This window comes from Streptosporangium sp. NPDC049248 (assembly GCF_040678965.1).
Taxonomy (GTDB): domain Bacteria; phylum Actinomycetota; class Actinomycetes; order Streptosporangiales; family Streptosporangiaceae; genus Streptosporangium; species Streptosporangium fukuiense.
Genome location: NZ_JBFAQY010000006.1, coordinates 178,060 through 289,833, shown reverse-complemented (window position 1 = coordinate 289,833; position 111,774 = coordinate 178,060). Strand labels below are relative to the sequence as shown.

Below are 111,774 nucleotides of genomic sequence, written 5' to 3'. Positions count from 1 at the left end.
CCACCTCGTACTCGTCCTTGTAGGCCCACAGCCGGTGCGTGCCGCGGGCCACCGCCTCGCTGAAGGCCGTCGCCTCCCCCACGGCCCGCTCAGCGGTCCACGCGGTCTCGACGAGGTCGACGTAGCGCCGGGCCAGGTCCGCATTCGAGTGCGCCCGCAGCTGCACGGCCCGCAGGCCCGCCAGCCGGGCGGTCTCGCCCTCCATGGACCGGCCGGCCAGGAACTCGGAGCCGTCGGGAGCGGCGGGGCGCACCCGGTCGCCCGAGACGGCGCGGGCGAACGCGGCCGGGTCGGCGACGCTCACCCGGCCCCAGCGGAAGGCGGCGGTGTTGAGGTCGACCTTCACCCCGTTGAGCGCTATCGCCCGCTCGATGGCCCGCGCGGTGAGCGGCAGCGCACCGGCCTGGAACGCGGCCCCCACGACCAGCAGGTTCGCCACGTCCGTGGAGCCGAACAGCGCCTCGGCGGCGCCGAGCGCGTCCAGCTCGTGCAGCCTGGACGTCGAGTTCCGCAGGCGCGCGAGCATCGGCTCGGCGTCCGGGTAGGTGAGACCGGCGTCGTAGACCATCTCCCCGGTCGGTGTCCGGCTCGTCGAGGCGATCGCGACGGTGCGCTCGGGGCTCGCCAGGGCCAGGTGCCTGGCGTCGGTGCCCACGAGCAGGTCGAACGCCAGCACGGTGTCGGCGCCGGCGGTGCTGACCCGGTTGGCCGGCTCGCCGCCGTCGACCGAGATCCGCAGGTGCGACGTCACCGGGCCGGCCTTCTGCGACAGGCCGGTCTGGTCGAGGCCGGCGCTGCGCAGGCCGTCGTGCAGGGCGGCGGTGGCCAGCACCGCGTTGACCGTCACGATGCCCGTGCCGCCGATCCCGGCCAGGAACACGTCGTACGTCGGGCTCGCCACCGGGATGACCGGATCCGCCACCGAGGGGGGCTCGGGTCGCGACGTGGCCGCGGGCTTGCGGGAGGGGTCGACCCGCACCGTGACGAACGACGGGCAGTCCCCCTTCAGGCAGGTGTAGTCGGTGTTGCAGGAGGTCTGGTCGATCCTGGTCTTGCGGCCGAGCTCGGTCTCCACGGGCTGCACCGACAGGCAGTTGCTCTGCACCCCGCAGTCGCCGCACCCCTCGCAGACGCTCTCGTTGATGACGACCCGTTCGGTCCGCTCGGCGAGCCGGCCGCGCTTGCGGAGCCGCCTGGCCTCGGCCGCGCACTGCTGGTCGTAGATGAGCACGGTGACGCCCGGCACGTCGCGAAGGAGTCGCTGCGCCTCGTCGAGCCGGTCACGGTGCCAGACGAGCGTCCCCGGCGCGAACCGGGCCCGCCTGCCGTAGCCGCGGGGTGTCTCGGCGCAGACGATGATCCTGGCCACGCCCTCGGCGTGCAGCTTGCGGGTCAACGCCGGAACGCTCAGGGCACCCTGGGGGTCCTGCGCACCGGTCATCGCGACGACCTGGTTGTAGAGGATCTTGTAGGTGATGTTCACCCCGGCCGCCACGCACGCCTGCAGCGCCAGCTGGCCGGAGTGGAAGAAGGTGCCGTCGCCGACGTTCTGGAAGATGTGCGGCACGTCGGTGAACTGCGACTGTCCCAGCCACTGCGTCCCCTCGCCGCCCATCTGGGTCAGCGACGTGACCTGCGCGCTTTGGCGGTCGGCGATCGTCACCATGGTGTGGCACCCGATGCCGCCGGCCCCCAGGGACCCTTCGGGCAGCACGGTCGACCGGTTGTGCGGGCAGCCGCTGCAGAAGTACGGGGTGCGGCTCGCCACCGGTGTCAGGGTGAGTGCCATCCGGGGTTTCCTCGGCGGCGGGGCGAGCTCGACCCGGTCGGAGAGCAGCCCGCGCAGCGGCCCGGTCAGCCGGTCGGCGTTCAGCAGTCCCCCGGCGGGCACCAGCGGCCGACCGTCCGCGTCCCGCTTGCCCAGCACCGCCGGAGCGTCGGCCGAGCCGTACAGCAGGTCGCGCACCTGGCTCTCGACGAAGGAGGTCTTCTCCTCCACGACCAGGATCTGGCGGAGCCCGCGCGCGAACCGCCGCAGGGTGCCGGCCCCGAGCGGGTAGGGCATCCCGATCCGCATCAGCCGGATCCCGGCCCGCTCAAGGTCCCGCTGGTCGAGGCCCAGGTCGAGCAGGGCCTGGCGCACCGCGTCGTACGTCGCGCCGGGCGCCGCGATCCCGAGCCAGGCGTCGGCGGGGTCGACCTCGACGACGTCCAGCGGGTTGGCGGCTCCGAACGCCTCGACCATCGCCCACCGGGGACCGAACAGGTCGGCCTCGGCGAGCAGGCTGTCGGTCGGGGAGAGCAGGGTGCGCTGCCGGTAGGTCCACGGCCGCCCCTCCCACTCGATCCCGGGAACCTCTATGTGCATGTCGGCGAAGTCGCGGTCGACCGTGAAGAGCCCGTCGGCCACCGCGGTGACCACCTTGACGCCGACCCAGCAGCCGGACGCCCGGGACAGGGCGATGCCGTACAGCCCGAGGGCGACCATCTCCTCGGCGTCGCGCGGGTACAGCACGGGCAGCCCCATCGCGGCCAGCGCTCGCTCGCTGACGCACGGCAGCGTGGACGACGACGAGCCGGGGTCGTCACCGGCGAGGGCCAGCACCCCGCCGCGCGGGTCGACGCCGTACGTGGACGCGTGCCGGATCGCGTCGCCCGACCTGTCGACGCCGGGCCCCTTGCCGTACCAGAGACCCACCACACCGTCGTGGGTCCGCCGCCCGCCGGGCAGGGCGGTCTGGCTGCCCCAGACGGCGGTGGCGCCGAGTTCCTCGTTGAGCCCGGGCAGCAGGCGCAGGTCGTCGGACCTCAGACCGGCGAGCGTCTTGTCGAGACCGGCCAGCGGGCTGCCCTGGTATCCCGACACGAACGTGGCGGTGCGCAGACCGGCCCGCTCGTCGCGCGCGCGCTGCTCGGCGACCAACCGGCCGACGGCCTGGACTCCCGTCAGCAGCACCGGGCCGGAACCCGGCCGGTAGCGATCGGCGAGGTCGATACGGGCACCCGCCCCGGCCACGGGCTCGGCGGTCTGGGTCATGTGTGCCTCCTTCACCGAAACTGACGCATATGTCGGTAAATCTGGAGTTAGAGTGGCTGGTACGTCAAGGTTCTGCAGGAATATTGAGCGTCCTGCTCAGTTGACCCCCACGGCAAACGACGACAGGTGCGCACAGTGACCAGCATTGACCGGCTCGACGCGGAACTTCTGACCGCCCTTTCCGAGGACCCCCGGGCCGGGACCAGCGAGCTCGCGGCCCGGCTGGGGGTCGCGCGGAACACGGTTCAGGCGCGCTACCAGCGGCTCGTCGAGTCGGGGGTGCTGACGGGCTTCAGCGCCCGGGTCGACCTGGAACGCCTCGGCCTGCCGGTGACCGCGTTCCTGCACCTGCAGCTGACCCAGGGCACCCTGGGCGAGGTCACCGGCGCGCTCGGGCGGCTGAGCCGGGTCCTTGAGGTCTGCACCACCACCGGCACCAGCGACGTCATGGTCCGGGTGGCCTGCCGCAGCCACGCCGAACTGCAGTCGCTGATCCAGGAGGTCCTGACGATCCGCGGCGTCGTCCGGTCCACCACCGAGATCGCCCTGACGACCCCGGTGGAGTACCGCCTCGGCCCGCTGCTCGCGACCCTGACCAGCGACCGGGGCCGCGGCCGCAGCGGCGACCAGCGCCGCTGACCGGTCGCTCAGCAGGCCACGGTGACGCCCGGGCCCGAAGTCCACCGCGGGTCCCAGCGGGTTCGACCCCGCCCCCGAGCTCTGAGTGGCCGGACCGGTGAGGTGCCCCGAACCTTCCGGACAGCGGCCCCACCCAACCAGGCCCTACTAGTCGTCCTCGATCCCGGGCAGCACCGAGAAGGAGGCCAACCGGCGTAACGCGCGGCGTGTTCCACGGATATCGAGATCGCCGGTAGCGGTGACCTGGAGGCCGGTCCCATGGGCTCGTACCGCCAGGTTGTAGTCGGATTCGTCTAGCTCAACCCGGAATCTTCTCGCTTGACCTGTGTCATCGTCGATCCCCTGTATGACCACTTCCCCCCTCCCGAACTTTCCCTCTCGGAACAGGCGGACCACCAGGCCGATGACCGTGACGTCGGCCCTCGGTTGTTTCGTACGCAGGAAATCCGCCGCGTCCCCCAGGATCCTCTGCTGCCCCGGCGTGATCCTCAGACGCGTAGGCTCACGCGCTCCCGCGGCGAGCGGTGACTGTGAGAAACGAATCTGGTACGCGTCATGATCCGGCCCTCCCAGCGAGCTCAATGCCTCCAGTTCCGTGGCGTTGGCGGCGCCCTGGCCAGGTTGCCCGAAAGACGAAAGCGGCCTGTCCCCTTCAGCGACCTCTGCCGCGAGGCGTTGGGCTCTCTGTGCGGCGGCAAGCATCCTGCTCGTCACCTTACGGCCGAACGGTGGCGGCCGAACATCCAGCAATGACTCCTGACCGCCTGACGGCGCTGCCGCCACCTCCGGGTACGAGTCCTCCAGGGGAAGGGCCAGGGAGAGAATGAAGCTTCCCGGCTGCGTGGAAATTCGAGCCTGAGCGGCATAGGACTCCGCTCGTTGCGGGCGTCGAGGAGGAAGGACCAGGGAGTCGGCGTCCAAGGCGGCAGCCGATGCGATCACGTAGTTCCGCAGTGCGGATATGGCGGAATACGCGACGAGCAGAGGAGCCTCTCCGGCCGGAGCGTTCGGGGTCAACCGCACGGAGACATTGTCCGCACCGCCGAAGCTCATGTCCGCGGCGATCTCCTGTGGAAGGCGTTGTTCCACATGGGCCAGTACCCTCAACGCCTCGTTGATGCGATCCACATAATCACGGACTTCCTGGCTTACCGGAAGAACGACCCGTACATTCGTTTCGGCATCGGATGACCGGGGTCTCCACAGCGTGGTCCGGCCGTCGTCGTCGTCGAGGATCCAGCCGGCACCCCGCAGGTAGCCGACGAAGACGGGGAGCGCGGGAGCCTCAGCCCCTTCTCCGGGCACGATGCTCATGGTGTCTCCCACGCGTTCACATCCGGTACGGGGGTTGACCTGCGAACTCCATAGGTCCTCAACATCAGGCGGAGTCCGGGGTCATCCAGGGTGTGGACGACCGGAAGACGCACGACCTGGGTCTTGCCGTTCTCGGACTCCGGCATGCCCTCCAGCGAGACCCATGCTCCGTGCCCGAGCAGAAGTGTCCCGTCGGCGTGCAGGCGCACGTTCTCGCCGTCCTTCGACACACCGATGACAGCGAGTATCCGCCGGATCGCATGATCATCACGCCTCAACACGTCATAGGTCTCAGTGTCCAGGTCATAGCTGTAATCGCCATCGGGCAACCGACGGAGGTCGACCGTAGTTTTGACCTGAATGAGGACCGCCGGGTTGTATGTACCTTGCTCAACACCCCGATGGAAAAGTTGAACGTCCGCCTTCTGCAGGTCCAGGGTGGTGGGCCGCCCATGCAGGAAACCACAGCCTGCGGCAATCACCTCAATCCACGCCTCCCCGAAGTCACCTTGCAGTGCGTTCTGCTCGTGCCCTCGCACAGGGGCCACCTTGCCTCATTCTTTTCAACAACGCGGTAAGCCTCCTTGGAGGGTACAGACGAGCCGATCTCCGCCGCCCGGCCATCAATGACTTTTCCATAACACGCCTGACGCCTTCCCGGGATTCCTTTCCCTATCCCACCCCTCCAATCAACACAAAAAGCGATAAACAACTATAAAAAGTCATTCAGTGTTGCATTTGGATACCCAGTTTGAAAACCGCCTCGGAAGGTTTCGGGGAGACCGTCCCCGCGAGGCGCGTACACGAGCGCTGCTCCCTTGTCGTTCGGTGTGACCGAAGCGCCCACGATCTGCTCCGCTGCTCGACGGTGCGGCGCGTCGGCCACCTCTCCGTACATCCGTCCTGGTTTCCGCGAATGGTGCCGGTCGCACAGGGCGACAGCGAGCCGGGTTCAGCTCCGGCCGGCCTCCCGGGCCACCCGCTCCAGCCGGTTCCGGTACTCCTCCCACCACGACCGATCGCCCGGTGCCAGGTTGTCGTTGTCCTCCCGCACCCCGACGGCCCCGTCGATGAGCTCCCGGACGATGTCGGCGTGCCCGGCGTGCCGCTGGATCTCGGCGATCAGGTGGGCCAGGACCCGGTGCAGCGTCGGTTCGTTCTGTCCCTCGGCCCACCACGGCACGTGGCCGGTCTCGTCCAGCCCCAGCGCCTCGACGGTGGCGTCCGCGTGCTGCCACACCCGCCGGTACAGCCCGACGACGTACTCGCGGGACTCCTCGGCGGTGGCCCACATGTCGGCGTTGGGGACCTCGTCCGCGGGGTCCACGTCCTCCAGGCGGCCGGTGGGGCCGAACCAGGGCACCTTTTCCTCGAAGTGCCGCCCGAACACGTACCCCAGGTACGCCAACTCGACGCCGATCAGGTGTTTGACCAGCCCCAGCAAGTTGGTGCCGGTCTGCGTCATCGGGCGGCGGACGTCGTACTCCGAGAGCCCGTCGAGCTTCCACAGCAGCGCCTCACGGGCCTGCTGCAGATAACGGTGCAGATCGGCTTTCAGCTCTGTTTCGGTCATGTCGACCTGTCCTCCTTGGTCGGTGGTGGATGTCAGGGGCTCAGCAGGCCGACGGCGTTGCCGTCGGGGTCAGTGAACACGGCTATCCGCCCCATCCCGGGCACGCTCTGCGGTTCCAGCCTCCGGCCGCCACCGAGCCTCTCCGCCCGCTCAAGGGCGGTGTCCACGTCGTCGACCGGGAAATAGACGACGATCCCGGTGTAGGGGCTGTCCGGACCGGCCTGGCCGATCCCGCCCGCCGGCCGGCCGTCCTCCCCTCCCACCAGCGTGTAGGTCTCGTCCAGCACGTTCATCGGCCAGCCGAACATCTCCCGGTAGAAGTGTCGCGCTCGCTGCGCGTCGGGAGTGGAGATGTCGAACCAGCCGGGCACGGGATGGTGGGTCATGGGAATCCTCCTGGTGTTCTCGTCAGAGAGGAGACCGCCGCCGTGCGGCAGAATCATCGCCTGTGAGCGAAGTTTCTTCCGCACGGACCGAGGACCCCGACCTGGCCCGGGCACGCGACGGCGACGACGCCGCCTTCACCCGCCTGGTGGAGCCACTCCGCCGGGAACTGCACGCCCACTGCTACCGCATGCTCGGCTCCACCCACGACGCCGACGACGCCCTGCAGGACGCCCTGCTGCGGGCGTGGCGAGGGCTCGCGCGCTTCGAGGGCCGTAGCTCGCTGCGCTCGTGGCTCTACACCGTGGCCACCCACACCTGCCTGGACACCGCCGAGCGCCGCGGCAGGCGGGCGATGCCCGTCGACCTCGGCCCGGCCGGCGAGCACGCCATGGTCGGCGAGGCCCCGCTCACCGACGTCGCCTGGCTGGGTCCCTACCCCGACGCCGGCCTCGCCGAGGGGCCGGCCGCCCCGGACGCGCGCTACGAGCAGCGCGAAGCCGTCGAACTGGCCTTCGTCGCCGCCCTGCAGCATCTGCCGGGCAACCAGCGGGCGGCGCTGCTGCTCTTCGAGGTCCTCGGCTTCTCCGCCGCCGAGATCGCCACCACGATGGAAACCAGCGTCGCGTCGGTGAACAGTGCCCTGCAGCGGGCCCGCCGGATCGTCGCGGAGAAGGTCCCCTCCCGCAGCCAGCAGCGGACCCTGCGGAAGGTCGGCGACGCGCGCCTGCGGGAGATCGTCGCCGGGTACTCCTCCGCGTTGGAGAGCGGCGACGCCGACACCCTGGTCGCGCTGCTGACCGAGGACGTCACCTGGTCGATGCCGCCGCTGACGCACTGGTACCACGGCCTGGCGGCCGTCACCGACTTCGCCGTACGGGTCCCGCTGACCGGCTGTCCCGGCTGGCGGAACCTTCCGACCAGCGCGAACGGCCAGCCCACGGTCGCCTCCTACCTCCGGCACGACGACCTCGGCGGGTACCTCCCCTGGGCGCTCAACGTGCTGACCCTGCGCGGCGACCGGATCTGTGAGATCACCTCGTTCATCGGCCCCGACCACTTCGTCCCCTTCGGCCTGCCCGCCTCGCTGCCCCTCAGAGAGCGCGATACATGACGTGCAACCCGACGTAGCCCTTCGCCGGGTGCAGAAAACCCCCCGGCACCGTGCCCAGCACCTCGAAGCCGAGTGACTCGTACAGTCGCACCGCGTGCGCGTTGGTCTCCACGACCGCGTTGAACTGCATCGCGCGGAAACCCGCCGCCCGCGCCCACTCCAGCGTGTACGCGCAGAGCGCCCGGCCGACGCCCTGACCGGAATGCCGTGGATCGACCATGTAACTGGCGCTCGCGACATGCGAGCCGTTGCCCGCCTGGTTGTTGTTCATCTTCGCCGTGCCCAGGACCCTCCCCGCGTCGTCGACGGCGACGACCGTACGGTTCGGCGACGGCAGCAGCCACCAGTCGCGCCCGGCGTCCCGCCCGAGATCGGTCGGGTAGGTGAAGGTCTCACCGGCGGCGACGATCTCCTGGAAGAACGGCCAGATGGCGGGCCAGTCCTCAGCGGTGGCTTCTCTGATCACCATCCGCCCATGATGCCGGTGAAGACGACGAGTCCACCAATCCTTTTCGCCGCGGACCAGGCCCGGCGGCCTCCCCGGGCAGCGGGGCCGCCGGGCCTCGGCGTGTGCCCGTCGTGTCACCCACAGGCGGGCCGCCGCTACCGTGGTCGCACTGTCCGGAAGAACTCGCGGATGTCCGAGACCAGCAGGTCCGGGGCCTGGAGCGAGGCGAAGTGGCCGCCGCGGGGGTGCCGCGACCAGTGGGTGATCGTGTTCGACAGCTCCGCCAGCCCGCGGATCGCCCGGTCACCGGGGAAGTTCGCCACACCCGTCGGAACCGGTGCGGGCTCGGGACGTGGGCCCCACGACTCCGGTCCGGCCTCACGGTAGAGCCGGGCGGCCGATCCCGCGGTCGCGGTCAGCCAGAAGATCGTGACATTGGTCAGGATGACGTCGCGGTCGATCGGGGTCTGCTCGGTCCGGGCGGGGTCCCAGTCCACGAACCACTCCAGGTTCCACGCGAGCTGACCGGCCGGGGAGTCGTTGAGCGCGTACGCCAGGGTCTGCGGCCGGTTGGCCATCTGGGTGGCGTAGCCGGAGCGGCCGTACCACCACCTCTGGTTCTGCCCGGCCTGCTCCCGGTCCGCCTCGGAGAGCGCGCCCAGCTCGCTGGGATCGACCGCTGTCGCGGCGTTGGCCAGCGCGTTCACATGGACGCCGACGACGTGCTCCGGGTCCACCCGGCCGATCGCCGGGGAGACGATGCTGCCCCAGTCGCCGCCCTGAGTGCCGTAGCGGTGGTACCCCAGCCGTCGCATCAGCTCGGCCCAGGCCCGCGCGGTGCGGTCGACCCCCCAGCCGGTCTCCCGGGTCGGCCCGGAGAACGCGAAGCCCGGCAGCGAGGGAACGACGACGTGGAAGGCGTCCGCCGGGTCCCCGCCGTGTGACCGCGGGTCGGTCAGCGGCCCGAGGATGTCCAGGAAGTCGTACACCGTGCTCGGCCACCCGTGACTGATGATCAGTGGAGTGGCGTCCGGCTCGGGCGAGCGTACGTGCAGGAAGTGGATGTTCTGCCCGTCGATCTCCGTGGTGAACTGCGGGACCTTGTTGAGGCGGGCCTCGTGCTCCCGCCAGTCGTAGCCGGTGCGCCAGTACTCGACCAGCTCGACGAGGTGGCCCCTGTTCACCCCGTAGGACCAGCCGACGCCGGGCAGTTCGTCCGGCCAGCGGGTACGGACCAGCCGGTCCCGCAGGTCGTCGAGTTCTGCCTGCGGAATATCGATGCGGAAGGGCGTTTCTGTGCTCATGCCGCCAAGAATGCGCCGTGTGTAGGACAGCTCCGTTCCTACACAGCGGCGATAGTGGAGGAATGTTGGAAACACCCGCCCGGCTGCTGCGACTGCTGTCGTTGCTGCAGACGCACCGCGACTGGTCCGGCACGGAACTCGCCGAGCGGTTGGAGGTCACCACCAGGACGGTACGCCGCGATGTCGACAGGCTCCGTGAGCTGGGGTATTCGATCCACGCCTCGATGGGCCCGGCCGGCGGTTACCGGCTCGGAGCCGGCACCTCACTGCCCCCGCTGCTACTGGACGACGAGGAGGCGGTGGCGGTCACGGTCGGGCTGCACAGTGTGGCGGGGATCGAGGAGGCCTCGCTGCGCGCCCTGACCAAGGTCGAGCAGATGCTGCCGTCCCGGTTGCGACACCGGGTCACCGCGCTGAGAGGCGCGATGGTCGCGATGCCGTCCAGGAGCGGGCCGACCGTGCGGGCGGCGGTGCTCACCGCGATCTCGGCCGCGATCCGAGCCGCCGAGACGCTGCGTTTCGACTACGTCAGCCATCACGGGGCCGAGTCCCGCCGCGACGTCGAGCCACATCGCCTCGTCTGCTGGGGGCGGAAGTGGTACCTGGTCGGCTGGGACGTCGAACGGACCGACTGGCGCACCTTCCGGGTCGACCGGATGTCCCCGCGCACGCCCAACGGCCCCCGGTTCGCCCATCGTGAACCACCCGACGGTGACGTGACGGCCTACCTGTGCAGAACGATGGGCTTCGAGATGTGGCCGCTCCGCGCCCGGCTGCGGGTGCACGCCTCCGCGACGGACGTCGCCGGACGCGTCAGCGGACTCGTGACCCCCGTCGACGACCACACCTGCCTGCTGGAGATCGCCTCGGACTCGTTCGACCTCGTGGCGTTCACGGTGGGCGTGCTCGGCGTCGACTTCGAGGTCGAGTCACCGCCGGAACTCGCCCGGCACCTGCGCGAACTGTCCGTCCGCCTCGCAGGCGCGGCCGTCCGGAAGTGAGGGCGGATCGAGCCGGACACCCGCCGTCAGGAGCGGAATCTCTGCCTCAGCCGGAAGACGAGGTCGAAGTCGAGTCCCCTGTCGTCCCAGAACAGGCGGGCCGTGCAGGGGCGGTCGTCGAGCCTGCGGAGGGTGAACGTCAATCGGGCCTGGTCCGCGGGCATTCCCCTGGCGAGTTCCCTGAGCGGGACGTCGTCGAAGCGGGAACCGGTGACCGAGGTGGATCCGGCGCCCGCGAGCGCGAGCCCGACCGTCGCCCCCTCGCACTCCTCGACCGCGACGGCGCCCAGGAAACCGGTGACGGGCTGTTCGGTGAGACCTGGGGAGACCTTGAACGTGGTGGTGGCGACGGCGCCGGGCGGCAACTCCCAGACGAACGCCGCCCCGCAGCCCAGGGACCTCCAGCCCAGCGGGCAGCGCGGGTTGTCCAGCGGCGTCAGATGGCGTGGCCGGACCCCGGAGTGGTGGTCGAGGCCGGGCGCTTCCGGGATCACCAGCAGAATGAGCGGTGGGAACAGGAACGCCATGGCCAGCCCGGACAGACGCATCCAGAACCCCGGCGGCTCACCCGGGACGGCATCGGGTCGCCGCGTGTCCGGCCGGACGGGGGCGAGCCGATCCTGAAGCCGGGCGTGCCGAAACTGGTAGACCGTCCCGACCTGCCGGAGGACACCGCGCCGGTGCGCGTCGTCGATGAACCGGGGGAACCGTAGCGGGAGCCGTCCCGTCGCCGCCAGCCAGAGACGCGAGAGCAGGAACACCCCCCAGGGGGTGTTCACCACGGAGGCGATCATGAAGGCCGAGCCGAAGATGGCCGCGTAGAGTCCGACCGAACGCCCGTCCCCCGCCAGCCGAGAACGGCCATCGGCGGGGCCTGCACCGGGCGCTTGGTACTGGCCCAGCGAACCGGCAGTGGAGCCGGCCGGGACAGCGACCTGACCACGGCCCCGGCCGACCACTGGGCGTAGACGCTCTCGGCGAGATCGCGCGCCGCCGCGTCGAGCCCCTGGGCGCCCCGAGTCGCGCGCCACTGCACGACCGCCAGGCTCAGACTGATCAGGCCGATGAAGGCGCCGAGGACACTGGCGAACTGGTCCGCGCTTTCCAGGCCGAGCAAGAAGAAGAGCACGCCAAGTGCCAGGAGCGCCAGAACGCCGCCGATTCCCCTGCCCCACCACACTGAACCAACCTACGATCACGCCGGGCGCGATGTGAGGGAAATTTCGACCACCGATAGGGGGTGAATACCAAAAAAAGGCGATCTAAGGGTCTTTAAGAGCACCGCAAGGCATTTGTAAGTCCCCAGGCCTATCACTGGAGGACACCGACGCCGAGGAGTCCCCCCGATGAGCAGCCTCCTACAACTCTCCCGAGAACAGCGGCGACCCGTGCCCGACAGTCCCGTGTCACGCCCCCGGCAGGCCGCCGTCGTGGCCGGCACCCTCCTGCTGGGCCTGACCGGCATCGTCTCGGCGGCACAGCCGGCGGCCGCCGCGACAGCGCCGTTGAAAGGCGCCGGAACCTGCGCGAACATCGACCTCGTCTACCGGCCCCAGTCCGCGTTCCCCGCCACCAGCCGGGGACGCTTCGACTTCAGGGCGCAGGCGACCACCATCGAGACAGCGGTCCTGTGTCTCGTCAACGCCGAACGGACCGGCCTGAAACCGCTGAAGAGATACCTCTCGCTGGGCAAATCGGGGGCTGCGACGCTCGGCACCGCCGCGGCCAGGCACGCCGCGGACGCCGTCGGACTGCGCTGGTGGGGAAAGGTAGAGCCGGGCAAGAACTGCCGCCCCGTGCAGGGCAACCCCGGCCAGTGCGACCCGCACATCAACCCGCGGACCGGCTCGACCCCGCTGAGCCGCGCCCAGGCGGTGGGCTACGATCGCCGCTGCGCCCCGTTCTCCATCGGCGAGAACACCTACGCGGGGTGGGGAACCTCTTCCGTCACACCGCGGGCGGCCGTCACCTGGTGGATGAACAGCAAGCCGCACCGCGACACCATCCTCAACCCGGCCTACACCGAGCTGCACACCAAAGTGGCCTGGGGAAGCGCGGACCCGGCCGCCGGGTCCATCACCCCGGCCATCACCTACGTACAGATGTTCGGACGCTGCGGCTGACGCCGTCGCCCTTCATGCCGAGCCGCCCGGCAACGGACCTTGAGAGTCGGCGGCCAACAGCGGGGCCGAATCGCACGCTGTACCGAGCCTGAGAGCCGGGCGTCACAGCAGGTCGTATCGTGTCGTTCCGCGGCCACGAATCCAAGACGGCACTTCGCAGGCAGGAGAATTGTGAGCGATGACTGACGACCGTGTCCCCCCTCCCTTTCTCGGCGACGAGCGCACCATGCTGAACAACTGGCTCGACTGGCATCGTGAGACCCTGGCCGTCAAGTGCGCGGGGCTCTCGGAGGAGCGACTTCGCCAACGCTCCGCACCGCCGTCGACGCTGTCGCTGCTCGGCCTGGTCCGCCACATGGCACACGTGGAGCGCGCCTGGTTCCGCCACGTGCTGAACGACGAGGACGTCCCTCGCCTTTACCAGACCGACGACCCCGACGCCGAGTTCAACGACGTGGACACCGCCTCCGCCGAGGAGGCTTTCGCCACCTGGCGGGCCGAGATCGAGCACGCCCGCAGGCTCTCGGCCGAGGTGCCGCTGGACGCCGTCGGAAAGCGGCAGCGCCACGGGCAGGACTGCTCCCACCGCTGGATCCTCGTCCACATGATCGAGGAGTATGCCCGGCACAACGGCCACGCCGACCTGCTGCGCGAGCGGATCGACGGCGTCACCGGCGAATAACCCGATCCCCCGCCACGACCACGCAAAGGCTCCCGTCCGGACGACGACCACGAGATCACCCTGCGGCTCGACTCCGGGCAGGCCGGCCACCGCTACGCCGCGACCGCCACGGCACCGGGATCTCCACCGGCAGGGGGCCGGGGTTCAGGAGGCTGGAGCCGTCCGGCGCTCCGGAACTACCAGAACACCCAGGGACTCTCGCTGCCCCCGCCGAAGGCGGAGGTGCCGCTCCTGCGCCAGCGTTGCCGGACGTTGAGTTTCGCCCCCACGCGCTGAGCGGTGACGGTGAACGGGCCGCAGGTGGCGACCGCGCCGTCGGCGGCCGGTGACAGACCGGTGCAGATCATGGGCTGGGCCACGTTGCTGTCGGCGTCGGTGTTGTACAGCTGGACATGTACGTCCGAGCGCACATCGGCGGCGCCCCGGATACGGCCGAGGAGATGGAAGACGTCACCGACCAGGGCCATGCAGGGTGACATCTGCGTGCCGGTGCCGTCTCCGGTGGAGATCCACGACCTGCACCGCCACTGGGGTTGCGGCTGTTCGGAGGCGGGGGTGTCCGCCGGTCCCTCGTCTTCCGGGGTGACCTCCGTCTTCGGCCGGGTGGATTTCGGCGACGGTCTGGCGGTGGCCTCGTCCTTCTCGGCGGGCTCGGCGGCGGTGATCGGCGGGGTGCTGGATATCGGCTTGGGCTTGGGCTTGGGCTTGGGCTTGGGGAGCGGGGACTCCTTCGAGGAGGTGGCGTCGGCCTGCGGGGTCGGCGGTGTGTTCCGGGCCGTCGTCGGAGCCAGGGCGGCCGCGGCCGTGGCAGGCTCTGCCGACGGGGTGAGAGCGGCCTCGCCGGAGGAGTTCACCACCAGGGCCACCGCGGCTGAGGCGGCCAGCGCGGTCGTGACCGCCGCCGCGCCGATCAGGCGCCGCCTGGGCCGTGATCGTGACTCGGGCCGGGGACGAGGCGATGTGACGACCATGTCGGGGGCCACGTCGGGGGCCAGGGGTTCGCGGGTGATCGCGGGGTCGGCCGTCCGGCTGATCGGGGGAAGCGCGGGCAGGCCGGCCAGGGCCGGCACCAGGGCGTGTGCGGTCGCGGCCACGTGGTCGATGGAGGGCCGCCGCGCTGGATCTTTCGCGACACAGGTGGTGATCATCGACCAGACGGCATCGGGCATCCCGGCCAGTCTGCGTGGGGCCGAGATCGCGTGCTGGCGCAACACGGCCATCGGATGGTCGCCGACGAAGGGCGGGCGTCCGGCCAGCAACTCGTACAGCACCAGGCCTATCGCGTAGACGTCCACGGCGGGGGTGGCAGAGTGCCCATCGGCCACTTCGGGCGCCAGGTAGGAAGGAGTACCGAGGATCAAGCTGGTCTGGGTCAGGCTGGGGCCGTGCGCGAGACGCGCCACGCCGAAGTCGGTCAGCCGTGCCTGTCCGGCGGCATCGACCAGGACGTTCTCCGGTTTGACGTCACGGTGAACCACGCCGTGGGCATGAGCGTGCGTCAGCGCGTCGGCGATCTGGCCGACCAGGCGTACGGCCTCGGCGGGAGGTAGTGAGCCACGCTCACGCAGCAGCGCCCGTAGATCCTTGCCGTCGACGAGATCCATCACCAGGGCGAGCTGGTCGCCGCCCATGACGAAGTCGCGCATCGTGACAATGTGGGAATGGCGCAGCGCGCGCAGCACATTGCGCTCCTGCACGAACCGCAGCACCAAGCCGTCGTCGGCGCTGAGGTTCTTGTGCAGGACCTTCACCGCCACCGGCTCGCCGGTGACCACCGAACGGGCTCTCCACACCGTGCCCATTCCCCCGGTGCCGATCTCTCCCAGCAGCTCGTATCGGCCGGCGAGTAGCGCCTCGATACCGTCAGCCGTCACGCGTGCCCCCTATCGCCCCACCAGGCGAGCTATCAAATTAACGAATCACTCGAAAATAGGAAAAATGGCGATTTATTGCTGGATCACCCCGCAGTACCAGCTCACCGGACCGATCGATCCATTCATGATGAACGGCAGCCCAGGCGGCGGACAAGCTCCTGCACGAGGACGCACTCCGCCGAGTCAAGATCATAGAGTGTGAGGGCGCGTAAATGAACAGGAAGTTTCGCCTCCTGACCGCTCGGCCGCAGCATCCGTCCGGACGGCCGAACCCCGCGTCGATGCCGGTGCCGTCCCGCGCGCCCGCTGTCGTCGTGGAGACCTGCGGGTAGTCCGCGCTCTCCAAGTCCGGGGAGACGCCTGATTTCCGACTCGATGCGCCGCCTGTCGGCGGCGACGAGCTCCAGGCCGCACAGATCGGCGGCCCACGGGTCGGTGGACTCGCCGAGGAGCGTGGCCAGGTCGACGGATGGGCCGTCCCAGAAGGCACGCTCATCACCGTTGATGGGATACTGCACTCGAAACAGTCCATAACGCGAAAAGAGCACCATGTCATTCCAGGCTTACTTGGACAAAATCGAGGAGAAGACCGGACTAACGCCGCGGGAGTTCATCGCGTTGGCGAAGGAGCGCGGCTTCGACGACCCGGCCACCAAGGCGGGGACGATCGTCGAGTGGCTGAAGCAGGATTACGACCTCGGGCGTGGGCATGCGATGGCGTTGGTGCATGTGATCAAGAAGGGCCCGAAGATCGACGCGAAGCATGTCGGCAGCTCCGGTTCCCACCGCGACGAGTCCGACACTCTGTGGCTGGACGGAAAGGAGAGCCGGCCTCAGGCGGGCTGAAGCCGGGCTCCGGATCGAGGAACTCCTTTCGCGCATCGTGGAGACCTGTGGGCAGTCCGGTGCTCTTTCCGGCGCTCTTCAGCGAAGCCACTCCCGCAGTCCGGGGAGATGCCCGAGTTCCGAGCGCCGGAAAGGCGTGTCGGCCGATTCGGAGAGCTACGGGGCACCGGTGCCGCTGCCGCGGTCGTCGAGGACGAGGGCGGCCCGCCCGTTGACGGTGTAGCGGATGTGCGTGACCTCGGGGGTGTGGATCACCCTGGTGGGGGTGAGCTCGATCGCCTCCTTCTCGGCGAGATCGAGGTCGGCGTCGAGCAGGCGCATTCCCGTGCCGAGCACGGTCGGGACGATGTGCAGTTCCAGCTCGTCCAGCAGGCCGGCCTTGATCACCTGGCGCAGCAGGGTCCCCCCTCCGGCGATCGCCACGTTCTTGCCTCGCGCGGCGGCGCGTGCCTGCTCCACGGCGCTGGCGATGCCGTCGGTCACGTAGGTGAAGCTCGTCCCGCCCTGACGCACCAGGGGCTCGCGGGGACGGTGGGTCACGACGAACACCGGCGCGCGGAACGGCGGCTCGTCACCCCAGGGAACCTCACCGCCGTCCGCCATGTTCCGCCCCATGACGTAGGCCCCGGCGGCCTCGAACGACTCGGCGATGATGTCGGAGTTGACGTCCTGCTCGCCGCCCGCGAAGCCCTGCCGCTCGCGCCAGGCCATGGCGTCGATCACCCACCGGGTGACCCGGAAGAAGCCCGCGGCCTCCGCCGACTCCATCCAGTTCGCCGCCTCACCGCTGTGTCGCGGACCGGCGTAGTAGCCGTCGAGTGACACCGACATCTGTGCCGTCACCTTTGTCATGTCGCTTCGCTCCTGTTCCGGCGGCCCCCGGTGGGGCCCGCTCGGTAGAGAGTCGGAGCCGCGAACCGGATTTCTACCTGCCCGCACAGATTTCTTGACGCCGCCGGACGACTCGGCCTCACGACCGGCCGGTTCAACTCGTGCCAAGCGACGTCACCAACCTGCTTGGCAGTACAACCAGCCGCTCACAACCGGGTTGGCGGAGACTTCCGCTCCATGCGAGTTCCAGTCATCCTCCAACACAGCACGGTCGAATGCGGGGCGGCCTGCCTCGCGATGGTCCTCGGCGCGCACGGGCACCACACCGACGTGTCCGCCCTCGCCAGGGAGATGGGCATAGGCCGGGACGGCGTCAGCGCGCTCACCCTGGTACGCGTCGCGCGGGCACGCGGACTGACCACCCGCGCGTTCTCCCTGCCCGCGGCACAGGTGCCCACGCTCCCCCTGCCGGCCATCGCCCACTGGAAGACCCGGCACTTCGTGGTGGTCGAGCGGGTCGCCGAGGAGACGATCACGATCGTCGACCCGGCGGCCGGCCGGATCCGGCTCACCCGGGAGGAGTTCACCCGCGACTACAGCGGCGTGGCCTTCACCTTCGCCCCCGGCCCGGACTTTCAACGGGGACGCTTCGGTGCGCGGCGTTCCTGGTGGTCGCGCTACATCCGGTTCAGCGTGCTGAACCACCGGGGCATCCTGGCCACCCTGGTGCTGCTCAGCCTCTTCCTGCAGGCGCTCGGGCTCGTACTGCCCGCCGCCACCGAAAGCGTCGTGGACCGTGTGCTGGGACGCGGCGAGATCGACCTGCTGCTCCTGCTCGGCCTGGCCGCGGCCACGGCGGCGCTCGCCCATCTCGCGGCAGGAGGCCTGCGAGCCTGGGCGCTGGTCGTGCTGCGGGCCCGGGCCGACACCACTCTCCTCGACGATCTGGCCAGGCGGCTGCTCGCCCTGCCGTTCCGCTTCTTCGCCCACCGGGGTTCCGCCGACCTGGTCGCGCGGATCGCCGGGGCCGGGCTGCTCCGCGACATTCTCACCGGGCAGGTGTTGTCGGCGCTGCTCGACGCGCCCCTCGCCGTCTTCTACCTGATCGTGATCACCATACGGTCGCCCCTGCTCGGCGGGGTGCTCGCCATCATGGCGGCGGCCCAGTTCCTCGTGCTCCTCCTCACCCGGCAGCGGATCCGCGACCTGGTCCACCGCGAGCAGGAGGCGCGCAACGACGCCCAGGGACAACTCATCGAGTCCGTCAAGGGCATCGAGACGATCAAGTCGTCCGGCGCGGAGTCCCAGGTGCTGGACCGCTGGACGCGCCTGCTGAACATCCAGACCCAGCGAGCGCGGCGCAGCTCCTTCGCCCAGGGCATGCAGGACAACGTATTGGCCGCGCTGCGGTTCGCCGCCCCGCTGGCGCTGCTGTGGGCCGGCGCGTGGCAGGTGGTGGACGATCGGCTCACCCCGGGCGCGATGCTCGGCGTGCTGGCCCTCGCCGCCGCCGCCCTGGCGCCGATGACCTCGCTGACCGCCAGCCTGCGGGGCCTTCAGACCGCCCGCGCCCAGGCGGAACGGCTCGCCGACATCTGGGACACCGCTCCTGAGACCACCGGCGGAACCGAGCAGAGCCGGGCCGAGCCGATGGTCGCCGAGCCGAGGGGAGATGGGCCGAGCGGGGTCGAACTGAGCGGGGTCGGCTTCCGGTACGCGCCGGAGAGCCCATGGATCGTCCGCGAGATCGACCTGCACATCTCTCCCGGGCAGAAGGTCGCGCTGGTCGGCAGGTCCGGGTCCGGCAAGACCACCCTCGCACGGCTCCTGCTGGGACTGTTCCCACCGGTCGAGGGCGAGATCCGCTACGACGGAACCCCGGTGTCCAGCCTGGATCCGCGATGGCTGCGGCGCCGTTTCGGGGTGGTCACGCAGGAGCCCGCCCTGTTCACCGGCTCGATCGCGGACAACATCGCGCTGGGCGATCCCGGCGCGACGCTGTCCGAGGTGGAGGAGGCGGCCCGGCTGGCCTGCGTCCACGACGACATCGTCGCCATGCCCATGGGGTACCACACCCTGCTCACCGAGGGCGGGGGCCTGTCCGGCGGCCAGCGCCAGCGCGTCGCCCTGGCCAGGGCGATCCTGAGCCGGCCGGAGATCCTGCTGCTGGACGAGGCCACCAGCCATCTCGACACCGACACCGAGGCGGCGCTGAGCGCGAATCTCGGCACCCTGCCGCAGACGCGGATCGTGATCGCCCACCGGCTGAGCACGATCAGGGACGCCGATCTGATCCTGGTGCTCGACCGCGGCCGGATCGTCGAGCGCGGCGTGCACGAGACGCTGATCGGCGCGGGCGGCCTGTACGCGAGCCTCATCCGGGCGCAGCTCCCGGCGCACCACGGATGAGCCACCGCGAAGACCATGCCGCAAGTGCTCACAAGTCCCTTCAAGTAGCTCCCAAGTCAAGATCAGCAGCATTGGCCGCGAGATGGTTTTCTCACAATGAAAGGAGAAACGTTCCATGAACGCGACACCGCGTACCGAACTGGGTGACGTCACCCCGGCCGGCATGGAGCTGGACGAGAGCGCGCTGAGCAGCCTCAACGGCGGCTGGCGGCCCGTGATCGTCACGGGTGAGTACTTCGACCCGCCGGGCATCTGCTGCCCGGACGCGTAGCCGGTTGTCGCCGCCGTTCCCGTGTGGGGCGGCGGCGACGACCCACCTTCACCGGCGGGCCCCCGCCCCGTGCGCGGGCCCGCTCTGCGAGAAGAACCGTGTCACCCCCGCATGTCCTCGTCCTCACCCGCGACCACGACCCGCCCGCCGAGCACCATGCCGGCCACGACAGTGCCAAAGCGCGGCGCGCGTTCCAGGTGTTGACCGCCGCCCTGCCCCACAGCACCTCCAGGCCTTCGCCGATCTCGCCGTCGGCGAGCTATCAACCGTTCACCGGGGACAACGAGGGCTTAGCGCCAGTTTTCATTCCGATGTTCCTCAACCCCCAACCCCGTGCCACAAGCGCTCACAAGTCATTTCAAACGGCTCACAAGGAAGATAAGCAGAATTGGCCGCGAGATGGTTTTCTCACAACGGAAGGAGGAACGTTCCATGAACGCGACACCGCGTACCGAACTGGGTGACATCACCCCGGCCGGCATGGAGCTGGACGAGAGCGCGCTGAGCAGCCTCAGCGGCGGCCAGAAGATCGTGATCACCACGGCGGAGTACTTCGACCCGCCGGGCGTCTGCTACCCGGACTAACGGGCATTCGCTTGCGTAGCCGGCCGTCGCCGCCGTTCCCCGTGTGGGGCGGCGGCGACGGCCCACCTTCACCGGCGGCCCGCCGCCCCGCGCGCGGGCCCGCTCTGCAAGGAGAACCGTGTCACCCCCGCATGTCCTCGTCCTCACCCGCGACCACGACCCGCACGCCGACCACCTCAGGCAGCTGCTGGCCCGGCGCGGTGCTCGTACGACCGTCTTCGACAACCGCGACTACCTCGTACGGGCGCACGTCGAGCTGGCCTACACCGCGCACGGTCTGGCCCGGCGGCTGCTGCACACCGAATCCGGCACGCTCGACCTGGACTCGCTGACCGCGCTGTGGTGGCGGCGGCCCCAGCCGCCGGAGGCCCATCCGGAGATCACCGACCCCTCGGTGGCGGCCTACACCGCCCTGGAGAGCGTGAACCTGATCGGCGACCTGTGGGAGCACCTGCCGTGCCGGGTCGTGCCCGCGCGCGAGTCGGTGTTCCGGCGGGCCGGTCACAAGGCGTCGCAGCTCATGCTGGCCGCCGAGCTGGGGTTCGAGATCCCCGAGACGCTGATCGCGACCCAGCCGGACGCGCTGTGGGACTTCCACAACCGTCATGACGGGCAGATCGTCACCAAACCCATGGGCATGCCGTGGGTGGAGAACCTCGCCGCCGGTCACACGGTCATCCGCAAGTGCGAGCTCGTCTCGCCCCGCGATGTCGGTTACGCGGACGCGCTGCGGTTCTCCCCGGTCATCGTGCAGCAGTACGTGCCCAAGCGGCTGGAGCTGCGGGTCACCGTCGTCGGCCGGCAAGTGTTCGCGGCCGAGATCCACTCCCAGACCAGCAACCGGGCGAGAGTGGACTGGCGCTGGTACGACCTCGGGGTGACCCCGCATCACGTGCATCGGCTGCCGGACGAGATCGCCGATCGGTGCCTGGCGATGACCGAGCGGCTCGGCCTGGCCTACGGAGCCTTGGACCTGGTCCTGACCCCGGACGGCCGCTACGTGTTTCTGGAGATCAACCCCAACGGGCAGTGGCTGTGGATCGAGGAGCTGACCGGTCTGCCGATCAGCGAGGCGCTCTGCGACCTACTGCTGGAAGGAGCCTGACGTGTCCCCGATGGTGCCCTCCGAGCTTCTCGGCGACGCCCTGGAATGGCTGCGCGGGCTCGACGACGCCTCGCCCGAGTCCGCCCGCGACCGGCTGTCGGATCTACGCGCCCGCCACCCGCGAGTACCCATGCGGCTGCTGTGGCAGCGGGAGGCCGCCACCGACGAATACCACTACGACCTGCTGTTCCCCTCGACCGAGGGGACCGTCTCGCTGGCCTACGCCCCGAACCGGACGATCCCCTGGCCGCTGCGCGGCGGCCAGCGTTCCGGCGAGCAGCTCGTCGTACGCGTGAACGGCGTCGACATGACCATGGAACGGACCGTCACGACCCTGGACGTGCTGTTGGAGGACACCGGCCTGGCCCGGCAGCTGGTGAACGCCGCCCTGGTCGAGCAGGCCCTGGCCACCCGGCAGACGGATCTGTCCGACGAAAGGCTCCAGCAGGCCATGGACGCCTTCCGCCGGGCGCGAGGACTGCTGACCACAGAAGTGATGCGACGGTGGATGACCGAGCGCGGCCTGAGCCACGCCCGCCTCGAGGAGATCGTGACGAACGAGGCCGCGGTCGCGGACCTGCGCCGAGAGGTGGTCGAAGGGCGGGCCGAGGAGTTCTTCGCCGCCCACCGCGGGGAGTTCGACCGGCTGCGCGTGATCAGACTGCGGTACGCCGACCCCGAACGAGCCGACGCCGCCGCCGCGCTCCTGCGGGACGGCGACCCGGTCACGCTGGCGGCACAGGAGGTACTGGTCGGCCTGGCCACCTGCCGGATGGAGGCCAACAGCAGGGACGACCTGGTCGCGCTTTTCGGCGCACCGGCCGCCGACGCGCGGGAAGGCCAGGTGCTCGGACCCGCTCGACTGCCGGACGGCGGCCTCTGCGTGGCACGTGTACTGGCCGTCGAGCCCGCGGTGCTCGACGAGCTGACCCGCGAGTTCGTCGAAAGGCGGATCTTCGACGACTGGCTGGGGGAGCAACGGCGCGACGCCCACGTGGAGTGGTTCTGGGGCAGCCGGGCCCGCACCGACGAGCTCACCGCCGCCCTGCGCGGCTGACCGCGCCGAAGCTTCGGACGAAGAACACAGGGGCCGACATTCGAGGAATGTCGGCCCCTGTCGATCTCTGCCGGCTTCCTGTCGGCGCCTGCCGGATGGCAGGGGGAACAGTGTCCGGTTCGGCATGCGGGCCTCCGGCGGTCGTGGGTCGGTGCGCTCATACGCGCTTCCTACGCCCCTACCGGCTTGAGGCGGTGCTCACCCATGCTCGCCCGGCCTCGGCGGCGCGGGCACGGAAATCGCGTCCTTCCACCGGGCCGAACCGCGCCTTGTACTGGTGGAACAGCGTCCACAGCGCGGCCAGGGGTGAAGCTCGTCCCGCTGACACCGACATCTGTGCCGTCACCTTTGTCATATCGCTTCGCTCCCGTTCCGGCGGCCCCCCGATGGGGCCCGCTCAGGAGAGAGTCGGAGCCGCGGACCGGATTTCTACCTGCCCGCACGGATGTTTTTCCGCGACTCGGTTCACCTCACGCGGCGGGCGGCGCGGCTACCGCTCAGGCCGACTACCGGACGTGGTCGCGCAGCGGGCCGCGCGCTGCAGGAGAAACCGCTGCTCAGGCCGGCTGCCGGCCAGACGTGCGGCCTCCCGGTAGGCCGAGGCCGCGGCGGCGGTCTCCCCGGCCTGGTCGAGCAGGTGGGCGCGGACGGCCAGCAGTCGATGATGGCCGGCGAGCACCCCGGATTCCAGCTCGTCCAACAGCGCCAGTCCGGCGTGCGGTCCGTGCGCCATCGCCAGCGCGACCGCCCGGTTGAGGGTGGTGACGGGGTTGGGACTCAGGCGCTCCAGGATCTCGTACAGCGCCAGGATCTGCCGCCAGTCGGTGGCCTCGGCCGACGGCGCCTCGTCGTGTACCGCCGCGATGGCGGCCTGAACCTGGTACGGGCCGAGCGGGCGAGTCGCCAACGTACGGGTGATGATGCCGGTTCCCTCCGCGATGGTCGCGGTGTCCCAGCGGGACCGGTCCTGCTCCGCCAGCGGCACGAGCGCGCCGTCGGGGCCGGTACGCGCCGCGCCTCGCGCCTCGGTCAGCAGCATCAACGCCAGCAGGCCCGCCGTTCGCCCGGGCGGGGAAGCACTGCTCGCCGAACGATTTAAAGCGTGGTGGACACGCTGCTCGCGGAGGCCGTACGGCCTGAAAGTCCCCTAGAGAGAGGTGCAAACCAGTTCCCAAGGGGCACCGAGCGTGGCACGACAGGTGATCATATGAGGCTTTCCTGACTGGAGAAGACCTGTGCCGAGACCTCTTCCATCGGAAGCTCCATACCTATTTCAGGGACATCGCGATCCATCTCGATTCATGTCTGTCGGCGTCGCTTTGAAAGCATCGAATCACAACCGTCCTATTGATCTTGCCGAGATCATCCCAATGGAGGGCAAGCGCCGACACCTGTCTCGGTCCAGGCGGGTCGAACTCTACTCTGAAATTTTCTTAACACAAATTCATGTAAGATCAAAGCGTCACCCATGGTGGCCTCGGGGTAACCCGTGGCGACTTATCGCTGGTAAATGCTTACGCCTATCCGCTCCAGCGGCAAAAAACATCAGGCATACTTTCAGGAATGTTTCCCCATCTGCTGGACAAGCACCATGACTGCGGTCAACCATACTTGGCGATATTGGTGGTCCTGGATTACAGGAGGCACACGGATGGTAGTCACGGAATTGCGGACAGATAATCTGGCTCCAGAAGACCGCTTTTCCTGCTGGTTCGAGGTGGCATCGCAGACTCACATTCCTTCCTGGGTTCGCATCGACGGCGGAGTCGATTTCCAGGCTTCGGTGCGGGTGCTGAACCTCGGCGAGGCGCAGGTGTCGACGCTGACCCACCCGGCGCTGTGGTCGGAGCGGACCGCCAAGCTCGTCCGGCAGTGCGATCCGGAGTCGTACCAGCTCCATCTCATCGTCAGGGGCGGCGGCACGCTGGCGCAGGGCGGCCGGGAAGCCGTGTTCGATGCCGGGCAGTTCATTCTCGTCGACTCCTCTCACCCCTACCTGGGACGGCGATCGGCGCAGGACGGCAGGAGCGAGACCGTGGTCATCCAGTTCCCCCGGGCTTCGCTGGGCCTGCGCTCCAGCACCGTCGGCCGGCTCGCCACGGTGCCGTTCTCCGCCCGCGGCGGGATCGGCGCCGTACTGGCCGGCCACCTGTTCGAGCTGATGAGAAACGCCGAAGACTACACCGAGGCCGACACCACCGCCCTGGGCGGCATCACGCTGGACCTGATCGCGGCCGGCTGCGCCCACCAGCTCGACGCCACCGCCTGCCTGTCGCCCGAGGCGCGGCAGCGGGCCCTGCTGGCCCAGGTCCATCGTTTCATCCGCGACCGCCTCGGCGACCCGGCCCTGACCGCGGATCTCATCGCGGCCGCTCACCAGATCTCCACCCGGCACCTGTACAAGCTGTTCCAGGACCACGGCATGACCGTCGCGGCCTGGATCCGCCGGTGCCGTCTGGAGCAGTGCCGCCGCGACCTGGCCGATCCCGCCCTGGGCTCTCGTCCGATTCAGACCATCGCCACCCGCTGGGGCTTCATCGACGGCGCGCACTTCAGCAAGGTCTTTCGCGCCGCGTACGACACATCCCCCCGCGACTACCGGCACCTGACCCGGCACGACGACGCCGTGCGCAAATTGACAAGAACCGCGCAAGAAACGCCAACGACATCCTAACCGGTTCCCGGCATGCTCATAGAACAAGCACAAAGGGCCCGGCCGGGCGATCCAGAGCCACACGCATCTCATTCACGGCCTGACCGGCGACTACCGAAAGGACACGCACTGGCAGACCCCGGCTATGACGGCACCGGCATTCTCACCGCAGTCAAACAACCGGCCGGCGGTCCGTCGATCCGACATCCACAATGCGCTCCGCGCCCAGCGCCGCCGGGTCGTCCTGCTCACGCACAGCAAATGAAGGTTTCGCGATCAAGGCAACGCGGTTCGCCGAACTCCCGGACCGGGGCGAACCTGAATCCTCCCATACTGAAGGGAATTGCCATGGCTTCTCATCTGTCACACATGGCCATCCGACGCACCGTGATCGGCATCCTCACTGTAGGGGCTGTCGTCACGGCGACAACCGGCGCCGCCTCCGCGGATCTTGTACAGACTTTAGGGACCAACGGCCAGCAGGTCCGCGCTTGCGATGATCAGGCCTTCTACACCGCCGTAAAAATCACCGGGACAAGCCAGTCGGGCACGACTGCAAGCACAACGGGATACCTCGATCCGGTCGATAGTTGCCACAGCTTCACCGGATGGTGGTTCCATGGAACCGTCACCTTGAAATGGTTCCGGGACGGCAGCTCCAAGACGAAGACAACTTACTGCAACGTACCGAAGGTACTCCCCGAGAACTGGGTGCTGTGCGTCAATCCCGCCTAGAGACCGGATGTGATTCACAGCTCTTGACCCCAGGATCGGGGACCTGAAGCTACCGGAGGGTGAGGGCCTGCTGGATCGGTGCGTCCATTCCGGGCGCCACGAAGGCCCTCACCTCACTCCGTCCTGGTCGACACCGGTCAATCATGAGAATTCCAATCTTTCTCGTTGATCGACTCGGCCAACGCCCATCGGTAAGTCATCGGCAAGGAGTCCAATGACTTCAGCGAGCAACTGTCCAAGGATCGAGGAGCCGAGGACGGCTAGAGAATTCGTGTTGAGAATGCGCCAGCTCAAAGCGTGGTCCGGATCCACGCTACGACAACTCGAACGTCGGGCACAGAGTATCGGTGAAACCCTTCCACGAAGCACACTGGCCGCCGCGCTAACCTACCTTCGCCTGCCGAAGGAGCCGCTTGTCATTGCATTCGTTAAGGCATGTGGATGCAGCTCGGAAGATGTCAGAGACTGGGTCGAGGCTCGTAAGGCGGTCGCCATGAAGGCCACCAGGATAACTGATCAGTAAATTGTCCGGGACGGTCCCGGACAAAAACAAGAAACCAACGATCTATGATTGTCGGCATTTCCGAGTAATCTCCATTTTGCGAAGCCGTCCCACCCTGGGACAGCTGATCAGAGATGGAGAAGATGTGATGCTCCAGAAATTGGCCGACAAGGCGTTGGCGCTGTTCGTGCCGCATACGCGAGCGGCTGCCACCTACACCCGGACGCAGTTCCAGTACATTCAGGGTACTGCGGGCTCCGGTTGCGACTCGTACGGTAACCGGTGGCGGCAGGTACGCACCTGCACCTATATGGACAGCGGCAAGCTGATCAGCTGTACCAGTTGGGCCTATTACGCCTGCGGCTGGTAGCACAACCCGGCGGATGACCAGCCTGGGATCTCCTCATACCTTGAAGATGAGGAGATCCACGCCGGGCGAAACATATTCCGCTCCTGATTGGAACAACTTTGCGCGTCTTTATGGCACTGATCTCGAAGAATCCGAAGTCGCCCGTTGCCACCGCGATCTCCATTGCACGGTCCGTGATCGGTGATGTGTTTCCCGCTCCACTCGACACGGTTACCGCTGACGAGTGGCGGGATGCAGAAACGACTTTGTTGGCGTGGTCCAACGAAGAATCAGTCGCCGGACGTCTACCCCTGATCTCCAAGGGACCGGATCATGCCGTGGGAATCAGCGGCCATCTGGCTGCGGCCAAGGATGTCGCCAGGCTCGCGGCGGCCGCTTCCCTGGGAGGAGCGGCGGCCTCGCTGGGGGGATGCTTCTCCGCCTTCCGAGTGGCGCCGGGAGAAGTCCAGGCAGTGACGGTGAGCACTCGTGCCTGCCCTGTCTTCTATGCGGAGACACCACAACTGCACATCGTGGGTAACCGCGCGCTGCATGTTCATCTCGTCGCGACGGGAGGAACGATTCTCTGGAATGAGCTCGCCCTACAGTCCATGATTCGCCAGGGGTACTTTCTCTCCGACGAGACTCCCTACCGTGGCGTTGAGGCCCTAGGCCCCTCTTCGTCAATCGTCGTCCGTGGCGGCACCCGAACGATCGCCGGTACACCACTGCCGCAAGCGCGACCTGCGCCAGGCTCACCCCGAGCCAAGCGTGCGGCCGTCGCCCAGCTCGGCGAGGCCCTTGTGGCAGCCGTCGCCCCACTGCGCTCGGCTTCGGAGCCGGTGAACTTGGCGCTCACCGGCGGCCGCGACAGCCGGCTGATGGCAGCGCTCCTCCATGCAGCGAAGATCCCCTTCCGGGCTACGACAAACGGCCTCGACGATCACCCTGACGTCGTGATCGCTCGCCAGATTGCCGCGAAGTTGGGCATCGACCATACCGTCATCGCGCCAACGCAAACAGTCGCGAAGGACGCGGTCGTCATTCCGCATCCTCAACAACGCACGTATGACGTTCTCAAGACGTGCGAGGGCATGACCTCTGCCTACGAAAGCATTGTCGAGTACCTTCCGTACAGCGCGAAACTTACTATGTCTGGACAGAGTGGAGAGATCCTCAGAGGCGGGTTCCTCTACAGCCAGAACAACACGAGCGAAAAGGCGATGCTGCGCCGCATCAAGGACTTCTTCCTCAAGAATGACAAGCTGTTCACTGACGAAGTGAACGAGCACGCCCGATCCCTTGCCACACCATGGATGGCAAGGGCACAGGAAAATCCTTGGGAAGTCCTCGATCACATGTACATCACCTACCGGGTGGGTAGATGGCATGCCGGCGCACGGGTGGGATCGTTACGCCGAGGTAATCCCATCCAGCCGTTCCTGGACAACCGGGTGGTACCCGAGGCCCTGGCACTCGAACAGCAGTGGCGATATTCAGAGGAGGTCGTTTACGGCCTCATACGTGAATTCGCCCCGGTGCTACGGAGCGTCCCACTCGAAGGCACCCCGTGGCGGTTCGCCGCCGACCGTCCACCATCGCTCTTGTCACGGTTCCTACCGACTGCGAAGGCAGCACCCGCAGCGGTCTCCAGCAAAAAGAAGAGCAGTGGATGGAACTGGCGAACAAGCCCGGGTCCCACGTTGTCGGCAATACTCGGCGAATACGTAATGGAACGGGCCGACGCACTCACCGATCTCATCCGTCCGGATGAATTAAAACTCCTTTTCGCAGGTCCCACGGTCACGCAGCCCGCTCTGGCCTGGAACCTCTACACTGTCACAAGCATGCTGACCAATACCTTCCCGGGAGAGCCGCCCGCCGAGCTCGATTCGGTCCACATCTCCATCCCCCGCCCCTAAGGTGCCTGGTCTATGGTGTTCCTAGTCGCATTGATTGTATTAACTTTCGCACTTGCCCTGCTGAACCTCCTGCTCACCTACGGAATCATTCGCAGGTTAAATTTGTCACATCCGGCGTTGGCCGACGTCAAACCGCTCTTGCCGGACGAGGACATAGGAGATTTCGAAACCGCGACCACGAGAGGGAAGTCGCTGTCCGGCGCGCAGCTACGCGGAACCACGACAGTCGGTTTCTTCACACCGGGCTGCCAGCCGTGCGAGGAGAAATTGCCCGCCTTTGTGGAGTTCGCTCAGGTGAACATCGGAAATGCCTTGGCCGTGATAGTGGCGAACAGCAGTGCCGAGGCCGACCCCATGGTCGCGCGCACGGAGAAGTTCGCCGATGTCGTGGTCGAGCCGTACGGCGGGCCGGTGTGCAGTGCGTTCGCAATCACCGGCACACCCGTGGTCATGACGCTCAACGAGCGCAGGGTCGTGCAGATCGGACTTCCAGCGAAGGCTGCGTGAGGCATGAGGCGATCATCTTCATGGGTCGGACTGCTTCCAGCGTTGCGGATGGCGTGGAACGCCGGACCCGCCTGGGCGGCCACCATCGTCGTACTGAGCCTGTTCGCCGCCGCTATTCCGGTGGTGACCACCTGGATCACCAAGCTTACGCTGGACGGGCTGGCCGCGAAGGACACGACAACGACCGTGATCGCCCTGGCCTTCGCTCTCGCCGTCCTGGGGCTTGCGGCAAGCCTGACCCCCCTCATCCGCGGGTACGCCGGAACCGAACTGGACCGGCAGATCAGCCTGCGGGCACAGGACCGGCTCTACGGCGTGATCGGCCGGTTACCAGGACTGGCGAGGTTCGAAGACCCCACCTTTCTGGATCACCTCAGGCTCGCCGTTCAGTCGGGCGGTATGACGCCCGGGCAGGTCGGTGAGGCGGTCCTAGGGATGGTGGGAGGACTCATCACGGCCGGCGGATTCCTGGGGGCACTGCTGTCCATCAGCCCCCTGATGGCCGCGCTGACATTACTGGGCTCGCTTCCCGCGCTACTCGCCGAAATCCTTATGGCGAAACGGCTGGCAGCGATGATGTGGACTCTAGGGCCCGTAGAACGTCGCGAGTTCTTCTATAGTCAACTGTTGTCCAGCACCGAAGCCGCCAAAGAGGTTCGCCTGTACGGTCTCAGCGAATTTCTTCACAAACGCATGCTCGGGGAACGCCGGACGGCGAATGCAGAGAAACGCCGCCTGGAACAGCGCCAGACGCTGACGCAGGGCGCTCTGCGAGCCGTCGCCGCGATGATTTCGGGGGCCGGACTGGTCTGGGCCATGATGCAGGCTCGCGCAGGAATGCTAACGATCGGCGATGTGTTGATGTTCGTCGCCGCCATGGCCGGTGTGCAGGGTGCGATCGGCGGCCTTGTCGCCCAACTCGGCTTGGCTCATCAGCATCTACTGTTGTTTTCACATTATCGACATGTGGTTGGCGCAGAACCGGACCTCCCTCTTCGGGCGGACCAACAACTTCCCCCACTGTCCGCCCAAATCGAACTCAAAGACGTCTGGTTTCGTTACGGTCCCGATCACCCTTGGATCCTGCGCGGGGTTAACCTCACCATTCCGCGCGGCGTCAGTATCGGGCTGGTCGGCTTGAACGGGTCCGGTAAGAGCACACTGGTCAAACTTCTGTGCCGTTTCTACGACCCAGTGCGGGGCACGATCACCTGGGACGGTGTAGATCTGCGGAATGTCGACGTGGCAGATCTACGAAACCGGATCTCCGTAGTATTCCAAGATTTTATGCAATACGACCTCTCCGTGGCCGAGAACATCGGTGTGGGTGACCTCGCCCGAATTGGAGATCGGCACGCTATCAAGGACGCCGCCGAGCGGGCCGGCGTGAACGACGCGGTGCAGGCCCTGCCCAGTGGCTACGACACCCTCATGACAAGGAGCTTCTTTCAAGAGGACGAGCAATCAGAAGGCGTGTACCTGTCCGGGGGGCAGGGGCAGCGCATCGCGATAGCCCGCGCCCTGCTTCGCGACGAACGCGATTTGTTGATCCTCGACGAGCCGAGTTCGGGCCTGGACGCCGAGGCCGAATACGAGCTACATATGCGACTCAAGAAGCACCGTGCAGGCAAGACGAGCCTTTTGATCTCTCATCGTCTCAACACGGTCAGGGAAGCTGACATCCTTGTCGTTCTCGACGACGGAGTCGTAGCGGAACTCGGCAGCCACGATGACTTGATACAGCTCGACGGCCACTATTCCCGGCTGTTCACCATGCAGGCAGTCGGCTATCAGGACGATCTATGATCGGCGTTCCCTTGCTGGCCTCCTTCGGAGTCATCATCGTTCTTCTCCTTCGGAGGAAGCTTTTGATAGTTGCCGTAACAGGGCCGAGCATGGAACCGAACTACATAGAAGGCGACCGGCTACTCGCTTGGCGACGCTCTCCTCGACACCTCCATCCCGGCCAGGTGGTGGTCATCGACACTGCCCCTCCCAGTGAAAATCCAGGACCGCCGATGAACATTATCAAAAGAGTCGTCGCGGTCCCTGGACAGCTGGTTCCTGGAGTCATGAGGGGGAATGACCAAGGCATGCTGGTCCCTCCGAACCATGTCGTCGTTCTCGGGGACAACAGACGCCGAAGCGTGGATTCCCGGCACCTCGGTTTCATCTCGGCCGACAGGGTCGTCGCCACGGTAATACGGAAGATGAACGTCTGATGGGTTATGTTTCCGTCGGCGCAATGACTTTACTGTCGACCATCTTCGCAGTCTCCTGCGTGGGAAAGGCGAGGAATCTAAAGGAGTTCGCCGGGGCGTTGCGGTCGTTCGCGTCCGAGCGAACATCGATGCTGCTCGCAGCCATGGTGACCGCCCTTGAAGGGCTGACCCTCCTGGCTTTTGCCATATCCCTTGCCGGGGTACGATGGGCGGCCGTTCTCGGTTTCCTACTGGCGGGCTCCCTATTACTCGCCTTCACACTGGTAATGCGTCGGATCCAGGGCGCTCACTGCCACTGCTTCGGAAAGCACGGGACCCGCTACTCGGCCCGCCATGTAGTTCGCAATGTACTGCTCACATCCGCGGCAATGGCGGGACTTGTCGAACACCATGGAGCCGCCGGACCTGAACCGGACGGCATCATCGTGGCCATGGCATTTGGCTTGTTAATTGGCCTGTTCGTCGTGATGATGGACGATCTCGTGGAGGTGCTGAGACCAGCCGGATCCAGGTGATCGCGATGCCCGAAAACAGCATCAACTCACCATGCGACGCGCATCCAGTGCTCCTCATCGCAACGTGTCAGCACACGACAGGTACCGTTAGAGATATCAAGCCAGCAGATGTCCCCATGGCCTACCAGTAGATGTTCGCCGGTGCCGTCGAAAGAAAGGTCCACCTCAACAGGATCGGCCCAGGAAACAGGTCGCTGATATAGCTCGCGGAGGGTTCCTCCGCCCACCGGCATGACCAACACCGCAAACGTGCCACCACCGTCCCGAGTACCTGCCACGGCCAGCAGGGTCCCATCGGGGGACAGGTCCACAGCATAGATCTGGTAGATGCCGTGGTCACCATCCTCGATGAGAACAGTGCCAGGGGATGTCGAAGCCGTACCGCCGAGATCATGGTGCAGAATTCGCCGGTGCTGCGGAGCACCTGGAGCGCCCGCCACAGCGAGCACGACTTCACTCTTCGGCCCAACCGATACATCGAACACATGCGACATGATTTCCGGGGCCGGCAATATTCGCACGGGTCCGTGACCGGTGAGTGGAACCGCGAAGCACTCCTCACGACCGCTCTGGTCTGTATCGACGACCAGAACAGCGAGAGCGCCGTCCCGTGAGACCGCCCTCACGTAGATCAAAGATGACCGCATCGATGGGAGCGGCACCCGATGGATTTGAGATTCGGCGTCGACTTCGCTGGTCAGCGGAAATTTGTAGAGACGCGGCACGAAATCCGGGTCACCAGGAACGTGGGTGGTAGCGGCCACTACTCCACCACCGACGGCGAACGACCCCGTCCATTGTTCACCACCGGGCGCAGGGACGTCTGTGAAATGTCGACCGGAGGCGGTGGGACGGATGGTCAACGCCGGTGCCGCAAGCCCATCGCAGGCGCCGCGAACCGCAACGTACATAGATGGGGCATTAGCCGAAGTCGTGATCATGGCCACTCCAGGAAACGTCGTGCACCAAAGATACTTTTTGTTGACCTGCTTGATACAAGCAGGCCGGAATCCTCATAATCTCTTATCTTTCCGCCTTCCTCCCAGCCAACCATATTCAGGTCTTGGCCGCATGCCGCCTTGCCCGTCCTATCGCGCCGGTCCGCGCGCCCGGCTCGCCCCGCTTCAAGACCCGGTGGACGCGCTGCTCGCGGAGGTCGTACGGCCTGAGAGTCCCCCCATGACTCCCGCCGCCCAGAGCGCCACGCCGATGTAGAGAACCTGCTCGGGGATGCGCTGCCACAGCGGCGACGCCGCCTCTCCCGCAAAGGTCACCCCGGCCAGCGCGGCGTGGATGTTGGCCGGGAGCATGAGCACGAACAGCAGGGCCAGGCAGATCCCGGCCGCCCGCCGGGTGGCCGGAAGCACGAGGCCCACCGCCCCGGCCAGCTCCAGGATGCCGGTCAGGTAGACCATGAGGGCGGGAAACGGGACGAACGGGGGGACCATGGCCACCATGTCGGCGTGATTCGGCATGAAGGTCACGCCTGGCGGGACGAAGTGAGCAGCGGCCGTCATCACGAGCATGACGGCCAGGCCGTGCGCGGCGCTCACCCGCCAGGTGGCGAAGCGGGCCGGCCCGAGCAGCATGCCCAACAGGCGGAAACCCAGTGTGGCCACGACGAGAACGATCACGGTCATAGAACTCACCTTCGGTCGGTCGATGATCATTTGGCGGTGGTCGTGGCACCGCCCGCCTTCCGGTGGCAGTGGCTTGGCCCGCCAATCTTGTCATCGGCAAGATTGAGGGAGATTCGCCATCTTGTCAACGTCAAGATAAGGTGGGCCCGTTACCGGGAGACGATCGAAGTGCGGAGGTGAGGCAGATCAACCAGCCGGTCTACCACCACGGCAATCTGCGGCGCGCCATCATCGACGCCGCCCTTGAGGCCATCGGCGAGTCCGGGCCGGCCGGATGGAGCCTGCGCGAGCTGGCCCGCCGCGCGGGGGTCTCGCACGCCGCCCCCGCTCACCACTTCGGCGACAAGACGGGGCTGCTGACCGCCGTAGCCGCCGAAGGTTTCGAGGTGTTCGCCGACGTGCTGGAGCGAACGGCCGGCGACATCCTGGAGGCCGGCGTCGCCTACATCCGCTTCGCCATCGACCACCGGCCCTACTTCGAGGTGATGTTCCGCCCCGAGCTCTACCGCACCGATGACCCCGGCGTGAGATCCGCACGCGAGCGCGCCTTCCATGTGCTCGTCACCGGCGCCGGCACGATCTCGCCGAACCCGGAACAGGACCGGTTGACCACGATCGCCGCCTGGTCGCTCGCCCACGGCTTCGCCGCCCTGTGGATGAGCGGGGCTCTCCCGGAAAGCGCCCACGACGATCCGGAGATCGTCGCCCGCTCGCTGGTCCGGCTCGTCTTCGGCACAGCGCGGTAGGCGTCGATCTACTACGACGCGGCGCGGGGAGGCCCGGAACGGCGGGCGGTCCTGGCGAGGAAGATCAGGATCGCCCCCGCGAGATAGAGGAGCGCGGCCGCGGCCGCCGGCCACGGGACCATGTCCGAGTACCGGCCCACCTGCTCCTGGCGTGCCGGCAGGCCGGTTTCCGGTGCCAGCAGGCCGAAGAGAAGATAGAGCACCGCGTACGGCCCGAGGCCCAGCACCACGACGGCCCGCACTCCCGCGCTTCCGGCCCGCCACCACACCAGGGCCGCCATGGCCAGTGTGATCACACCGGCCACGGCGTAGCTCCACATGTACCACTGGAGAGTGCTCACCGTTGTCTCCAGGGAGTCGTCCAAGCCGTAGCCGGGCCGGTAGCCGGCCACCAGCTCCCGCTGAAGGGGAGGCAGCAGAACGAGGGCGACCGCCGCGATCACCAGCTCGCACCCGGATGCCGCCAGCAGGCACATGACGGCACGCGCCTTCCATCCCCTCACCGCCACCACCCCTCTCAGAGCAATCATGGAAGAGCCCTCTTGGAAGACGCTTGCGAACCGCTGCCTCAGCCGCCGGCGTAGGTGTCGCCGCCCAGGTCGATCGCGGCGCGCACCGCCTCCGCATGGCTGGAAGCGGTACGCAGCCCGCATGTCCAGATCACCGCTCATTAACGAGAGCAACGCTCTTGACTCACACACAGCCAAGCGAGAGCATTGCTCTCACAAAGGAACACTGCTCCGAGGGAGTGTCATGAAGATTCTCTACGCCGGCCCGCCGATCGAGCGCCTGCACGAGGAGTACGCCAAGCAGGGGCGGCTCGACGAGAACGCGCCCGTCAAGTCCTCGACCTCGATCGTCATCGACGCCCCCGCCGAAAAGGTGTGGAAGCTGCTCGCCGACATGAACGGCTGGCCGGAGTGGCGCTCGGACGCGTACGTCGTCGAGCTCGGCGAGATGAAGCCGGACGCGACCTTCCGCTGGAACATCCGGGGATCGGCGATCAGGTCGACCTTCGCCGTGGTGGAGCCGGAGCGGGAACTCACCTGGACCGGTGTCGCGATGGGCTACATCAAGGCCATCGACCGGATGCGGCTGGACGCGACCGAGAACGGGCGAACTCGCGTGACCATCGAGGAGTCCATGTCCGGCCCCCTGCTGACGCTCTTCTACAGCAGCGCCAAGCTCCGCGAGGGCCACGAGGACATGCTCCGCATGCTGAAGACGGCTGCCGAAGGCCGGCGCATCGCGGATGCCCGCCCTCGGTGACCTCCCGCGAACCGCCGCCCAGCCGCCGGTCCTGCTCCGGTTGTGGACTCCTTCTCCGGGGAGCCCGAGTTCCTCGGAGATCAGGTGCCCACCAACCGGGGCAGGAGCGCCCCAGGTTGAAGATCAAGTTAGCGCAGGTCGCCGAAGAGCTCGCTCGCCTCGGGCTGCTTCCAGACGATCTTGTTGGGATCGTCCGGAGCCGGCAGCCAAGGCACCATGAGGAACGCCGCCTGGCTCTCACGTGCGCTTTCGGCGATGACGGCCATCGTGCCCAGGCCCATGTCGCTCTTTATGCTCCTGGTCGCCGCGGAGAGGAAGGATTGGAGCCGGGCAGGGCCGGTGATCCCCTGCCTGGCCTTTTTCAGCATCGCCTGCATGAGCGCGGCCTGGCGCTTGATCCGCTGGATGTCCGAGCCGTCGCCGTAGTTGCGCAGCCGCATGTAGGCGAGCGCCTGCTCGCCGCTGAGCATGCTCTTGCCGGCGGGGAGCGTCAGCTTGGCCTTGGGATCGTTCACGGGTTTGGGCAGCCTGACCTCGACGCCGCCGAGAGCGTCGACCACCTCCTTGAACGCCTGGAAGTCGAACTCCATCGCGTGGTCGATCCGCAGGTCGGTCAGCGTCTCGACCGTCTTGACGGTGCAGGTGAGCCCACCCTTGTTGAACGCCGAGTTGATCATGTCCCTCCGGGCAGGCACCGTTCCACAGGCGGGGATCCGGACGATCGAGTCGCGTGGCAGGTTGACGAACGTGATCCGCTTCCGGTCCGCCGGCAGGTGCGCCAGCAGGATGGTGTCACTGCGCGCACCCCCCGTACGGAAGCGGGGGCTACCGGCCTGGCTGTCGGTGCCGACGACAAGGATGTTCAGCGCGCCGGTCACCTTGACCGGTCTGCCCCCGGCCGGAGTGACGCTCTCCCCGGAGTTCAACACCAGCGTGGGCACGGTCACGGCGACCACGGTGGCCGCGGCGGCCAGGCCCATGGTCGGCCAGCCCACCCGCAGGCGACGGCGGGACCGGGCGGTCAGCAGGCGGTCGCGCCGGCGGGTCAGCGTCGCCGGCGGCCGGTGCTCCAGCTCGGCGCCGAGGTCGCGCAGCATCTTCAGGTCGTCCATCGTCACGCCTCCTCATCGAGCATCGGATTGGTGTCGCCCAGCGCCGCCCGTACCTTCCGCCTGCCCCTGTTGAGGCGGGAGCGCACGGTGCCGACCGGGATGTCGAGCGCCCGCGCGACCTCCTCGTACGTCAGATCGCCCCAGGCGATCAGCAGCAGCACGTCGCGATCCTTGGCGGGCAGCACCGCGAGCGCGCTGATCAGGGCGGGGCGGGCGGCCTGCGCGCTCACCCCGTCGGCCACCCGGTCGGCGGGCGAGTCCTCGTGGTCGTTCACAGGCGCCCGTAACAGCGCCCGGTAGCGGGCCGCCTCGGTGCGGTGCCGACGGGATATGAGCTTGGTGAGAATGCCGAAGAGCCAGGGCCGGGCGTCCGAATAGGCCAGGTCGTAGCTCCTGCGCCGGGAGAAGGCGACCAGGAACGTCTCTCCGACGAGGTCCTCGGCCGGTTCCGGGCCGAGCCGTTTGGAGACGTACCGGTAGAGCATGCCGGAGTAGCGGTCGAACAGCTCGGCGAACACTTCCGGCTGGGTCCAGGAGGCGCTGACGAGGTCGGCGTCGCCCCGGGTGGCGGGCTGTGTGATCATCTCCGCCCTTCGGTAGGGAAGTCGGTCAGGATGTATCGCCACAACCCGCCACCCGGGTTCACGGCGGCGAGGTTCGCGGTGGCCGAGCATGCCACCCGTTCCCGTTCCGCGCCCTGACGGTAGTCGCCCGCCCCCGAATGCCACAGCCCCGCCCTCTCCGCCAGACTGGTGTGACACATCAGGACAAATAGTCCTTAAGCGGAATTAATAGGTCGAGAACAGGATCTTCTTCACCGTGACGTTGAGCATGACCGACCTGACCGGCACGGCGGGGCATGATGAGCCGGTGGGCACTTCCTTCAGCGAATCCGGCTCGGACCGGCCATGAGATTCCTTGTCGTCGGCGGCAGTGGGTTTCTCGGCGGCGAACTCGTCCGGCAGTGTCTGGTGGCCGGGCATGAGGTGGCCGCGACCTACCTGACCCGACCAGGAGAGACCGCGGGTGTCGAGTGGTCGCCGCTCGATGTGCGCCGACGAGAGGACGTCGACGCGCTGATCGACGCGTTCCAGCCGGAGGTGGTCGTCAACGCCGCGTACCGGCAGACAGACTGGGCGACCACGGCGACCGGAGCCGTGAACGTGGCTCTCGCCGTCGCCGCGGCAGGTGGGCGCCTGGTCCATGTGTCCAGCGACACGGTCTTCTCCGGTGCCGCGATTCGCTACGACGAGACGTGCCTCCCCGACCCGATCTCCCCGTACGGTGCGGCCAAGGCCGCCGCCGAGACAGCGGTGAACGCGATCGCGCCGACCTCGGTGACAGCCCGGACATCCCTGATCATCGGTGACGGTGGTTCCCCGCACGAGGCGCTGGTGCATGCACTGGCCACCGGCAGGGCGAAAGGAATGCTGTTCACCGACGACGTGCGATGTCCCGTGCATGTCGTCGATCTCGCCGCGGCGCTCCTCGAACTCGCCGTATCCGAGTATCACGGGATCCACCATGTCGCCGGAACCGATGCGATCAGCCGATACGAGCTGGGGCTGCTCATCGCCCGACGCGATGGACTCGACGCCGACCGACTGCCTTCAGGCCTGAAAGCGGACACCAACGTGCCCGGCCCGCTGGATGTGCGCTTGGAGTGCGGCATGACTCAGCGGCGACTTCGGACCAGGCTGCGTGGCGCGCGGCGGTTTCTGGGGTGACGTTTCCATCACCGACGTCCGGCGTCGCGGAGTGCGCCGGCCCCGTTTTTCACACGTGACCGATCTTCAGCGGAGATCTGGCGCCACCGGCCGACTGGTCGCCGCTCAAGGGCCGAATAGGCTCGGGCGCGTCACTCTACGCCGAGCACATCAGGGAGCCCCATAAGTGGTGATCATCGCTCAGGAGACGTCGTTCGACGAGGCCGAGATGTTCGAGCTCTACGACTCGGTCGGCTGGCACCCGTGGACGCGCGACGTCACCCGGGTATGCCGGAGCCTGGCCAACTCGCACCTGGTCATCACCGCCAGGGACGAGTCGGGCAAGCTGCTCGGCCTGGCGCGGACGGTATCCGACGACGAGATCGTCTGCTACGTGCAGGAGTTGCTGGTCAATGCCCAACACCACGGCAAGGGCATCGGCCGCCGACTGCTGGAGCACCTCAAGGGCCGATACGCGCATTGCCGCTACTTCGTCCTCACCACCGACCACGAATCCACCCCGGAAGGCCCCGCGAACCACGCCTTCTACCGCCGCCTCGACCTGATCGAGCACCATGAGCAGGGCCTGTCGGCCTTCGGCCTGCGGGTGCGCGACCCGCGGAGCCTCTAGAGCACGTCGGTACGACCACCCTGGTGCTCCTCCGCCACCCGCCGCACGGCGGAGGAGGCCCCCTGGGGAAGAGGAGCGAAAAGCACGGTGAGCTCTCACCGTGCCGGCCGTCAACACGACCTTGCCGAGGCCCGGCTCCCTGGAACCTTACAGATGGTCAAGGTCGCGACTTCCGATTTTAGATGAGCGAGGTACGGGGGAACGGTCAGAGATCCTCCAGCGTCGAGAGGAAACCAGATGAAGATGCGGAAGACCGCGATCGCGTTCGCTGCCGGTCTTGCGGTCGCCGGCACGCTGTGGACGGGCGGCGCCGCCGGCGCACAGACAACGGCCCCGGCCCGGGTGCTCGGCCCGTCATGCTCGGTCCTGGGGTGCTCATCGGTGGTGAACGACAGCAACATAGTGGCGACGGCTCTTCGGAACTGGTGCCTCAGTACTGGCAGTACGGGCACCTTGACGACCACCAGACCGGCATGCGGAACCCAGTCGACCTACCTTCTCGGCTCGAAGGGCTCGCACACTCCGTGGGACCAGGACTGGGACGTCCTTCAGGTGGACGCGGGCTGGTGTTACTACGTGAAATTCACCTTGCCTGGCCAACCCGACAACTACACCCGGTACGACCGGAGGGGTAAGTCGGCCGGTTGGGTCAAGGTCGAGGACTTCTCGGACGCCCACGTGCTGGGCCAGTCGCAGACTTCTTGCCCATGATCATTCGGGCATGAGACGCGTCTGTTTCTCGCAGTCGGGATAGGTCCCTCCCCGTCTCTCGGCGGCCTGGGCCAGGTCGCGGTAGATCGGCCCTCTCCACACGCCCGCACCGGCGTGTGGAGCACCGAGGACGGCGGCGTCCGGCGTGGCCGCACCTGCGGAAGGTGCCCGCGCCGGTCGCCGGGACGAAACCCCACCGGTGCGGCCCTGGTGCCCACAGAGGACTCCAGCCGACGCTCGGCCATGGCGGCCCGCTGGGCGGCGAACAAGCCGCCGTCTCCACGGCGGTCGGTCCCGTTCTCGCCTGCTGATCAGGGAGTGCGTCCGGGCGCAAGTGATCTCCAAGGGGGCGCGCCCATCCTGCGGGGCATGTACAACACACGCGGGGCCCTGAAGCATGACCGACGAGGCTAGGCCCGGCAAAGAGGCGTGGTGGCATGTCCCGCTGGCTGTGCTGGTCGGCGTCGGAACTCCGATCCTCTTGGTGACGAACTTGGTCCTGGTCGTGGTGGATGCGTCCCAACCGTGCGTGTCACCGCCCAAGGGCACCTGGCCGCCGCCCGCCGCCCGCACCGAGACCTTCATCGATTTACCGCCCACCGCGGCTGACATGCCTCGGATCTTCCCCCACTCGGATGAGAAGTCCGTCATCGTCGCGGTCTACCAGACGCCCAGCGAGAAAAAGGTCCAGGTGTGGCGGCGCTCCCCGGAACACACAGACCCGGTCGCCTCGCTCGACGAGGAACTGCAGCAGTCCGGCAGCACGATAGTCAAGGCCAACCCGGGCGCCAGAGGCATCGATGCCTGCGCCGAGGGAATCGTGGCGGTGCCGACCGCCCCGCCCGGTGGCGCGGCGGCCTGCTACCTGTCCCAGTTCGACGATGCGAAGACCCACACCTACGAGTCGGGGGCGGTGTGTCTTTTCTTCGACCGGTGGTCCGGGGCGAAACTGGAGGGACCGGACATGACTGTGAGCGAGCTGGCCAAGCTGATGTCCCGCCTGCGACCCGCCATCCAGGTCCCGCGCACCCTGTGACCGCATCCCTCGGTCGTCGCACAGAGCACCGATCCCCATCGGATCTGCCGAGAGCCTGCCGTTCGACGACCTGTCCTTCGACGCCGCGATGGCTGTTTCCTCCATTCATCACTGGCAGGACCCGATCGCCGGCCTGCGCGAGATGCGGCGGGTCGCTCGCCGCGTGGTGGTGTTCACGCACGACACCGGTGACATCGGATGGCGTCATCGGTTCTGGCTCACTCGCGACTACCTGCCCGAGGTCGCGAACCTCCTTGTCGGCCGACCTTCGGTGACCGAGCAGGCCGATGCGATCGGAGCCCGGATGGAACCGGTGCTCATCCCGTGGGACTGCGCCGACGGTTTCCTTGAGGCCCACTGGCGTCGACCGGAGGCCTACCTCGACGAGAACGTCCGTCGCGGGGGGATCGGTCCTGCCTCCAGCCCGACCTCTCGCCGCTTGAAGCCCAGTGATTCACGTGCCCGGCGGATGTCACTCGACACGCTTCACGAATTCCTCACGGGAGACCGACAGCTTCCGGGCGAGATCGAACCATCCGCGATGCTCGGCCACGACGTCGGGATCATCGATCAGCTCGGCGCCCAGCATCGATCCGTCCTCGTCCTCGAAGTGCAGGACCGCGGACAGGGAGCGGTCGAAGCACCACACATCGAGCCGAGGGACACCCGCCCTGAGCGTCGCCTGTTCTCAGGTCGTGGACTGGGCGATGAACACGAACTCGCGACCTGGGCGATCAGGGGCTTCTCGCACATCGAGCACCCGATAGCCGTGGGTGACCAGGCTCGATTCGACCTCGTCGCGGCTGCGGAACCGAAGGGTCGAGTCGGAGATGACCATCGCACCGTCCACCAGAAACCTGTAGGTGTAACGGAAGGAGACAAACGGCAGGCTTACTTCGGTGACCTCACGACGCCGCTCCACCTGTCCTTTCCCGGGGATATCAAGGATCAGGCGATCATCGTCGGCGGCCCATTCCTCCCAGGCCCGATGCTCGGATCGCCTGGTCTCGAACACGAGGTACCCGCCTGGACGAAGAACGACGTGGACACCCCGCAGAGTTTCCGCCCAGTCGTCGTCGGTGACGAAGACCTGCGCCACATTTCCCGTCATCACCGCAAGATCGGCGCCGAACGGCGGCACCGTCCTGATATCGCCATGGACCCAGGTGACCGTTGCGGCCTCGTCCTTCGACCTCGCGACCTCAAGCGATGCCTCCGCCGGATCGACCCCCACGACGGTACGGCCGGTCCCAGCGAGCAGGACCGCCAGGGATCCCGTCCCGCAGCCGACGTCGAGTACCCGGTCCGCCCCCAACTCATCGGCGATGTCGAGATAAGCGGTCAGGTCATCGCGATCGCCGTCAAAGGCGTCATAGACGGGTGCGAGACGAGGGTGTGCAAAAATCGCATCAGGCACCCGGCGACCGTATCCACGTTCAAGCATCCCGGCCACAGATTTAACGAACCGGCCGGCGACTCGCGGGTACATGTCAGGAAAGCGCGCCAACCGATGTCCACCTGTTTGAAGGAGGACAGACGTGCGTCCGGATTCAGCGCGCACGCGACCAGACGTGTCCAGCTACACGTTCTACTCAGCCAGCTGGGCGAAGCTCGCTCAAAGGGCTGGTGGGGAGCGCGATCCATTCCTCGGAGCGCGCCGAGTGAGCTTGGTCCTGTGTCGGAACGGTCACGAGACCCTGAGATGCGGCGCGGGCGGTGAGCGCGGCGACGACGGCGTCCGTCGCGTGGTCGGACGTCCGACAGATCTGTTCGTGTTCCCCCAGGTCCAGCCATGGCGCCGCTTCCCGGAGTTCATCGACCGACCGCGCGAGTCCGCCACGATTCGCCGGGCGTTTATAGCGGTTGTGGGACAGGCCCCAGCATCTGAGCGAGGCCGCTGGGTAAACCTCCGCCACGACGCCGGTACCGCTACGGTCGACCGGCTGACCCTGCCGGGCAAGCTCGGCGAGCAGGGCCGCGCAACGCAGGGCCCTGCTGCCGATGAGAAGGGGGGAAGCTCACCTCGGTGACGGTAGAGGGCGGTTACCTGCGCTGGCCGGCCTCCAGGTAGTCCGCGACGACAGCGGAGCCGCTGTACGGCACGATCCGGTCAGTGAGTTCTTTCAGTCTCAGATTCAGCCGGTTGGACTTGATGCCCGCCACCTGGACTGGCGAGGCCGTCTCCACCGCGCCGTCCACGTCGCCGCGCTGGAGCAGAACGCTGGCGTGCAACACGGTGTGCAGCCCGCGGGTGCGGACGTTGCCCGCGGGCAGATTCAGTGCGGTAGTCGCCTGTCGTTCGGCGGCGGCGGTGTCCCCGAGGTCGCGCAGGGCATGCATCACCGATCCGGCGTAGTGCGCAGGGCCGAACACTCCCAGCCAGTCAGGGTCTCGAGCAGGGTCGGAGTGCTCCATGGCCTGATCGGCGATGCGTAGGACGCGGCGGGTCTCGTGGGAGTCGCCGATCAGCGCGTGGGCTCGCGCCTCGGTGACGGCGATCCGGGCCGTCAGTGTGTGCGGGATGGCTCGGCCGCCGGTGTCGCGAGCCGACCGGGCCAGTCGCACCGCGGTGCGGGTCTCACCCAGAAAAAGCGCCTGGGTCGACATGTTGCCCAGAACATAGGCGCCATAGGCGGTATCTCCGGAATGCTTGGCCAAGGCTGCGGCTTGGATGTAGTAGCGCTGAGCGAGCCCTTGGTGGCCGGCGTCCATCGCCATCCATCCCGCCATGTCCGTGAGGGTGGCGGACACATTGAACAGTTCGCGGCCCACCGAGTCGCTGTAGCGTCCTTGAAGCAGCGGGTCGACCTCGGTGGTGAGGTACTGCTCCAGCCAGGCCAGTGCGTACCCGCCGCCATGGGCGTGGTCGAGCTGTCTGAATTCCTGCCCGGCTTGGCGCAGGCGATCAATATCCGCGTCGGTGACAGCGCGGGCACCTTCTCGGTGAAGCGACGCCTGCGCTGGAGCGTCCCTCCAGTCAAGAGCTGCTTCGATCGCCGCCGCGGCGATGAATACGACACCGTTATGCATGAATGCGCGGCGCTCCACTGCACTCCTCCATAGTTCAGTGACCGCGGTTACGGTAGCGGCCGGACACGCGGAGATACTCAGGCTCTGTCGGATCTTGTCGCCATGATGGAACCCGAGCTGGTGAACAGTGAGAGCGCGGCCCAGCGCCCTTGACAACACCTGAGCGAGCAGCACAGGGCTCGGAGGGTCAGGCCACCGCACCCCTGAGCCAGCGGCCGACAGATCGGTAGTCGTAGGCCAGCCGCAGGCCGTGCTCGGTCGCGCCCAAATGCACGACCTGACGAGCGAGCGCGGCGTGAGACAGACCGCATTCGACGATGAGCGCGTCGAGCTCGTGGTTCGTGATCGAACGAGGCATGGTCGCCACTCCCTGCGTCGGCGCGGCCGTGGCGCGCTCTCGCGCATGACGGTACGCGCCTTGCGTGAGCTGCGCAGGCCCACACGGAACTGCACACGGGGAGTGCACCCTCACACGGGTGCGACACCGACGCGACCCCCTGTCACCCGTCGTAGCTGTCAGTGATCAGGTGCAGCGTATTCAACGAGAGCCCTACCCCGACGGGAGCCCCATGGCGACTCCCCCATCTCAAAAAGGAGAGGGACTGTGACAGTACCTCTGACCAGCATGCTCGTACTCAACCCCGATGAGCTCGGCCCCGATCCAACGCTGGGCATGGACCTGGCGGTGAAGCTGGGAATCGGGCACTTGGAGATTCGCTCGGCCGAAGGCGCCAACGCGGTGACGTTGCCCAAGGAGAGACTGGAGCACATCCGCTCCCTGGCCGACGAGCGTGGCCTGAAGGTCGCGGCGTTGGCCTCGCCGCTGTGGAAATGGTGTCGGCCCGAGGCTCGGCCGGGCCGGGTGGACACCTTCGGATTTCCCACCCAGGTCGCGCTCGAGCATCGACTGGGGTGGGTGGAACGCGCCATGAAGGCCGCCGCCATCCTCGGCGCCCCAACGATACGAATCTTCTCCCACCTGCGCGTCGAGCCGGAGTTGACCGAGCAGTTCACCGGTGACCCGCTGCTGCCCCGAGCCCTAGAGGTGGCGAACCGGTCCGGGGTGCGACTGCTGCTGGAGAACGAGCCGGTCTGCACCGTCGCCCACGCGGAGCCGCTGTTGGAAGTCCTGCGCCGTTACCACGGGCAGGGCCTGGGATTGTGGCTGGACGTGGCGAACCTTCACGAGGTCGGCCAGGCCACCGGCGAGGTCGTGGAGTACCTGGCGCCGTACGTGGGCTATGTGCACGTCAAGGACTACGAGTCGAACGCCGACGGCAGTCGGACCTTCTGCCCGGCCGGCGAGGGGTGCGTGCCGTACGACGAGGTGCTGCCGCTACTGCACGCCGCCTGCCCTACGCTGCCCTACGCGCTGGAGACCCACGTGCGCGACAGCCCCGCTGATGCTTTGCGCGCCGGAGCCGCGTTCCTGCGCTCGATGGTGCCCGGGGGCCTGGAGTGAGCCGGGTGCTGCTGGTCGGCGCCGGAGAGGTCGGGGCCAAGCACCTGGCCGCACTCACCGGTGCCGACGGGTTGACGGTGGCCGGGGTCGCTGATCCCTGCCCGCGCGCCGCGCTGCCGCCGGATACCCCGGTGTTCGCCTCCTGGCGCGCGGCTCTGACCGCGCTGAACCCGCAGCTGGTGGTGGTGGCCGCACCGCCCGGGATCGCACTCGTGGCTGCCCGGGACGCAGCGGCGACCGGGGCCGCGGTGCTCGTGGAGAAGCCGACCACGCTCGATCCTGCCGACCTGGTGCCGCAGGCGGGCGACGAGCGGGTTTTCGTGGGATTCCAGCCCCACTTCGCACCTGACCTGAACATGCTGCTCGCCCAGCCCCCGGCCATCGAGCGAGCAGAAGTGGTGCTGGCGGTACGGCGCGATCCGGGCTACTTCCGTGACTGGCGCCGCACCTACGCCACCGCCGGCGGGGTGCTGCACCAGCAGGCCATCCACGGACTTGCCCTGGCCCTGCGGTTGCTGCCCGGAACGGTCGAGACAGTGGACGCCGAGGTGGCCCACCTGCGGGGCCTGGCCGAAAGCGAGGACCGTGTCACCGCTGACATCACCCTGGCCAGTGGTCGCACGATACACATCGACGCCTACATCGACCACCCCGGCCCGCCCCGTCACGAACTCCTTCTTCGCCTCGCGGACGGGCAGCACCTGTCGGTGCGCGGGCGAAACCTCGAAGCCGGGCTCGGCGAGATCGCTGCCGCACCCACGCACGAGCAATTGCGGCGCCGGATGTACGCAGCCGTGCTCGACGCCGCCCAAGAGCCCGCTCACCCCTGCCTGTTCCCGATCTCGGCGCTGCGGCGCACACTGGAGGTAATCGACCGTGTCTACCGTGACGCACGCCGTATCCGGGCAGCGGACGCCGTTGCCGCATGAACTGGCCGTCGAGGTCGTCGAACGCAAGGGCGTCGGCCACCCCGACACCCTCTCCGACGGTATCGCCGAAATGGTGGCTATGAAGGTGGATCCGAGAGCCACGTGTCGGTCGGTTTGAGAGCCATTTGCTGATCAACTGCCTTGGAGTGTTAGTGAAAAAGAGAGCCATGCCCGTGGGTCCGGGACATGGCTCTTGTGACGCTGTGTGAGTGTGGTCATGGGCTCGGTACTGGTGGAGTCACCTATTCGACTATCGCGAGTTCTCGATGCCGAGGGCCGTGGTAGTGACTTTCCGTGATGTCGGCTGCAACAAGCCGAGCTCTCGGGCAGCAGGTGCGCGCGGAAGGGCAAAGTGGGCCTGACTATGTCGGTAGGGCCTGCCAAGATCGCGACATGACAATCGATGCGCTGACGCCGTTCCGCTGGCTGCAACCGCCGTACGGCGATCGGGGCGACCTGCTCGGCGAGATCTATTGCGTGACCTTGGTGCGTGGGCTCGACCCGGCCGAGGTGCTGCGCCGGTTCGGCGCTCGCACGAGCACGCAGATGAACTTCGCCGAGCTGAAGCTGGCAGTCTCCGACTTCACGATGGTGACCGAGGGTGGTGAGGGAGGTGGTTATGTCGGAGTGGTCGCAACCGGCGATGGGTGCGCGGCGGTGGAGCCGTGCGGCTGGTCGGGGACGGACAACCCGACGCTGGAGCGTCTGTCGGCCGACACCGACGTGGTGTCCGTCCTGCGGCATGACTATGCCTGCGACTACTTTCATTACGCCGCGGACGGCATGGTGCTCACGGCTTTCGACCCGACTTTTCCCGAGCGTCGCTCCGGTGCCGACACCGACCGGCTGGCCAGCCTCATGCGCGAGTTCGGTTTGCCTCTCGAGGAGGGCTTAAATGAGGACTGGGATCAACGCTACGACGACCTGTTCGGACATGGCGCGCGGATGTTTGCGATGGCGGCCCGCCTCACCGGCGTGACGTTCACCGCCGATCTGCTGGACGGACCGTTTTTGGTGGGCGCGATCGCCGACCTGCCACCGTCACAAGAGCCTCAGCCCGGGAAGAGCCTCGGCGCTATACTCGAGCAACTGAAAGCGGCAGGCGGCCCTGAGTCTGATCATGGCGCTGCTTAACCCCCATGGGCCTGCGGTACTGATTGGTGTGCTGGCCTATTCCAACCGCCACTACGGACACTAGGGTCGTCGGTGAGCTTGCGGAGCCACTGGCATCGCCTCGAAGATCGTCAGATGGACATGTTGCCCAAAGTCGACGCCCTGCTCGTGGTGCGTACCGACTTCTCTGACCAGGAACGATGGCAGGCCGTACGAAACACGCTCGGCGACATCGACAAGGACGGCTGGGCAAAGGAGTTCGAGGTCGTCGAGGACCCCGCCTATCAAGGCCTCACTGCGCAGCAGATCCTCGCCCTGCTTCCGGACGGCTACCAGGACCCGATCCTCGTCATCGCCGACAAGGTCACCGTCGATTCGCAGGAGATGCCGTTCCTGGTCATCGAGCTGGAATTCACATGGGAGATGCGCGTCATCCCCTCCGAGATCCCCGGGATTCACGCCAACCTCTCCATCGGCAATATGGACTTCGGCGAGTTCGCCGAGAGCGCCGACGCAGACGGCGTCTTCCGCGGGTTCCACGACTGAACCGCCACGCCTCCGGCGAGCACGGAACGTCACCAGTAGGGCCCAGGGGAACGACAACTCGCGACAGTTGAATACGCGACCCCACCAGTACCGAGCACGGGTCAGCTGGCTTGTTCGGCTCTGGCTCGGGTCTGGGCAAGGCGGTAGGAGTCGGTGCCGGTCTCGAGGATGTTGCCGGCGAAGGTAAGCCGGTCGACGATCGCAGCGCAGAGGCGCGGGTCGGTGAAGGTGCGGGTCCAGCCGGAGAAGGACTCGTTGCTGGCGATGGCGACGCTGTTCTTCTCTTCGCGTTCGGTGAGGACCTGGAAGAGAAGCTCGGCGCCGTGCCGGTCGAGTTCCATGTAGCCGAGTTCGTCAATACAGAGCAGGTCGACGCGTCCGTAGCGGGCGACGGTCTTGGCGAGGACCTTCTCGTCGGCGGCCTCGACGAGTTCGTTCACGAGCTTGGTGGCGAGGGTGTAGCGGACCCGGTAGCCCTTCATCGCCGCCTCGGCCCCGAGGGCGATGAGCAGGTGGGACTTGCCGGTGCCGGAGTCGCCGATCAGGCAGAGGGGCTGGCCCTTTTTCACCCATTCGCAAGTGGCGAGCGTGTGGATGGTAGCGGGGTCAATGTTGGGGTTGGCGTCGAAGTCGAAGGCGCGCAGAGACTTGTCGCGGGGGAACTGGGCCGCCTTGATACGACGTTCGGAGCGGCGACGAGCACGGTCATCACATTCGGTTAGCAAGAGCTCGGCGAGGAATCCCAGGTAGGACATCTGCTCGCGGGTCGCCTGCTCGGCCAGTTCGGGGAAAGCGGTGCGGATGCTGGGCAGGCGGAGCATCCGGCAGGCCTGGTCGATGGAGGCCTGGGCGGCCTGTTCGGTCATGCCGCGGTGGGGGACGCTCATGGTGTTTCTCCTTGGGCTGGGCGCTCGCCGGGCGGCCGGGCGCGTTTGAGGAGCTGGTCATAGGCCGTCACCGAGGGCAGCGGCCGGGTGTCGCGGGGAAGCTGGGCCAGGCGCCGTTCAGTTAGGAACGTCACCGTTGCCTCGTGGTTGTCGTGCTGGGCAGGTTCAGGAGCAGCTTGTTCGTCTTCCTCAGCGGCTTTGCGGGCCTCCAGAGCGACCGCATCCGCGGTGAGGGCGCCGGCCCGCAGCGCGGCGGCCAGGCCGGTAACCAGATGCTCGGTAGGAATGTGACGGGCCAGGAGCAGCACTTCGATCAGCGCGCGGGTGCCGTCGCGGTCGCCGTGGGCTTTGCAGGCCGCCGCCCACCAAGTGTCGTGAACCGGGGTGAACTTGCCCGCGGCCCGCGCCTGTTCCAGAGCGGTCGCGCCCGGCAGCGCGCCGGGCTTGCGGATCAAGACCTCCAGATAGTGGTCCAGTTCCAGGCGCCGGCCACCCTTGGCGAACAACCGATCGTGCTCGGCGACGACCTGCTGTCCGTCATAGACGATCAGGTGGGAGGCGTGCAGCATCACCCGCAGCTGGCGGCCGATGAACCGGGCTGGGACCGAGTACCGGTTCGTCCGGACGGTGATCTGGCTGTAGCGATCGACCCGGACCGGGAGCAGCAGCCCAGTCTCGAACGGCTCCTGCGAGACCGTCCGCAGCAGCGGCCGCTCGATCGCGAAGTACTCGCCAACCGTCCTGGCCCGCGCCCCGATCCGCCGTCCCTCGTCGGCCTCGTCCCAACGGTCGATCATCTCGTTCAGCTCATCCAGCGAGCCGATCTCTGGAATCGGGACCAGGTGGTTGCGGCGGAACCAGCCGATGTCGCCCTCGACCCCGCCCTTCTCGTGGGCGCCCTTGATCCCCGGCTGGCAGTAGAACGCCTCGACCCCATAGTGCTCGCGAAACGCCGTCCAGCGGGCGGACTCCGTCCGGGCCCGGGTGAACCCCAGCACCGCGGAGACCGCAGCCTTGAGGTTGTCGTAGCGGACCTTGCCCGTCGGGACTCCACCCAGCACCCTGAAAGCGTGGACGTGTCCCTCGAAGAACGCCTCCTGCCCTCCGGTGGCCAGCACCCGGTGGACTGCCTTGCCCGAATACGACAGCCGGAACGAAAACAGGAAGCACTTCACCTGCTCTCCCGCGATCCGGACCGTCACGTCTCCGAAGTCGACCTCGGCCTCGACTCCCGGCAGATGCGACTGCGGGACGAACGCCTCCGGCGGACCCCGGCCTGCCTCGACCCGGATCTCGCCCCGCCGGTGAGCGACATAGGCGCGGACGATCTGATACGAGATTTCCATCGCCTGGTGCTCATCCACCAGCCGCGCGAAGATCCGCTTCGCCGTGTGCCGCTGTTTGCGCGGCGCATCCAGGTCGGCCCGCAGCATCTCGTCGATCAGTGGTTTGAACGCATCCAGCCGGCTCGCCCGCGGCGCCATCTTCTTCCTCGGCTCCGGCCACGGCTGACGCAACGCCTCAGCCACTGTGTTCCGGCTGACCCGATACTTGATCGCGATCTGCCGACCCGACAGCCCCGCACGAGAATCCCGGCGAATCGCCGCGAATACCTCCACCTTGGACTGGGGGTGTGTCACCAGCGTCTCCTCACACGGAGTAACGCCTTGATACTCGCACCGTTAACCCTCAGGTGGCTCTGGAATTCGGTAACACGATTTCATCCCCACCGAGCGCCACAGAGCCACTGACCGACATCTGGCTCTCAAATTCACCTACAGAGCCAAAATGGCTTCCATCCGCTACAGCCTGCACTGCTTGAAGGAAGTCGGCGCGGTCCTGCACCACAACCTGGACAAGGTCGCCGTCCTCGGCGGCCGGGCCGCCTTCACCGAGAGCGGAGGCGTCTACGACCGGCCGCTACGGGTCGTCTTCGGCGGCCGGATCTCCACCAGCTTCGCCGGGCGAGAGCTTCCGGTGCGCGAGATCCTCCACCAGGCCGCCGTCGACCACCTGCGCGTCGCGCTACCAGGCTTCGACCGCGTACAGCTTCAGGTCCTGCATGAGACGACCGACTCGTCCAAATTTCCCCACTGGTTCGCCCCTCGCGGTCTGGAGGACCTGCCCGAGCGGCCGATGGCGCACTCCAACGACACCGCCTATCTCGTAGGATCGGCGCCGCGCACGAAAACCGAAACAGTCGCGCTGCTGGCCGAAGCCTGGTTCCGTTCTTGTGCGTGGGCGGGCAGCGACATCAAGGCGCTCGTCGTGCGGCGGCACGACATGTGGACGATCACCGTGTGCGTGCCTGCCCTAGCCGGCTACTTGACCAGCTCTGAGGAGTTCGATGACGCGGTCGCCACTGCGGCCGACGAGCTGACCGAGGTTCTTCGGCAACGGTTGCCGGGGCGCGTCGCGGTGGTGTGCAACACGCGCGACAACCGCACCGGCCCCTTGTCCGGGCAGTACTTCACGCTGTCCGGCTCAGCCGTCGACTACGGAGAGGACGGCTTGGTCGGCCGCGGCAACGCCCGTTCCGGGCTGATCAGCGGCGCCCATTTGGCGGGCAACGAAGCCGCCTTCGGCAAGAACCCGGCTTACCACGTCGGTAAGGTCGGCGGCTGGCTGGCCGACCAGGCTGCTCAGGCGGTGGCCACCCGGTTCGGGCCCTGCCGAGTCGGGTTGTTGTGGCGCAACGGTGCCCGCTACGACCAGCCCGCCTCCATCGAGATCACCACTGCTTCGCGAATGCCCGATTCACAGGTCGAAGCCGTGGTACGCGCCGAACTGGCCCGTACCGACTGGCTGACTGACCTGCTCGACGGCCGCTACCTGCCTTGCGTCTTGCCTGTCCAGCAGCTGCTCGCCGAGCTCGACCACGTAGCCGGTTGAGGTAGGCGTGAAGAAGGCGAGGATCGCCACCGGCCATGTATCCGCCGTCGTCGCCCTGCCCGACGACTTGGATACCACCCCCGCCTGTGCTGCCAGTCGGTCTCTGCCCGGCGGCTGGCAGTTGGGCCCGCACGGCTCCGCCTCACCGGCGACCGTTGAGGTCGCCGTCGGGGCGGCGAGCATCGCTGCCGACCCCCACACGGTGCGGCTGCGACTGCCCCGCCAGGCGGCAACGTCGGCGACCCTCGCCTACGTCGTCTACACCGCGCTCGAACGCGTCCGCCAGCAGCAGCGCATGGTCACCGTGCACGCCACCGCGCTGCACACCCCCACAGGGGCGGCGGTGCTGCTGCTGGGCGCCAAGGGATCCGGTAAAACCACCACGGCGCTTGCTCTGGCTGAACGCGGTTGGCTCCACGCCGGAGACGACCTGGTGGTCCTCGCCGAGTCGGACAACGGCGATCTGATGGTGTGGCCAGGCAAGCCCACCGCGGCCATCCGCGATCCCCTTAGAGCGCTCGCGCCTAAACCCCTACGCGACCTGGAGCCGTTCGCGGCCGCCCCGGCCCCACTGAGATGGATCGTGCGTCTGGCCGTTCACCCCAGCGGAGGCGAGGCTTCGCTGACATCGGCGGTGCCGCTGTCAGTGAACGAGCGTCTACGACTGCACGAAGGGCTGGCCCGTTACATCTCAGGCTTGCCCACCCCGCTGACCGGCGTCGCCTCAGCGCCGTACGGCCCGGTGTGGCCGCTGGACACACCGGCGTGCGCACAGTGGCGCGCCAACCTCATCGGCGCGCTGAACAACCACCGGTTCGACTACCTGTACGCCCCCACCGCCTGTGCTGCCGCTGACCTGCTCACCAAGGAAGCCGATCGATGAACGCCGTGATCCTGCCGAGCCGCAACGAGCCGACCACCATCGCCGCCGTCACCGCTGCAGTGGACGCCGCCATGGACCACTCGCGAGCCGTGATCGTCCACGCTGACTCCTCCGACACGCCACAGACCGCCGAGCATTTCACCGCCACCGGCACCCGCGCGGCGGCCGCCTGAAGAGCATGCTGGCCGCGCTGGAGAACCTCTGCCCGTTTTCCCCGAGCGGATACGATGAACACCTTTGGCCGCTGCCCGCCGCGGACGCCTGGCGCGCCGTCGCCTCCGGCACACCGGCAGCCGATGCGGCCCGCCGGTTGTGGCCGCACTACACCCAACGCGTCCGCAGCTGGCTCACCAGCAGCCAGTACGCCACCGCCCGGCAGCGTGCCCAAGAGCTCGCTGCCGCCCACGCCCGCCTGTACACCGCTCTCACCTCACCAGGAACTCCATGATGACCACTGCCTCCACCTCCGGCTTCTCGGCCTTCGCCCTGGAACCCTTCCCCGAGCTTCGGCTCGGCGACGACCTGGCCGCCACCATCACCGGCGTCATCACCCGCACCGGCGCCCAGCTGCGCGACGGTGACATCGTGGTGGTCGCCTCCAAGGTCGTGTCCCTCGCGGAGCGGCGCTACGTCGATCTCGCCGGCGTCACCCCCTCGTCCAAGGCGATCGAGCTGTCGGCCCGTACCGGCAAGCCCGCCGAGATCGTCCAGCTCATCCTGGACAACTCGACCGAGCACTTCCTGGCCACCGAGCGCGGCCCGATCATCGCCCGGCACACCCTCGGTTACCAGCTGACCTCCGCTGGGATCGATCGTGCCGGAACAAATGGCGCCTGGCTGCTGCCCGCGGACCCGGACGCCTCCGCCCGTGCCCTGCGCCACGCGCTGATCGCCTTCACCCACGCCGATGTCGCCGTCGTCATCGCCGACTCCGACGGTCGCGCCGACCGGCGCGGAGCGACCGTCATCTCGATCGGCGCCGCCGGCATCACCCCCTTGCGGGCCACCGAGCACGACGGCAAACGACAGGAGGAGACCCTCACCGACCTGATCGCCGCCGCCGCCGGGATCATCCTCGGGCAGCGCGGACGCGGCGCCCCCGTCGTCGTCGTGCGCGGTATCGCCTATACCCCGAGCAACGACGGCGTGGCGTCGATACTCCAATGAGCGGCCTCATCCTGATCACCGGGGTCGGCGGAACCATCGGCACCCGCCTCGCCGCCGACCTGGCCAAGGAGGGCGTTCGCCTGCGGTTGCTTGACCACCGCCCGCAGGTCGGCGGACCGCCCGCGGGCGCCGAGTTCGTCCAGGTCGATCTGCGCGACCAAGACGCGGTTTCGCAGGCAGCCGCCGGGATGTCCGCGATCATCCACCTCGCGGGCATCACCCAGGAAGGGCAGTTCTCCGAGATGGTGGAGCACAACATCATCGGTACCCACCACGTCCTGGAAGCGGCCCGTCGGCAGCGGGTACCGCGCGTGGTGCTGGCCGGCAGCCACCATGTCACCGGTATGAATCTCGTTGGCGACCGGCCCGAGCAGGCGTCGTCGGCTCCGGACAGTTTCTACGCCGTCAGCAAGGTCACCATGGAGGCGCTCGGAAGCCTCTACGCGCACAAGGGTGGCGTCGAGGTCGTCGTCGTACGGATCGGCAGCTACCGAACCAAGCCGAGCGAACCTCGACACCGGGCGACCTGGCTCAGCCCGCGGGACGCCACCGCCCTGCTGTACGCGGCGGCCACCCAGCCGCTGCCGAGCCCGTTTCTCACCCTGTACGGCACTTCCGACACCGCCGAACGCTGGTGGCCCCGGACCGGCTGGGACACCATCGGCTACCAACCCGCCGACACCGTCGACCAGCAGCCCGGGACGGGGCCTCTCGTCGACCGCTTCACCGGCGGCGCCTTCGCCGATGCCGAACTCCCCACATGAGCCCCCTGTGTGTCGCGCTCAGGCGGGGCACACGGGGAGCTGGTCCTCGGCTCTGCGGACACGACACCGGCTGAGGCGCGCGGCGGTTTCTGGGGTGACGTTCCCATCACCGACGTCTGGCGTCGCGGAGTGCGCCAGACCCGCCAACCCTGTTCTCCACACGCGACCGATCTTCAGCGGAGATCGTCCCGCAGAGCCTCTAGTGCTGCGACATCGAGGCGTCGATGTTGGCGACGCGGTCGTACCGGTCGAAATCCACAACCGCCTCGAAGCCCGGCCCCGACAAGGTGAGCCTCGCGAAGTCAGGGCTGAACACGGGATTGAGCTGCCGCCGCAGACCATAGCTGTGCAGCGCGCGCCGGTGGTCCGTCACCCACGTTTCGGTGAGCGCCTGCGTGATGACGCGCACCGTGCGGGGCGGGTTGGGCGGCGGCAGCCGGAAGTCCGGATGCTCGATAAGAAACGCGGCCCGAGTGCCGCCTCCGGCGTCGCCGTTGTAGGAGGTCCAGCGGCCCGTCACAGCCTTGGCGGCGTCCATGAGAAGGCCGACGACCGTGGCCGGTTCGGTGGGTGAGCCGGGCAGCACGTCGAACGGGACCTCCGCGGAGGCGAGTTCGGCGATGCCGTGCCGTTCCCCGAAGTCGCGCAGAGTCGCGGACGCAGCCACCAGCGACTCGGGAAACCCGGACGGGTTCGCCCACGCCCACAGCCACGATCGCGGGCCGGGAGCGGCTGATCCGAGCAGCTGGAAGCCGGTGCAGGTGGTCGCGCGGGGGCCGATGAAGTCGAACCGCTGCCGATGCATGTCGACGTTCCAGCTGTGGTCACCGACCAGTTCCTGAAGGTGGAGCTGGTGTTCGAGCGAGAGTATCGCCGCGTCGTCGAGAAGGTTCAGCAAAGTAATCGATTCTGGCACGCGGGCACCCTAACAGTCCTTCGCGGCCGACCCCGATCCGTGACCACTGACCTTAGTGCCGGTGAGATGGGTGGCGAGCGGGAACACGCTGCCCCGCCGGCCCTGAGTCGACCCTGCGTGTCCGCTCATGGTCGGGAGCTCAGACGGGCAGGTCCCAGCCCGGCCCGCCAGGGTCTCCCAGCCAGACACGTTGACGCTCCCCGCTCACGGTGAGCCCGTACGCCGACTGGTGCGGAGATCCCGCCTCCTGCCAGGCCAGGACGGCATCCTCGACCGCGTCCCACAACCGCAGCGGCCCGTGCTGGCGAACCGTCCACCCACCCGCCGCCTCCGGCCGGGTAGTGGCCTGCGAACCGGTCGCCACGTCCAGCAGGGCGACCTCCTCACCGCCACCCAGCTTCACAGCCGACGGCGCGGCCAGCTGTCCCGCGAACAGCCCGGCCGGATCGTCCAGGACGCGCGGATCCACCCGGCTCGCCCTGCCGTCCCCGATCCCGAGAAGGGGAGACGACATCGGGGGTGGGCTGTGAGGGCGGTCATGAAGTAGACGTCGTCCTCCAGGAACCGTCCACTCGCCGTACCGTCCTCGGCAACGGTGAGGTGCGCGAACGCCACCCCGCCCATCCATCCGGAGAGAGGAGCGGTGATCGCGCCTCCGTCGCGGACCTGCCACAGCCAGGGGATCGGGATGTAGCGGACCGAACAGGTGGCGATCAGCCGGTCGTACTCGGCGTTCCCCTCGTACCCGGCGAGACCGTCACCGACCACGAGCATGGGCGTGTACCCGACGTCGGCGAGTGCGTCGCGAGCACGCCCCGGCCACGACCCGGTCGTACTCGACCGAGGTCACGGCCCCGTCGCCGAGCCGGTGACACATCAGCGCCGTGGAGTAGCCGGTTCCGGTCCCGATCTCCAGCACCTTCTCTCCGTCGGAGATCCTCGCGGCCTCCAGCATCCGTACGACCAGGCCGGGCATCGTCGACGACGACGTGGGCGCCCCGCAGGCGAGACCGCGCGCCTCCTCGACCAGCACACCGTCGACCTGCGTTACCCACGTCTCGTCGCGGTAGACCAGCTCCAGCCATTCGTCCCCGGTCATCTCCTCACGGCGCGCCACCTCCCACCGATCGCCGTACTCGGTGGCCCTGGCGATCGCCGAACCGAGAAACGGCTCGCGCGCCACGGACTCGACCGCGTCCCGCCACGCCGGGTCGCGCAGGCATCCGGTCCGGATGAGCCGGTCGGCAAGGTCACGGCGGAGCCGCGCGGCCAGGCCGGGCGTGCCATGAGCGGTCACGGTCGTTCCTCCAGGAGCAGATCGGCGAGGGCGACCGATCCGGTGGCGTCCTCGATTGACGTGGTCAGCCGGTCAGGCAGAGCGATACCGCACCCATGCTCGCCCGGCCTCGGCGGCTCGCGCACGGAAATCGCGCCCTTCCTCCGGGCCGAACCGCGCCTTGTACAGGCGGAACAGCGTCCACAGCGCGGCCAGGCCGGTGACCGCGTCCGCGGGTGCGGACCGCCAGGCCGGTACGCGGGCCAAAAGCGCCTCGGTCCGCTCCGGGGTGTGGCCCGCCTCGATGAGACGGGGAGCGAGCATCACGGCGTCCACCCACGCGGCACCGCGCACCGCGAACGCCCAGTCGATGACGTACGACCGACCATCGTCGATCCGGAAGTTGCCCGAGTGCAGGTCGTAGTGGAGAAGGGTGTTTCCCTTCAGGGCGTCGAGGCTGAACGTGGCGAGGGCCGTCTCGTACATGGCCCGGTCCGGCAGTTCCCCGGTGAGCAGGCTCGCGGCCTTGGCCTGGAGTCCCGCGATGTTCACCGCGACCTCCGGAAACCCGCCGGGGCACGGGGTGAGCGCCTCGTTCAGGACGACCAGGGTGTCCAGCACGAGCGGCACGTCCGGTGAGCCAGGCGACAGATCGGCGTCGCGACCGTCGACGTACTCGTGCAGCAGCACGATCCCCCCTCCACCTCGCCGTTGCACCGCAAGTGGGGGGCAGGCCAGGCGGCAGTACGGTACCTGCTCGTCGTTCCCGCTCGTACAGGGACGCGGCCGGACTGGTGGTGGAGATGGCCTTAGAACTCCTAGCAAAATGGGTTCAGCGGGTGAGGCGCCGCCAGCAGATGATCACAAGCGCGAGGGTCATGAAGGCTTCGTGGATGTCGTCGCGGATTTCCCAGCGGATGCGTAGTCGGCGGAACCAGTGCAACAGCGCGATCGTCTGCTCGACCACCCAGCGGTGGACGCCGAGCCCGGAACCATGAGGAGTGCCGCGACGGCCGATGATCGGTGTGATCTGCTTGTCGCGTGCCAGGCGGCGGTAGCGATCGTGGTCGTAGCCCCGGTCGGCATACAGCCTCTGAGGGCGTCGGCGGGGCTTGCCCACCTTGCCGCGTACAGGGGGGATGGCCTCGATCAGTGGCATGAGCTGGAGAATGTCATTGCGGTTGCCGCCGGTCAGGCTCACGGCCAAAGGGATGCCGTTGCCGTCGGTGATCACATGGTGTTTCGAGCCCGTCTTGGCGCGGTCGACGGGGCTCGGGCCGGTTTTGGGCCGCCCTTGAGCGCCCGTACGTGGGAGCTGTCGATCACCGCCTTGGACCAGTCCAACTGGTTGCCGGCGTGCAACTCGGCCAGCAACAGCTGGTGGAGGCGATCCCAGACTCCGGCCTGATGCCAGTCACGCAGCCTGCGCCAGCAGGTCATGCCCGAGCCGAACCCGAGTTCCTGGGGCAGGAACTCCCACGGGATCGCGGTGTAGAGCACGAACAAGATCCCGCACAAAGCCTTGCGGTCATCGAGCCGCTTGCGTCCGGGGTGCCGGTAGCGGCGCTCTGCCTTCGGCAGCAACGGCTCGATCCGCTCCCACAGCTCATCCGCAACGATCCACGGCGGCCGCTGCCCCTTCCTCATACCTCTACAACAACCACTGAGCTGCAAAGATGCCGCTCAGCTAATTCTGTTAGGACTTCTTAAGGAAGACGGTTCCGCCGTCCTCGGTGTGCAGCCGGGCCGCGAGGCCGGGCATGAGCCTTTTGGTCACCTCGCCGGTCTCTTGGCTAAGCCCTCCTTCTTCGCCCCGGCGGTGCCGGCCGCGCAAGCCTCCTTCACGGTCAGCCAGAGCCGGTCGGGGACCTGAACGGTGAACGCCCAGCCGACCAGGTCCTCCTTGGTCGCAACGTTGACCGGGGTGCGGCGCCCTCGCCGCCGGTAAGCGCCCTGCAGCCCGGCTTGGCGCATGAGCCGCTCGACGCGCTTGCGATTCACCGCCAGGCCCAGCGTCAACTCCGCATGCACACGCGGCGCGCCGTAGCTGCCGAGGAACTCGACATGAATCTCACGAATGATTTTCGCCAGCTCGATATTCGCTTGCTCGTGGACGTGGGTCGGCCGAGCCAGTCATGACATCCAGAGCGCGATACCTTCAGCACTCGGCAGGTCACCGCGATAGGGACATCGTCGTCGGCGAGTTTACGGACCAGCAGGTATGCTGTTTTGAGAGAACGTTCTCACGCGCGAAGTAAGCAGCTGCGCATTTCAGGATCTCATTTTTCAGTTCCAACTACTTGTTCTTGCGTCGCAGCTCGGCGACTTTGGCTTTCTCAACCGTCGTCAGCCAGCTCGATGTCCGGCCCTCCTGGTCGGCGTCGGCTTGAGCCAGCCATTTTCGCAGGCAGGATCGGCTGATTCCCAGCTCTCGGGACAAGGTGATGATCGGTTCGTCACCGAGTCGGGCCAGCGCGACGGCGTGCTCACGAAACTTAGGTGAGTGAGGTACGGGCACAGGTTTTTCCCTCCCAACCGACACAGGACCGACTCAGACAAGGTATCCGTCCTGTGGGGAAAGATCAGTCGGTTGTGCGGCGGTCAACCCGCCGACTTGCGCATACCACATAATCAGGACATAACCACACAGCCCCATGACGCCTTCAGGCTGCCGAACTCCACGAGTTAAAGGTCAGCTTGGTCGCCTATGCCCTTATCCGCTAAATTTCTTTCCCAGACAGGGGAAAGGGGGAGGAACGTTGAGCCTATACACCGTCTTCGCGGACTGGGCTAGACGCCACGGCGTCGAGGCAGCCGTCGCTAGCTTCTCGGACTCGTTGCCCGAGGAGATGGTCGACAAGTTCCGAGGCCAGTTCGAGGCTGACAGAGCGAAGGTGCAGGCCGGCGGGCCTCCGATCATCACGGCCGGTTCGGACGACTGGTACAGCGGCCCGGGTGAGGCCGACCGCTACTGGCTGGCCCTGAAGGACCAGTTCAAGACCGATAAGTGGCCTGACGAACGCATCAGCTCCGTGGACCACTCATCCAGCACCGTGGTCGCCCACACCCCACGACCGGACTCTTCCACATGGGACTCCAAAGGTCTCGTGGTGGGATATGTGCAGAGTGGGAAGACCACCAACTTCACCGCGGTCATCGCGAAGATGGCGGATGTGCGGTACCGCCTGGTCATCGTCCTGTCCGGCATCCACAACGGGCTGCGCCGCCAGACCCAGGTACGACTGGACCAGTACCTCAAGGACCTCAACCCCGACCGCTGGATGACACTGACCGGTGAAACCCAGGACTTCGTCGCACAGACCATTGAGGCGTCGGCCGCGCTCAGTGAGGAGAAGACGGTCCTGGCAGTCGTCAAGAAGAACGCGGCCGTGCTGGACAAGCTCATCAGGTGGTTGGACAAGCCGAACAGCCGGAAGGCACTCGCGTCCGCCCCCGTACTGATCATCGACGACGAGGCGGATCAGGCCTCGGTGGCCACGGGTCGGATCAACCCGCTCATCCGCAAGCTCCTGAACCTGATGCCACGCTGCACGTACGTCGGTTACACCGCGACACCCTTCGCCAACGTATTCATCGACCCCACCCAGGAAGACTTATATCCGAAGTCGTTCATCCTCAACCTGCCGCGTCCCGATGGCTACTTCGGCCCCGAGAAGATCTTCGGTCGCGATGCCGTGGAGTGGGAGACTGCCGACGAGCAGGGCCCACCGGACGGTTACGACATGGTGCGCCTGGTCGCCGAGGAGGATGTCCCGCTGTTGCGTCCAGGCAGCAAGGAGTCCGCGGATGGGTTCACCCCCACCATGATCGATGAGTTGGTGACGGCTGTCCGCTGGTTCTGGTTGGCCACAGCGGCACGACGGGCGCGTGGCGACGACGGCCACAGCACGATGCTCATCCACACGTCTGTGAAGATCGCGGTCCACGAGAGCTATCGGGACCCTTTGCGGTGGCTGCAGAAGCAGACCGTGGCCAGCCTCACGGCCGGTAGTCCAGAGGTCCTCGATGAGTGGCGCAACCTCTGGGAGAAGGAGTCGTCGCGAGTGCCCGCCGAGGACTTCGACCGGAATCAGAACACCTTCGACGAGGTTCTCCCGTACCTGAGCGAGGTGATCGCCACGACGCGCGTCGTCCTCGACAACTACCGAAGCCAGGACCGGCTCGACTACTCCGACCCCTCCGTGGTCGCCATCGCCGTCGGCGGCAACACCCTCTCAAGAGGGCTGACCCTGGAAGGGCTCGTCGTCAGCTTCTTCGTCCGAGGGGCGACGGCCTACGACACTCTGCTCCAGATGGGTCGCTGGTTCGGGTACCGGACCGGGTACGAGGATCTGCCCAGAATCTGGATGACACCGAGCCTCGCAGCGGCGTTCCGCCATCTCGCCACCGTCGAGCACGAGATGCGCGACGACATCGACCGTTATCAACGGGAGAACCTGACGCCGTCCCAGGTCGCGGTACGCATTCGGACACATCCATCGCTGCGGATCACCGCCAAGTTGGGCGCTGCCCAGCCGGCCTTCATCTCCTACGCCGGGCGCCGGTTGCAGACCCGCTACTTCGAGCACCGCGACAGCGACTGGCTGGACAGCAACCGCCAGGCCGCGGAGAACCTCGTCCAGGAGGCGGTCCGGCACGGTCAGGTCGAGGACCTGGGTGCCGCCCGACTGATCCGCGACGTCCCGGTGTCGCTTGTGAAGACCTTCCTGTCCCGCTATCAGGTGCACGAGGACTCCCCGGACCTCGAACCGTCGCTCATGGTCAAGTACGTCGACCGGCAGCTCACCAGCGACCCGCCGAGCCTGGCGATGTGGTCCGTCGCCGTCGTGACCGGTGAGGGTGGGGACGCGAGACTGGGCGGTCTCGACATCAAGTACTCGATCCGATCCCGGCTGAACGACCACCACGCCGAACGCGCGGACATCAAGACGCTGATGAGCAAGCAGGACCGCGCCCTGGACCTCGGTCTGACGGCCTCGCAGGCGAGGGCGAAGAGCGAGAGCGAACTCGTCGCCCTGCGCAACAGCCACCCTGTCTGTCATGACCGCGGCCTGGTCGTCCTCTACTTGATCGACCCGACGAGCGAACCCGTCAATCAGCAGCAGAGCGGCGCCTCCGAGCATCCCCCGCGCACCGCGCTCGGCGCGGCGCAGCCTGTGGTCGGCCTTGGCATCACCTTCCCCGGGGACGTCCGGACGAAGAGCATCCAGGCTACCCACGTCGCAGTAGACCTCACCGACGTCGAGAGCGAGAACGTCGACGAGGCACTCGGCATCGACACCGAGGACCTGATATGACGGGCGTAGAACCGACCGTGCTGGAACGTGCATGGGCGGTCCTGACCCGGCCGCGTGCCAAGGAACTCGTTTCCTTTCCTCTGGACGTGACATGCCATGCGGAGCCCTGCCGCGTGGCGCTCGACGGCACAGGTGCCCGACACCTCCTCGTTCCCACCGGTGACGAGGACGTGTCCGTCGATCCCAGGCCGGCGGTGCTCAGCACCGTGGTCCGCAAGCTCAGCTTCGGCGGTGCTGCTATCGCATACGTCGACGTGTCCTGTGCGGAGCCCGATCTCTTCCCTGAGTTCAACGAGGTCGTGACCGACGTGCTGGAGGCCGTGGCGGACGCGCGGCGACCGGGGGGCGCCGCGGTCGCCGCCATCGCGCGGTGGCGGCGACTCTTCCGGAGCAGCCTGCTGCGTGGACTATCGCGTCAGGCCAAGCTGGGCCTCTTCGCGGAGCTCGCCGTGCTCTCGGCCCTCGTCGAGGCCGATCCCGGTTTCCCCGTAGATGCCTGGCGTGGGCCGCTCAACGAACCGCACGACTTCGAGGCTGCCGTCCGGTGCCTGGAGGTGAAGGGCTTGAGCACCGCAGGTGACACCATCACCGCCCACGGGTTGGAACAGCTGGGCACCCACAATGGACGACCGTTGGACCTCGTCCTACTCCGCGTCGTGAAAGATCCCGAGGGGCGGACGTTGAGCGACCTCGTCGAACAGTTACGCGGCTCAGTGGTGTCACGGGCGAGCCTCCGCACACGGCTCTCGGCGGCAGGATGGTCGGGCCAGCCGGATCGACCTGACCTGGACACGTTCGCGATCGAGGAGGTACTCAGAATCGCGGTCGGTCCGGACACGCCTCGACTCGTCCCGTCGTCCCTCGTCACTGGCTCGCTTCCGAACGGCGTAGCGGACATCCGCTATGAGATCGAACTCACCGCTCTGCTCCCGTTCAGCACCGGTGCCTCTCTGGCCGAGATCGCGGAGGAGGCGGTCAGATGAGCGCTCGTTGGTGGTCGCAGCCGTTCGCGCCGGAAGGCTCTGCGGTAGCAGAGGGTATCGTCAAGCAGTTGGGACGACCCGCGCTCGACCCGTTGACTGTTCTGGTGCGGGAGGCGGCGCAGAACAGTTGGGACGCGCATCTGTCCGACGGAGTGGTGGAGTTCCGCATCGACGTCCGTGTGCTCGGCGACGACGTTCACATCTGGCGTGACCTGCTGCTGCCGGGACCTCCGAAACAGTCGAACGTCGACCTCGATGGAGCCCTGCGCCCGGAGACCGTCGTGCTGGTGATCTCCGACCGCAACACCAGAGGGCTGGGCGGTCCGCTGCGCGCCGGTGAGCGCGCGCACGACGGAGAGACGCCGGACTTCGTGCAGTTCATCCGAAATGTTGGGGAGCCAAGCGACCACAAGTTCGGCGGGGGAACGTACGGATTCGGGAAGGGCATCTTCTACCGACTCAGCCGAGCCAGCGCGATCCTCGTGGACACGCACACCGCCGCTCACGGTCCCGACTCCCGTCGACTGATGGGCGCCGCGCTCGGTCACAGTTGTTATCTCGACGAGCGCCGTTTCACCGGCCGTCACTGGTGGGGCCTCGTGGCGACGGACGACGTGCCGGACCCGGTCGTCTCTCCTCATGCCGACGCGATCTCCAAGGCCTTGGAGTTACCGGGCTTCGACGACGGCGACACCGGCACCGATATCGTCATTCTGGCCGCCGACCTGGGAACTGTCGGATCCGAGACGGACGCTCGTGATCGGACCCCCGAGGAGGCCGCCACTTTCATCACGTCCTCCATCCTGTGGAACTTGTGGCCGAAGATGGTCCCGGACGAGGATGGACGTCACATGCGCTTCGTCGTGGGCGTCAACGGGTCGGCCGTCCCCGTGGCCGACCCTCATACCTTCGGCGAGCTCGCACCCTTCGTCGAGGCGCTGCAAGAGGTACGAGCGGGTGACGGAGTCGCGTTCTCGCGTACCGTGCCGCCAAAGCACGCCGGCACCTTCGCCATGGCCCTGGGTGTCGCCGGAGGCACGAGCACGCGCCTCCTCGTCGGTGCGGCGAAGCCGTTCGAGGGTCCGTCCCACCACGTCGCCCGCATGCGTGTCGCCGAACTCGTGGTCGATTACCTTCCCGGTCCGCCCCATCCCGACCAACGCCTCGCCTACGCAGGTGTGTTCAAGGCGTCCGAGGACGCCGACGCGCTGTTCGCCTCCGCCGAGCCGCCCACGCACGACGACTGGATCTCCAAGGGGCTGACCGGAACCGCACGAGGGGTCGTGCAGGGAGCACGCACGTTCGTACAGAAGCAACTGGACGAACGACTTGGGCTCGGACCCCAGAGCGGTGGATCAGGAGGCCAAGGACTGGGGCAGTTGTCGGCGCTGCTCGCCAGCATCGTGCCCGCGCGGATGAGCCGACGGCCGAAAGACGACGAGTCGGGCGCCGGTGGCGGCGGAACCGGCGGAATCGGCACCGGAGGTGGCGACTTCGGCGGTGGTGGACGGGGAAGTACCGGCGGCCTCGGAGGCGGTGTGTCATCGCGCCGAGGAGGACGGCCTCGACTGCACGGAACCCCGATGTTGCTGATGCACGAGGGAGAGCCTTACTTGGTCGCCGCAGTCAAAGTCCCTGCGGCGGTCGCATCGAGAGTCCTCTCTGCCGACGTCGAAGTCGTCTTGGAAGGGGGAGGCCGCGAGAGCGAGCCCCCTCTCGGTGCCGCCGTTCCGCGGATCATGCAGTGGCAGTCCACCACCGGAGTCGTCGCGCGTGGAAGGACCGTCACAGTGCCTGCGGGCGAGGAGTCGGACTGGTACGTCTACGCCACACACGTACCCGACGCTGTCGTACGCTTCCGAGTGAGTCAGGTGACGTCCGATGCTGGCTGACGTTCGTCCCTACCTGGTCCCGCGTCAGGGCACTGTGGTCTGGGAACCGTGGTTCCTCCTCGACGCGGAGGAGTGGAGGCCCATGCCGGAGGCGGTCGACGGCTGGGACCCAGGCACTGATCTGCGGGCAGCACGTCGGGTGCGGGTTGACGTAGCGCGCTTCGTCCAGGAGACGGGGCTCCACCTGGCGGACGTCGCACTGACCGTCTCCTGGACCAGCTCGACCACCAACATGACCGAAGCCGCGCTGGCGGCGCGGTTCGACCCGAACGGCACGGCCTTGATCCATACGACACTCGTGGGCGAACGCCTGTCCGGAATCCTGTCACTCCGCAGCACCATCAGCCTCACCCGCGCCACCGTGGAGCGAGGGGTCGGCGTGGCCACGGCCCCCGGTTCGGTGCTCGCCGAGCACCTTCAACGGGTGGTGTTGGAAAGCATGTCCTCCATGTTCCCGGTGCACGAGATCGATTTCGCCCATACCCGGCTCTCCCCCACCGCCAGCTGGCACCTGGAGACGAGCACAGACCTGACCGCCCCCTTCTACGGCACGTTTCGCGTGCTCATCAACAAACACGACCGCGAACTCCGCACGGCGGTCACCCGTGGCGCCAAGGACAGACGCCAGCAAGCTTTGCTCGACGAACTCCAGGCAGGCGTCGCCGCGATGCTGCTGGAGCTCGCCTTGCACCTCCGCGCAGAGCTCGATGAACGTGAGGAATGGCCGCCCGACAGCGTCGGGGACGTGCTGGTGAGAACCTTCGCCGCGTCACCGTTGCATCTCTTCGCCCCACCCGCGGCGGTGGAGCTCGCGGAGTTCAGGACTCAGATCTCCGGCGCAGTGAGGAACCTCGGCAGGGGGCGGATTTTCCAGTGAGTGAACTGTGGCCTCATCTCCCCTCCGTGGTGGGCACAACCCTGTACGCCGAGGTCACCGCCGGACGACCTCCTGCTCCACGGGAGAGTCACCCGGAACAGACCTGGTCACCCGTCGGCGGTCGTGTCGCGCCGAAACGCGTACGAGAGTTGATTGAAACGGTCTCGACGACGGCCAAGGAGTACGGTTACCCACAGCCAGCCAGCAACGACGCGCGGATCTCCTTCGACCGGGAGGCAGCGAAAGTAATCCGCGGCCAATTGGACCTGTCGTGGGCGGAAGCCGGCAACCGGGACCTCTGGTCTTTTCTCTCTCTCGTGGTCCTTCCTCATGTGACCATGTGGCGCTTCGGACCGGGTAACAAAGAACGATGGATCGCCACCGACCTCACCCGGCACACCTGGGCACGGTTGTGGTGGCAGGCTGTGGTCTTCGCCGGTCACGAGCACGTCCTGGCCGCACTCAGTGAGAGTGACCTCAACCAGCTCCTGGAACGCCGCAGTATCGGAGGTGATCCTCGATTGGTACGGGAGATGGCCCGGGCGGTCATCGACCTCGCCGCCAACTCCCCTCGTAGACCGGTGATTCGTGATGTCACGGCACGACTACGCAGGTACCTGGCGTTCCTGGATGTACGGGCCCTCACTGACCAGCAGATCCAAGACCTTTGCCGTACATTGACGAACGAGACCGTCACGCGCCTGGCGACGGTTCGATCCAGGTCGTCCACAGACTCCAACCCTGACGTATAGGGGCAGGTGGATCACAGCCCAGGGCGATCGCAGCGGTCGTACATCAAGGGTGGGCCAAGTCAGCGCTCAGCCCACGACCTCATGACCTCCTCGACGATGCGATCGACCGCCTCGGATGGATCCTCGTGCTCCCAGATACGGAGGACCCGCCATCCAGCCTGACGCAGATGCTCGTTCGTCGTGATGTCTCGCGCCGTGTTCTTCGCCAGCTTCTCCGACCACCACTTGTCGTTGGCGGCCGGGCGTGTGGCGTGCTCGGGGCATGAGTGCCAAAAGCATCCATCCACGAACACTGCGACCTTCGCGCGGGTGAAAGCGATGTCAACCGAACGACGCTTCATTCCGGGTATCGGCCACGCCACCCGGTATCGCAGACCGCGGGCGTGCAGAAGTTTCCGCAGGGTCATCTCCGGCGCGGTGTCCCTGCGGCGCTGCTTGCTCATCCGCGCCGACACACCGACCGAACTAGGAGAAGGCATCAAGACCACAGGAAAACGCTATATCCCATCAGCAACTCTGACATCCGAACCACAACAAGCTACTTCGCGCGACCTTCCATGGAGTCACGCCGCCTAGGACGTCACCTTCGGCAACATATATGATACTTTCTGTGCCCGCCGATACACTGATCGATCACCGATCAGCCATGATCGCCAGGACTATCGACCACAGAAACTGTGGCGGTGTCTGCCTACGTGACACACCTCCTGGATCAGGTTCTACCTAGCAAGATCGTTGTCTTGTTCGCCGGTCCCGGTAGGTTCGACATGACGACCGAGAAGCTCGGTATTCCCACGGTGGGTGCGGAACGGGATGCCTCAGCTTGCCGGACCCGCCGGGCTGCGGGGCTTACCGCGTCGAAGGCGACGTACATCTCAACGGACCTTCGCGCTCTTCAAGGCAGAGGTACCCGCGGGAGGACGACTGCGCCAGACCTTCACCGTCGCCCAGCGGATGGCCAGCCGTAAGGCACTCGATGAGGTACTGCACTTCGTCAAGCGCATGGTCGCCGGGGGGAAGCAGGAGGACACCAAACAGGATCTCTGCAGACTGGAGGACGAGTGAACCGGGTTGATCCTGAAACCTCTGCGCTAGGCGCTCGCAGCGATCGACACGCCGCCCTCTCATGCCCGAGCACGGACATCGCTTGCCAGACAGAGTCCAAGCTTCCCCAACACCTGGCCCAGAGCTGGCGCTCTGCCGGGTTCCTTCTGCGGAACAGAAGCCGAGTCAATCTGACAGAGTAGTGGCGTGATACCTGAATTCAACGTCGAATGCTATGTCGACTACAACCCAGAGTATCTGGGAAAGACCTCTGCAGAGGATGTCGCCAGCTACCCCGGGCCTGGCTGGAACCGCGACTACGCCCCTCTTTACGATGTGACTTGGGACGAAGCTGAAGGCGCTCTTGAGATCGAACGTGATGCACTTGATCGAGCTTACCAAGCCCATGACGCTGAAGGATTCGAGGAGACACTTGAAACGGTCGTAAACGACGCCTACGAGAACGAAGACGACAGTTTCGCCTGGCACATCGGAGGAATAGACCTTGGCGTAGCCGCCTTGGTGATGGCGATCGTCGCAGCTGGCGGTACGACTTATACTGCGTGTCGCGGACGGGCGCCTGGCTCCCTGCACCTACAACAGCATCCCCATGTCGGGGTAATTCTCGATGCGGATCGCGCAGCGCTGATTTCACAATTCGTCCTCGAAACAGGGTGTTGTCTCTACTCCGAGGAAGAGGGGCATCTTGCGATAGGGGCGCCGTCTGTTGAGCATTGTCACCGCCTTGCCCACTTGATCATTCGAAGCCGCAATATGTTCGATCGCCTTCCCTCTCCGGCATGGCGTGCAGGGCTAGAAAATCTTGTTGAATGAGCGTAGGTCGGCCCGGCTCGCGGACATCGGCACATCGCCGTCCGCTAGATCAATCAGCTGATTCTTCTTATCTCCTTCTTGAACTGTTCGTTCCGGACATGACCAGCTTCCCCTCGGAAAGCCCTGATAGATCCGATCTTATAAGCAATCGGATCTCCGTCTCGCACTTCGAGTTCGAAGTCCTTCCCGAGCGAATCGATACGGCGTTCCAGTTCGTCGGTCTTCAGCGGTGACTTGATTGCCCTGACGATCTGATCGAGGGTCATGAAATCCCCTCCTTTTCGGAGAGCGCGGTAGATGGGGTCATGTTCCGATTGTGGGCCACATTCACGAGGCATGGTCGCGTGGTTCAGAGCGGCTGCAACGGCCACGCCCAGAGCTTTTGCCACTGGAGGCGGGAAAGCATTGCCGATTTGGCGGTAGCGGGCGGTCTTCTTGCCGCTGAAATGCCAACGAAACTCCTCCTCGTCCCATCCTTGCAAACGAGCTACCATCTCGCACGTCAGCTTGGGCCCGATTTCGAAAATCTCACCCCTGATGGGAGCCGCATCGGCCAAGGCCCACCCGTTCACACCCATCTCTGCCCACTTGGCTTTGGCTCGTGTCGGCCCCAGGTCGGCACCACCGTGCTTCTTCGAACCCCCAACGAGGGTCGGCGCGATGTCATTGGCCCTGCTCGCCCACGCCTCAGCCTCTTCCCAGCCGTTAGCGGACATCAAAGGAAGCAGGGCTTGCCCGACGGTGTGAGGGGAAGCAACAGGTGCAGGCCAATGGAAGTACGTGAGGTCTTCTGGCTGCATCGCGACGAGTATGAACCTGGGCCGGAGCTGCGGCACGCCATAGTCTCTGGCGTTCACGACTCGCCACTCTGCTCCGTATCCGAACTCACTCAAGCGGTCAAGGACATGCTGCCGGTACCCCGCGAATCTGGGCTGACTCAGACCACGGACGTTCTCCAGCAGGAGGGCGCGAGGTCGGATGACCCCAACCTGCTCGACCGCCCAAGCGAAGAGATCACGCTCGTCGGCGGCCCCGCGCTGCTGTCCAGCGACACTAAAGGGTGGACACGGCACCCCGCCAGCCAGGAGGTCAACGCTCCCCGCATAGTCGTTGGGATTCCATACGTCTTCATCTGCCACGTCCCCCGCCACCACCTTCCAGTCAGGGCGGTTCAATCGGAGCGTCGCAACGGCGTTGTCGTCAAGTTCTATCAGCAGGCCGTGCTCGAAGCCCGCGCGTTCCAACCCAAGCGCCTGCCCACCAGCGCCGGCGCAGATCTCCACGGCTCTGAAGATTCTTTGGGTGTCGCCCACATGCCCTCCTCTGTCGCGAGAGCACGAGAGTACCGACCCAATCCGACAAAATCGGGACATTGGGATCTTGTCGGCGTCGAGCTGCTTGAGCAAGATCTCCTGTTACGCCGCTGCTCAGCCCCTGGCCTGCGTACAGCATCGCTCGCCCAGGAGACTGTCATGATCAGAGAGTAAGCTTGCCGCCATCACGGGTGACTCACAGGCGGATGGACGTCTCAGCCGTCCCCCGGTATCCACCTCGACCGACAGGAGAGTACGTGCGCCGCCCCCCTAAGATCGTTGATCTGTTCGCCGGTCCTGGAGGGTTGGACGTAGCAGCACGATGGCTCGATGTGCCGACGGTCGGCATCGAGCTGGACACAAGTGCGTGCAAGACGCGTGACGCGGAGAAGCTCGAGACGCGACACGACGACGTGCGCAATTTTAAGCCCTCAGACTTTAGCGATGCCACTGTATTGGCGGGCGGTCCCCCCTGTCAGACGTACACCGTTGCAGGCTCGGGCGCCGGTCGTCGCGCATTGGACGATGTTCTGGACTTCGCGGAACGTATGGCGCTCCGCTTGGATGTAGGGACCGATCTGGAGAAGCTAGCAGCCGATCATAACGGCGACGACCGCACGGGCTTGGTCTTGGAGCCGCTGAAGTGGGCGCTTCAGGCGATAGACGACGGCAACCCCTACGATGCGATCGTCTTGGAGCAGGTACCTGCTGTCCTCCCTGTATGGCAAGCCATGAAGACGATTCTGGAGAAGGAAGGTTACAACGCCGCGTGTGACGTACTGCGCGCAGAGGAATTCGGAGTCCCGCAGACGCGTCGTCGAGCAGTACTCATCGCCCGCCTGGAAGGTGAAGCGTTGCTCCCTGAACCGACGCATCGCCCGTATCGCAAGAATGTGTCGAGAGAAGAGGGGCCCGAGGGATTGTCCCCCTGGGTAGCGATGAAGGACGTGCTCGCCCGCCCAGAGCCATTCGTCGTCGTCTCCAATTACGGCACCGGCGGAGACCCAAAGAACCGCGGTCAGCGCACTTCGGCCGAACCAGCTTTCACGGTGACAGGAAAAATCTCCCGCAATCGAGTGGAGACGCCGGATGGCCGCCCTGCTGACCCTCCTCGCTTTACCCCTGAGGAATCTGGGCAGCTGCAAACTTTCCCCGCTGACTATCGGTGGCGCGGCCGGGATGTCGCACAACAAATCGGCAACGCCATCCCGCCCCGCCTCGCCGCCTACATTCTTGTCGCTGCGCTCGGCCTCGACAAGAAGTTGCTCCACAAGATATTTTCTGACCCGAAAATTCCTGCAGGAGGATCACTGTTGACGCCCCTGGAAGTGGCGTCGTCACCGACGGCGATACGCTGAAGATCGCGGGCGGGTACGCCGACTGGAGTCAATCGACTCCTCCCGGTCTCAATATTCCCAATGCATGCATGCTTGACGGTATCGAGTACTCCATATTCGCGGTAAATCCGTTGGAGTCAATCATCCGTCAATAATTTTCCCCATACTGAGTCGATCATAAGTTATGTAAATTTCAAGAAGACCGGAAGACGAGTCGTCCCCCTGCTGAAGCGGCATACGGACCAGGGGAATTTCCGGAAAATCTCAATACTTATGATCGCCTCAGTACCTCGCCGTCGACCTGCCACATAGCGCTCATCCACGACGACTGTTAAAAGGGGACGGCACCGACGCGGTCGACCAGGAGGCACTCGATGCCTTGCTGCCGCTCATGATCCTGCGCAGGTTGATCGACACCCAGGCGGAGGGAAGCGTCGAGGACTCCCGATGGCTAGCGGCCTGGCTGTCCGCAAACGCCCCCGATCTACTGCCTCTGGCTTCGGCGCTGTGATCAGATTCCTGGTAGAAGCACGTGTTCCAATTCCACGCGGAGAACATGGCGGACATCAGCAGGTCTTCGCAGCGTGTGACCTGCTCCGGGGATGACGACCAGACGAGCATTGAGGCTCCTGGCCTGCTCCAGCGGAGTTACCCGATCCTCGTCTCCGTGGATCAGAAGCAGCGGACGCTGAATCGCGGCTTCTGATCCACCGGAAAACTCACCACGAAGCAACTCCGCATGATGGGCCTGGAACTTTGGTGCGGCTCTGCTCCAGCTCTCCAGATCGACCACGGCTGATCTGGCGATCCCAACCGCGAACACATCGGTGATCGCCAGGGCACGCAGAACGGTGTACCCGCCGGCACTGGCCCCCCAGATCGCCACCCGCCCGGGATCCGCCCGACCGGCGGCAAACAGGTGACGAGCCGCATCGGCGCAATCGGTGGCGTCGACCATCCCCCACCGATGACGAAGGCCTATCCGGTACGCGCGGCCGTACCCAGTGCTCCCTCGGTAGTCGACATCAGCGACGGCGAAACCCCTGCTCGTGAAGTACTGCGCGTGCAGGTCCAGCCGTAGCGGCCAGTTCGCCGTCGGCCCCGGATGAGCCCGTACAAGCAGTGGCGGAGGCTCATCGCTTCCTCCCGAGGGCAGGTAGTAGAGGCCGTACGCCTCACCCCCGTCGCGGGTGCCGAAGGTGAAAGGCTCTGGCCGGACGAGCGATGCCTGGTCAAGAGTGACGTCGACCGGTGTGAGCTCATGAACGGCACCGCTGGTCTCGGCCAGCACCACCGTAGGCAACCGAGTAGGACTGGAGCCGATGAAGGTGACTTTCTCGTCTGCCGTCGCCAGGTAGGGCTTGATCGAGGTATACGGCAGCGCGAGCCGTTCCAGGTCACCGCCAGAGCGCCTTACCACCAAGGAATGCAACGGCCCCTGCTGGACGACCGCTATGACCTGGTCGCCCTGAAAAACATAAGTGCGATACCCGAACTCCCAGGGAGCCGCCGCGACCTCGAACTCCCCCGTGATGACCGGCTCGGCATGGCCGTCGCGCCAGGCGTACAGATTCCACCAGCCCGACCGGTCAGAGACGAAGTGCAACACCCCGTCGTCGCTCCACTGCGGCTGGCACACCGACTCCTCATCCCCGCCCGCGACCAGCCTCGTACCGGTAAGCACACCATCAGGCCCGATGTCAGCCAGCCAGAGCCGGGAACCGTCCCACGGCATGAGCGGCGCGTTCCATGAGACCCAGGCAAGCCGCTTCCCATCGGGACTGGGCTCCGGGGACATGTAGAAGTCCTCGCCGGAGGCGATGATCGACGGCTCAGCCGAAAGAACGACCAACTCGTTATAGACGCCGGTCTCTTCGTGACGCTCCCGTACGCAGACCAGCTCGCCGGTGCCCGGAAGAAGACGGAGATCGGCATAGCGCCAGGTTCCCGACGACGCGGAGGTCACCGGCACGGGATGTCCGCCGTCGCGTACGTGATAGACCCGCTGGTCATCCGCGTTACAGAACCACAGATCCCACTCGGTGGCCAGGTAGGCACCCCCGCCGTACTCATGCACGTAGGAAGCGACGTGGAACCCCTCCGGCAGCACGTCCTGCCGGCCCTCGGCAGCGGTCCAGCGCACGAGCACATCCCCGTCCGGCCGTCCCTCGATCCAGTAGACGGCCTCACCGACCGCTTGAACCGCGTCGTACGAGACGGTGGCGCGGGCGACGACCTCAGCGGGGATAGGGCTCACTCTTGCAATGATCGGACGAAGTCATCCAGTTCGCGAGCGACCTCGGGACGCCGGGGTGCCACCCGGTCGCGGAAGCGGTGGACCCGGGACATCCCGGCGACCGATCCTCTTCGGGCGAATACGGCGATCGCCTCTTGGGCCAGCCGTACGGCCTCGGCGGGTTCACCTTCTCCGAGGCGTGCCTGCGCCAGGTCCACGGTGAGTTCCGCCTTGCGGCGTACGCACGTGGTGGGAACCCCGCCGATGGCCTGCTCGAAGGAACGGGCGGCCTGGGCGTAGTCACCGAGTTCAAGGAGGCAGTTGCCCTGGTAGCCGAGCAGCCGCTCGCGGTCGAAGTCGTACATCCATTCGTCCCGCTCGTCACCGGCCCGTTCCAGGGCCGTGTTCGCCTTGTTGAGTTCGGCCAGTGCCGCTCTGCCGTCGCCCGCGTGAACACGTGCGGTGGCGCTCACGGCGTGCAGCCAGGACCTCGTCAGGTGGGTAACAGAACGTCCGGCCGTGTCCAGAGCCGTTGAGGCATGCCGAACGGCTTCATCGACCCGTCCGGCCGCATCCGCGGTGATGGAACGGTAAGCGCTGACGTAGGACCGAAGCCCTTTGTCCCCCGCTTCCCCAAGGGCGTCCAAGGCGGTGGCGTACCGATGTCCCATCGCGAAGTGGTCACCGAGATCGAACCAGATCCACGCCGCGAACCCGGCCGCCTCCCCCGCCGCATAGGCGATTCGCCGCCGCAGCTTGTCAGGGGCAGGAGCCTCCAGGAGAGAGCGTAGAAGGGCGAAGTGGCCGTCGACCGGGACGAGCATCTCGGCCGATGTCAGTTCGTGGTAAAGGCGGCGCTGACGCACGGTGATCATTTCGATGTCCTCCACCACGGCGGAAGTGATCGCCGAAGCGTGCTTTCCGCACGTACTGAGCCGTCCCCAGTCGGCACCGGAATCCGGCGCCTCCGGACTGGGCCTGCGCGCGGCTTCGCTGCGGTGGCGGAGGTGGGCCTGCTCACGGATGACACCCGGGAGCATGTTGTTGAGCGTTCCGCCCGCGCCGAGCGCGGTGTCGCAGGCGATGACCACGGACTCCGAGGGAGCGACCGAGGCCCGTTCCACCGCGCCGAGGTGTTGCCAGGAGTATCCGGTCAGCTCGCCAAGTTCCATCAGCGTGAGCGAGCGCGCCTTGCGGAGTTCGCGCATCCTGGACCCCAGCGCGGCGAGCAGTGACGAGCCTGGGTCGAGGGCCTTGGCCGGCCGCCCGCGACCACCTTTCCTTATGGTAGTCATCCGAACACTCTCTGCTGTTTTTGCTGTTCGTTGCGAGCAAATCAGGTCGTGCGGTCTGCTGTCAGCACCTTGAGCAAGCTGGATCGTGAGAGATGGACGCCCATGAGCACCGCCTCGATACATGCCCTCGATCGGCTGAAGAAACGCGCCCCCGAGCACGCGGGCGACGCCGCCCTGTCCGACGAAGCATGCCGAGGTATGGCGAAAACTCCCCCACGCGCCCCTACCGGCGGCGAGAACGAACGGCGACCCGATCCGACGGGGAACGGCGGACGCTCACGACCGGCGAGCCCAAGAACATCAAAAACGGCCCTGCCCGGCGAATGGCGTCGCCTGGCAGAGCCTCGACCGCACTCTGGAGGTGCGCGATCTGTGTTCCACAGTAGTAGAACCCCAAAGATCATCCGTATCCGTTGGCATGCCGAACAACCGCCCTCGCCTCTCGGCTGCCGCTGGTGCGGCCATCCCCCGTACGCGCACGACGCCGCCAGCCTGCCGCACCGGCCAGGGCACCTGTGGGAGCAGCCCACCTCGGCCCAGGTCCGTACCCGCATGACGGCCCGGCGCCGCCTCGGGCTCTGCGGCCGACTGCCCGCGCCTCCCGCACCGGCCATCATGACCCCGCGCCCGCCGAGCCACCCCTTCACCGTTTCCCCCATCAACCGGGGACGCCACGCGCGACCGGCCACCCTGCCCTACGGACGCGAATCGCCGCCGGGAGCACGGCCCGGCAGGCGCGAGACGCACCGGAAGGGAGTGACGGCATGAGCAGCACCCTCTCCCTCGAAACGGAGAACCTCCGGCACGAACCCGGTGACGACCCCCGCGCGCTACGCACCCTGACGCTCCGCTTCCCCGACTGGCGTCCCTGGTACGGCCACGCCACCGGACGCTGGTGGGCACTCTCCCCCATCCGATACCGCCAACGCATCGGCCTCCTCGAAGCCGACACCCCCGCCGAACTCGCCGCCCGAATCCAGCACATCGAGGACTTCCACCCCCACCCCGAGCAGGCCCACCAGACAACCCACAAGGACCTCGGGGCCGCCGAAGGCGACCAGCACAGCGAGACCATCAGCAAGGGAGGTGACCGGGATGACCGTACGACTGCTGTCCGTACTCGCCGGAGTGCTCACTGACCGATTCCGGACGACGACCGACGCCCCCAACGGACCGGCCGCCACCATCTGGCCGCCGTACCCGGGCCGGATCCCCGGCTGGTCAACGACACCGAACCACACGCCCGTCATCTCCCAGCGCTTCCCCGCCACCCCCGACCAGGTCAGAAGCGCCCGCGCCTTCGTCGCCGACATCCTCGGCGACGAACACCCGCTCCGCGACGACGCCATGCTCCTCACCAGCGAACTGGCCACCAACGCCGTCGAACACTCCGTCAAACCGACCGGCACCCAACCAGCCGATGTCGGAACAGCCGTCCCCGAGCCGAAGGACCCGTCACGAGAGTTCGTCGTCACGGTGGCCTTCACCCCGCACGGCGTCATCATCACCGTCCAGGACCCCGGCTCCGCACAGATCCCCCACGTCAGGAACTCCAGCCCAGACGCCACCGGCGGCCGGGGACTTCTCCTCGTCAACGACCTCGCCACCCGCTGGGGCTTCCACCGCGACCCCAGAGGAACCGTCATCTGGCTCGAACTCACCTGACAGACCAACGCGGGCTCGAAAGGACGGCGCCGCCACACTCCCTACCAACGGCGCCGTCCCCGAGAACGAGACGGTCATACGATTCCCGGTACGGATGGGTCCCGTTCGTTCTGGAGGCACACGATGGAGACGGCTCCGGTCCCGGCGTTCAGTGAGCTGATCTCCGGCACCCAACGGTCGGCGGTGCATCTGGAGATGCATGATGTCTACGATCTCGGCTCGCACCGGTTCGCGAACTGGCGGTCCGGCCATCGTGAGGACCCAGCGAACCGTGACGAGTGGTGGAACCCCTTCCACAGCGTGATCTCTGAAGCCGTCGCCCGCGGCGTCCAGGTGCGTCGCGCCCGTGTCGTGTCCGAACCGGTCAGCGACTACGTCCGGTTCGAGTACGACGTCACCTTCTCCAACATCGCGGCCGGCGAACATGTGCGGTGGCTGCCTCGGTGCCGAGCTTCGGACCTGGCGCTTCCAGGCAATGACTTCTGGGTGTTCGACGGTCGCCTGGTCCGGCTCAGCCACTTCGCCGGTAACGGGGAGTTCGTCCAGGACGAGATGACCGAGAAGCCCGCTGTCGTGGACCTGTGTGTCGAGGCCTTCGAACGGGTGTGGGAACGCGCCATCGACCACCACGACTATCGTCCCGCCTGACCTCCTGCTTCGGCGGTGAGGGAAGTTCCCGCATGCACGACCCCGGTTCGGGCGAGTCTACTCGGCCAGATCCGCTTCAGTTCAGAGAGGCACAAGCGCGGTTTCCCTCCGAGACACGGGCGGTCGTTGGAAGCATGGGGGTGAGAAAAGTGCTGGCTAGTAGGACGGTGCATGGACAGATGGTAAAGATCGATATCGAACCCCTTGAGCCCTTCCCCGAAGAGCCGGTGACACCCGCACTGGTCGCGGAACTGCTGGGAATCGCACCGGACTGGCTGGATGGTCAGAACGTCGACGATTACATCCGGGACGCGAGGCGCGTCTAGCCTCCCCGCGTGCATCACGACAACCCCACCCCGGTTTTGGGGACCGCCGAAACCCCAGGTCAGCTTTACTTTCCCGGTCGCCGGATGATCCTCTGTCCGAGTGGACCTTGACCAGTTCTTTGCGTTCGGACCTGAGGTGCCGTTCACCGCGAAACGGGTGTTCACCGACCGTGAGGAGTACATCCGGGCGTTTCAGCAGCGGATTGCCGCACACCTGGCCGAGGAATGGCCCGTCGAGAGGCTGATGGATTTCCAACGGCCCGCCCGGAACGTGATGGGGCTGAGCGGGGAGGGCGGCATCGGGAAGTCCACGCTGATCCGCCACCTCGCCGACCTCGCCCAGCGCGGCGAGTTCGACGGGCTGCCGGATGACCGCTCGGTCGCCGTCATCGACTTCGCGGACCTGTCGAGCCAGAGTTTCGAAACGGTGCTGCTCCGGGTACGCGCCGCGCTGGGGCGCCTGGGCAAGTCGTGGCCCGCCTTCGACGTCGCGCTCTCGGCGTACTGGGAGCGCAAGCACCCCGGTGAGTCCCTGGTCCGCTTTCTGGGGAAGTCCTCCTCGGTCGGTGCCGTCTCCGATTCACTGCGCCTTTCCGAGCAGGTCGCGTCGAGCATCGACGGCCTGTTCGCGGGGCTCGGTGCCGTCACGACCGCCTACCGGGTGCTCGATCTGGTCGGCAGCTCCACACGGCAGTCGATCACCCTGCGACGACTCCGGCGTGACCTCCCGGCGTTCAGCCTGATCCTTCAGGAGGAGAGCCCGGACCGGATGCTCGGCTACCTGCCGATCCTGCTGAGCGCGGACCTGGAGCGGATCCGCCAGAAGAGCCCGGTACTGGCGCTCTGCGTACTCGACACGTTCGAGAACGTCCAGGTCCTGCCACCCGAGCGGGGCGGATTGGAGGATCTGGTCGTCCGGATGGCGTACCTGTTGCCCAACGTGTTCTTCACGGTCGGGAGCAGGCGGCCACTGCGCTGGCATGACCCGGTACGCGGCGTCGGACTGACCTACGGCGGGGCGCGACGGTGGCCGGGGCTGGCCGATCTGACCGACCAGTTCCCGGTCGACGGCTTCGAGACCTCGGACGCCGACCTGTTCCTCCGGGAGCGGCTGCTCGTCGACGACGAGCCGGCCATGGATGCCGAGGTGCGGGAGCGGATCGTGGCCGGTTCCGGAGGGTCTCCGCTCTATCTGGAACTGTCGACGGGCCTGTTCGAACAGCACCTGGCCCGGGGCGAGACCCCGGACCCGAAGGTGTTCGGCGAGCCCTTTCCCGAGCTGGTCCTGCGGATGATGCGCGACCTGTCGCCCGAGGACCGGGACCTGCTCCGGGCCGCGGCGCTGCTGGAGGCGTTCGACGACCGGCTGCTGGCCGCGATCCTGCCCGAGGCGCGCGGCAGGCGGATCGAGGACTTCATCGCCCGACGCTTCGTACGACACGATCCGACCGTGTGGCCGCCCTGCCGCCTGCACGAGAACCTGCGCCGCGGTGTCGCCGACTGCGACGCGCACACCCCGGACGGATGGACCGCCAGGGAGCGGCGAGACCGGGCCTCGCAGGCTCTGGCGTATCTGACGGACTTCACGCTGTCGATCTGGGGTGACGACCCGCCGGACGAGCTGACCCCGGCCGACCACAGCCGCCGTACCGTCGCCGCCTTTCTTCTCGCCCTGCACGGCGCCGCCGAGCATGACGTCCTGCCACCGGGGCTGGGGCAGATGGCCTACACCCTGCGCTACCTGGGGCACTGGCAGGTGCTGACGTCACTGCCCAGGTTCAGCGCGTCTCCGCAGCTGGCCGTGCTCGCCGAGGTGGCCAGGTTGACGGTCCAGGTGGACCAGGAGGCGACGGAGCGCCACACGGCCATGAAAGCGGCGGTCGAGAACGCCGGCGCGAGTCCGTACGCCGACTACTTTCATTTCGAACTCGGCAGCCTGGCCCAGTTCACCGGTGACCTGACCGACTCCGACCGCCATCTCGGCATGGTCGCCGACCAGCTCTCGCCGCTCGGCGTCGCTGCCCGGTTCGACCTGGCGGGCAACGCCTTCCGGCGCAGTCGTTACCCGGAGGTCGTACGGCAGATCGAGAGAAGGTCTGCAGGGACAAGGCTGGAACGGATCGGCACCGGTGACCTGATAGGTCATGTGTACCTGCACAACGCCCGGTTCCAGGAGGCCGCGGAGCTGTTCACGCGGGTCCTGGCAGAGGCACGGCAGGCCGACGCGCCGCTCTGGGCGGCGCGGGCCGCACGCCATCAGGCTCTCGCCTCCATGTGGTTCGATCCGGAGCTGACCCTCCGGACGGTTCCGGAGGCGCGTGAGCTCAACCAGTCGGTCGGGGAGGTCGTGGGGCTGGCCCAGTGCGACATGGCGGAGTCGATGGCCCACGCCATGCGAGGAGAGTGGGCCGTCGCCACCCGCCTCCTCGACGAGGCTCGCCGGACCTTCGAGGCCGTCGGCGCCTCCGCCGAGTTGTTGCCCATTGACGTGGTCGAGGTCCTGCAGCTCATCGCACGAGGCCAAGATGAGCAGGCCCTGTCCATCACGGTCCGCCTCGCGGAGACGGCCGGAGCCGAGGAGGCTTTCCTGCCCGTGTGGTCGGCGGTCACCGCGCTCTGGACCGGGCAGCCGGAACTGCACGACTTCACCCGGACAAGGTGGTTGGATCTTCCTGAGACGACACGGGAGCGGTGGGTACAACCGCTCCATCGACTGCGAGCGGGAGGCGGATCATGAGGGTCTGCGGCCCGCTTGATGTCGGTGACAAACGAGGACTCATCCCGACCGGCCGCGTTTCAGCGGCCGAGATCGCCAAGGCGCGTGACGTGGCGCTCAAGAGTGCGGCGTTCGATGGTGTGGCCGGGCCGTACGAGCCGGGGGCCACGGTGGTCTACGGTCGCCGAACGGCCGTCAAGGTCCAGCACCGCCTGCACGAACGCCTTGGTACCGCGCTGCGGATGGAGTCGATGCGTAAGGCCGCGGGGCTCCGGGTTCCGGCCCTGCTGGACGCGGGAACGGTGCGGACCGCGTCCGGACCGCGATGGTGGCTCGTGCTGGAAAGGATCGGCGGCTCACCCGGCGAACATCCGACTCCCACCCGGCAACGCGGCCTGGGCGAGCAGCTTCGCCGCTGGCACGGTGCCACGGACCAGGGTGGCCTGCGCCTGGACGAGCCCGGTGCTCTCGGGGTGCTGCTCGGCTCCGCGCGCCACCTCGCGACCCGCGATTACCCGGCCATCTCAGACCTGTTCGACCAGGTGTGCGCGGGACAGCCGATGACGGCCATCCACGGGGATGCCGCCGTGGGGCACAACGCCCTCTTCGAGGGCGACGATCTGCTCGCCGTCCTCGACCCGGGTGCGGTCGAGGTCGGGCCGCCCATGCTCGATCTTGCCTGGTGCCTCGCCGTCGACCTGCCACGTGGCGCTCATCCGCGATGGCTGCTGGAAGGGTACGGCACCGACGCGGTCGACCGGGAGGCCCTCGACGCCATGCTGCCGCTCATGATCCTGCGCAGATTGATCGACACCCAGGCAGAGGGAAGCGCTGAGGACTCCCGATGGCTCGCGACCTGGCTGTCCGCGAATGCCCCCGGCCTACTGCCCCTGGCGGGTTGATCAGAGGTTCAGCCTGTACCGCGCGTCGGTGGAGCAAGGGCGGGGGCTCCGTTCAGCCAGGCGGCGAGTTGCTCGCGGTCGATCAGAAGCAGGTTCGTTCCCGCCGCGCACTGTTTGGCCGGGGCGGTGAAGCGCGTCGTGGTGACGAGAACACCCCGGTGCTCGGGATAGGCGTGCAGGGCACCGAGGAGGTTTCGGACCTCGGGCGAGCCGACGGATTTGGCCCAGCGCTTGCACTGGATGACGAAGAGGTCTCCGGCGGGCGCGGTTCCGATGACGTCGACACCGCCGTCACCACTGCCACCGATTCTGCGGACCTTGTGAAACCCGTCCCGCCTGAGCAGTGCCTCGACGAGTGACTCGAACTCAACGCCGGTCATCCGGTCGACGCGTTCGAGGCGGGCGTTGTCTCTCAGCCACTCCCGCTGCCGGGCGTCGATCGTTCGACGTCGGAGCACGAGCAGGCCGACCAACCCCGCCACCAGCAGGACCGTGAGACCGATGATCAGTGGCCGATTGGCGACGACCACATCGATGAGCCACCTGGCGACCACCAGGAAGACTGCGATGGCCACCGGCCAGAGCAACCAGTCCACGTTGCCCTGACCACGGCGTGATCTTCGTCGTGCCATCGGCGGCCTCCGGGGGTGAGGTTGGGGAGTTTCCGCCGATGATGACGGCGAGGACCGACAGTTTTCGAGGATGTCCCGAGGTCAGGCCCTTTTGGCGGAATTCGTGCCGGCCGCTGATGCCCGCGTCCAGGCAGGCGATCTGCAGCAGGTCGATGATCAGGTTCTGCGGGCGTTCCACACCGTCCAGGAGCACCTTGCCCGTCGCCGGGCAGTCGGTCTCCTCCGGGTACAGGAGCGCTTCGCGGGACTCGCTGTCGTCGGCGGTTCCTTCACCCAACGGGAGACCACCCAGGTAGGGGATCAGAGCCTGGGGGGTCTTCCCCTGACCAGTGGGGACGCAGGTCCATGGCCGGTTCGGAGCCGACCGGCACTTTACCGGCCTCGCTGAGGGTCAGACGGCGTAGGGGCGGGCGGTCCTGCCCGCGTCCAGTGTCCGGGCCCACCAAACGAGCCGGTCGAGCAGGATGTCGGCCGCTCTCGTGCAGCCCTCCGGGTTGGTGGGGTCACCCTTGTCGTCGAACTGGCCGGCGCCGTGAAAGCTGACGGTGTCCCGGATTCCCACCGCGTGCAGTTCGGCGAAGACCAGACGCAGGTGCTCCACCGCCCGCAGTCCACCGGACAGGCCACCGTAGGAGACGAAGCCCACCGGTTTGGCCCGCCACTGCTTGTAGTGGCGATCAATGACGTTCTTCAGCGACGCGGGGAAGCTGTGGTTGTACTCCGGCGTCACGATGACGAACGCGTCGGCGGTGTCCAACCGCGATGTCAGGCTCGCAAGAGCCTGTGCCGTCTCAGGGGACGGCGCCGGCCCGGGTTCCGGCAGCGTCAGGGGGAGCGGGACCTCAGCCAGGTCGACGACATCGACGTCGAACTCTCCATGCCGGCGGGCCTGACGAGCGAACCAGTTCGCGACGGTCGGGCCGAACCGGCCCGACCTGACGCTGCCGACGATGACGACGAGCCTGATCGGCTTCTCGGACATGAGTAGGACTCCTGGAAGGTCAATGGGGATCGCGGCGCTGTGATGGTCCCGGCGTCACGGGTGACGGCCGATCCGCCCAGCCGCCATGTGGAGAGCACCACTACAGGACCGACGGCCCCGGCGAACGTGCGGGTGATGCCCCTCCGCGCCTTAGGTTGCGCGACAGCCAGAACTGAGGCTGGGTGTACCCATGCTTGGCCTGCTCCGCCCTGGTGAACGCGATGAGGGCCTCGTAGGCCACTCCCGTCCAGTACGCGGCCGGCTGTGCGGCCAACTGGGCGTCGGAAATGTGCTGCGTCGTCATCGCTGCTCCTGCGAGTGATCACCGGTGAAGGACAGTGCGGACCCGGTCGCTGTGATGACCGGAGGCGTCACGGTGTTCTTCCAGGTGGCCCCATCCGTCGTGACCGTCCACGCTGATCAGCCGAGTTGAAGCTTGAGCGACGGTCGACGGGCCGGTGGCGTCAGATGGTTCAGAGGTTCTCGAAGACCTGGGTGTTCTGGGCGGCCGCGATCTTCCAGAGGCCTTCTTCCTTGGCGAGGATGTAGAAGGGGCGTCCTTCGGGGCCGTCGGCGGGGGTGCCGTCAGGGGTGAGGGGGACCTGATGGACGTTGACGGCGGCCACGTCCGGGCGGATGAAGAGGATCCGAACCGGGGTGTAGGCGGCGGTTCCGTACTGGGTCGAGCCCGGAAGGACCTGGGCGGTGAAGTCGTGGATGGTCTCCCAGCCGGAAAGGCGTTTGCCGTGCCCGGTCGTCCAGACCGGGTCCGCTTTACGGAACAGACTGAGAAAAGCCTCGACCTGCTCGTTCTGCTGGGCTTCCTGAACCGCGGCCACCAGGCCGACGATCGCGTCCACATCGCTCTGCGGGTCGTCCGCAACGCCGAAGATCTCAAGATTCATCATCGCTCCTCCGAATATCGGTCGGGCAAGCCCGTTGCGATGAATGTAGAACCTCGACTTAACTTGAGGGCAAGCCCGAGATCGAACCGCGCTACCGTCCAGGACCCCGGCAAGGTGGATCCGCGAGCCCCTGGCCGATCGAGGCGGCGTCAGGCGATGTGCGCGCCGTCGGGGACGCGAACAGGTGACAGGACCGGTCAGGAATCAAGAAGCGCTGGTCACCGAGCCGCGACTAGCGTCATGGCCATGACATCCATCGAATCCGTCACCCTCGACGTGGCCGACCCCGCAGCCGCCGGCCACTTCTACACCGCCGCCTTCGGTCTGGACACACAGATACGCCTGCGCGCTTCGAAGGCCCCCACCACCGGCTTCCGCGGGTTCACACTGGCACTCACCGTGTCCCAGCCGTCCACCGTCGACAGCCTCATCGGCACCGCCCTCGACGCCGGCGCCACGACACTGAAGCCCGCCACCAAGTCGCTCTGGGGCTACGGCGGCGTCGTACAGGCCCCGGACGGGACGATCTGGAAGATCGCCACCTCGGCCAAGAAGGACACCGGCCCCGCCACCCGGCAGATCGACGAGATCGTGCTCCTGCTGGGAGTCACGGACGTGGCCGCGAGCAAGAGGTTCTACCTCGACCACGGCCTCACCGTGGCGAAAAGCTTCGGCCGCATGTACGTCGAGTTCGCCACCGGGTCGAGCCCCGTCAAACTGGCGCTGTACCGGCGCCGCGCCCTCGCCAAGGACGTCGGCGTCGCCCCCGACGGCACCGGATCACACCGGCTCATGATCGGCGGCGACGCCGGATCCTTCACCGACCCGGACGGATTCGCCTGGGAGACCACCTCGCCGGCACTCACGCCCTGATGTGTCACCGGTGAACCGGCCGATGACCGACGGAGCGAGCCCCCACGAAGTGACTGGAGGAAACATGACAGGCGCGCCGCCGCGTGGACTCAAGGAGAGGCTGCGGGACACTCGCACGAGACTGGAGAGCGACGTCGATCTCTGGGTCGCGACGTCGGGCTCCCCGGGCGGCGCCCACCTCATCCCGCTCTCGTACCTCTGGGACGGGACCGCGTTCCTCATCTCGACGCCGCGCGCCTCGGTCACCGGCCGCAACCTGCTGGCGGACGACCGGGTACGACTCAGCCTCGGGCCGACCCGCGACGTCGTCCTCGTCGACGGCACCGCCGAGCCGGTCGACCTCGCCGACCTCGCCCCGGAGACGGGCGACGCGTTCGCGACCAGGACCGGTTTCGACCCGCGCGAACTCGACGAGCCCTACCAGTACTTCCTGATCCGGCCGCGGCGCGTCCAGGCCTGGCGCGAGGCGAACGAACTGCGCGGGCGCGACCTCATGCGCGACGGCCACTGGCTCGGCTGACCACCCACCCGGCGAACGGCGCGGCCAAGGACGCGGACTTCCAGCGGGGACCCCTCACCCTGCTCCGCACAGATCCCCCGCACCGGACCGGCTGGGCGGTCAGAGCGACGGCGAGTGCGAGCCCCCTGCCGCACGGTCGCCGAGGCCGGGTCGCTGCGCTGAGTCGACGACGGTCGCCGGTGAGGTCCCGGTGCCGGCCCAGTTTCCCGACTTTCCGGACACCCCTACGCGCGGGCGCGCGAGCTCCCCGATCGGCCTCCGGGAAGGACCGGACCGGATTTCGGCGGTAGGGCCGAAGCGGTGATGATCTACTGGGTCAGCGGGTCGGCCACAACTTCACGCTGTTGTCGTTGCTGGCGGTGGCGAGGGTTTCGCCGTCCGGGCTGAAGGCCACCGAGTAGATCTCGTCGGTGTGGCCGGTGAGGGTGGCGACGGTGTTGCGGCCTGCCACGTCCCACAACTTCACGCTCTTGTCGCCGCTGCTGGTGGCGAGGGTTTTGCCGTCCGGGCTGAAGGCCACCGAGGAGACCCAGCCGGTGTGGCCGGTGAGGGTGGCGACGGTGTTGCGGCCGGCCACGTCCCACAACCACACCATGTCGTCGCCGCTGCCGGTGGCGAGAAGTTTGCCATCCGGGCTGAAGGCCACCGAGAAGACATAGACGGTGTAGCCGGTGAGGGTGGCGATGGTGTTGCGGCCGGCCACGTCCCACAACCGCACCGTGTTGTCGCGGCTGCCGGTGGCGAGGGTTTTGCCGTCCGGGCTGAAGGCCACCGAGGTGACAAAGGCGGTGTGGCCGGTGAGGGTGGCGGCGGTGTTGTGGTCGGCCACGTCCCACAACTTCACGCTCTTGTCGTTGCTGGCGGTGGCGAGGGTTTTGCCGTCCGGGCTGAAGGCCACCGACTCGACCCAGCCGGTGTGGCCGGTGAGGGTGGCGGCGGTGTTGCGGCCGGCCACGTCCCACAACCGCACCGTGTTGTCGCTGCCGCCGGTGGCGAGAAGTTTGCCGTCCGGGCTGAAGGCCACCGAGGTGACCACGCTGGTGTGGCCGGTGAGGGTGGCGATGGTGCTGCGGCCTGCCACGTCCCACAACTTCACGCTGTTGTCGCGGCTGCCGGTGGCGAGAAGTTTGCCGTCCGGGCTGAAGGCCACCGCGTAGACAAAGTCGGTGTGGCCGGTGAGGGTGGCGCTCGGTGCGAGGTTGGCGGCGCTCGGTGTGGGGTCGGGGGTGCTCGGTGTGGGGTCGGGGGTGCAGGCGACCATGGTCGGCACGCCGATGGCGGCCAGGGCGCCGAGTCCGCCCTGGAGCAGGGTGCGGCGAGATAGTGAGCGGCGCTGCCGTGGCGGGGTCGTATTCACACCCGTAGGTGTAGAAGATCATGCTTGAGATCGACTTGTGTGTTTCTGCATCACCCTCTGCCCGCCGGGGCCGAGCGGCTCACCGGAGGCGAACAGCTCCGGGGCGCGGCCGCGATCGGGAGGCACACCGGGCCCGGTCCCGTACGACACAGCCATCCGCTCCCGAACGTGTCCCCGGCCGCCAGGTAGGTCGGGGTGGCCGGCGGTCCCTGGGATCAGAGTTTTTGGAGTGCCGCGTGCGTGCGCGAAGAGTGGCGGCAGGGCGGTTCCGGGGCCCGGCTGGGGCCACTTCAGGCGTCCTAACCACGACCGGTCGGTGGTCGGCCCGCCCCCGGGCCGGAGTGTGGCCGACGCTTGCCGCCGGCCAAGTCCGCTCCCTCGCCGGGGGCTCGGTCGGCGGACTGGACAGTCGGCCGCGCGCCGGCCGGGCAGGCCCCGGGGAGCGGGCCTGGGGGTGGTGGGGAGAAGTCACGGGGACCTTCACCGGCGCTGAACCCGCTACCTTCGGCGGTAGGGCCGAAGCGGTGATGATCTACTGGGTCAGCGGGTCGACCACAACTTCACGCTGTTGTCGCTGCTGCTGGTGGCGAGGGTTGTGCCGTCCGGGCTGAAGGCCACCGAGGTGACCCAGTCGGTGTGGTCGGTGAGAGTGGCGATGGCGTGGCGGCCGGCCACGTCCCACAACTGCACCGTGCTGTAGAAGCTGCCGTTGGCGAGGGTTGTGCCGTCCGGACTGAACGCCACCGAGAAGAGCCCGGCGATGTAGCCGGTGAGGGTGGCAATGGTGTTGCGGCCGGCCACGTCCCACAACCGCACCGTGCCGTCGGCGCCGCTGGTGGCGAGGGTTTCGCCGTCCGGGCTGAAGGCCACCGACCAGACATCGCCGGTGTGGCCGGTGAGGGTGGCAATGGTTTCGCGGCCGGCTACGTCCCACAACTTCGCGCTCTTGTCGTGGCTGCTGGTGGCGAGGGTTGTGCCGTCCGGGCTGAAGGCCACCGACTCGATGACGCCGGTGTGGCCGGTGAGGGTGGCAATGATTTCGCGATCGGCCACGTCCCACAACTTCACGCTCCTGTCGCGGCTGCCGGTGGCGAGGGTTGTGCCGTCCGGGCTGAAGGCCACTGAGGTGACAGCGCTGGTGTGGCCGATGAGGGTGGCAACGCTCTGGCGGCCGGCCACGTCCCACAACCGCACCGCGTCGTCGCGACTGCCCGTGGCGAGGGTTTCGCCGTCCGGACTGAAGGCCACCGAGAAGACAAATTCGGTGTGGCCGGTGAGGGTGGCGACGCTCTGGCGGCCGGCCACGTCCCACAACCGCACCGTGTTGTCGTGGCTGCCGGTGGCGAGGGTTGTGCCGTCCGGGCTGAAGGCCACCGAGTAGACCGGCTCGGTGTGGCCGGTGAGGGTGGCGCTCGGTGATCGGCGCTGCTGCGGAGGGGTGGTATTCACAGCTGTAGGTGTAGAAGATCACGCTTGAGACTGACTTGAAGGCGTCTGCATCACCTGCTGCCCGCCCGGGCCGAGCAGCTCGCCGGCGGCGAACGGCTCCGGGGTGCGGCCGCATCCGGCGGGCCCGGCATTACCGGGGTGTGCGGAACATCGGAACCGGATCGTGCGCTTGTACGCTCCGTGACGAGCCATCGCGGACAACTGCCGATTATTGTCAATCGACAAGTGTCTGCGACCTCCGGCCCCGCCCGCCCCGTGGAGCATGGTCCGACAACACACCACTCCACCCGCCATACCAGACAAAACCGGAACGAACCTAGCGGCAGTGACCATCGGCCCGCCACAGGCGGTCACCCCATCAGTTATCGCAGGTCAGACGCTACTTCGTAGAAAATTTCCGCACTGCTACCGGGACCCCTCATAGTGCCGGGCTGTCACGAACAATGACCGGCATCAGGCGATCACCAAGGAATGCGGATGATTTCCCGACAATGCCGCGCCTCCATAACGGGCGCGGACCGGATATGGCGTCACGAACAAACAATCTTGTATATCTGATGTCCATGGTGGCGCCGCTGTTACCCAGTGATCCCCGGCAACTCGGTTCCTACTGGCTGGCCCGACGGCTCGGCGCGGGCGGCCAGGGCGTGGTCTACGAGGCCTACGACAGCCTGGGCGACCGGGTGGCGGTCAAGGCACTGCGCGAGGACCTCATCACCGACGCCTACCGCGACCAGCTGCGCAAGGAGGTCGCGGCGCTCAGCCGGGTGGCCCCCTTCTGCACCGCGCGGATCATCGAGGCCGACCTCGACCACGTTCCCCCGTACCTGGTCAGCGAGTACGTCCCCGGGCCCGATCTGCAGAACCGGGTGGACAAGGACGGGCCCTACCGCCCGGACGACCTGCACCGGCTCGCGGTCGGCATCGCCACCGCGCTGTCGTCCATCCACCAGGCCGGCGTGACGCACCGGGATCTGAAGCCGGCGAACGTCCTGATCGGCCCGGACGGTCCCCGGGTCATCGACTTCGGCATCGCGCGTACCGAGGAGATGTCCCAGAGCGCGACCGGGCAGCTGAAAGGCACCCCGCGCTGGATGGCTCCCGAGCTGTTCCGCGGCCACCGTGCCTCACCGGCCGTCGACGTCTGGGCGTGGGGTGCCGTCGTCCTGTTCGCCGCCACGGGCACGCCGCCCTTCGACGGTGACAGCATGCCCGCGCTGATCCACCGGGTCCTTCATCACCGGCCCGAGCTCGATGTGCTGCGGGAGCCGCTGCGGTCCCTGGTGGCGCGGGCACTGTCGCACGACCCGGCCCGGCGCCCCGTACCCCGGGAGCTGCTGGAAGGCCTGATCGGCGGCCAGGGTGCGCCGGAGGAGGGCACCGCGGTCGCCGGGGCTCTTGCCGACACGGCGCCCTCCCCGTCGCTGGCGCAGGTGGCCGAGCGGGCCTATGCCGGGCTCGCACCGCACGAGCAGGCCGTCGTACCGCGCGTCCTGCTGCGGATGATCGCCGTGAAGCCGGATGCCCGGCACACGCTGCGCAAGGTCGCCGCCACCGAGTGCCTGGACACCGAGACGGCCAAGCAGCCCGTCTGGCACACCCTCGACCGGCTGGTCGAGGCGGGGCTGGTGGTCCGCGACGGTGCCTTCCTCACGCTCGCCACCCCGGCGCTGGTGCGGGCCTGGCCTCGGCTGCGCGACTGGATCGCCGACGAACAGGAGGTCCTCGACGCCCACCACGAGCTCACCGACGCCGCGCGGCGCTGGCAGAGCCGTGGCCACAAAAGCGGTGACCTGCTGTGGGGCGGCTCGCTCGACGAGGCGCTCGGTCTTGTCGTGGCCGGTCGCCGGCACCTCACCCTCAACCTGGCCGAACGCTCGTTCCTCGATCACTCGGTGCGCGCCGCCCAGCACAGGCGGCGCTACCGTACGCTGCTGAGCGCCGCCCTCGCGGCCCTGCTCGTCGTGTCCACCGCGACGGCGGCCACCGCGATCGTCCAGGGCATCAGGCTGGCGGACACGAACGAGGTCATCTCCGGGCAGCGGGATACGGCCATCGGCGACCGGGTCGCCGGCCTGGCCACCACGATGCGGCGCGTCGATCCCGCCGTCGCCAAGCAACTCGCCGTCGTCGCCGCGACCTTGGCGCCCGGCGGTCAGGCGGCCCGGAACGCGCTGGCCACGCTCTACAGCCAGCCGGAGCAGTACACCTACCGGCCGCCCGGCGTCGACGGCCACTGGCGGATGAACGGAGACGGCACCCGCCGTCTGATGGCGTACGCGCACGGCCACGAGGTGAAGCTCGCCGATGTCGACTCGCGCCGGGTGGTACGGACGATCACTCTGACCGGAGAACCGGTCGACGACGGCGCCCTCGGTCACGTCCTGTCCCTCACCGCGGACGGCAGGACCATGTCGCTGGTCAGGAAGGACGGCACCGTCGGCGTCTGGGACACGGCGACCGGCCGGCCGCGGCCGGTGACGATCCGCATTCCCGAGCCGTACGCGGCGCTCGATCCCACGGGCACCCGCCTGCTGAGCCTGGCGGCGACGCGGGCGGTCATCTGGGACGTCGAATCGGGCAAGGCCGTTCTCGACATCCCGTACCAGCTCCAGGGCGCGACCTTCACCCCGGACGGGCGCTCTCTGGTCGCCCTCCGGGAAGGAGAGTTCGAGTACTGGGACATCGGCAAAGGCACGAAGACGCCCCTGCCCCGGTTCGGCGAGGACTCCGAGAAGGTCAGCGACCTGGAGGTCAGCCCGGACGGCAGCCGCCTCGGCGTGATCAAGGGCGACCGGGTGTGGATCATCCGCCTGGACAAGGAGGACGTGAGCCGGCGGCGGCTTCAGAAGAACGACGACAACATCGGGATCGCCTTCAGCGCCGACGGCAGGTTCGTCGCGGTCGGCGGCACCGTCTGGGGCACCGAGGGTGTCCACGACCAGTCATGGGACATCGTGGGCGAACGCGACGAGCCCGTCTTCAGGTACACCGGCGGCTGCGCCAACCCGGACTTCGGCCCGGGAGACCGCACCCTGCGCTGCGCGGATCACGGCACGGGGACCGTCACCGTCCTGTCTCTAAGCCCCGTCACGGACTCGGTCAAGCTCACCGACGCCTTCGTCGGCTCCACCGCGGTCCTCAGTGAGGACGGCTCGACTCTCGCCGTCGAGTCCCGCCGCGACCTGGAGATCTGGGATCCGGTCAGGCGGGTCAGACGGGGAGCGCTGCCGCTCAACGGTGTCGCGGGCACCAGCGAATCGCTGTTCGCGTTGTCGGGCGACGGAAAGCTCCTGGCGAGCAGCTTCCGCAGCAGCGGGAAGGTCGAGATCTGGGACGTCGCCTCGGCGACCAGGAAGATCACTCTGCAGACCGGGCACGCGATCAGCGACCGGGTGCCCCTCAGGTTCTCGCCTGACGGCAGGACGCTCGCGGTGCTCACCAGCCCTAGCATCAGCTCGACCTTGTTCGAACTGTGGGACGTGGCCTCGGGAGCCCTCCGGGTCAAATCCGCCGGAATCCCGCTGGAGTTCGGCCAGGGCATCGACAGCGAACTGCGTGTCCTCTTCAGTCCCGACGGGCGAACCGTGCTCTCCGGACCGGACCAGGGTGTCCTCGACGTCGCCACCGGCAGGCGAGTCCTCGCCCCCAACCTCGAAATGAGCCCCGCCAAGGCCCGCAGCCGGGACGGGCTCGTCGTCGTGGTCGACAAGGACAAGATCGGGTTCTGGGACGCGCGGACCCTCCGGCACAGGTACGACGTGCTCCCCGGCGCGGAGCCGGGCAACGCCGTCGCCTTCGCTCCCGACGGGAAAGTGCTCGCGCTGGCCGACACCACGGGCCGGATCCGCCTGTGGGACGTGCCGAACAGACGCGCCCTGGGCCTTCCGCTCGCCGGTTTCCTGACGCCGAAGGACAAGGTCGGCCCGGACAAGATCACCACCATGGCCTTCTCGGCCGACGGCGCGGTTCTGGCGGCCGTTGACGACGCCGGCCGTCTCCGCACCCACCTCATCGCCCCCGACAAGGTCAAGAGCGCCCTCTGCGCCCTCTTCGGCCCGCTCTCCGAGGCGGACTGGAGGACCCACATTCCGGAGATTCCCTACCGCCGCACCTGCTGACCGACGCCGGGCGCTCTGAGAAACCCGCCGATACCGTCTCCGTCCGATCCGGGAGACAGCCCTTTGGACCGCGAGTCAACGCGTTCACCGGGTGATGGCGGCCAGCATGAGACGCCGTGCGCGCGCCGCCGCGGTGGCGTCGGCGAGTAGCTGAATCTCCTGGTCGGCCGACATCGCGATCCCGGTCAGGGTCGTCACGAGGTCGTCCGCGTCCAGCGTCGCGGTGATGTCGCCCGCGGTCCGCGCGATCACGATCTGCTCGCGCAGGAAGGCCCGCCATCGGGTCACGGTGCCGAGCAGGAGGTTCCGCAACTCGCCCGGTCGGCCGTCCAGCTCACAGGACGCGGCGGTGATGAAGCACCCGTTGGGAAACGGGCTGCCGTCCAGGTAGCCGCACCACAGATCGATCAGCACGCGCAGGCGCGGCAGACCCGGCTCCGCCTTCATGCTCGGCGCGACGACGGCGGCGACGAACATGTCGGCCGCCTTGGTCAGCACGGCGGACTGCAGTTCGGCGCGGGAGCCGAAGGGGCCGACGACGCCCGCCTTGCTCATGCCGAGGGCTTCGGCCAGGGAGCCGATGGTCAGCGCGTGGAGGCCGTCGCTGGAGGCCTTCGTCACGCCGGTGGCGACGATTCGGTCGCGGGTCAGCTGGGCCGCCTCGGCGGATCTTCTCATGGTTGACCAGTTTAGCAAACGATCGTACGCTATCCAGCTAACGAACGATCGTACGCTAAAGGGGTCCGGAAGATGCGTGTTCGATGGCTGGGCTGGGCCGGGGTGGAACTGGAAGCGCAGGGTCACAGCGTGGTGATCGACCTGCTCGGCCGCCCGGAGGGGGTGCTGGAGGACACCCCGTTGTCGGCGCCCATGCCGAAGGTCGTCCGGCCGCGCACCGAGGGGGACGTGATCGCCGGGCTGTGCACGCACCTGCACCGAGACCACACCGATGCCGCGGCACTGGCCGAGGCGCTCCGCCCCGACGGCCAGGTGTTGCATCCCGTCTCCTTCGGTGGCGACGACCACGAGAACCTGTGGACGCTCAAGGCCGACCGCGAGCTCGACGAACGGAACCTGTCCCGGCGCCCGATGGGCCTGTGGGAGACCGTCACGATCGGCCCCTTCACGATCGCGGCCGTTCCAGCCGTCGACACCCTGGGTGATCCGCAGGTGTCCTGGGCCGTCGAAGCGGGCGGAAAGCGCGTGCTGCACCTGGGCGACAGCATGTTCCACGGCTACTGGTGGCGCGCCGCCCACCGGTTCGGGCCGTTCGACGCGGTGCTCACTCCCATCAACGGGCCGACCGTGTGCTTCCCGCACTGTCAGCCCCCGAGCCCCTATCCGGCCTCGCTCGACGCCGGCCAGGCGGCCGTGGCCGCGCGCCTGCTGGGAGCGAGGGTCGCGGTGCCGATCCACTACGACGGATTCCACATCGACGGCTTCTACGACACGCGCCCCGATGAGCTTTCCCGATTCCTGGACGCGACCTCCGCCGAGACCTATGCGGTCGCCGCCCTCAAGCAGGGCGAGGACATCGCCCTCTAAGGACTGTTTCCCGGATCGGGAGCCACGGAGCCATGTGATCAAGGTCGCGAGCGTGACGGCGTCCCCGCGCGCCGGCCGTACGCCGCCTACCTGGAGGACGCCGACGGGTTCGAGGTCGAACTCGTCGCCCCCGAGACATCACGTCAGGACTGACGCCGCCCCACGGCTTCGGTCGCGTGACACGTACCGCGGCGTGGCCCTGGAACCGCCTGGACGGCATGCCTTCCTCGGCCGCCGCGCCTACGGGCGCTGGGGCCGGCGGCCTAGTTGCCAGACCTCCCAGCCGGCGGCGAGCCACGGCCCCGGCTCGACGGTGTTGCGCACGTCCACCAGCACCCGGTGGCGCACCAGGTCGGCGGTGGTCGCGGGGAGCTCGGGATCGGCGGTGAACTCCGGCCACTCGGTGGCGAGCACGACGAGATCGGCGTCCGTGATGGCCTGCTCGGCGGTGTCGGCGTAGCCGAACTCGGGGTGCAGCTCGCGGGTGGCGGCGATGGCCTCGGGGTCGTAGATGACCGGTGTCGCGCCGCGTTCGGCCAGTCTCTCGGCCAGGCGCAGGGCGGGCGAGTCGCGTACGTCGCTGGTCCCGGCCTTGAAGGCCGTGCCGAGGAACGCGATGGTCCGACCGTCGATCGGACCGCCGTGTGCCCTCTCGATCAGCCTGATCGCCGCCGGGATCCGGTCGGCGTTGATCGAATCGACGGCCGTCAGGAATCCGTGCGCGTTCCGCGCGCCCAGCTCACCGACGCGGTGCGTGAAGTCCGTGACGTCCTTGGGCCCGGCACCGATGCCCGGCCGCATCCCACCGTCCCCGATCCGCCGGTCGACGCCGATCGCGTGGGCGACCATGTTCACGTCCGCTCCGACGTACTCGCACACCTCGGCTATCGCGTTGATGAACGAGATCTTCGTGGTCAGGAACGCGTTCGCGGCCGACTTGATCACCTCTGCCGTGGGCGGGTCCGTGAGGATCAACCCCACCCCGTGGTCGAGGATCGGCGCGTACACCTCCTCGACCGCCTCTCGGGCCTGCCGGGAGGTCAGACCGGCCACGATCCGGTCGGGGAGCAGGGAGTCCCGCACGGCGTGCCCCTCGCGCAGGAACTCCGGATTCCAGACCAGTTCCACGTTCGCGACCCGCGCGTCAGCGTCGATGATCTTCTGGAGCCGTTCGACGGTGCCGACCATCACCGTGCTCCTGCCGACGATCGTGGCCGGCCTGTTCAGCAGCGGGACCAGTGACCGAACCGCCTCGATCACCTGGGTCATGTCGTAGCCGTGGCCGTCCGCGCGCAGCGGGGTGCCGACCGCGATGAAGTGCAGGTCGGCGAAGTCCGCGGCCTCCCGCAGATCGGTGGTGAAGCGGAGCCGGCCGGAGGCGGTGTGCCGGACCAGGAGGTCCTCGAAGCCCTCCTCGAAGAAGGGGGCGATGCCGTTGCCCAGGGCTTCGCACCTGCCGGGGTCCGACTCGACGCCGATCACCTCATGGCCGATCTCGGCCATCGCGACGGCGTGCGGAGCGCCGAGGTGACCGCATCCGATCACGGAAACGCGCATCGTGGCTCCTGTCCGTTGGCTTCCTCGGGCGCATCCGGGACGCGCCCCAAGAAGTTATCGCGTGCCGGGGTAGCGAAGTGTCGGCTCTGCGGCTTTTCACAGCTCGGAGTCCAGAAGTCGGCGCGGCTTCGGGGACGAACCTCATGCCGTCGGCCGTACGGTCCCGTCGGCGGCGGCGCACCGAGAAACACGAACCGGTAACAACTCGCACCCGTATGGTCACCTCGCTTGACAGGAGGGCCCGTTTGCCATTTTATGCACTTAACCGACTTATTAAGTAGGAATTAAGGAGTAACCAATGAGGGTTCGCAGGCTCCGGGGGACGGCAGTGGCGCTGGCCGCGGTCACGGTGACAGCCCTCGCGGCGGCCTGCGGAGGAGGCGGGGGGTCCTCCGGCGGCGACACGGCGAAGGCGACGACCGAGGTCCGCCTCGGTTTCTTCCCGAACATCACGCACTCCACGGCCCTGGTCGGGGTGCAGAAGGGCTTCTTCGCCAAGGCACTCGGCAGCGGCACGACGTTGAAGGTCTCGACCTTCAACGCCGGACCGGCCGCGACCGAGGCGATCTTCTCCGACGCCATCGACGCGACCTACATCGGGCCGAACCCGGCCATCAACGCCTGGGCGAAGTCCAAGGGCGAAGCCATCAAGATCGTCGCAGGCGCGGCGTCCGGCGGCGTTTTCCTCGTGGTCAAGCCCGAGATCAACGGCGTCGAGGACCTCAAGGGCAAGAAGATCGCCACGCCTCAGCTCGGCAACACCCAGGACGTCGCGCTGCGCTACTGGCTCCAGGAGAAGGGGATCAAGACCGACACCAAGGGCGGCGGCGAGGTCTCGATCCTCCCCCAGGAGAACGCCCAGACCCTGCAGACCTTCGCCACCGGCGACATCGACGGCGCCTGGGTGCCCGAGCCCTTCGCGAGCCGCCTGGTCCAGGAGAGCAAGGGCAAGATCCTCCTCGACGAGACCGAACTCTGGCCGAACAAGCAGTTCGTGATCACGCACCTGATCGTGCGGCAGCAGTTCCTCAAGGAGCACCCCGACCTGGTGAGGAAGCTGATCGAGGCGCACGTCGAGTCCAACGCCTTCATCCAGTCGGACCCGGCGGGCGCCAAGGAGGCGATCAACGCGGAGCTGAAGGAGCTGAGCGGCAAGCCCATCGCGGACGCGGTCCTGGACAGCGCGTTCGGCAACATCACCTTCACCAACGACCCGATCGCGTCCTCCCTGCACGGCAGCGCCGACCACGCCCAGAAGGTCGGCCTGCTCGACCCGGTGGACCTGAACGGCATCTACGACCTGACGATCCTCAACGAGGTCCTGGCGGCCAAGAGCCAGCCCGCGGTGAGCGACAAGTGATCGAGCACAGAACAGCAGAGTGGAAGCGGCGCCCCCGGTCAGGGGCCGGCGAGCCGCTGGTCAGGGAGGCGAAGTGACAGCTCCGATACAGGAGCTGCGCCCCGGCCGGACCGACGGGCACGAGCCCGCGGTCCGGCTGGACGCGGTTTCCAAGGTGTACGGCAGGGAGCTCCTGGCCCTGGACCAGGTCACGCTCTCGGTGGACCAGGGCGAGTTCGTCTGTCTGCTGGGCGCGTCCGGCTGCGGCAAGAGCACGCTGCTCAACCTCGTCGCCGGCCTGGACCGCCCCACGGCCGGAGAGATCGACACCAGGGACGCCCGCATCGCGATGATGTTCCAGGAGCCCGCCCTGTTCCCCTGGCTCACGGTCTCGGGGAACATCGAGCTGGCGCTCCGGGTGACGAGCTCGGGCAGGAACACCACGAAGAAGGAGCGCCGCGCGCGGGCGGCGGAGCTCCTGGAGATCGTGCACCTCGGCGGCTTCGGCGGCAAGCGCCCGCACGAGCTGTCCGGCGGCATGCGCCAGCGGGTCGCGCTCGCCAGGGCCCTCGCCCAGGAGGCCGACGTGCTCCTCATGGACGAGCCCTTCGGCGCCCTCGACGCCATGACCCGTGACCTGCTCCACGACGAGCTGGAGCGGATCTGGCGGGAGCGGGAGCTGTCCGTCCTGTTCGTCACCCACAACGTGCGCGAGGCCGTACGGCTCGGCGACCGGGTCGTCCTGCTGAGCAGCAGGCCCGGCAAGGTGATCGAGGAATTCCCGGTGGCGCTGCCGCGGCCACGCCGTACCGACTCCGCCGAAGTGGCCGAACTGGCCTCCACCATCACCGACAGACTGCGCCAGGAGGTGCTGCGCCACGCCAGGCCGGCGGCGCAGGGACCGGGAAGCGGCGAGTGACCGATGGCTACTGATCTTTCCCAGCACATCGCCGGTCTGGACGCGCTGGAGCTGTCCAACCGGGAGCGGCAGAGCCTGGCCTCAAGGGTCTGGGCCAGGAGCTGGCCGATGCTCTCGGCGATCCTCCTCGTCCTCGCCGTCTGGGAGCTGGTCGTGCTCAGCGGGTGGCGCCCGGAGTACGTCCTTCCCGGCCCGGTGACCGTCCTTGAGGATCTGTGGAACCGCCTCGGTGAGGCCGAGTTCTACGAGGCCCTGGGCGTGACGATGCGCCGCGCGATCACCGGGTTCGCGATCGCGGTACTGGTCGGTCTCGTGGTCGGCGCGGCCGTGTCACGGATACGGCCGCTGCGGGCGGCGCTCGGCTCCCTGATCACCGGCCTGCAGACCATGCCCTCCATCGCGTGGTTCCCGCTGGCGATCCTGTTCTTCAAGCTCAGCGAGAGCGCGATCCTGTTCGTGGTCGTCCTCGGGGCGGCGCCGTCGATCGCCAACGGACTGATCGCCGGCGTGGACTACACCCCGCCGATCCTGCTCCGTGCCGGGCACATCCTCGGCCTGCGGCGCCTGGCGCTCTACCGGCACGTCATCCTGCCCGCGTCGCTGCCGTCGTTCCTGTCGGGCCTCAAGCAGGGCTGGGCTTTCGCCTGGCGGTCCCTGATGGCGGGCGAGCTTCTCGTGATCATCGCCCACCAGGCGTCGATCGGCGAACAGCTCGACAACGCCCGGGAGCTCTCCGACGCGCCCGGCCTGCTCGCGACGATGATCGTGATTCTGGTCATCGGCATCGTGGTGGACATGTGCTTCGGCGCGGCCGACAACGCCCTCCGGCGCCGCTGGGGACTCGACCAGCGCGTCGGCTGACCCGAACGTGGAACTCACCGCCGCTCCCCGAGCCCAGGGCCCGTGGAGCGGCGGGCATCGTCTGGACGAGGCGCTAGCGGCGGTGTCTGTCGAGCAGCTCGCTCCCGACGTCGACATAGCCGGCGAACAGCCCGATCACGTCCTGGAGCCGGTCCTGCGCGGGGCCCGGACCCAGCAGGGCCTCACCGTCGCGCAGGGCAGCGATCAGGGTTCTGGCCCGCGCGTGGCTGGCCTCCAGCAGTGACTCGATCCCTCCGGTGGCCTCCACCAGGAGCCTGCGGCTGCCGGGCTGCGGGATCACCTTGGCCAGTCCCCAGGAGTTCAGCTGCCGCACCGCGGTGCTCACCGCGCCCTTGCTCAGGTCGAGCTCGGCGGCGATCGCGTCGAGAGAGGCCGGTTCCTCGGTCATCAGGAGCAGCCCGTAGACGCGACCGGTCGCGTGCGGGAGGTTCCATGAGGCCAGCAGGTCACCTACCGAGGTGATGAACGCGCCACGCCTGGTCGCGCTCATCGCCGTGCCCGCCCCGAGTCCGGGCCGGAGTCCGGGCCGGAGTCCGGAACCGTACCCAGGAACGTCTCGATCGCCGCGTTCACCGCGCGCGGATCGTCCTGGTTGGCGATGTGTCCCGCGCCGGGGATGACCACCTCCTGGACGCCTTCCGCCGCGGCCCACCCGCGCATGGCCGAGGCGATGTTGCCGGTACGGTCCCGCTCGCCGCGGATCAGGCACAGTGGCACCGGCGTACGGTAGCCGGGGTCCGGGTCGAGGAGCTCGACGGTCGCCCGCCACACCTGGAGGAACTCCCGTTTCGACAGCAGGGAGAACGCCCGCCGCGCGTCCGCCCGCGCGCCCTCCGTCACCGCGGAGGCCCCCGCCATCACACCGGGAAGGCGGCCGGCCGGAATCATCGACAGGCCCGGCGCGGCCGTCCTCAACAGCAGGCGTTCCGTCCATGACAGCGGCCCGGTGTTCCACGCCGAGCCGATGACGACCAGCGCCCTGGCGAGGTCCGGATGCCGCCGGACGACCGCCTGGCCGAGGTTGCCGCCGAGGGACTGTCCCACGAGCACCGGCCGGTCGAGGGCGAGGTGCTCGACGAGCGCGCACAGGTCCGCGATCGCCCGCTCGGCGGTGAACGGAACGCCCGCCGGGCGAGAGCGGCCGTGGCCGCGCATGTCCCAGGTGACGACCCGGTATCCCCGGGCGCGCAGCCGCTCGCTCTGGGCGTCGAACATCACGTGATCGGCCCCGGCTCCGTGCGAGAACAGCAGCGGCACACCGTCGCCACCACTGTCGGCGTAGTGCAGGGCACACCCCTGCAGCGAGAGCGTCGACGACATATTCACCATTTACTAAATATAGCGAATATGCCTGATCGTGGAAAACGGCCGTCACCCCGTCCGGTTCCCGCTCGGCCGTCACCGGCGCGTCGCCCGGAGGACTCGCCGTACGCCCCGGAAGTACGGCGAGTCCTCCGGGAGGTCAGGAGGCGGGTTTCTCGTCGGTCCAGCCGGCCGCGAGGACGGTCTCGGAGTTCCACACGGTGCCCGGCGCGAATCCGGCCTGCAGGCCGCCCGGCCGCACCACGACGCTGTCCCTGGCCAGTGCCCGCCCGGTCGCCTCGTCGAAGATCAGGCGGTTCCGCAGGATCCCCTCGCCGCCCTTGGCATCCGCCTTCGCCCTGGCCCGTTCCTCGATGGCGACGGCGCTGCCGGTACGGCCCTCCGCGTCGACGACGTCCCGGACGACCTCGATGGTCTCCAGGTCGGCGAGCATCCGGAAGGCGGCGCCGCGCACCTGCGGGGTGACCGGCATGTCGGTGATCAGCCCGACCGTGACGGCGAACAGCCAGGCGTCCGACGACATCGGGGTGTCCGACTCGGTGTCGTGCCCCTCGTACGAGCGCAGCAGCCACGCCTTGAGCCCCTCCGGGTCCTCCGGCAGGCCGCGCAGGTCCTTCATGCTGACGTTGCGGCCCAGCCAGAACACCTTGTCCCCGTCGACGAGGGGGGCGTGGCCGTCCTGCGCCGCTCCCGGCTCGGTCGACAGGGCGAAACCTTCGGATTTCGGGTTGTCACCCCCCTTGGGGGACCTGACCTGGATCTCGGTCGGGGAACCGGCCCGCTCCCAGGCCGCCCTGTCGTCCGGACTCGCGGGCTCCACGCCGAGGGACCTTGTCCGGCTCCACTGCTCCCCGCCGGTCGCCGACGGGGTCCACACCTCGTTCCGCTGCCGGTCCACGAGGGTGTAGTCCCCGTCGGCCGCCTCGAACAGGTTCCGGCTCACCGACACGGTGTGCCAGTAGGCACCGGTCACATCCGGCTGGCGGGCCGCCCCGTGGGCGGCGGCGAGCAGGATGGACCGCCCGGCGAGCTCGATTCGCGGGGTGGTGGTCGCCGGGCTCGAGATCACCTGGGCGGAGGGCGCGCGCGGCGCCGTACCGCCGGTCGCGGAGATCACGACGGCGACCGCGGTCACGGCCGCGGCGGCTCCGGCGAGACCGAGGCCCCACACCGGGCGTACGATCCTGCGCCTGGCCGGGGCCGGCCGGGGCCGCGCCATGGCGCGGGAGAGCTCGGCGGCCCTGGTCCGCGGGTCGACCGGGGTGTCGTCCAGGTGCGCGGGACGTGCGGCCCGCAGCTGATCGATGGGATTCATGACCACTCCTCGCTGAGGTTCCTCATCCGGGGCTCGGGACTCACGGCGGTGTCCATCCGCTGTTTGAGCCGCCTGCGAGCGCGGTGCAGCCGCACCCGGAAGGTGGTCGGAGAGCAGCCGACGACCTGGGCCGCGTCGCGGGGGGAGAGCCCCTGCCAGGCGGTCAGGATCAGGATCTCCCGATCGTCCTCCGAAAGCCCGGTCAGCGCCCTGAGCACGCTGAGCCGTTCGGTGACCTGCTCCGCGACGTCGTCCTCGGTCCAGGCCCGCAACTCGGCGCTGAGCGCGTCCCGCCGGATCTCCGCCCGGATGTTGTCGCGCAGCACGTTGCGGGCCACCCCGAGGAGCCACGGCAGCGCCGGCTCCGGCACGTCCTCCAGCCGTCGCCAGGCGATCGCGAACGTCTCGCTCACCACCTCGTCCGCGATCTGCCGTCCCGCGCGGCTGACCACGTAGGCCCAGACGCGCTGCCGGCACTCGTCGTACATATCGGTGAATCTCTGCGAGTCGTCCGTCACCGCCCCGCCCCCTTCGTCCCGGATGTGTTCTTCTGACACCGGGAAGTGGCCGGGGACCCTCGGTTGTTACCCGCTTTCTCGAAAAAAGGGTACGGGCCTCCTGGGACCGCTGGTCAGGGGCGGCGAGCGGTGGCGACGAACAGCGGCATCCGCCGGCGCGATGTGGTCCCCTGATATTCGGCGCCGACAGGGACATCGTTCGGCATAGGCTGGTGTTCCGGGAACCTGGAAGGTTCTAGGGTGCCGATAGGAGGATGGATGCGGACGATCCTCTTGCAGGCCGAGGCCACCGGTGCCGGAGCGGCCGTCATCGAGCTTCCTCCGGGTCGCGAGGCCACCTTCGGCCGCGGAACGGAGAGCGCCCCGGTCGACTTCCCGCTGGACCATCCGGGGATATCCCGGCGGGCCGGGATCATCCGGGCGGTGGACGACTACTGGCTGCTCACCAACCTCAGCCGTGACGCCACCCTGGTCGTGGAGAACCCGGAGGGCGGCGGGGAGTTCCTCAAGGTGGCTCCGCGGCGGGCGGCGGCGCCCGTGCCGTTCGAGTTCGCCCGCGTGGTGCTCCCGGTGGCCGGTGGCGCCTGCTCCTTCCTGGTCTTCGCCTCGCAGCACAGCTTCATCGACCCCGACGCGCCCGAGAGCGCGACGCTCGGCGAGCCGACCGTCTCAGGCTTCCCGGTGGACGAGACGGCGAAGTACTTCCTCGTGCTGGTCGCGCTCTGCGAGCCGCGGCTGCGCGACGGCTCGTCCCCGGTCATCCCGACGGTGCCGGAGATCCTGGAGCGGCTGCGCGACGTTCCCGGCGGCGCGGGCCTGACCCGGGCCGCGGTCAACTTCCACATCGACTATCTGGCGCGGACGAAACTGCGCGTCAAGCCGCCGTCGGGCTCGCGCAAGGCCGACTGGCAGCGCGCCGCGCTGGTCTCCGTCGCGCTCCGCTTCGACCTGGTGCGGGAGGAGCACCTGAAGTGGCTGAACGGCTGATCGCGCCCCCGTACCCGATCGGAACGCCGACCCGGCGAGGGTGACCCACCGGGCCACCCTCGCGGCCCGTCATCGCGGCTGGTACTCGGCCCGGTGTCTCCGTACCAGGTCGGCGTGGGCCTGGAAGCGCTCGGGAATCCCGCCCTGCTGGCGGACCACGTCGTCGGAGGAGCGGAACGCCACCGCTCCCAGCAGCCCGGGGTCTCCGGGCACCCCGGCCAGCAGCGGCAACCGTACGCACAGGTAGCGGCCGACGGCGGGGATGCTGTCCTCGGGCGAGAGGGGCGGGTCGAGGATGGTGCCCTGGCGGCCGACCGGCAGGTAGTACTGAAGCACCGACGGCGTCCAGCGCGCGAGGCCGTACTCGTCCTTGGCCTCGTCGAACAGGTTCGCGTCGAAGCCGCTCTCCGCCTTCAGGATTCCGGCGACCAGTGCCGGGCTCAGCCCTGGAGCCGCGCACATCGTGCCGGCCTCGACGATCAGCGCGCGGTACTCCCGGGGGATGTCGGAGTCGGTGCGCAACCACCGCCCGAACGGATCGGCCAGCCGCGAGTCGACCGTCCCCGCCCCCGAGGCACCCGCCAGTACGAGAGCGGCCGAGGCCATGGCCTTCGCCATCCGGCGGCCCGTTCGCCGGGGCGCCCCCTTCAAGGTGCCGGCCAGCAGCCGCGCGCGGTAGAGCTGACGGGCCGCGCTGGGCCTGGACCTCGGGTCGGGGTTCAGGCAGTCGCCGACCCAGGAGCGCCAGGCCTCGGGCAGCGAGACCGGCAGCGACAGGGGTGACTCGCCCGCCGCGTACTCGACGGCGGCCACGTAGCGGGCGCGGGCGGTGGGGGCGCTGAAGGGAAGGTGGCCGGTGAACAGCTGGCACGCCGTCACGCCCAGCGCCCAGATGTCGGCCGAGGCCCGCACCGCGTGCCCCTTCTCGCTCAGCGGCTCCCCCCAGCGCTCGGGAGGCACGTGGTCCACCGAGCCCATCGGGGGAAGGTAGCCGTGCGTCCCGTCCATCTCGGTGGCCAGGCCGAAGTCGGCGAGCCGTACCGAGCCGTCGGCCATCACGAGCACGTTGTTGGGTTTGAGGTCTCCGTGCACCCACTTCTCGGCGTGCATGTGCGCCAGCCCCTCGCAGATCTCGGCGATCAGCCTCGGCGCGTCGGGAACCGGTGCCCCCTCCCCGATCAGGTCGGCCAGCGACCTTTCCGCCAGGTCCATCACCAGCACGCACGCGCCGTCGAGTTCGGAGTTTCCGGCGTCGTCGATGACGAGCGTCTCCCGCAGCCGGATCAGCCGGGGGTGCCGGAGCCTGTCGTGCAGGCGTATCTCCCGCTCCGTCATGTCCCGCAGGTGCCGCAACTGCCGCCGGGTGAGCGTGCCGGTGGGCAGGAATTTCAGCGCCGCCTCCTGCCCGTCCCGCGTTCCCAGGTAGACGCTCGCCCAGCTCCCCGTGGCGACGGGCCTGCCGACCCGCCAGTCACCGACGCGATACCCCGAGGAGACGCTGACCGCCCATCCCTTGGTGTCCATCGTCCTGCCGCCCTCTCACACCATCGAGCCGGCGCGATGACCGCGGTCGTCGCCCGGAACGCCGTGAACAGGTGGATGCGCCTCGGACGGATCACCGTACGGGGGCCGTGCCGTCATGCTAGATCAAATACAAGCGCGTCGAGCGTCGTCACCGCGGCCGATCATCCGTCGTACCCGCCGGTGGCGGCCTGCCCGCTGATCTTTTCGGTCGGTCCGGCAGGAGGATCGGTGCCGCCCTCATAGGGCCGAGGTTCCGAGGCTCGCGCAGGTCAGCGCGGTGGGCGATATCGCGCCCGCCGGGAACCCTTGCGGGAGGGCGACGGCTGGTTATCGTTTTTCCGGAACAGTCAGGACAGCCGGTCAGCAAGGGAGCTACATGAGCGAGACTCCGACGCCTCCGCTGTACATGCGGCGAGCAGGGTTCGGCCCGGATCCGGAACTGGAAACACTGCGGGACGGGCAGGGGATCGGGCGCGTCAGCACACCGTTCGGCATCGACGCCTGGCTGGTGACCCGCTACGCGGACGTGCGGACGGTGTTGAGCGACCCCGAACGGTTCAGCAACGCCGTGGGGATCGACTTCGTGCCGTCCGACACGAAGATGAGCAAGGAGGAGATCGCGGCGCTGCGCGCGGGCAACATGCTCGCCCTCGATCCTCCCGAGCACACCCGGCTGCGCCGGACGCTGACGCCGGAGTTCACGATCCGCCGGATGCACCGGCTGGAGCCGCGGATCACCCGCATCGTCGAGGAGCACCTGGACGCGATGGAACGCGCCGGGTCCCCGGCCGATCTGGTGTCGTCGTTCGCGCTGCCGATCCCCTCACTGGTGATCTGCGAGTTGCTGGGGGTGCCGTACGCCGACCGGGAGGACTTCCAGCGCAGGAGCAGCAAGATGCTCGATGTGGCCTCGCCTTTCGAGGAGCGTCTGGCGGCCCAGATGGAGTCGCGCGCCTACATCGGCGAGCTGGTCGCCCGCGCCCGGGTCGATCCCGGGGAGGAACTGCTCGGCACGCTGGTGCGCGAGCACGGCGACGACCTGACGACGCACGAGCTCGTCGGCATCGGCACCCTGCTGCTGCTGGCCGGACACGAGACCACCTCCAACATGCTCGGACTGGGCACGCTGGCCCTGCTCCGCCATCCCGACCAGCTGGAGCTGCTGCGGAAGGAGCCCGAGCGCATCGACGCGGCGGTGGAGGAGCTGCTGCGCTGGCTCAGCATCGTCCACTCCGGCACCGCCAAGATGACCACCGCGGAGGTCGAGATCGCCGGCCAGGCCATCGGGCCCGGCGAGCTGGTGGTCTGCGCGCTGCCCGCCGCCAACCGCGACGCCGGGTTCCTGCCCGACCCCGAGACGCTGGACATCACCCGGGGCGCGCCCGGCCACCTGGCCTTCGGCCACGGCGTGCACCACTGCCTGGGCGCCCCGCTGGCCCGGCTGGAGATGCGCATCGCCTTCCCCGCGCTGCTCGAACGCTTCCCCGGGCTGCGCGCGGTCGAACCCGAGGCGCACTTCCGCTCTTTCAGCGTCGTGTACGGCCTGACGTCCCTGCCGGTCGCCTGGTAGCCGGCAGGACCGCCCGGAGCCGCGATCTCGGCTCCGGGCGGGTACGGTTCAGGCGTCCGGGCTCAGGTCGCCGTGGAAGACCTTGTCCAGGAAGCTCTCCAGGTTGACGACGACCCGCATGATCCGCTCCTCGTTGCCGAGCGTCTCGAACCGCACGCCGAGCTCCGTCTTCTTCACATCCCGCACGTAGAGGGAGCAGGCCAGGTCGGCGCACATGTAGGTGCCGACCGTGTTGCCCTGGCGGCCCGCGGCGCCGACCCTGGGCGCGACGAACAGGGAGATCCCGGTGCCTGCGTGCGGTGTCACGCAGATCGAGCAGACCGTGCTCTTGGCATAGCTCCTGCGCACCTCCCGGCTGAGGCGCAGGGTGACGCCGACGAGTTCGCCGCGCCGCTCGACGACCAGGTAGCCGCGGTCGGGCGCGCCGGGGTCGAGCCAGCCCAGGAAGTCAAGATCGGCCCAGGGGGTCTCCGGCAGGTTCCTGGGCAGGTTGATCCTGCGCGCCTCCCCCTTGGAGCAGTTGACGAAGGATCCGCGTATCTCCTTCTCACCGACCGGAATCATGACTCACCCACTGTTGATCGACACGTCTGCTGGAGCCCTGCCCGCGCGACCGGCGCCTCCGCAGGGGGGCAGGCACGGGCGCGACGCCGGCGAGCGAACTGCCGGCTCACTGCCTTTTCCGACATTCAGCGCCGACCACTATGTCAGCGCGATATCGGGGACGTCGAATGCTTTTTCCCCTGATGTAAGGACACCCTGCCACCTGCCCGCGACGACGCCGAGCTGGAAACGCACGGTGGAAGCCGGCGGTACGGGGCGCTCGCCGGTGAGTCACGGGTCCCCGTGGACGGCACGCACCGCCGCACGGGTCCGGTCCTCGATCTCACGGTCGTTCTGCCGGAGGGTCGCTCGCCCCGCACCCGGGAAGCTCCGGGGACGGGAGCGTCCGCGGACTCCGAAACCGCGGGTCAGTCGCGTTGGCGCAGTTCGGCGTTGATCCGCAGGGCTTCCTGGAGCTGGTCCTCCAGGATGATGATGCGGCAGGCGGCTTCCAGCGCGGTGCCCTGGTCGACCAGTTCTCTGGCGCGGGCGGCCAGGCGTAGCTGATAGCGGGAGTAGCGGCGGTGTCCGCCGGACGAGCGCTGCGGCTCGATCAGTCTCGCCTCGCCCAGGCTACGCAGGAAAGCCGGCGTGGTGCCGAGGATCTCGGCGGCACGGCCCATGGTGTAGGCCGGGTAATCGTCGTCGTCGAGCTTGATCTCTGGGTTCTGTGGGGCTGGATCCATTGCACCTTTTTCACGTCACAGGGGCCCCGGTGCTGCAGCACCGGGGCCCAGAGTTATGGGTTCAACACCTTTCATCGACACGAGTGTCGATTTTTCGTATCCGCACCGGCCGCCCGAAAGGCGGGGAGTGCGGGGATCGCATACGCGTGACCGGAGACCACCTTCCAATCTGATGGGACTACGGCACCCGCCCGGCTAGACGACAACCGGTGGCGGGCGATCCAACGGCGTGTGACCCTCCCCCTTTTCCTCTGATCTCCCTATGTACCTCTGCCATCGGCACCGGTTGGAACCCCTTGCAGGATCTCGGCTCCAGCACGCCTGCCGACGGCACCGCACGGGCTGTTCTCATGCCCGCCGGCCACCGCGTCGGAACCCGTGCACCAGCTGGCTCCGACACGCCTGACCGTCTTGCCACTTCTCTGCGGCAGTTCGTCATCTGCCGCGACTTCTTGATGTTCTCTACTCTGCTGACACCTGAAATGTTAACTCGCCCAACGGCCAATGTCTACTGCGGCCACAACAGATTTTCTCTGCCGCTCAAGGCCGGTGCGGGGACCTCAGATCTCCTTGAGGAACCCCGAGTCGACGGCGAAGTCCGCGCCGGTGGTGCTCGCCGAGCGCGGCGAGGCGAGCAGGGCGATCACGTCGGCGACCTCCTGCGGTTCGACGAGGCGGCCGGTGGTCAGCTTCATCATCTCCGGTGCGACACTGTTGATCACGGTGTCCCGGTCGGTGCCCGCCTGGGCGGCGATGATGTCGGCCGCGCCGCCCTCCTCGGTCCACCACGCGGTCCGCACGGGCCCCGGAGAGACGGTGTTCACCCGGATGCCCTGGGGTGCGAACTCCTCCGACAGCGCCTTGGTGAGATTGTTCAGGCCCGCCTTGGCGGCGTTGTAGTCGACGTTCATGGGGGCGGCCTGCCGGGCGCCGCCCGAGGAGACGTTGACGATCGAGCCGCCACCCCGCTGGAGCATCGCCGGGATGGCCGCGCGGACGGCCCGTACGACCGAGAACAGGTTGAACTCGAACATCGCCCGCCAGTCGTCGTCGGTGGGGGCCAGGAACGAGAAGCGCGGCAGGGCCGCGCCGGGCGGCGGGCCGCCGGCGTTGTTCACCAGGACGTCCAGGCCGCCGAACGCCGCCACGGCCCGCGCCACGACCTGGGCGGGCGCCTCGGGGTCCGTCAGGTCGGCCGCCACGTGCAGCAGTCCGGGGCCGCCCAGCGCCTCCAGCTCAGGAGTGCTCCTGCGGGAGGCGGCCACGACGCGGGCCCCCTCGTCGAGCAGGGTGCGGGTGACGGCCAGGCCGATGCCCTTGGAGGCGCCGGTGACGACCGCGACGCGGCCGGAAAGCTGCAGGTCCATGAGTGTCCTCTCGTCGCCGAGCCCCGTCCCGCCGAGGTGCGGAAGGGCTCTTCACCCGGGCAAAGCTAGGGCTGTCATCCGATTCCGGGCTGGCGATATTCAGACCGGCAATCCACGCCGGATCCGGACCTCGTATCCGGCGTGAACGCTCCGGCGGGGACTCCCCATCGGCCTCCCGGATGAACCGAGCCGGAATCGACTCTGTGGCCCCCGCTGTCGAACCCGGCGAGCCCCTCGCCCGCCCCGCCACATGCCCGGCCGGTCCGGACCCATTCGGCGGCATGCGGGAAGGCCGGGCGGTGCCGGGTGATTTGTCAGCTTGTATCCGTACAGAGCACTACGCTCAACATATGTCTGACCAGCCGGTATGCCACTGCCTGCTCTGCGTCGAGCGGGAGGTGGAGCTCGACCAGGCCGACCTCAGGACACTGCGGAGCGTCCGGAACCGGGGGTGGGCGATTGTCATGATCCCGGAGGACGAGGACGGCCCCGGCTGGGCGTTCACCGTCGGGCTGTGGCACACGCTCCGCTCCCCCGAGGTGGTGATGCTCGGCCTCCGGGTGGACGTGATGGGCAACTGCCTCGGCACTCTGGCCGACCGGATCGCCGCCGGGCACCGCCTGGTCGAGGGCCGGGAGCGGGACGACGTGATCAGGAACTACCCGGTCGTCGCGAAGGCGGTGGACACCAGCTGGTACCGGTCGCTGTTCGGCACCGCGCTGCACTTCTACCAGGGGCCCCCGCTGCCCTTCATGGAGATCGTCTGGCCCGACGCCGCGGGCCGCTTCCCCTGGAACGACGGCTGCGCCCCGCGACTGCGGGAGCTGCAGCCCGCGCTCTGGATCCCCAAGGACGACCACGCCCCGGGCCCCTGGACCAAACTCCCCTGACCGGACCGTGCCGGGCGGGCCCCGGCCCGCGTTCCCGATCGAACCGCCGGCGACGCCTCCCGGCGGAGGCCGCGGGCATGGTGAGGCCGCCGTGGGACAAAGGCCGGCACCGCCGTACCACGGACGCCCTGGTCCGCGCCGACAGCGCCGGGAAGGCGCGCGGACCCGCCGGGTGTGCCACGTTTCCCCTGGATGCCAGGTCGTAGTTTACAAAGTTTCTTACCAATTCCAAGGCGATGCGTTTCCGGCCGCCCCGTGGTTCTTCCCAAGTCATCCGCAAGTCCATTCCAAGAGGGAACCCGGAGCCTTGGCCCCGGTCATCAAAGGCTCCGTGAAACACGTCCAGAGCGCGTTCCCGGCATCAATTCTCTTCGCACGTTCCTACTATCGGCAGAAATGTGAGGATGAGTGAGGCCCGAAAAGGCTGCCGAGCCGGCCCGAGATCGACCACCTGACGAGGCGCGGCTCGTACCCCCGTGACCGCCGGGCGGCACACGCACTCTCACACGTTCTGATGTCACAAATGAATTGTCGGAGAAAGCCGGTCGCTCAGCCCCGTGAGTCCGGCGGGGGCCCGAGCCGCGGCGCACGGTGCACCGCCACGACCGCCCGACAGTGCCCATGAGGAGAATCATGCACGTCGAACTCAACAAACCCGTCGTGGAGGAACTGCACAGGGCGGTTTCGGAGCCGATCTTCAACCCGATCCTCAAAACCTTCGTCGGGGAGGGGAAACTGGACTACGAGGTGTATGTGCGGACCTCGGAGTTGTTCTCCCTGCAACCCGCCACCGACGAACTCGTCTCCTCCGACGAGCTGATGTTCCAGATGGTCCACCAGGCCCAGGAGGTGTGGCTGAAGCTGCTGGCGCACGAGATGACGGAACTGGTGGGCGACCTGGACCGGGACGCGCTCTGGGACGCCTCGGCGCGACTGGACCGGATCGCGCGCATCGTCCGCTGCCTCCGCGACGAGCTGGGGGTCCTGGAGACGCTGACACCCGACTCGTACCAGACGATCCGGCAGCATCTCGGGAACGGCAGCGGGCAGGAGTCACCGGGGTACAACCGGCTGCACGTGGCGGCCCAGTACGTATCGGACGCGCTCGACCGGCTGACCGCCCGCCGCGAGGTTTCGGCCGCGGATGTCTACCAGGCCCGGGACGCCCGGCACAGCGATCTGAAGCGCACGTTCGAGCTGCTCCTCGACGTGGACGAGGCCTACCAGATGTGGCTCGTCACCCACTTCATGCTCGTCCGCAGGACGATCGGCATCAGCCGGAGCACCGCGGCGCTCGACGGCGTGCCGACGCAGGTGCTGACCGGCCGCATGACACAGCCCCTCTTCCGGCGGCTGTGGAAGGTGCGCGAGGAGATGACCGCCAGCTGGGAACGCGGCGGCGGGTACGTGCCCGGAGAGTCCAGGCACGCGGAGAAGGGCTCCTGATGATCCTCACCGACCGGACGGCGAGGTCGCTGCGCGCCGAGTTCCCGCTGCTCGACACCTGCGTCTACCTCAACAGCAACTCCACCGGCGCCGTCCCCCGGGGCGTGGAGGAGGTGCTGCGCGGCTACTGGCGGACGCTGACCAGGTGGCGGGACGAGGTGTGGGGCGACTGGCTGGCGCAGACGTCGGCCTACGCCGACGCCCTCGCCGCCTTCCTCGGCGCACCCCCCGGTTCCGTCGTGACCGACGTGAACCTCAGCACGCTGCTCGCCAGGGTCGGCACCTGCCTCGACTTCGGCGGCCCGCGCAGCAAGGTGGTCACCACCGGCCTGGAATTCCCCACGGTGCCGCTCATCTGGCAGGGGTTCGCCCGGTACGGAGCGGAGCTGGAGATCGTGGGCTCGGGTCCCGGGTTCGACGAGGCCGCGCTGGAGGCCGCCATCGACGAGCGGACCCGGTGCGTGTGCGTCTCACACAGCAGCTATTCCACCGGAGCGCTGCTGGACCTGCGGCGGATCGTCACCAGGGCCCACAGCGTGGGCGCGTACGTCATCGTGGACGCCTACCAGACCGTCGGCGCGGTTCCCCTGGACGTCACCGAACTGGGCGTCGACTTCGTGCTGGGCGGTGCCCACAAGTGGATGTGCGGGGCCGGCACCGCGTTCCTGTACGTGCGCCCCGACCTCATCCCCGACCTGCGCCCCGCGGCGACCGGCTGGCTGGCCGGCGCCGACCCGACCTCCTTCCGCTCACCGGTCGTACCGGCCGGGGACGCCCGCCGCCTGGCCTCCGGCACACCGGTGCCGCTGGGGCCGATGATGTCCAGGATCGGCCTCGACCTGCTGTCCGGCATCGGCGTCGAGACGATCCGCGGGCACTCGCTGGCGTGCACCGGCCGGGTACTGGAGCGCGCGGACGCGGCCGGAATCGAGGTGGTGACCCCGAGGGAGCCGCACCGGCGCGGCGGCGTCGTCTGCCTGCGGTTCGACGGGGACGAGCGGGTGAGCAGGTCGCTGGTCGACCGGGGCATGGTGTGCAGCTGGCGCGGCTCCCTGCGCGTGGCGCCCCACATCTACAACACGATCGCCGAGGTCGACGCCTTCATGGACGCCGTCGAGACGGAACGGGAGCGGATCACCGCATGAACGTCACCACCCTGTCGCCACGGGCTCTGCTGAGCCTTCTGGCCAACGGTACGAAGGCGATGGACGTCGTGGAGACCGCGCTGCGCCTCGGCCTGCTCGACGCCCTCGACCCCGAGCCCCCGTCCGGCGCCGAGGCCGGCGCCCAGAGCGGCACTCGGACGGACGGCGTCTCCCTGTCCGAGCTCAGCGCGCGGCTCGGCGTCGTACCAGGCCGGCTGTACAAGATGCTCGACTGCCTGGAAAGCCTCGGTTTCGTCCACCGGGAGCAGAGCGGCGACGAGCTGGACCTGGTCCGCTACCGGGCGGTCCCCGGGCTGAGGCAGGCGGCGGAGGCCGTCGCCGGTCCCGACTCGCTGGAGCGCGACCGCGACCGGTATCCGTGGCGCCTGCTGCACGGCAGGCTCGTCGACGTCCTGCGCGGCGAGATGTCGATCCCCGCGGCCACCTTCGGCTGGCCACCGCG

At 67.8% G+C, this 111,774-nt stretch carries 114 protein-coding genes and 2 pseudogenes (2 of these 116 cut by a window edge); 63 read left to right on the top strand and 53 right to left on the bottom strand.

The features are described from left to right. Window positions 1-3,037, bottom strand: partial view of an indolepyruvate ferredoxin oxidoreductase family protein gene (locus AB0K21_RS14860; RefSeq protein ID WP_364150120.1) — the 5' portion only. It extends 440 nt beyond the left edge of the window; 3,037 of the gene's 3,477 nt are visible here — the first part of the coding sequence; the start codon lies at window positions 3,035-3,037; its stop codon lies off the left edge, out of view. A 135-nt stretch (window positions 3,038-3,172) separates the two neighbouring features. Between AB0K21_RS14860 and AB0K21_RS14855 the strand changes: the two genes are divergently transcribed. Continuing rightward, on the top strand, window positions 3,173-3,676 hold the full coding sequence (locus AB0K21_RS14855; RefSeq protein WP_343965685.1) for an Lrp/AsnC family transcriptional regulator: 504 nt from the start codon (window positions 3,173-3,175) through the stop codon (window positions 3,674-3,676). 147 nt (window positions 3,677-3,823) lie between these two features. Here the strand turns inward: AB0K21_RS14855 and AB0K21_RS14850 are convergent, their stop codons facing one another. The 4 genes from AB0K21_RS14850 to AB0K21_RS14835 all read right to left on the bottom strand — a co-directional run bounded on the left by AB0K21_RS14850 (window position 3,824) and on the right by AB0K21_RS14835 (window position 6,949). Next, a complete protein-coding gene (locus AB0K21_RS14850) occupies window positions 3,824-4,990 on the bottom strand; it encodes a hypothetical protein (protein WP_364150116.1) in 1,167 nt (388 codons plus the stop codon). Beyond that, window positions 4,987-5,529, bottom strand: a complete 543-nt coding sequence (locus AB0K21_RS14845; protein ID WP_364150113.1) for a DUF4365 domain-containing protein — start codon at window positions 5,527-5,529, stop codon at window positions 4,987-4,989. Before AB0K21_RS14845 ends, AB0K21_RS14850 begins: the two co-directional genes overlap by 4 nt. 413 nt (window positions 5,530-5,942) lie before the next feature. After that, window positions 5,943-6,563 (bottom strand): DinB family protein, encoded by a 621-nt coding sequence (locus tag AB0K21_RS14840; protein WP_364150110.1) that lies wholly within the window; start codon window positions 6,561-6,563, stop codon window positions 5,943-5,945. 32 nt (window positions 6,564-6,595) lie between these two features. Beyond that, a complete protein-coding gene (locus tag AB0K21_RS14835; protein WP_364150107.1) occupies window positions 6,596-6,949 on the bottom strand; it encodes a VOC family protein in 354 nt (117 codons plus the stop codon). Window positions 6,950-7,011: 62 nt separating this feature from the next. On the opposite strand from AB0K21_RS14835, the gene AB0K21_RS14830 reads away from it, so the two are divergent. Next, window positions 7,012-8,061: a sigma-70 family RNA polymerase sigma factor gene (locus AB0K21_RS14830; RefSeq protein ID WP_364150104.1), complete on the top strand. Its 1,050-nt coding sequence runs from the start codon at window positions 7,012-7,014 to the stop codon at window positions 8,059-8,061. Here AB0K21_RS14830 and AB0K21_RS14825 read toward each other — a convergent pair. Both AB0K21_RS14825 and AB0K21_RS14820 read right to left on the bottom strand, forming a co-directional pair. Continuing rightward, entirely contained in the window at window positions 8,042-8,530 is a 489-nt protein-coding gene (locus AB0K21_RS14825; protein WP_364150101.1) for a GNAT family N-acetyltransferase, read from the bottom strand. The two genes, AB0K21_RS14830 and AB0K21_RS14825, sit on opposite strands and share 20 nt — an antisense overlap. Before the next feature lie 134 nt (window positions 8,531-8,664). Continuing rightward, entirely contained in the window at window positions 8,665-9,813 is a 1,149-nt protein-coding gene (locus tag AB0K21_RS14820; protein WP_343965671.1) for an epoxide hydrolase family protein, read from the bottom strand. A gap of 62 nt (window positions 9,814-9,875) precedes the next feature. Between AB0K21_RS14820 and AB0K21_RS14815 the strand changes: the two genes are divergently transcribed. Beyond that, window positions 9,876-10,814 (top strand): YafY family protein, encoded by a 939-nt coding sequence (locus AB0K21_RS14815; protein WP_364150098.1) that lies wholly within the window; start codon window positions 9,876-9,878, stop codon window positions 10,812-10,814. A gap of 26 nt (window positions 10,815-10,840) precedes the next feature. Here the strand turns inward: AB0K21_RS14815 and AB0K21_RS14810 are convergent, their stop codons facing one another. Together AB0K21_RS14810 and AB0K21_RS14805 are read right to left on the bottom strand one after the other, a co-directional pair. Next, window positions 10,841-11,596: a hypothetical protein gene (locus tag AB0K21_RS14810; protein WP_364150095.1), complete on the bottom strand. Its 756-nt coding sequence runs from the start codon at window positions 11,594-11,596 to the stop codon at window positions 10,841-10,843. An 8-nt stretch (window positions 11,597-11,604) separates the two neighbouring features. Beyond that, window positions 11,605-11,994 (bottom strand): hypothetical protein, encoded by a 390-nt coding sequence (locus AB0K21_RS14805; protein WP_364150092.1) that lies wholly within the window; start codon window positions 11,992-11,994, stop codon window positions 11,605-11,607. 166 nt (window positions 11,995-12,160) lie between these two features. On the opposite strand from AB0K21_RS14805, the gene AB0K21_RS14800 reads away from it, so the two are divergent. After that, complete coding sequence (locus tag AB0K21_RS14800; RefSeq protein WP_364150089.1) at window positions 12,161-12,937, top strand: hypothetical protein; 777 nt, start codon at window positions 12,161-12,163, stop codon at window positions 12,935-12,937. A 178-nt stretch (window positions 12,938-13,115) separates the two neighbouring features. Continuing rightward, a complete protein-coding gene (locus AB0K21_RS14795) occupies window positions 13,116-13,619 on the top strand; it encodes a DinB family protein (protein WP_364150086.1) in 504 nt (167 codons plus the stop codon). Between the two features lie 176 nt (window positions 13,620-13,795). On the opposite strand, the gene AB0K21_RS14790 is transcribed toward AB0K21_RS14795, so the two are convergent. After that, the gene (locus AB0K21_RS14790) at window positions 13,796-15,493 is read right to left on the bottom strand and encodes a serine/threonine-protein kinase (RefSeq protein ID WP_364150083.1); all 1,698 of its coding nucleotides are present in this window, start codon (window positions 15,491-15,493) and stop codon (window positions 13,796-13,798) included. A gap of 122 nt (window positions 15,494-15,615) precedes the next feature. After that, window positions 15,616-16,011, bottom strand: coding sequence for a hypothetical protein (locus AB0K21_RS14785; RefSeq protein WP_364150080.1), 396 nt, complete (start codon window positions 16,009-16,011; stop codon window positions 15,616-15,618). A 31-nt stretch (window positions 16,012-16,042) separates the two neighbouring features. Here AB0K21_RS14785 and AB0K21_RS14780 point away from each other — a divergent pair, with 31 nt between their 5' ends. Next, window positions 16,043-16,339 carry a DUF4287 domain-containing protein gene (locus AB0K21_RS14780; protein WP_364150077.1) on the top strand — a complete coding sequence of 99 codons (297 nt, stop codon included), beginning with the start codon at window positions 16,043-16,045 and terminating at the stop codon, window positions 16,337-16,339. A gap of 156 nt (window positions 16,340-16,495) precedes the next feature. On the opposite strand, the gene AB0K21_RS14775 is transcribed toward AB0K21_RS14780, so the two are convergent. After that, window positions 16,496-17,191, bottom strand: a complete 696-nt coding sequence (locus AB0K21_RS14775; protein ID WP_364150074.1) for a dihydrofolate reductase family protein — start codon at window positions 17,189-17,191, stop codon at window positions 16,496-16,498. A 216-nt stretch (window positions 17,192-17,407) separates the two neighbouring features. On the opposite strand from AB0K21_RS14775, the gene AB0K21_RS14770 reads away from it, so the two are divergent. From AB0K21_RS14770 to AB0K21_RS14750, 5 genes are all read left to right on the top strand, one after another. Beyond that, window positions 17,408-19,579: a peptidase domain-containing ABC transporter gene (locus AB0K21_RS14770; protein WP_364150071.1), complete on the top strand. Its 2,172-nt coding sequence runs from the start codon at window positions 17,408-17,410 to the stop codon at window positions 19,577-19,579. 115 nt (window positions 19,580-19,694) lie between these two features. Next, the gene (locus tag AB0K21_RS14765; RefSeq protein ID WP_364150068.1) at window positions 19,695-19,850 is read left to right on the top strand and encodes a hypothetical protein; all 156 of its coding nucleotides are present in this window, start codon (window positions 19,695-19,697) and stop codon (window positions 19,848-19,850) included. A gap of 432 nt (window positions 19,851-20,282) precedes the next feature. Beyond that, complete coding sequence (locus AB0K21_RS14760) at window positions 20,283-20,435, top strand: hypothetical protein (RefSeq protein WP_343965638.1); 153 nt, start codon at window positions 20,283-20,285, stop codon at window positions 20,433-20,435. 118 nt (window positions 20,436-20,553) lie between these two features. Continuing rightward, entirely contained in the window at window positions 20,554-21,540 is a 987-nt protein-coding gene (locus tag AB0K21_RS14755) for an MvdC/MvdD family ATP grasp protein (protein ID WP_343965636.1), read from the top strand. A gap of 10 nt (window positions 21,541-21,550) precedes the next feature. Continuing rightward, window positions 21,551-22,597, top strand: coding sequence for a TIGR04500 family putative peptide maturation system protein (locus AB0K21_RS14750; protein WP_364150329.1), 1,047 nt, complete (start codon window positions 21,551-21,553; stop codon window positions 22,595-22,597). Window positions 22,598-22,775: 178 nt separating this feature from the next. On the opposite strand, the gene AB0K21_RS14745 is transcribed toward AB0K21_RS14750, so the two are convergent. Continuing rightward, window positions 22,776-22,931: a hypothetical protein gene (locus AB0K21_RS14745; protein WP_364150064.1), complete on the bottom strand. Its 156-nt coding sequence runs from the start codon at window positions 22,929-22,931 to the stop codon at window positions 22,776-22,778. Window positions 22,932-23,087: 156 nt separating this feature from the next. Then, window positions 23,088-23,636: a DUF6596 domain-containing protein gene (locus AB0K21_RS14740; protein ID WP_364150061.1), complete on the bottom strand. Its 549-nt coding sequence runs from the start codon at window positions 23,634-23,636 to the stop codon at window positions 23,088-23,090. Between the two features lie 678 nt (window positions 23,637-24,314). On the opposite strand from AB0K21_RS14740, the gene AB0K21_RS14735 reads away from it, so the two are divergent. From AB0K21_RS14735 to AB0K21_RS14700, 8 genes are all read left to right on the top strand, one after another. After that, the gene (locus tag AB0K21_RS14735; protein ID WP_364150058.1) at window positions 24,315-25,271 is read left to right on the top strand and encodes a helix-turn-helix domain-containing protein; all 957 of its coding nucleotides are present in this window, start codon (window positions 24,315-24,317) and stop codon (window positions 25,269-25,271) included. A gap of 327 nt (window positions 25,272-25,598) precedes the next feature. Next, window positions 25,599-25,985, top strand: coding sequence for a hypothetical protein (locus AB0K21_RS14730; protein ID WP_343965628.1), 387 nt, complete (start codon window positions 25,599-25,601; stop codon window positions 25,983-25,985). Window positions 25,986-26,635: 650 nt separating this feature from the next. Then, window positions 26,636-26,857 (top strand): hypothetical protein, encoded by a 222-nt coding sequence (locus tag AB0K21_RS14725; protein WP_364150055.1) that lies wholly within the window; start codon window positions 26,636-26,638, stop codon window positions 26,855-26,857. Between the two features lie 110 nt (window positions 26,858-26,967). After that, window positions 26,968-28,758, top strand: coding sequence for an asparagine synthase-related protein (locus AB0K21_RS14720; protein WP_364150052.1), 1,791 nt, complete (start codon window positions 26,968-26,970; stop codon window positions 28,756-28,758). 12 nt (window positions 28,759-28,770) lie between these two features. Continuing rightward, on the top strand, window positions 28,771-29,265 hold the full coding sequence (locus AB0K21_RS14715) for a hypothetical protein (RefSeq protein WP_364150049.1): 495 nt from the start codon (window positions 28,771-28,773) through the stop codon (window positions 29,263-29,265). A 48-nt stretch (window positions 29,266-29,313) separates the two neighbouring features. Then, a complete protein-coding gene (locus AB0K21_RS14710) occupies window positions 29,314-31,071 on the top strand; it encodes an ABC transporter ATP-binding protein (RefSeq protein WP_343965621.1) in 1,758 nt (585 codons plus the stop codon). Further along, window positions 31,068-31,487 (top strand): S26 family signal peptidase, encoded by a 420-nt coding sequence (locus AB0K21_RS14705; protein ID WP_364150046.1) that lies wholly within the window; start codon window positions 31,068-31,070, stop codon window positions 31,485-31,487. Before AB0K21_RS14710 ends, AB0K21_RS14705 begins: the two co-directional genes overlap by 4 nt. Continuing rightward, complete coding sequence (locus AB0K21_RS14700) at window positions 31,487-32,002, top strand: MauE/DoxX family redox-associated membrane protein (protein WP_364150043.1); 516 nt, start codon at window positions 31,487-31,489, stop codon at window positions 32,000-32,002. Before AB0K21_RS14705 ends, AB0K21_RS14700 begins: the two co-directional genes overlap by 1 nt. A 26-nt stretch (window positions 32,003-32,028) precedes the next feature. Here the strand turns inward: AB0K21_RS14700 and AB0K21_RS14695 are convergent, their stop codons facing one another. Continuing rightward, window positions 32,029-32,943 carry a hypothetical protein gene (locus tag AB0K21_RS14695; RefSeq protein WP_364150040.1) on the bottom strand — a complete coding sequence of 305 codons (915 nt, stop codon included), beginning with the start codon at window positions 32,941-32,943 and terminating at the stop codon, window positions 32,029-32,031. Window positions 32,944-33,232: 289 nt separating this feature from the next. Between AB0K21_RS14695 and AB0K21_RS14690 the strand changes: the two genes are divergently transcribed. Together AB0K21_RS14690 and AB0K21_RS14685 are read left to right on the top strand one after the other, a co-directional pair. After that, the gene (locus tag AB0K21_RS14690) at window positions 33,233-33,412 is read left to right on the top strand and encodes a hypothetical protein (protein ID WP_364150037.1); all 180 of its coding nucleotides are present in this window, start codon (window positions 33,233-33,235) and stop codon (window positions 33,410-33,412) included. A gap of 406 nt (window positions 33,413-33,818) precedes the next feature. Next, a complete protein-coding gene (locus tag AB0K21_RS14685) occupies window positions 33,819-34,388 on the top strand; it encodes a TetR/AcrR family transcriptional regulator (protein ID WP_343965611.1) in 570 nt (189 codons plus the stop codon). A gap of 11 nt (window positions 34,389-34,399) precedes the next feature. Here AB0K21_RS14685 and AB0K21_RS14680 read toward each other — a convergent pair whose 3' ends face one another. Further along, window positions 34,400-34,918 carry a hypothetical protein gene (locus AB0K21_RS14680; protein ID WP_364150034.1) on the bottom strand — a complete coding sequence of 173 codons (519 nt, stop codon included), beginning with the start codon at window positions 34,916-34,918 and terminating at the stop codon, window positions 34,400-34,402. Between the two features lie 223 nt (window positions 34,919-35,141). On the opposite strand from AB0K21_RS14680, the gene AB0K21_RS14675 reads away from it, so the two are divergent. Next, window positions 35,142-35,657 carry an SRPBCC domain-containing protein gene (locus AB0K21_RS14675; protein ID WP_364150031.1) on the top strand — a complete coding sequence of 172 codons (516 nt, stop codon included), beginning with the start codon at window positions 35,142-35,144 and terminating at the stop codon, window positions 35,655-35,657. Window positions 35,658-35,785: 128 nt separating this feature from the next. On the opposite strand, the gene AB0K21_RS14670 is transcribed toward AB0K21_RS14675, so the two are convergent. Further along, the gene (locus AB0K21_RS14670) at window positions 35,786-36,769 is read right to left on the bottom strand and encodes an LCP family protein (RefSeq protein WP_364150028.1); all 984 of its coding nucleotides are present in this window, start codon (window positions 36,767-36,769) and stop codon (window positions 35,786-35,788) included. A 2-nt stretch (window positions 36,770-36,771) separates the two neighbouring features. Continuing rightward, on the bottom strand, window positions 36,772-37,353 hold the full coding sequence (locus AB0K21_RS14665) for an RNA polymerase sigma factor (protein WP_343965603.1): 582 nt from the start codon (window positions 37,351-37,353) through the stop codon (window positions 36,772-36,774). Window positions 37,354-37,677: 324 nt separating this feature from the next. Here AB0K21_RS14665 and AB0K21_RS14660 point away from each other — a divergent pair, with 324 nt between their 5' ends. The 5 genes and pseudogenes from AB0K21_RS14660 to AB0K21_RS14640 form a co-directional block, all read left to right on the top strand. Then, window positions 37,678-38,496, top strand: a complete 819-nt coding sequence (locus AB0K21_RS14660) for a sugar nucleotide-binding protein (RefSeq protein ID WP_343965601.1) — start codon at window positions 37,678-37,680, stop codon at window positions 38,494-38,496. Between the two features lie 166 nt (window positions 38,497-38,662). Then, a complete protein-coding gene (locus AB0K21_RS14655) occupies window positions 38,663-39,106 on the top strand; it encodes a GNAT family N-acetyltransferase (protein WP_343965599.1) in 444 nt (147 codons plus the stop codon). A gap of 237 nt (window positions 39,107-39,343) precedes the next feature. Then, the gene (locus tag AB0K21_RS14650) at window positions 39,344-39,817 is read left to right on the top strand and encodes a hypothetical protein (protein ID WP_364150023.1); all 474 of its coding nucleotides are present in this window, start codon (window positions 39,344-39,346) and stop codon (window positions 39,815-39,817) included. A gap of 484 nt (window positions 39,818-40,301) precedes the next feature. Then, window positions 40,302-40,853: a hypothetical protein gene (locus AB0K21_RS14645; RefSeq protein ID WP_364150020.1), complete on the top strand. Its 552-nt coding sequence runs from the start codon at window positions 40,302-40,304 to the stop codon at window positions 40,851-40,853. A 4-nt stretch (window positions 40,854-40,857) separates the two neighbouring features. Further along, window positions 40,858-41,001: pseudogene (locus tag AB0K21_RS14640) on the top strand (methyltransferase domain-containing protein); the annotation flags it as partial. Between the two features lie 324 nt (window positions 41,002-41,325). Here the strand turns inward: AB0K21_RS14640 and AB0K21_RS14635 are convergent. The 5 genes and pseudogenes from AB0K21_RS14635 to AB0K21_RS14615 form a co-directional block, all read right to left on the bottom strand. After that, a pseudogene (locus AB0K21_RS14635) lies at window positions 41,326-41,514 on the bottom strand (DUF6879 family protein); the annotation flags it as partial. 27 nt (window positions 41,515-41,541) lie between these two features. Beyond that, window positions 41,542-42,270 (bottom strand): class I SAM-dependent methyltransferase, encoded by a 729-nt coding sequence (locus AB0K21_RS14630; protein ID WP_343965590.1) that lies wholly within the window; start codon window positions 42,268-42,270, stop codon window positions 41,542-41,544. A 175-nt stretch (window positions 42,271-42,445) separates the two neighbouring features. Then, complete coding sequence (locus AB0K21_RS14625; protein ID WP_364150326.1) at window positions 42,446-42,841, bottom strand: DUF429 domain-containing protein; 396 nt, start codon at window positions 42,839-42,841, stop codon at window positions 42,446-42,448. 55 nt (window positions 42,842-42,896) lie between these two features. Next, window positions 42,897-43,901, bottom strand: coding sequence for a hypothetical protein (locus AB0K21_RS14620; protein WP_343965588.1), 1,005 nt, complete (start codon window positions 43,899-43,901; stop codon window positions 42,897-42,899). A gap of 169 nt (window positions 43,902-44,070) precedes the next feature. Further along, a complete protein-coding gene (locus AB0K21_RS14615; RefSeq protein WP_343965586.1) occupies window positions 44,071-44,241 on the bottom strand; it encodes a hypothetical protein in 171 nt (56 codons plus the stop codon). Window positions 44,242-44,487: 246 nt separating this feature from the next. On the opposite strand from AB0K21_RS14615, the gene AB0K21_RS14610 reads away from it, so the two are divergent. The 5 genes from AB0K21_RS14610 to AB0K21_RS14590 all read left to right on the top strand — a co-directional run bounded on the left by AB0K21_RS14610 (window position 44,488) and on the right by AB0K21_RS14590 (window position 47,933). Further along, window positions 44,488-45,345 carry a sugar phosphate isomerase/epimerase family protein gene (locus AB0K21_RS14610; RefSeq protein WP_343965583.1) on the top strand — a complete coding sequence of 286 codons (858 nt, stop codon included), beginning with the start codon at window positions 44,488-44,490 and terminating at the stop codon, window positions 45,343-45,345. Beyond that, on the top strand, window positions 45,342-46,274 hold the full coding sequence (locus AB0K21_RS14605; protein ID WP_364150015.1) for a Gfo/Idh/MocA family oxidoreductase: 933 nt from the start codon (window positions 45,342-45,344) through the stop codon (window positions 46,272-46,274). The genes AB0K21_RS14610 and AB0K21_RS14605 overlap by 4 nt, the downstream gene beginning before the upstream one ends. Then, window positions 46,222-46,392, top strand: coding sequence for a methionine adenosyltransferase (locus AB0K21_RS14600; protein WP_364150012.1), 171 nt, complete (start codon window positions 46,222-46,224; stop codon window positions 46,390-46,392). The genes AB0K21_RS14605 and AB0K21_RS14600 overlap by 53 nt, the downstream gene beginning before the upstream one ends. Before the next feature lie 275 nt (window positions 46,393-46,667). Continuing rightward, complete coding sequence (locus tag AB0K21_RS14595; protein WP_364150009.1) at window positions 46,668-47,408, top strand: DUF6461 domain-containing protein; 741 nt, start codon at window positions 46,668-46,670, stop codon at window positions 47,406-47,408. Between the two features lie 114 nt (window positions 47,409-47,522). Continuing rightward, a complete protein-coding gene (locus AB0K21_RS14590) occupies window positions 47,523-47,933 on the top strand; it encodes a hypothetical protein (RefSeq protein WP_364150006.1) in 411 nt (136 codons plus the stop codon). Between the two features lie 101 nt (window positions 47,934-48,034). Here the strand turns inward: AB0K21_RS14590 and istB are convergent, their stop codons facing one another. Continuing rightward, window positions 48,035-48,820 (bottom strand): IS21-like element helper ATPase IstB, encoded by a 786-nt coding sequence (istB, locus tag AB0K21_RS14585; RefSeq protein WP_364150003.1) that lies wholly within the window; start codon window positions 48,818-48,820, stop codon window positions 48,035-48,037. Further along, window positions 48,817-50,460, bottom strand: a complete 1,644-nt coding sequence (gene istA, locus AB0K21_RS14580; protein WP_364150000.1) for an IS21 family transposase — start codon at window positions 50,458-50,460, stop codon at window positions 48,817-48,819. Before istA ends, istB begins: the two co-directional genes overlap by 4 nt. Before the next feature lie 148 nt (window positions 50,461-50,608). Here istA and AB0K21_RS14575 point away from each other — a divergent pair, with 148 nt between their 5' ends. From AB0K21_RS14575 to AB0K21_RS14555, 5 genes are all read left to right on the top strand, one after another. After that, window positions 50,609-51,712, top strand: a complete 1,104-nt coding sequence (locus AB0K21_RS14575; protein WP_364149997.1) for a methionine adenosyltransferase — start codon at window positions 50,609-50,611, stop codon at window positions 51,710-51,712. Between the two features lie 7 nt (window positions 51,713-51,719). Further along, window positions 51,720-52,595, top strand: a complete 876-nt coding sequence (locus tag AB0K21_RS14570) for a hypothetical protein (protein ID WP_364149994.1) — start codon at window positions 51,720-51,722, stop codon at window positions 52,593-52,595. Beyond that, window positions 52,592-52,768 (top strand): hypothetical protein, encoded by a 177-nt coding sequence (locus tag AB0K21_RS14565; protein ID WP_364149991.1) that lies wholly within the window; start codon window positions 52,592-52,594, stop codon window positions 52,766-52,768. Before AB0K21_RS14570 ends, AB0K21_RS14565 begins: the two co-directional genes overlap by 4 nt. Window positions 52,769-53,042: 274 nt before the next feature. Further along, window positions 53,043-53,762 (top strand): coenzyme F420-0:L-glutamate ligase, encoded by a 720-nt coding sequence (locus AB0K21_RS14560; RefSeq protein ID WP_364149988.1) that lies wholly within the window; start codon window positions 53,043-53,045, stop codon window positions 53,760-53,762. Then, window positions 53,759-54,526, top strand: a complete 768-nt coding sequence (locus tag AB0K21_RS14555; RefSeq protein WP_364149985.1) for an NAD(P)-dependent oxidoreductase — start codon at window positions 53,759-53,761, stop codon at window positions 54,524-54,526. Before AB0K21_RS14560 ends, AB0K21_RS14555 begins: the two co-directional genes overlap by 4 nt. A 199-nt stretch (window positions 54,527-54,725) precedes the next feature. Here AB0K21_RS14555 and AB0K21_RS14550 read toward each other — a convergent pair whose 3' ends face one another. The 8 genes from AB0K21_RS14550 to AB0K21_RS14515 all read right to left on the bottom strand — a co-directional run bounded on the left by AB0K21_RS14550 (window position 54,726) and on the right by AB0K21_RS14515 (window position 59,236). Then, window positions 54,726-55,442 carry a DUF6882 domain-containing protein gene (locus tag AB0K21_RS14550; RefSeq protein WP_343965568.1) on the bottom strand — a complete coding sequence of 239 codons (717 nt, stop codon included), beginning with the start codon at window positions 55,440-55,442 and terminating at the stop codon, window positions 54,726-54,728. A 139-nt stretch (window positions 55,443-55,581) separates the two neighbouring features. Then, window positions 55,582-55,845, bottom strand: a complete 264-nt coding sequence (locus AB0K21_RS14545) for a hypothetical protein (protein WP_343965566.1) — start codon at window positions 55,843-55,845, stop codon at window positions 55,582-55,584. After that, entirely contained in the window at window positions 55,842-56,216 is a 375-nt protein-coding gene (locus AB0K21_RS14540; protein ID WP_343965564.1) for a hypothetical protein, read from the bottom strand. The genes AB0K21_RS14545 and AB0K21_RS14540 overlap by 4 nt, the downstream gene beginning before the upstream one ends. Further along, window positions 56,200-56,739, bottom strand: coding sequence for a hypothetical protein (locus AB0K21_RS14535; RefSeq protein ID WP_364149980.1), 540 nt, complete (start codon window positions 56,737-56,739; stop codon window positions 56,200-56,202). The genes AB0K21_RS14540 and AB0K21_RS14535 overlap by 17 nt, the downstream gene beginning before the upstream one ends. A gap of 72 nt (window positions 56,740-56,811) precedes the next feature. Then, window positions 56,812-57,408, bottom strand: coding sequence for a phosphotransferase (locus AB0K21_RS14530; protein ID WP_364149977.1), 597 nt, complete (start codon window positions 57,406-57,408; stop codon window positions 56,812-56,814). Window positions 57,409-57,550: 142 nt separating this feature from the next. Continuing rightward, a protein-coding gene (locus tag AB0K21_RS14525) for an IS5 family transposase (RefSeq protein ID WP_364149974.1) occupies window positions 57,551-58,365 on the bottom strand; the annotation gives its coding sequence in 2 pieces (ribosomal slippage) (window positions 57,551-58,002 and window positions 58,002-58,365; 816 coding nt in all). Window positions 58,366-58,491: 126 nt separating this feature from the next. Further along, window positions 58,492-58,800: an IS3 family transposase gene (locus AB0K21_RS14520; protein WP_364150323.1), complete on the bottom strand. Its 309-nt coding sequence runs from the start codon at window positions 58,798-58,800 to the stop codon at window positions 58,492-58,494. A gap of 214 nt (window positions 58,801-59,014) precedes the next feature. Then, window positions 59,015-59,236, bottom strand: coding sequence for a transposase (locus AB0K21_RS14515; RefSeq protein ID WP_364149971.1), 222 nt, complete (start codon window positions 59,234-59,236; stop codon window positions 59,015-59,017). Window positions 59,237-59,477: 241 nt separating this feature from the next. On the opposite strand from AB0K21_RS14515, the gene AB0K21_RS14510 reads away from it, so the two are divergent. From AB0K21_RS14510 to AB0K21_RS14490, 5 genes are all read left to right on the top strand, one after another. Then, window positions 59,478-62,036 carry a Z1 domain-containing protein gene (locus tag AB0K21_RS14510; RefSeq protein WP_364149968.1) on the top strand — a complete coding sequence of 853 codons (2,559 nt, stop codon included), beginning with the start codon at window positions 59,478-59,480 and terminating at the stop codon, window positions 62,034-62,036. After that, complete coding sequence (locus AB0K21_RS14505) at window positions 62,033-63,019, top strand: PD-(D/E)XK motif protein (RefSeq protein ID WP_364149965.1); 987 nt, start codon at window positions 62,033-62,035, stop codon at window positions 63,017-63,019. Before AB0K21_RS14510 ends, AB0K21_RS14505 begins: the two co-directional genes overlap by 4 nt. Then, window positions 63,016-64,911: a hypothetical protein gene (locus tag AB0K21_RS14500; protein WP_364149962.1), complete on the top strand. Its 1,896-nt coding sequence runs from the start codon at window positions 63,016-63,018 to the stop codon at window positions 64,909-64,911. The genes AB0K21_RS14505 and AB0K21_RS14500 overlap by 4 nt, the downstream gene beginning before the upstream one ends. 82 nt (window positions 64,912-64,993) lie before the next feature. Beyond that, a complete protein-coding gene (locus tag AB0K21_RS14495; protein ID WP_364149959.1) occupies window positions 64,994-65,788 on the top strand; it encodes a hypothetical protein in 795 nt (264 codons plus the stop codon). Window positions 65,789-65,817: 29 nt separating this feature from the next. After that, the gene (locus AB0K21_RS14490) at window positions 65,818-66,540 is read left to right on the top strand and encodes a DUF6339 family protein (RefSeq protein WP_364149956.1); all 723 of its coding nucleotides are present in this window, start codon (window positions 65,818-65,820) and stop codon (window positions 66,538-66,540) included. Between the two features lie 59 nt (window positions 66,541-66,599). Here the strand turns inward: AB0K21_RS14490 and AB0K21_RS14485 are convergent, their stop codons facing one another. Continuing rightward, complete coding sequence (locus AB0K21_RS14485; RefSeq protein WP_355630149.1) at window positions 66,600-66,983, bottom strand: very short patch repair endonuclease; 384 nt, start codon at window positions 66,981-66,983, stop codon at window positions 66,600-66,602. Between the two features lie 808 nt (window positions 66,984-67,791). On the opposite strand from AB0K21_RS14485, the gene AB0K21_RS14480 reads away from it, so the two are divergent. Then, a complete protein-coding gene (locus AB0K21_RS14480) occupies window positions 67,792-68,418 on the top strand; it encodes a hypothetical protein (protein ID WP_355630146.1) in 627 nt (208 codons plus the stop codon). A 53-nt stretch (window positions 68,419-68,471) separates the two neighbouring features. Here AB0K21_RS14480 and dcm read toward each other — a convergent pair whose 3' ends face one another. Next, entirely contained in the window at window positions 68,472-69,731 is a 1,260-nt protein-coding gene (gene dcm / locus AB0K21_RS14475; protein ID WP_364149952.1) for a DNA (cytosine-5-)-methyltransferase, read from the bottom strand. A 257-nt stretch (window positions 69,732-69,988) separates the two neighbouring features. Here dcm and AB0K21_RS14470 point away from each other — a divergent pair, with 257 nt between their 5' ends. Beyond that, the gene (locus tag AB0K21_RS14470) at window positions 69,989-71,089 is read left to right on the top strand and encodes a DNA cytosine methyltransferase (RefSeq protein WP_355630140.1); all 1,101 of its coding nucleotides are present in this window, start codon (window positions 69,989-69,991) and stop codon (window positions 71,087-71,089) included. A gap of 490 nt (window positions 71,090-71,579) precedes the next feature. Here the strand turns inward: AB0K21_RS14470 and AB0K21_RS14465 are convergent, their stop codons facing one another. Together AB0K21_RS14465 and AB0K21_RS14460 are read right to left on the bottom strand one after the other, a co-directional pair. Further along, window positions 71,580-73,325, bottom strand: coding sequence for a prolyl oligopeptidase family serine peptidase (locus AB0K21_RS14465; RefSeq protein WP_364149950.1), 1,746 nt, complete (start codon window positions 73,323-73,325; stop codon window positions 71,580-71,582). Next, on the bottom strand, window positions 73,322-74,599 hold the full coding sequence (locus AB0K21_RS14460) for a helix-turn-helix domain-containing protein (RefSeq protein WP_364149948.1): 1,278 nt from the start codon (window positions 74,597-74,599) through the stop codon (window positions 73,322-73,324). The genes AB0K21_RS14465 and AB0K21_RS14460 overlap by 4 nt, the downstream gene beginning before the upstream one ends. Window positions 74,600-75,363: 764 nt before the next feature. On the opposite strand from AB0K21_RS14460, the gene AB0K21_RS14455 reads away from it, so the two are divergent. From AB0K21_RS14455 to AB0K21_RS14430, 6 genes are all read left to right on the top strand, one after another. Next, window positions 75,364-75,738 (top strand): hypothetical protein, encoded by a 375-nt coding sequence (locus AB0K21_RS14455; RefSeq protein ID WP_364149946.1) that lies wholly within the window; start codon window positions 75,364-75,366, stop codon window positions 75,736-75,738. Then, the gene (locus tag AB0K21_RS14450; RefSeq protein WP_364149944.1) at window positions 75,695-76,264 is read left to right on the top strand and encodes an ATP-binding protein; all 570 of its coding nucleotides are present in this window, start codon (window positions 75,695-75,697) and stop codon (window positions 76,262-76,264) included. The genes AB0K21_RS14455 and AB0K21_RS14450 overlap by 44 nt, the downstream gene beginning before the upstream one ends. 123 nt (window positions 76,265-76,387) lie before the next feature. Further along, on the top strand, window positions 76,388-76,912 hold the full coding sequence (locus AB0K21_RS14445; RefSeq protein ID WP_364149942.1) for a DUF6879 family protein: 525 nt from the start codon (window positions 76,388-76,390) through the stop codon (window positions 76,910-76,912). A 179-nt stretch (window positions 76,913-77,091) separates the two neighbouring features. Continuing rightward, window positions 77,092-77,238: a hypothetical protein gene (locus AB0K21_RS14440; RefSeq protein ID WP_364149940.1), complete on the top strand. Its 147-nt coding sequence runs from the start codon at window positions 77,092-77,094 to the stop codon at window positions 77,236-77,238. Window positions 77,239-77,338: 100 nt separating this feature from the next. Beyond that, a complete protein-coding gene (locus AB0K21_RS14435; protein ID WP_364149938.1) occupies window positions 77,339-79,975 on the top strand; it encodes a hypothetical protein in 2,637 nt (878 codons plus the stop codon). 89 nt (window positions 79,976-80,064) lie between these two features. Further along, window positions 80,065-80,856 (top strand): phosphotransferase, encoded by a 792-nt coding sequence (locus tag AB0K21_RS14430; protein ID WP_364149936.1) that lies wholly within the window; start codon window positions 80,065-80,067, stop codon window positions 80,854-80,856. 8 nt (window positions 80,857-80,864) lie between these two features. Here the strand turns inward: AB0K21_RS14430 and AB0K21_RS14425 are convergent, their stop codons facing one another. The 4 genes from AB0K21_RS14425 to AB0K21_RS14410 form a co-directional block, all read right to left on the bottom strand. Continuing rightward, window positions 80,865-81,488, bottom strand: a complete 624-nt coding sequence (locus AB0K21_RS14425; RefSeq protein ID WP_364149934.1) for a restriction endonuclease — start codon at window positions 81,486-81,488, stop codon at window positions 80,865-80,867. A 391-nt stretch (window positions 81,489-81,879) separates the two neighbouring features. Continuing rightward, window positions 81,880-82,470 carry an NAD(P)H-dependent oxidoreductase gene (locus AB0K21_RS14420; protein ID WP_343969107.1) on the bottom strand — a complete coding sequence of 197 codons (591 nt, stop codon included), beginning with the start codon at window positions 82,468-82,470 and terminating at the stop codon, window positions 81,880-81,882. 100 nt (window positions 82,471-82,570) lie between these two features. After that, window positions 82,571-82,774 carry a hypothetical protein gene (locus tag AB0K21_RS14415; protein ID WP_343969109.1) on the bottom strand — a complete coding sequence of 68 codons (204 nt, stop codon included), beginning with the start codon at window positions 82,772-82,774 and terminating at the stop codon, window positions 82,571-82,573. A gap of 169 nt (window positions 82,775-82,943) precedes the next feature. Beyond that, complete coding sequence (locus AB0K21_RS14410) at window positions 82,944-83,375, bottom strand: SgcJ/EcaC family oxidoreductase (RefSeq protein WP_343969112.1); 432 nt, start codon at window positions 83,373-83,375, stop codon at window positions 82,944-82,946. Window positions 83,376-83,621: 246 nt separating this feature from the next. Between AB0K21_RS14410 and AB0K21_RS14405 the strand changes: the two genes are divergently transcribed. Next, window positions 83,622-84,248: a glyoxalase gene (locus AB0K21_RS14405; protein ID WP_364149931.1), complete on the top strand. Its 627-nt coding sequence runs from the start codon at window positions 83,622-83,624 to the stop codon at window positions 84,246-84,248. A 64-nt stretch (window positions 84,249-84,312) separates the two neighbouring features. Next, a complete protein-coding gene (locus AB0K21_RS14400) occupies window positions 84,313-84,768 on the top strand; it encodes a pyridoxamine 5'-phosphate oxidase family protein (protein ID WP_343969116.1) in 456 nt (151 codons plus the stop codon). Window positions 84,769-85,084: 316 nt separating this feature from the next. Here AB0K21_RS14400 and AB0K21_RS14395 read toward each other — a convergent pair whose 3' ends face one another. Then, complete coding sequence (locus tag AB0K21_RS14395; RefSeq protein ID WP_364149929.1) at window positions 85,085-86,125, bottom strand: WD40 repeat domain-containing protein; 1,041 nt, start codon at window positions 86,123-86,125, stop codon at window positions 85,085-85,087. 540 nt (window positions 86,126-86,665) lie between these two features. After that, complete coding sequence (locus tag AB0K21_RS14390) at window positions 86,666-87,574, bottom strand: WD40 repeat domain-containing protein (protein ID WP_364149927.1); 909 nt, start codon at window positions 87,572-87,574, stop codon at window positions 86,666-86,668. Window positions 87,575-88,131: 557 nt separating this feature from the next. Here AB0K21_RS14390 and AB0K21_RS14385 point away from each other — a divergent pair. After that, window positions 88,132-91,695: a WD40 repeat domain-containing serine/threonine protein kinase gene (locus tag AB0K21_RS14385; protein WP_364149925.1), complete on the top strand. Its 3,564-nt coding sequence runs from the start codon at window positions 88,132-88,134 to the stop codon at window positions 91,693-91,695. Window positions 91,696-91,779: 84 nt separating this feature from the next. On the opposite strand, the gene AB0K21_RS14380 is transcribed toward AB0K21_RS14385, so the two are convergent. After that, window positions 91,780-92,373, bottom strand: a complete 594-nt coding sequence (locus AB0K21_RS14380; RefSeq protein ID WP_364149923.1) for a TetR/AcrR family transcriptional regulator — start codon at window positions 92,371-92,373, stop codon at window positions 91,780-91,782. A 72-nt stretch (window positions 92,374-92,445) separates the two neighbouring features. On the opposite strand from AB0K21_RS14380, the gene AB0K21_RS14375 reads away from it, so the two are divergent. Continuing rightward, on the top strand, window positions 92,446-93,240 hold the full coding sequence (locus AB0K21_RS14375; RefSeq protein WP_364149921.1) for an MBL fold metallo-hydrolase: 795 nt from the start codon (window positions 92,446-92,448) through the stop codon (window positions 93,238-93,240). A gap of 240 nt (window positions 93,241-93,480) precedes the next feature. On the opposite strand, the gene AB0K21_RS14370 is transcribed toward AB0K21_RS14375, so the two are convergent. Continuing rightward, window positions 93,481-94,797 (bottom strand): UDP-glucose/GDP-mannose dehydrogenase family protein, encoded by a 1,317-nt coding sequence (locus tag AB0K21_RS14370; protein WP_343974678.1) that lies wholly within the window; start codon window positions 94,795-94,797, stop codon window positions 93,481-93,483. 298 nt (window positions 94,798-95,095) lie between these two features. On the opposite strand from AB0K21_RS14370, the gene AB0K21_RS14365 reads away from it, so the two are divergent. The 3 genes from AB0K21_RS14365 (at window position 95,096) to AB0K21_RS14355 (ending at window position 97,916) form a co-directional block, all read left to right on the top strand. Then, complete coding sequence (locus AB0K21_RS14365) at window positions 95,096-96,157, top strand: ABC transporter substrate-binding protein (RefSeq protein WP_364149919.1); 1,062 nt, start codon at window positions 95,096-95,098, stop codon at window positions 96,155-96,157. A 73-nt stretch (window positions 96,158-96,230) separates the two neighbouring features. After that, window positions 96,231-97,055 carry an ABC transporter ATP-binding protein gene (locus tag AB0K21_RS14360; protein ID WP_343974684.1) on the top strand — a complete coding sequence of 275 codons (825 nt, stop codon included), beginning with the start codon at window positions 96,231-96,233 and terminating at the stop codon, window positions 97,053-97,055. A gap of 3 nt (window positions 97,056-97,058) precedes the next feature. Then, window positions 97,059-97,916, top strand: coding sequence for an ABC transporter permease (locus AB0K21_RS14355; protein ID WP_364149916.1), 858 nt, complete (start codon window positions 97,059-97,061; stop codon window positions 97,914-97,916). Window positions 97,917-97,989: 73 nt separating this feature from the next. On the opposite strand, the gene AB0K21_RS14350 is transcribed toward AB0K21_RS14355, so the two are convergent. The 4 genes from AB0K21_RS14350 to AB0K21_RS14335 form a co-directional block, all read right to left on the bottom strand. Continuing rightward, window positions 97,990-98,427 (bottom strand): HTH domain-containing protein, encoded by a 438-nt coding sequence (locus tag AB0K21_RS14350; protein ID WP_343974690.1) that lies wholly within the window; start codon window positions 98,425-98,427, stop codon window positions 97,990-97,992. Further along, the gene (locus tag AB0K21_RS14345) at window positions 98,424-99,266 is read right to left on the bottom strand and encodes an alpha/beta hydrolase (protein ID WP_364149914.1); all 843 of its coding nucleotides are present in this window, start codon (window positions 99,264-99,266) and stop codon (window positions 98,424-98,426) included. Before AB0K21_RS14345 ends, AB0K21_RS14350 begins: the two co-directional genes overlap by 4 nt. 133 nt (window positions 99,267-99,399) lie before the next feature. Beyond that, entirely contained in the window at window positions 99,400-100,575 is a 1,176-nt protein-coding gene (locus AB0K21_RS14340) for a CU044_5270 family protein (protein ID WP_364149912.1), read from the bottom strand. Next, window positions 100,572-101,093 carry an RNA polymerase sigma factor gene (locus tag AB0K21_RS14335; protein ID WP_364149910.1) on the bottom strand — a complete coding sequence of 174 codons (522 nt, stop codon included), beginning with the start codon at window positions 101,091-101,093 and terminating at the stop codon, window positions 100,572-100,574. Before AB0K21_RS14335 ends, AB0K21_RS14340 begins: the two co-directional genes overlap by 4 nt. 258 nt (window positions 101,094-101,351) lie before the next feature. Between AB0K21_RS14335 and AB0K21_RS14330 the strand changes: the two genes are divergently transcribed. After that, entirely contained in the window at window positions 101,352-102,080 is a 729-nt protein-coding gene (locus tag AB0K21_RS14330; protein ID WP_343974702.1) for a winged helix-turn-helix domain-containing protein, read from the top strand. Window positions 102,081-102,149: 69 nt separating this feature from the next. On the opposite strand, the gene AB0K21_RS14325 is transcribed toward AB0K21_RS14330, so the two are convergent. Next, window positions 102,150-103,604, bottom strand: coding sequence for a serine/threonine-protein kinase (locus tag AB0K21_RS14325; protein ID WP_343974705.1), 1,455 nt, complete (start codon window positions 103,602-103,604; stop codon window positions 102,150-102,152). A 376-nt stretch (window positions 103,605-103,980) separates the two neighbouring features. Here AB0K21_RS14325 and AB0K21_RS14320 point away from each other — a divergent pair, with 376 nt between their 5' ends. Further along, entirely contained in the window at window positions 103,981-105,174 is a 1,194-nt protein-coding gene (locus tag AB0K21_RS14320) for a cytochrome P450 (protein WP_364149907.1), read from the top strand. Between the two features lie 48 nt (window positions 105,175-105,222). On the opposite strand, the gene AB0K21_RS14315 is transcribed toward AB0K21_RS14320, so the two are convergent. The 3 genes from AB0K21_RS14315 to AB0K21_RS14305 all read right to left on the bottom strand — a co-directional run bounded on the left by AB0K21_RS14315 (window position 105,223) and on the right by AB0K21_RS14305 (window position 107,830). Next, a complete protein-coding gene (locus AB0K21_RS14315) occupies window positions 105,223-105,738 on the bottom strand; it encodes an FBP domain-containing protein (RefSeq protein WP_364149905.1) in 516 nt (171 codons plus the stop codon). Window positions 105,739-106,145: 407 nt separating this feature from the next. Continuing rightward, the gene (locus AB0K21_RS14310; RefSeq protein WP_364149903.1) at window positions 106,146-106,463 is read right to left on the bottom strand and encodes a MerR family transcriptional regulator; all 318 of its coding nucleotides are present in this window, start codon (window positions 106,461-106,463) and stop codon (window positions 106,146-106,148) included. 560 nt (window positions 106,464-107,023) lie between these two features. Further along, entirely contained in the window at window positions 107,024-107,830 is an 807-nt protein-coding gene (locus AB0K21_RS14305) for an SDR family oxidoreductase (protein ID WP_364149901.1), read from the bottom strand. Between the two features lie 350 nt (window positions 107,831-108,180). On the opposite strand from AB0K21_RS14305, the gene AB0K21_RS14300 reads away from it, so the two are divergent. The 4 genes from AB0K21_RS14300 to AB0K21_RS14285 all read left to right on the top strand — a co-directional run. Further along, window positions 108,181-108,720: a DUF4262 domain-containing protein gene (locus tag AB0K21_RS14300; RefSeq protein WP_364149899.1), complete on the top strand. Its 540-nt coding sequence runs from the start codon at window positions 108,181-108,183 to the stop codon at window positions 108,718-108,720. A gap of 633 nt (window positions 108,721-109,353) precedes the next feature. Next, complete coding sequence (locus AB0K21_RS14295; RefSeq protein ID WP_343974723.1) at window positions 109,354-110,166, top strand: tryptophan 2,3-dioxygenase family protein; 813 nt, start codon at window positions 109,354-109,356, stop codon at window positions 110,164-110,166. Continuing rightward, window positions 110,166-111,311, top strand: coding sequence for an aminotransferase class V-fold PLP-dependent enzyme (locus tag AB0K21_RS14290; RefSeq protein ID WP_364149897.1), 1,146 nt, complete (start codon window positions 110,166-110,168; stop codon window positions 111,309-111,311). Before AB0K21_RS14295 ends, AB0K21_RS14290 begins: the two co-directional genes overlap by 1 nt. Beyond that, on the top strand, window positions 111,308-111,774 hold the 5' end (the start) of the coding sequence (locus tag AB0K21_RS14285; protein ID WP_364149895.1) for a methyltransferase. 604 nt of this gene lie beyond the right edge of the window; the window shows 467 of its 1,071 coding nt (coding positions 1-467); the start codon lies at window positions 111,308-111,310; its stop codon lies off the right edge, out of view. Before AB0K21_RS14290 ends, AB0K21_RS14285 begins: the two co-directional genes overlap by 4 nt.

Excerpts from the sequence above, each read along its gene's own strand:
- AB0K21_RS14850 (WP_364150116.1), bottom strand. The coding sequence starts at position 4,990 with ATGAGCATCGTGCCCGGAGAAGGGGCTGAGGCTCCCGCGCTCCCCGTC.
- AB0K21_RS14840 (WP_364150110.1), bottom strand. The coding sequence starts at position 6,563 with ATGACCGAAACAGAGCTGAAAGCCGATCTGCACCGTTATCTGCAGCAG.
- AB0K21_RS14835 (WP_364150107.1), bottom strand. The coding sequence starts at position 6,949 with ATGACCCACCATCCCGTGCCCGGCTGGTTCGACATCTCCACTCCCGAC.
- AB0K21_RS14825 (WP_364150101.1), bottom strand. The coding sequence starts at position 8,530 with ATGGTGATCAGAGAAGCCACCGCTGAGGACTGGCCCGCCATCTGGCCG.
- AB0K21_RS14820 (WP_343965671.1), bottom strand. The coding sequence starts at position 9,813 with ATGAGCACAGAAACGCCCTTCCGCATCGATATTCCGCAGGCAGAACTC.
- AB0K21_RS14815 (WP_364150098.1), top strand. The coding sequence starts at position 9,876 with ATGTTGGAAACACCCGCCCGGCTGCTGCGACTGCTGTCGTTGCTGCAG.
- AB0K21_RS14800 (WP_364150089.1), top strand. The coding sequence starts at position 12,161 with ATGAGCAGCCTCCTACAACTCTCCCGAGAACAGCGGCGACCCGTGCCC.
- AB0K21_RS14795 (WP_364150086.1), top strand. The coding sequence starts at position 13,116 with ATGACTGACGACCGTGTCCCCCCTCCCTTTCTCGGCGACGAGCGCACC.
- AB0K21_RS14780 (WP_364150077.1), top strand. The coding sequence starts at position 16,043 with ATGTCATTCCAGGCTTACTTGGACAAAATCGAGGAGAAGACCGGACTA.
- AB0K21_RS14775 (WP_364150074.1), bottom strand. The coding sequence starts at position 17,191 with ATGACAAAGGTGACGGCACAGATGTCGGTGTCACTCGACGGCTACTAC.
- AB0K21_RS14770 (WP_364150071.1), top strand. The coding sequence starts at position 17,408 with ATGCGAGTTCCAGTCATCCTCCAACACAGCACGGTCGAATGCGGGGCG.
- AB0K21_RS14765 (WP_364150068.1), top strand. The coding sequence starts at position 19,695 with ATGAACGCGACACCGCGTACCGAACTGGGTGACGTCACCCCGGCCGGC.
- AB0K21_RS14760 (WP_343965638.1), top strand. The coding sequence starts at position 20,283 with ATGAACGCGACACCGCGTACCGAACTGGGTGACATCACCCCGGCCGGC.
- AB0K21_RS14750 (WP_364150329.1), top strand. The coding sequence starts at position 21,551 with ATGGTGCCCTCCGAGCTTCTCGGCGACGCCCTGGAATGGCTGCGCGGG.
- AB0K21_RS14745 (WP_364150064.1), bottom strand. The coding sequence starts at position 22,931 with ATGTCGGTGTCAGCGGGACGAGCTTCACCCCTGGCCGCGCTGTGGACG.
- AB0K21_RS14740 (WP_364150061.1), bottom strand. The coding sequence starts at position 23,636 with ATGCTGCTGACCGAGGCGCGAGGCGCGGCGCGTACCGGCCCCGACGGC.
- AB0K21_RS14730 (WP_343965628.1), top strand. The coding sequence starts at position 25,599 with ATGGCTTCTCATCTGTCACACATGGCCATCCGACGCACCGTGATCGGC.
- AB0K21_RS14725 (WP_364150055.1), top strand. The coding sequence starts at position 26,636 with ATGCTCCAGAAATTGGCCGACAAGGCGTTGGCGCTGTTCGTGCCGCAT.
- AB0K21_RS14720 (WP_364150052.1), top strand. The coding sequence starts at position 26,968 with ATGGCACTGATCTCGAAGAATCCGAAGTCGCCCGTTGCCACCGCGATC.
- AB0K21_RS14715 (WP_364150049.1), top strand. The coding sequence starts at position 28,771 with ATGGTGTTCCTAGTCGCATTGATTGTATTAACTTTCGCACTTGCCCTG.
- AB0K21_RS14710 (WP_343965621.1), top strand. The coding sequence starts at position 29,314 with ATGGCGTGGAACGCCGGACCCGCCTGGGCGGCCACCATCGTCGTACTG.
- AB0K21_RS14705 (WP_364150046.1), top strand. The coding sequence starts at position 31,068 with ATGATCGGCGTTCCCTTGCTGGCCTCCTTCGGAGTCATCATCGTTCTT.
- AB0K21_RS14700 (WP_364150043.1), top strand. The coding sequence starts at position 31,487 with ATGGGTTATGTTTCCGTCGGCGCAATGACTTTACTGTCGACCATCTTC.
- AB0K21_RS14695 (WP_364150040.1), bottom strand. The coding sequence starts at position 32,943 with ATGATCACGACTTCGGCTAATGCCCCATCTATGTACGTTGCGGTTCGC.
- AB0K21_RS14690 (WP_364150037.1), top strand. The coding sequence starts at position 33,233 with ATGCGCTGCCACAGCGGCGACGCCGCCTCTCCCGCAAAGGTCACCCCG.
- AB0K21_RS14680 (WP_364150034.1), bottom strand. The coding sequence starts at position 34,918 with ATGATTGCTCTGAGAGGGGTGGTGGCGGTGAGGGGATGGAAGGCGCGT.
- AB0K21_RS14675 (WP_364150031.1), top strand. The coding sequence starts at position 35,142 with ATGAAGATTCTCTACGCCGGCCCGCCGATCGAGCGCCTGCACGAGGAG.
- AB0K21_RS14670 (WP_364150028.1), bottom strand. The coding sequence starts at position 36,769 with ATGGACGACCTGAAGATGCTGCGCGACCTCGGCGCCGAGCTGGAGCAC.
- AB0K21_RS14665 (WP_343965603.1), bottom strand. The coding sequence starts at position 37,353 with ATGATCACACAGCCCGCCACCCGGGGCGACGCCGACCTCGTCAGCGCC.
- AB0K21_RS14660 (WP_343965601.1), top strand. The coding sequence starts at position 37,678 with ATGAGATTCCTTGTCGTCGGCGGCAGTGGGTTTCTCGGCGGCGAACTC.
- AB0K21_RS14650 (WP_364150023.1), top strand. The coding sequence starts at position 39,344 with ATGAAGATGCGGAAGACCGCGATCGCGTTCGCTGCCGGTCTTGCGGTC.
- AB0K21_RS14615 (WP_343965586.1), bottom strand. The coding sequence starts at position 44,241 with ATGCCTCGTTCGATCACGAACCACGAGCTCGACGCGCTCATCGTCGAA.
- AB0K21_RS14595 (WP_364150009.1), top strand. The coding sequence starts at position 46,668 with ATGACAATCGATGCGCTGACGCCGTTCCGCTGGCTGCAACCGCCGTAC.
- AB0K21_RS14590 (WP_364150006.1), top strand. The coding sequence starts at position 47,523 with ATGGACATGTTGCCCAAAGTCGACGCCCTGCTCGTGGTGCGTACCGAC.
- istB (WP_364150003.1), bottom strand. The coding sequence starts at position 48,820 with ATGAGCGTCCCCCACCGCGGCATGACCGAACAGGCCGCCCAGGCCTCC.
- AB0K21_RS14575 (WP_364149997.1), top strand. The coding sequence starts at position 50,609 with ATGGCTTCCATCCGCTACAGCCTGCACTGCTTGAAGGAAGTCGGCGCG.
- AB0K21_RS14565 (WP_364149991.1), top strand. The coding sequence starts at position 52,592 with ATGAACGCCGTGATCCTGCCGAGCCGCAACGAGCCGACCACCATCGCC.
- AB0K21_RS14560 (WP_364149988.1), top strand. The coding sequence starts at position 53,043 with ATGACCACTGCCTCCACCTCCGGCTTCTCGGCCTTCGCCCTGGAACCC.
- AB0K21_RS14555 (WP_364149985.1), top strand. The coding sequence starts at position 53,759 with ATGAGCGGCCTCATCCTGATCACCGGGGTCGGCGGAACCATCGGCACC.
- AB0K21_RS14540 (WP_343965564.1), bottom strand. The coding sequence starts at position 56,216 with ATGCTCGTGGTCGGTGACGGTCTCGCCGGGTACGAGGGGAACGCCGAG.
- AB0K21_RS14505 (WP_364149965.1), top strand. The coding sequence starts at position 62,033 with ATGACGGGCGTAGAACCGACCGTGCTGGAACGTGCATGGGCGGTCCTG.
- AB0K21_RS14500 (WP_364149962.1), top strand. The coding sequence starts at position 63,016 with ATGAGCGCTCGTTGGTGGTCGCAGCCGTTCGCGCCGGAAGGCTCTGCG.
- AB0K21_RS14495 (WP_364149959.1), top strand. The coding sequence starts at position 64,994 with ATGCCGGAGGCGGTCGACGGCTGGGACCCAGGCACTGATCTGCGGGCA.
- AB0K21_RS14485 (WP_355630149.1), bottom strand. The coding sequence starts at position 66,983 with ATGAGCAAGCAGCGCCGCAGGGACACCGCGCCGGAGATGACCCTGCGG.
- AB0K21_RS14460 (WP_364149948.1), bottom strand. The coding sequence starts at position 74,599 with ATGACTACCATAAGGAAAGGTGGTCGCGGGCGGCCGGCCAAGGCCCTC.
- AB0K21_RS14455 (WP_364149946.1), top strand. The coding sequence starts at position 75,364 with ATGAGCAGCACCCTCTCCCTCGAAACGGAGAACCTCCGGCACGAACCC.
- AB0K21_RS14450 (WP_364149944.1), top strand. The coding sequence starts at position 75,695 with ATGACCGTACGACTGCTGTCCGTACTCGCCGGAGTGCTCACTGACCGA.
- AB0K21_RS14445 (WP_364149942.1), top strand. The coding sequence starts at position 76,388 with ATGGAGACGGCTCCGGTCCCGGCGTTCAGTGAGCTGATCTCCGGCACC.
- AB0K21_RS14440 (WP_364149940.1), top strand. The coding sequence starts at position 77,092 with ATGGTAAAGATCGATATCGAACCCCTTGAGCCCTTCCCCGAAGAGCCG.
- AB0K21_RS14425 (WP_364149934.1), bottom strand. The coding sequence starts at position 81,488 with ATGGCACGACGAAGATCACGCCGTGGTCAGGGCAACGTGGACTGGTTG.
- AB0K21_RS14420 (WP_343969107.1), bottom strand. The coding sequence starts at position 82,470 with ATGTCCGAGAAGCCGATCAGGCTCGTCGTCATCGTCGGCAGCGTCAGG.
- AB0K21_RS14415 (WP_343969109.1), bottom strand. The coding sequence starts at position 82,774 with ATGACGACGCAGCACATTTCCGACGCCCAGTTGGCCGCACAGCCGGCC.
- AB0K21_RS14410 (WP_343969112.1), bottom strand. The coding sequence starts at position 83,375 with ATGAATCTTGAGATCTTCGGCGTTGCGGACGACCCGCAGAGCGATGTG.
- AB0K21_RS14405 (WP_364149931.1), top strand. The coding sequence starts at position 83,622 with ATGACATCCATCGAATCCGTCACCCTCGACGTGGCCGACCCCGCAGCC.
- AB0K21_RS14400 (WP_343969116.1), top strand. The coding sequence starts at position 84,313 with ATGACAGGCGCGCCGCCGCGTGGACTCAAGGAGAGGCTGCGGGACACT.
- AB0K21_RS14385 (WP_364149925.1), top strand. The coding sequence starts at position 88,132 with ATGTCCATGGTGGCGCCGCTGTTACCCAGTGATCCCCGGCAACTCGGT.
- AB0K21_RS14380 (WP_364149923.1), bottom strand. The coding sequence starts at position 92,373 with ATGAGAAGATCCGCCGAGGCGGCCCAGCTGACCCGCGACCGAATCGTC.
- AB0K21_RS14375 (WP_364149921.1), top strand. The coding sequence starts at position 92,446 with ATGCGTGTTCGATGGCTGGGCTGGGCCGGGGTGGAACTGGAAGCGCAG.
- AB0K21_RS14370 (WP_343974678.1), bottom strand. The coding sequence starts at position 94,797 with ATGCGCGTTTCCGTGATCGGATGCGGTCACCTCGGCGCTCCGCACGCC.
- AB0K21_RS14365 (WP_364149919.1), top strand. The coding sequence starts at position 95,096 with ATGAGGGTTCGCAGGCTCCGGGGGACGGCAGTGGCGCTGGCCGCGGTC.
- AB0K21_RS14355 (WP_364149916.1), top strand. The coding sequence starts at position 97,059 with ATGGCTACTGATCTTTCCCAGCACATCGCCGGTCTGGACGCGCTGGAG.
- AB0K21_RS14350 (WP_343974690.1), bottom strand. The coding sequence starts at position 98,427 with ATGAGCGCGACCAGGCGTGGCGCGTTCATCACCTCGGTAGGTGACCTG.
- AB0K21_RS14345 (WP_364149914.1), bottom strand. The coding sequence starts at position 99,266 with ATGGTGAATATGTCGTCGACGCTCTCGCTGCAGGGGTGTGCCCTGCAC.
- AB0K21_RS14340 (WP_364149912.1), bottom strand. The coding sequence starts at position 100,575 with ATGAATCCCATCGATCAGCTGCGGGCCGCACGTCCCGCGCACCTGGAC.
- AB0K21_RS14330 (WP_343974702.1), top strand. The coding sequence starts at position 101,352 with ATGCGGACGATCCTCTTGCAGGCCGAGGCCACCGGTGCCGGAGCGGCC.
- AB0K21_RS14325 (WP_343974705.1), bottom strand. The coding sequence starts at position 103,604 with ATGGACACCAAGGGATGGGCGGTCAGCGTCTCCTCGGGGTATCGCGTC.
- AB0K21_RS14320 (WP_364149907.1), top strand. The coding sequence starts at position 103,981 with ATGAGCGAGACTCCGACGCCTCCGCTGTACATGCGGCGAGCAGGGTTC.
- AB0K21_RS14315 (WP_364149905.1), bottom strand. The coding sequence starts at position 105,738 with ATGATTCCGGTCGGTGAGAAGGAGATACGCGGATCCTTCGTCAACTGC.
- AB0K21_RS14310 (WP_364149903.1), bottom strand. The coding sequence starts at position 106,463 with ATGGATCCAGCCCCACAGAACCCAGAGATCAAGCTCGACGACGACGAT.
- AB0K21_RS14305 (WP_364149901.1), bottom strand. The coding sequence starts at position 107,830 with ATGGACCTGCAGCTTTCCGGCCGCGTCGCGGTCGTCACCGGCGCCTCC.
- AB0K21_RS14300 (WP_364149899.1), top strand. The coding sequence starts at position 108,181 with ATGTCTGACCAGCCGGTATGCCACTGCCTGCTCTGCGTCGAGCGGGAG.
- AB0K21_RS14295 (WP_343974723.1), top strand. The coding sequence starts at position 109,354 with ATGCACGTCGAACTCAACAAACCCGTCGTGGAGGAACTGCACAGGGCG.
- AB0K21_RS14290 (WP_364149897.1), top strand. The coding sequence starts at position 110,166 with ATGATCCTCACCGACCGGACGGCGAGGTCGCTGCGCGCCGAGTTCCCG.